The organism is Burkholderia sp. HI2714 (genome assembly GCF_002223085.1).
GTDB lineage: Bacteria > Pseudomonadota > Gammaproteobacteria > Burkholderiales > Burkholderiaceae > Burkholderia > Burkholderia lata_D.
In genome coordinates, this window is sequence record NZ_NKFM01000015.1 from 224,838 (window position 1) to 335,309 (window position 110,472).

The following is a 110,472-nucleotide window of genomic DNA, read 5'->3' on the forward strand; positions in this document are numbered from 1 at the left end:
ACGCCCAGTGCGGTTCGGGCTGGCCGTCGGCGGCGGCCTGGGCGATCCCCAGGCTGCCCGTATCGGGCGTGATCTGCCAGACCACCGGGCGGTCGGTTTCCCAGCCGTGCTGCTTCAGGTAGTTCGCGACGCTGCCGATCGCATCGGCAGGACTGCTGCGCAGGTCGACATGGCCCGTGCCGTCGAAGTCGACCGCGTATTCGCGGATGCTGCTCGGCAGGAACTGAGGAATCCCGATCGCGCCCGTATACGAGCCGAGCACGGTGGTCGGGTCGAGCTGGTTGTCGCGCGTCCAGACCAGGAAATCCTCGAGGTTCTTGCGGAACGTCGCCTGGCGGCTGTCGCGATTCGGCGTATCCGGATAGTCAAACGAGAGCGTCGTCAGCGCGTCGAGCACGCGGAAATTGCCCATGTAGCGACCGTAGATCGTCTCGACGCCGATGATGCCGACGATCACCTCGGGCGGCACGCCGAACTGCTCGGACGCGCGCTGCAGCGTTGCCTGGTTCGCCTTCCAGAATTTCACGCCCGCGTTGATGCGGATCGGCTCGATGAAGCGCGAGCGATAGACGCGCCAGTTCTTGACCGTCGGCGACGGGGCCGGCTTCACGAGCTTGACGGCCGTCGCCGAATAGCTGACGCGCGAGAACAGCGCATGCAGGCTCGCGGAGTCGAAGCTGTTGCGGCTTACCATCTCGTCGATGAACGCATCGATCTTCGCGTTGTTCGCGTAACGCTGCGGAACAATTTCCTCTTCGAAGGTCTGGCCTGGCGGCGTCGGCTGCTGTGGCTGGGCCTGTGCGACGAGCTTGCCCGCGGACTTCGCGGGTTGCGTCTGCGCGCCGGCAGGCGCGGTGCCGAGGGCCGCGACCACAGCGGCCGCAACGAGCGGCACGCGAACACGGAACAGCGCGGAGAGAAGGGCGGCAGGCTTGCTGGAATTCATGTCGAAGCGGGCGGACAAGGCGATTGGGTTCGGCGCAGTATACCCGACGGATCCGGCGCGCCGGGGCGTGGCAGGCCCCCGTTGTGGTAAGTTAGCGGCGAATTCGCGGCAGACGATGGACATCATTGATGGAGACCTGCGGCGCACCGTGCGCCGCGGATGACAGCTTATGGCAACCGCTTTCTATACGCACCCCGACTGCATGCTGCACGAGATGGGGGAGTGGCATCCGGAATGCCCGGCCCGCCTGTCGGCGATCCAGGATCAGATGATCGCGAGCCGTATCGACGACCTGATCGTGCACGAAACCGCGCCGTTCGCGAGCGAGGTGGCGCTGGGCCGGGTGCATACGCAGGCGCACATCGACTACATCCGGAGCATGACGCCGGTTGACGGCCACGTGGAGATCGATCCCGATACGCTGATGAACCGCGATACTTGGCGCGCGGCGCTGCGCGCGGCCGGCGCCGCGATCGCGGCGACCGATGCGGTGATCGAAGGCCGCTATGCGAATGCGTTCTGCGGCGTGCGACCGCCCGGCCACCATGCGGAGCCCGCGCGCGCGATGGGCTTCTGCTTCTTCAACAACGTCGCGATCGCCGCGCGGCATGCGCTCGACGTACACGGTCTGGAGCGCGTCGCGATCATCGATTTCGACGTGCATCACGGCAACGGCACCGAGGCGGTGTTCGCGAATGACGAGCGCGTGCTGATGTGCAGCTTCTTCCAGCATCCGCTGTACCCGTTCTCGGGCGTCGATCACCAGGCGCCGAACATGGTCAACCTGCCGATGCCTGCGCGCAGCAACGGGATGGCGATCCGCGAGGCCGTCGACATGTTCTGGCTGCCGCGCCTCGATGCGTTCAAGCCGCAGATGCTGTTCGTGTCGGCGGGTTTCGATGCGCATCGCGAGGACGATATCGGCAACCTCGGCCTCGTCGAGGCCGACTTCGAATGGCTGACCGCGCAGATCGTCGACGTGGCGCGCCGGCATGCGCAGGGCCGCATCGTGAGCTGCCTCGAAGGCGGCTACAACCTGTCCGCACTCGGGCGCAGCGTCGTCGCGCACCTGCGCGTGCTGGCCGGTATCTGACAATCGATCGACCGGCCGTGCCGGACGCTCAGCGTGCCGGCACGCGCGCGTGAATCCACGCGATCAGCGCGTCGATCACGCGATCGCGTTCGAGATCGTTCATCGTTTCGTGAAAGCCGCCTTCGTATAGCGTCAGCGTGCGATCGGTCGAGCCGACGCGCGCGCCGAACGCCCGGCTGCCGTCGGGCTCGGTCAGCTTGTCCTCGGTGCCGTGATAGACGAGCACCGGAACACGGAGCCCACCGCGGCCGCTTTCGATGCGCGCCATCGCGTCGAGAATCTCCGCGCCGGTGCGCGCGGGCACCGCGCCGTGATGCACGAGCGGATCGGCACGATTGGCCGCGACGATGGCCGGATCGCGCGACAGCAGCGCCGCATCGATCCTGATGGCAGGGAAGGTCGGCCATACGCGGCTGATGACGCGGCTCACCGCGAGCATCCAGCGCGGCACGTCGCGCCCCGGCGCGAGCGCCGGGCTCGACAACACGAGGCCCGTCAGCGCGTGGCCGCGCGTCGGCGCGCGTTCGATCGCGTACAGCGCGGCGACCGCGCCGCCCATGCTGTGCCCCATCAGGAACAGCGGCGAATTGCCGCGCGCGGCTTCGGCGACAAGCGCATCCGCATCGTTCAGGTAGCCGTCGAAGCGTTCGACCCAGGCGCGCTTGCCGGGTGACTGGCCGTGTCCGCGCAGGTCGATCGCGAGCACGTCGATGCCGGCCGCATTCAGCCGGCCGGCGAGCGCGGCATAGCGGCCCGCGTGTTCGGCCAGACCGTGCACGAGCGCGATCGTCGCGCGCGGCGGCGCGGTGCCTTCGCCGGCGGGCCACCGGTACGACGCCAGTTCGAGCCCGTCCGCGGTACGCAGCCGGCCCATGGTCGGCGTGGGCGGCGACGAAGGCGCCGGTCCGGCGGTGGCGGGTGCGGCGGCCGGCGTAGTGGTGGCGGTCATCTGGCGTGTCCCCTGTCGGTTGGCATGTGTGTTCCGGATCATAGTCGCGGCACCGTCGCGGTGCGCCAGCGGTGCTCCTCTAATTTCGTGCGGTTATGAAAAGATCGAAATCGATTATTAAGGGGAATGAGGGGTTTGCGGTAAAATCGACGGTTATTCCAGATGCATCGGCGGCCGACTGGCGGGCCAACTCGCCAGCCGGGCCGCCGTTTTGTTTACATGATCGAATTACGCAATCTTTCGCAGCGATTTCCCGGGCCGGGTGGCTGGGTCGAGGCGCTGCGCAACATCAACCTGACGATCCCGCAGGGCGAGGTGTTCGGCATCATCGGCCGAAGCGGCGCCGGCAAGAGCACGCTCGTGCGCACCATCAACCTGCTCACGCGGCCGACCGAAGGCAATGTCGTCGTCGGCGGGCGTGATCTCACGCTGCTGCCGGCTGGCGCGCTGCGCGAGGCGCGCCGCGAGATCGGCATGATCTTCCAGCACTTCAACCTGCTGTCGTCGCGCACGGTGTTCGACAACGTCGCGCTGCCGCTCGAACTGGCCGGCGCAAGCCGCGCCGAGATCGAGGCCGCCGTGCTGCCGCTGCTCGACCTCGTCGGGCTGTCCGCGCAGAAGGATCGCTATCCGTCGCAGATCAGCGGCGGGCAGAAGCAGCGCGTCGGCATCGCCCGCGCGCTCGCGAGCCAGCCGAAGGTGCTGCTGTCGGACGAAGCGACGTCCGCGCTCGATCCCGAGACCACGCGTTCGATCCTCGACCTGCTGAAGCGCATCAACCGCGAACTCGGGCTGACGATCGTGCTGATCACGCACCAGATGGAAGTGATCAAGCAGGTGTGCGATCGCGTCGCGGTGCTCGATGCGGGGCGCGTGGTCGAGGAAGGCCGCGTGATCGACGTGTTCCTGCAGCCGCATCACGAAGTGACGCGCGCGCTGATCGGCGACGTGATCGCGCAGGAATTGCCGCCCGCGCTGAAGGTGCGCGTGGCCGAGCGGCTGAAGACGGGCAGCGGGCATTTGCTGCGGCTTGCGTTCACGGGCTCGGGTGTCGACCAGCCGATCCTGTCCGAGACGATCCGCCGGTACGAACTCGATTTCAACATCCTGCACGGCCAGATCGACGAGATCCAGGGGCAGGCATTCGGTTCGCTCGCGGTGCTCGCGGGCGGTGAGCCGGGCAAGGTCGGGCAGGCGCTCGCGTTCCTGCGCGAGCAAGGTGTGGTGGTAGAGGAGCTTTCGTATGTTGAGTGAGATGTTCGATATGTTCGTGCAGTCGTTCTGGGAGACGCTGATCATGGTCGGCATCTCCGGAGTGGTCGGCGCGCTCGTCGGCCTGCCGCTCGGCGTGCTGCTCTACCTGACCGACCGCCAGGGCGTGCTGCAGAACCTCGCGGTGAACCGCGTGCTCGGCGGCGTCGTGAATGCGGTCCGCTCGACACCGTTCATCATCCTGCTGGTCGCGGTGATTCCGTTTACGCGGCTCGTCACGGGGTCGTCGATCGGCACGGCCGCGGCGGTCGTGCCGCTGACGCTCGCGGCCGCGCCGTTCATCGCGCGTCTCGTCGAGACGGCGTTGCGCGAAGTCGACCGCGGGCTGATCGAGGCCGCCCAATCGATGGGCGCGACCACGTCGCAGATCGTCTTCAAGGTGCTGCTGCCCGAATCGCTGCCGGGCGTTGTCGCGGGCCTGACGATCACGTTCGTGTCGCTGGTCGGCTATTCGGCGATGGCGGGTGCGATCGGCGGTGGCGGCCTCGGCGATCTCGGGATCCGCTACGGCTACCAGCGCTATTTGCCCGAAGTGATGTGGACGGTGGTCGCGATCCTGATCGTGTTCGTGCAGATCGTGCAGTCGTTCGGCGACTGGCTCGTCCGCCGGCTGAGTCACAAGTAAAACAAGATTGATCCGTTAGGGGACACTCGATGCAACGACGCTTCATGCTGAAATTCGCGGCGGCACTGGGCGCGGCCGCGTTGTTCGCGGGCGCGCACGCGCAGGCCGAAACCATCAAGGTGGGCGTGACAGGCGGGCCACACGCGCAGATCATGGAGGCGGTGAAGAAGGTCGCGGCGAAGAGCGGCCTCGACATCCGCATCGTCGAATTCTCCGATTACGTGCAGCCGAACGCCGCGCTTGCGTCGGGCGACCTCGACGCGAACAGCTACCAGCACGATCCGTATCTGCAGGCGCAGGTGAAGGATCGCGGCTACAAGCTGGTCAAGGTCGCGGATACCGTCACGTTCCCGATGGGCATCTATTCGAAGCGCGTGAAGTCGCTGGCCGAGCTGAAGCCGGGCGCGCGCATCGCGGTCCCGAACGATCCGACCAACGGCGGCCGCGCGCTGCTGTTGCTGCAAAAGCAGGGCCTGCTGAAGCTGCGCGCGGACGCGGGGCTGAAGGCGACGCCGCTCGATATCGTCGACAATCCGCGCAAGCTGAAGATCGTCGAACTCGATGCGGCGCAGATTCCGCGCTCGCTCGGTGACGTCGACGCGGCCGCGATCAATACCAACTACGCGATGGAAGCGGGGTTGAAACCGAAACAGGACGCGATCGCGATCGAGGGTCCGAATGGCCCGTACGCGAACATCCTCGCGATCCGCGAGGCGGACCGGAGCAAGCCGTGGGTCGCGAAACTGGTCGCGGCCTACCATTCGGCCGAGGTGAAGCAGTTCATCGAAGGCAAGTTCGGCGGCGCGGTCATTGCTGCCTGGTAACAGGCGAAGCACGGGGCGCCCGGCGTGATTAGAGTCGATGATCGAAAACCCGGGCTTTGCGTCCGGGTTTTTTCTCTTTTAAAATAGAACGACCGTTCGCTATCATTGGCGCGTCGCCAAGAAGCGGTATCCTCGACAACCACGAAGGTTGGGTCCGCTTGGCCGCGCAGTCATGAGGCCTCGCTATAGAATGGCCTCTGGTCGTATTCGTAACTTTGGAGCGTGTGCATGAAAATCCTGGTGCCAGTGAAAAGAGTGGTCGATTACAACGTGAAGGTCCGCGTGAAGTCGGACAACACGGGTGTCGACATCGCGAACGTGAAGATGTCGATGAACCCGTTCGACGAAATCGCGGTTGAAGAAGCCGTGCGCCTGAAGGAAGCGGGCGTGGCGACCGAAGTGATCGCCGTGTCGGTGGGTGTCGCGCAAGCGCAGGAAACGCTGCGTACGGCGCTGGCGATCGGCGCGGATCGCGCGATCCTCGTCGAGTCGAACGACGGCGTCGAGCCGCTGGGTGTCGCGAAGATCCTGAAGGCGCTGGTCGACAAGGAACAGCCGCAACTGGTGATCCTCGGCAAGCAGGCGATCGACGACGATTCGAACCAGACGGGCCAGATGCTGGCTGCGCTGGCAGGCCTCCCGCAAGCGACGTTCGCATCGAAGGTCACGGTGGCCGACGGCAAGGCAACGGTCGCCCGCGAAGTCGACGGCGGCGCGGAAACGCTGTCGCTGTCGCTGCCGGCCGTGATCACGACCGACCTGCGCCTGAACGAGCCGCGTTACGTGACACTGCCGAACATCATGAAGGCGAAGAAGAAGCCGCTGGAAACGGTGAAGCCGGAAGACCTGGGTGTCGACGTCGCGCCGCGTCTGAAGACGCTGAAGGTGGTCGAGCCGCCGAAGCGCGCAGCCGGCGTGAAGGTGCCGGACGTGAAGACGCTGGTCGAGAAGCTGAAGACCGAAGCCAAGGTGCTGTAAGAGGGAGCGGAAAGAAATGACGATTCTGGTGATTGCAGAACACGACAACGCGTCGATCAAGGCCGCGACGTTGAACACGGTGGCGGCGGCAGCGAAGATCGGCGGCGACATTCATGTGCTGGTCGCGGGCCACAATGCGCAAGCGGCCGCGGACGCAGCAGCGAAGATCGCTGGTGTGTCGAAGGTCCTCCTGGCCGACGCGCCGCAACTCGAAGCGGGCCTCGCGGAAAACGTCGAAGCGACCGCGCTGAACATCGCGAAGGATTACTCGCATATCCTCGCGCCGGCTACCGCCTACGGCAAGAACATCGCGCCGCGTATCGCCGCGAAGCTGGACGTCGCGCAGATCTCGGACATCACGGCGGTCGATTCGGCCGACACGTTCGAACGCCCGATCTATGCAGGCAACGCGATCGCGACGGTGCAGTCGAGCGATCCGATCAAGGTCATCACGGTGCGTGCAACGGGTTTCGATCCGGTGGCAGCGGAAGGCGGCAGCGCGTCGGTCGAGAAGATCGAAGCGGCGGCGGACGCCGGCAAGTCGCAGTTCGTGAGCCGTGAAGTGACGAAGCTGGACCGTCCGGAACTGACGTCGGCAAGCATCATCGTGTCGGGCGGCCGTGGCCTCGGCAGCGGCGAGAACTACACGAAGGTGCTGGAGCCGCTGGCGGACAAGCTGAGCGCGGCACTGGGCGCATCGCGCGCGGCAGTCGACGCAGGTTACGTGCCGAACGACTACCAGGTCGGCCAGACCGGCAAGATCGTTGCACCGCAGCTGTACATCGCGGTCGGCATCTCGGGTGCAATTCAGCATCTGGCAGGCATGAAGGATTCGAAGGTGATCGTTGCGATCAACAAGGATCCGGAAGCGCCGATCTTCAGCGTGGCCGACTACGGCCTCGTCGGCGATCTGTTCGCGCTCGTGCCGGAACTCGTGACCGAACTCGGCTAAAGCCGTATGACGCTTCGGCGGTAAGCACACGAGAAGAGGGGCGCGACGAGCGCCCCTTTTTTTCGCCATCGACAGAAGAGAGAGGAGACGCGCCATGAGCTATCACGCCCCCGTCAAGGACATGCTGTTGTCGGCACGAAGGGCAACGAGGGCGTGCTCGCGTTGACGGAAGACCAGTTCTGACCGGCTGACGGTTCGATGAAATGAAAAAGGCGCCCCGAGGGGCGCCTTTCTTTTCGATGCCAGCCGGGCCCGCTTGGCTGCGGGCGGCGCGGCTTATGCGTATGCCGGGCGCGTCTGGCCGGCCACGTCCTTCAGGTAACGATGCACCGACAGGTCGTCGGCCTGGATCGCCGGCATCTTGCCCGAGATCAGGTCCGCGAGCAGCTGGCCCGAGCCGCACGACATCGTCCAGCCGAGCGTGCCGTGGCCGGTGTTCAGGAACAGGTTCGACACCGGCGTGCGGCCGACGATCGGCGTGCCGTCCGGCGTCATCGGGCGCAGGCCCGTCCAGAACGTTGCCTTCGACGTGTCGCCGCCGCCCGGGAACAGGTCGTTCACGCACATTTCAAGCGTTTCGCGGCGCGCGGCGCGCAGCTTCTTGTCGAAGCCGACGATTTCCGCCATGCCGCCGACGCGGATGCGCTGGTCGAAGCGCGTGATCGCGATCTTGTAGGTCTCGTCGAGCACGGTCGACACGGGCGCGGCCGCTTCGTTGACGATCGGCGCGGTGATCGAATAGCCCTTCAGCGGATAGACGGGGATCTTCATCAGGTTCGAGATGAAGCGGGTCGAGTACGAGCCGAGCGCGACGACGTACGCGTCCGCGCGCACCGTCTCGCTGCCGCACTGCACGCCGGCGATCTTGCCGCCCGCGATCGCGAGCGCATCGATCGGCGTGTTGTAGCGGAACTTCACGCCAAGCGATTCGGCGAGCGCGGCAAGGCGCGTCGTGAACAGCTGGCAGTCGCCCGTTTCGTCACCCGGCAGGCGCAGGCCGCCCGTCAGCTTGTGCGAGACGGCGGCAAGCGCCGGTTCGGCTTTCTTCAGGTCGGCCGGGGAAAGCAGTTCGAACGGCACGTTCGCTTCCTGCAGGACGGCGATGTCCTTCGCCGCGCCGTCGAGTTGCTGCTGCGTGCGGAACAGTTGCAGCGTGCCGCCCGTGCGGCCTTCGTACTGGATGCCGGTATCGGCGCGCAATGCCTGCAGGCAGTCGCGGCTGTATTCGGCGAGACGGACCATGCGGCCCTTGTTGACCGCGTAGCGCTCGGCCGTGCAGTTGCGCAGCATCTGATACATCCACTGGAGCTGGAAGCGCGTGCCGTCGAGGCGGATCGCGAGCGGCGCGTGCCTTTCGAACATCCACTTGACGGCCTTCAGCGGCACGCCGGGTGCGGCCCACGGCGCGGCATAGCCGGGGGAGATCTGGCCTGCGTTCGCGAAGCTCGTCTCGAGCGCCGGGCCGGCTTCCCGGTCGATCACCGTGACTTCATGGCCGGCGCGCGCGAGGTAATACGCGCTTGCCACGCCCACCACACCGCTGCCCAGAATGACGACTCGCATAGCTGCTCCAGATGGAAGGGACCAGATCGAGGCCGGGCGCACCTGCGTCTCCGTGTAACCTCTAGCTGATCTAGTTTTTTGCGCTATGGTATTGTCGAATGTGTAGGTTTTGTTATCGTATTTTTCAGGTTTTCAGCATAAACAAATGAGAACGCAACGTCAGCCCGTACGCTCGCTCGACAAGCTCGACCGACGCATCCTGAAACTGCTCCAGGACGACGGCCGGATGGCGATGAAAGACCTTGCGGAACAGGTTGGACTGACCGTGACGCCGTGTATCGAGCGCGTGCGGCGCATGGAGCGGGATGGCGTGATCACCGGTTATCACGCACGGGTCGACCCGCACCAGCTGGATGCCGCGCTGCTGGTGTTCGTCGAGATCACGCTCGGCCACAAGGGCGGCAACATGTTCGAGCAATTCCGCCGCGAAGTGATGAAGATCGACGAGGTGCTCGAGTGCCATCTCGTGTCCGGTGATTTCGACTACCTGATCAAGGCGCGGATCGGCGAGATGGCCGACTACCGGAAGCTGCTCGGCGACATCCTGCTGCAGCTGCCCGGCGCCGTGCAGTCGAAGAGCTATGTCGTGATGGAAGAAATCAAGGAGACGCTGACGATCGCGGTGGGCGACTGACGCGCCCGCGACGGGCCGTCGGGCCCTTTATCCCGCCCTTGGCATGCTGCACCCAATACTGTATAAATATACAGTATTGGGTGCAGGCGAATGGGTGGGCACATGGACGATCGATCCGACAACGAATTTCCGATAGCGCCGCCCGTGCCCCGCAAGGGGCGCGGCGCGGTTGACAACCTGCAGGGGCGATACGAGATCGCGCAGCGCGAAGCGGTCGACGACGGCTGGGCACACGAGTCGGACGATACCGATTTTCCCGCGCCGCTGCGCACGCAGGTCTTCGAGGAGCGTGCGAAGAGCATCCTGACGCACAACCAGTCGCCCGACATTCCATTCAGCGTATCGCTCAATCCGTATCGCGGCTGCGAGCACGGTTGCATCTATTGCTTCGCGCGGCCGACGCACAGTTATCTCGGCCTGTCGCCGGGGCTCGATTTCGAAAGCCGCATCTATGCGAAGGTCAATGCGGCCGAACTGCTCGAGCGCGAGATTTCACGCAAGCGCTACGTGCCGGAGCCGATCGCGCTCGGCGTCAACACCGACGCCTACCAGCCGGTCGAGCGCGACCTGCGCATCACGCGCAGCGTGATCCAGGTGATGCACGATCGCGGGTTGCCGTTCGCCGCGATCACGAAGTCGTCGCTGATCGAGCGCGATCTCGACCTGCTCGCGCCGATGGCTGAACGGGGGCAGGTGATGGCGGCGGTCACGATCACGACGCTCGATGCCGATCTCGCGCGCACGCTCGAGCCGCGCGCGGCAACGCCGGCGCGCCGGTTGCGTACGATTCGGGCGCTGAGCGAGGCGGGCGTGCCGGTCGGCGTGAGCATTGCCCCGATGATTCCGTTCGTCACCGAGCCCGACATGGAACGCGTGCTCGAGGCGTGCGCGGAAGCCGGCGCGACACATGCGAGCTACATCATCCTTAGGCTGCCGTGGGAAGTCGCGCCGCTGTTCAAGAACTGGCTTGCCGCACATTTCCCCGATCGCGCGGAGCGCGTGATGAACCGCGTGCGCGACATGCGCGGCGGGAAGGACTACGACTCGGATTTCTCGAAACGGATGAAGGGCGAGGGGATCTGGGCCGACCTGCTGCGGCAGCGTTTCCGCCAGGCCGTCAAGCGGCTCGGACTGAACGAGCGCACGAACGGGATTCTCGATCTGTCGCAGTTTCGTGGTGCGCCGGCCACCGCGGCGCCGCGCGTTGCCGTCCGTTCAGCCGCGACGCGGTCGACGCAGTCGCGTGACGACACGCAATTGAACCTGTTCTGACCGGCGTGCCAAACCGGCGCAGGGCGCAGGGCGCCGGTGCGTAGCGGCCGTTACGCTTACTGCGAAATCTGCTTGGCTGCTTCGACCTGTGACTCAAAGTACGTCTGGAACGACAGCGCGAGTGCGGTCATCAGCAGGAATGCACCGATCAGCAGCGAGAAGATCACCACGAAGATCACGGTCCAGCCCGACTTGCTGTGCTTGCCCGTCTCTGCGTTGAATTGCACGTCCCATTTTTCGTCGGGGCGCAGCCCGTAGACGAGCGCGGCGAGAAACGCTGCCAGCAGCGAGATCGCGCCGGGAACGGCAAGCCACCAGCCGAGGCCCGCGCTGCGCTGGGTTGCGGCGAGCAGGAGGAAGCCCGGGATGCCGACGATCGTCGCGAGCAGGTGCGCCCAGCCGAACACGTCGCGGAAGCCATACAGATAGAAGCGGTGCGCGCCGAGCGATCCGAACAGGAACGCGAGGGCGGCGGTGAGCGTCTTGGAGCGAAAGCGGCGGGACGGTGCGGTGCTGCTGGACATGGATGGCGGCGTATTGTCGTTGGCATGGGCGGCCGGCGGGCCGGCGCGGGCACGCGGCCCGGCACGCATTCTACGACGCCCGGTCGGGCCCGGTCACCCCTGTCCTGCGTCAAGGTGCCGCATAGGTCACGCGGTAGATCGCGCCCGCGTAGTCGTCGCTGACGAGCAGCGAGCCGTCCGGCAGCGGCAGTACGTCGGCGGGGCGTCCCCATACCGTGCCGTCGGGCCGCAGCCAGCCCGTGACGAACGGGGTCTGGCGCGCCTGGCTGCCATCCGCCGAGACGACGACGCGCATCACGCGGTAGCCGACCTTCGTGCTGCGATTCCATGAGCCGTGTTCGGCGATGAAGACGTTATTGCGATACGACGCCGGAAACATCGACCCTGTATAGAAGCGCATGCCGAGTGCTGCGACGTGTGCACCGAGTTTCAGTACGGGCGGCACATAGCGGCGACATACGTCGGCGCTGCCGAATTCGGGGTCGGGCGTGTCGCCGCCATGGCAGTACGGGAAGCCGAAGTCGAGGCCGGCGCGCGGTGCGCGGTTCAGCTTGTCGTCGGGCACGTCGTCGCCCATCATGTCGCGCCCGTTGTCGGTAAACCAAAGCTCGCCCGAATCGGGGTGCCACGCGAAGCCGACCGTATTGCGTACGCCGCGGGCAACAACCTCATTCCCGCTGCCGTCCGCCTTCATGCGTGCGATGATCGCGTAGCGGCTGCGATCGGCGAGACAGACGTTGCACGGTGCGCCGGTCGGTACATACAGCTTGCCGTCGGGGCCGAACGCGATGAATTTCCAGCCGTGATGGTGTTCGGTCGGCAGCGCGTCGGTGACGACGGCAGGTGCGGGCGGCGTGGCCAGCCGGTCGTCGATGCGATCGAGACGCAGGATGCGTGAGACGGCGGATATATAGAGGGCGCCGCCGCGGTAGGCGACGCCGACCGGCATGTCGAGCCCGGACGCTACGACATAGCGCGCGCTGATCCGGCCCTCGTGCATCACGAACGCGTGAACGCGGCCTTCCCGGGTGCCGACATACAGGATGCCGCGCGGCGACCACGCCATTTCGCGCGCGGTCGGTACCGCGTCGGCCAGCACTTCGACGTGGAAGCCGGGCGGCACGACGAGTTCGCCCACCGGCAACGGCGCGGCAAACGCCAGTGCGGACGCGAGGCAGGCAAGGCCGGCAAGCAGCGCCGCGAAACGGTGCTGCGCGCGGCGCATCGAGGCGGCGCGAAGGGGCGGCATGACGGTGTGGAACGTCCCGGACACGACGATTGTATGCCCGGCGGACAGGCCGCCTCCGGATTTTTTACGCGTAAGTGTTTGTTGTACCTCTGGTTTCCGGCTATAATCGCGTGTTTCAGTAGTTTCGAACCCGGTTTTCCCGAAGGACATCATATGGTTATCATCCGTCTGGCTCGTGGCGGCTCGAAGAAGCGCCCGTTCTACAACATCGTTGCTACCGATTCGCGCAACCGTCGTGACGGCCGCTTCATCGAGCGCGTCGGCTTCTACAACCCGGTCGCTACGAAGGGCGAATCGCTGCGTATCGCTCAGGATCGTCTGACGTACTGGCAAGGTGTTGGCGCGCAACTGTCGCCGACCGTCCAGCGTCTCGTGAAGGAAGCGCAAAAGGCGCAACCGGCTGCCTAACATGGCACGGTGTGCCGGTCGTGCCGGCTGTGAGGTGCATTGATGGCGGGTCACGATTCCGGTAATGCAAGGCGCGGGCGTGCGTCGTTTGGCGCATTCGTCCGCAAGCCGGTCGAGCGCGACGTTGTCGCGAACGCCGGTCAGGCTGCCGAGCAGGGCAGTCTCGAAGTGGCGCAAGCCTGGCCCGACGATGCCGTCGAGGTCGGCGCGGTGGTCGACGCCTATGGCCTGAAGGGTTGGGTCAAGGTGGCGACGCATGCCGACGCCGGCCGCGGTGGCGATGCGCTGCTCAAGGCGCGCCACTGGTGGCTGGAACGCGGTGCGGAGCGGCTTTCCGTCCGCATCATGCAGTCGAAGGCGCACAGCGACACCGTCGTTGCGCAACCCGCGGGCGTCAGCGACCGCGATGCCGCGTACGCGATGCGCGGCTTTCGCGTGTTCGTGCGCCGGGAAGATTTCCCGGCATTGGCCGCGGACGAATTCTATTGGGTCGACCTGATCGGTCTCGACGTCGTCAACGAGCAATCGGTGGCACTCGGGAAGGTGAGCGGGATGATCGACAATGGCGTGCATTCGATCATGCGTGTCGAGTATCCGGCGACCGGCAAAGACGGTCAGCCGACCACCGACGAGCGGTTGATTCCGTTCGTCGGCGTATACGTCAAAACGGTGGATCAGGCGGCGCGTCGCATCGTCGTCGACTGGGAAGCCGATTACTGAAATGAACCAGGTTACCGAGAGCGCGGTGCAGTTCGACGTCGTCACGCTCTTTCCCGAGATGTTCCGTGCACTGACCGACTGGGGGATCACCAGCCGGGCCGTCAAGCAAGGGCGCTTCGGGCTGCGCACCTGGAATCCGCGTGATTTCACGACGGACAACTACCGCACGGTCGACGATCGTCCGTACGGCGGTGGTCCGGGCATGGTGATGCTGGCCAGGCCGCTCGAAGCCGCGATCGACGCCGCGAAAGCGGCACAGGCGGAGCAGGGCATCGCGAGCACGCGCGTCGTGATGATGTCGCCGCAAGGCGCGCCGCTCACGCATGATCGTGCGGTGCGGATGGCGCAGGAACCCGGCGTCGTCGTGCTGTGCGGTCGCTACGAAGCGATCGACCAGCGCCTGCTCGATCGTTGCGTCGACGAGGAAATCAGCCTCGGCGATTTCGTGCTGTCCGGCGGCGAATTGCCGGCGATGGCGATGATGGATGCAGTCGTGCGGTTGCTGCCCGGCGTGCTGAACGATTCGCTGTCGGCCGTGCAGGACAGCTTCGCCGATGGCCTGCTCGATTGTCCGCACTACACGCGCCCCGAGGAATACGACGGCGTGCGCGTACCGGACGTGCTGCTCGGCGGGCATCATGCCGAGATCGAGAAGTGGCGGCGTCAGGAAGCATTGAGGAATACGTTGCGGAAGCGGCCGGACCTGATCGTCCGGGCGCGCCGCGAGAAGTTGTTGAGCCGTGCCGACGAGGCGTGGCTCGCGAACCTCGCACGCGAAGCGAAGGACGCCTCCTGAGGCGGCTGCGCGAGCGGGAATTGGCGGTGCCGTACATGCGTGTGCGGCGCCTGATGTGAATCCATCCTCTATCGGGGCCAGGCCTGGAAGCAGGCGGGTGTGAACGCCGACACGATGGCATAAGGAGTCAGTAATGAATCTGATCGCAAAACTTGAGCAGGAAGAAATCGAGCGCGCGCTCGCCGGCAAGACGATCCCCGAATTCGCCCCGGGCGACACGGTGATCGTGAACGTGAACGTGGTTGAAGGTAACCGCAAGCGCGTTCAGGCTTACGAAGGCGTCGTGATCGCGATTCGCAATCGTGGTCTGAACTCGAACTTCATCGTCCGCAAGATCTCGTCGGGCGAAGGCGTCGAGCGTACGTTCCAGACGTACTCGCCGCTGCTGGCAAGCATCGTCGTGAAGCGTCGCGGTGATGTGCGTCGTGCGAAGCTGTACTACCTGCGCGAGCGTTCGGGCAAGTCGGCTCGTATCAAGGAAAAGCTGGTGTCGAAGGATCGCGCCGCAGCAGCTTCCCAAGAGTAAGAGCTGTAAGGAAAAAGCACCCAACCGGGTGCTTTTTTCATTCTGGCGCGAGAATATGCTCGATACGACACGAACCCGAGAGCCCCATTGAATCGCCGCCCCATCATCGATCCCGAAGTCCTGCCGGTCGAAGGCACCGGCGCCGGCCTGCCGGCCATCGATTCCCGCCTGATGACGCCGTCCGGCCTGCGCGACCGTTTCGCGCGCACGCTCGAATGGAGCGTCGAGCCCGGTGAGGCGAGGCTGCAGGAGGGCGTCGATCCACGCAGCGCGGCCGTCCTCGTGCCGCTCGTCGTCCGCGAGTCCGGCCTCACCATGCTGCTGACCCAGCGCGCCGACCACCTGAACGACCACGCCGGGCAGATCAGCTTCCCCGGCGGTCGTCGCGAACCGTTCGATCGCGATGCAACCGCCACCGCGTTGCGCGAGGCGAAGGAAGAGATCGGTCTGGCAGACGAGCGTGTCGAGATCCTCGGCGCGCTGCCCGACTACCTGACCGGTACGGGCTTTTGCGTGACACCGGTGGTCGGCCTCGTGCATCCGCCGTTCACCGTGCAGGCCGACACGTTCGAAGTGGCCGAGATTTTCGAGGTCCCGCTCGCGTTCCTGATGAATCCCGCGAACCATCAGGTCCGTGTGTTCCGCTGGGAAGGCGGCGAGCGTCGTTTTTTTGCGATGCCCTATCCGAATGGCGAACCCGGCGGGCATTACTTCATCTGGGGCGCAACTGCCGGCATGTTGCGCAATCTGTACCGCTTCTTGGCCGCCGGCTAGGCGTGCACGGTTGTCGGCGCGCGTGGCCGGCTGGCGGGCGATTGCACCGGCAGCCATCCGGTGCTTACGCTGTGCTATCGTTATGCAAAAAATGACATAACTCCGAAGACGGCGCCACGCATGACTTTCTTTTCGGTTCTCCTCGCTCTCATCATCGAACAGGTCCGCGCGTTGTCGCCGAACAATCCGGTGTTCGCGCTCTTCCAGTTTCATGCGGAAACCGTCGCGCATGGTCTCGACGCGGGCAAGCAGAAGCACGGCATCCTCGCCTGGCTCGCGGTCGTGCTGCCGTGGGTGCTGATCGTCGCGCTGATCTATTTCCTGCTGTACAAGGTGAGCTTCGTGCTCGCATTCATCTGGAACGTCGTCGTCGTGTATTTCACGCTCGGCTTCCGTCAGTTCAGCCATTACTTCACCGACATCCACCTCGCGCTCAATAACGACGACGTGCCGCGTGCGCGCGAAATCCTGCACGAGTGGACGGGCCTCGACACGGTCGACATGCCGGTCGGCGAAATCGTCCGCCATACGCTGATTCACGCCGTGGTCGCATCGCATCGCCACGTGTTCGGCGTGTTCTTCTGGTACGTGCTGCCGATCGGCCCGGCCGGTGCCGTGCTGTACCGGATTTCCGAATACCTCGCGCGCAGCTGGTCGACGCCGGGCGACGACCGCACGGCGGCTTTCTCGACGTTCGCGCAGCGCGCGTTCTTCGTGATCGACTGGATTCCGTCACGACTGACCGCGCTCGGCTTCGCGATCGTCGGCAATTTCGAGGACGCGATCTATGCGTGGCGCAACCACACGCGCCAGTGGCCCGATCCGAACGATGGCGTCCTGCTGGCAGCCGGCAGCGGAGCACTCGGCGCCCGTCTCGCGGGGCCGCTCGCGGAACCGTCGAGCCTCGACGCGCTGGCAGTCGGCGACAGCGGTCCGCTGACGGTCGGTGACGATTGCACGCCGCGCACGCTGCAATCCGCGGTGGGCCTCGTCTGGCGTGCGGTGATCCTGTGGATGATTCTGCTGCTGATGCTGACGCTCGCCGTCTGGGTGTCGTGACGGGGCAGTGCGGTACCCGATGAAAGGCAGAAGGCCGGCTTGAAGCCGGCCTTTTCGCTGTGGGTCAGTCGTCCAGCGGATCGCGCACGGCGCCGCATTGCCAGCATGCGGTGAACTGGGCTTCGAGCGCCTCGCCGCACTGCCGGCAACGCCACGGCGCCGCGCCGGCCGACGGGCCGTGCGATGCGGCATCGAGGAGCCGGCGTGCGAGCGCGTCGTCGCGTTCGTCGTCGAGCCACAGTTCGGGCGTGCACGCGTCGGCGGGCAGGCCGCCGAGCGCGCCGGTCGCGTAGCAGTTATGCAGTTCGCAACCGATGCCGGCCACCTGAAGCACGTTGGCCCGATGCTGCGCCGTCGCGAGATCGGGTGCCTTGAAACGCATCGCGGCTCCTGTCGGTGAAAGCCGGCCCGCATGGCACCGGCTGGCCGCCGCGCGCGTGCCGCGCGCTCAGCGGACGATCTGGCTCGCCTCGTGCACGAGCTGCGCATACAGCGCATGCCGCGACGGTGCGATGCGGCCGTCGGCGACAGCGTCGAGAATCGCACAGCCGGGTTCGTGCAGATGATGGCAATTATAGAAACGGCAGTCGGCCAGCAGCGGCCGGAACTCAGGAAAGGCGCGCTCGAGACGGCCTTCCGTCAGGTGGTAGAGGCCGAATTCCTGGAAGCCCGGCGAATCGATCAGCGCGCCGCCGCCTGCCAATGGGTAGAGGCGCGTGAACGTCGTCGTGTGACGGCCGCTGTTGAGCGCGGCCGAAATCTCGCGCGTGGCGGCTTCGGCATCGGGAACGAGCAGGTTCACGAGCGTCGACTTGCCCATCCCGGACTGGCCGAGCAGGATCGTCGAATGCCCGGCGAGGTGCGGCATCAGTTGTGCGCGCGCGTCGTCGGGCGAGCCCTTCACCGACAGCTCGAGCACGTCGTAGCCGAGGGCGCGGTAGGGCGCGAGGCGCTCGCGCGCGACCGGCAGCGCGGCTTCGACGTCGATCTTGTTCAGCACGACGAGTGGCTTCAGCTCGTTCGCCTCGGCGGCGATCAGCGCGCGGCCGAGCAGGTCCTCGCTGAAGTAGGGCTCGGTCGCGAGCACGATCAGCAGTTGATCGAGGTTGGCCGCGAACAGCTTCGACTTGAACTGGTCGGAACGGTACAGCAGGTTGCGCCGTTCGCCGATCTCGACGATGACGCCCTGGTCGGCCGACGCGAGTTCGTACGCGACACGGTCGCCGACCGCGATCTCGCTCTTCTTGCCGCGCGGGAAGCACTGCAGCATCGGGCCGCCGTCGTCGGGCGCGACGATGTAGTGGCGCCCGTGTGCCGCGATCACGCGGCCTTCGGCACGTTGCGCGCCCGACGCGCGCGGGGCCGGCTTGCGGGAGGTCGGCCGGCTCATGCGTGCTGCATCAGGCGGTCGATCCGCTGCGATGCGGGCGGATGCGAGTAGTAGAAGGCCGTGTAGACGGGGTCGGGCGTCAGCGTCGACGCGTTGTCCTCATAGAGCTTCACGAGCGCGCTGACGAGATCCTGTGCGTCGGTCTGGCTGGCCGCGAATGCGTCGGCCTCGAATTCGTGCTTGCGCGACGTGAGGCTGCTGAACGGCGTCGCGAAGAACAGGAACACGGGAATCGCGAGGAAGAACAGCACGAGCGCGGCACCCGCGTTGCTCGTGTCGAGCGACGGCGTGACGCCGAGCCCCGTGTAAAACCACGTGCGTTGCGCCAGCCAGCCGAGCAGCGCAAGCAGCACGAGGCTCAGCACGAACGACACGAGCATCCGCTTCATCACGTGGCGGCGCTTGAAGTGGCCGAGTTCGTGCGCGAGCACGGCTTCGATTTCCTGGCCGGACAGGCGCGCGAGCAGCGTGTCGAAGAACACGATCCGCTTCGACGCGCCGAAGCCCGTGAAGTACGCGTTGCCGTGCGCGGAGCGGCGGCTGCCGTCCATCACGAACAGCCCCTTCGCCGCAAAGCCGCAGCGCTTCATCAGCGACTCGATGCGCGCGCGCAGCGCGTCGTCCTTCAGCGGCTCGAACTTGTTGAAGATCGGTGCGATGAAGGTCGGGTAGATCAGCAGCACGAGCATCTGGAACGCGACCCAGACGATCCAGGTCCACAGCCACCACAGGCTGCCGGCCTGGTTCATCAGCCACAGCACGACGAACAGCAGCGGCAGGCCGAGCGCGGCGCCGAGCAGCGAGTTTTTCAGCATGTCGGTGAAGAACAGCCGCTTCGTCATCCGGTTGAAGCCGAAACGCTGTTCGATCCCGAACTGGCGGTAATACTCGAACGGGACGTCGATGACGCCCGTGATCACGAGCACCGCCGCGACGAGCGCGACCTGCTGCCCGTAGCCGCGGCCGAGCCAGCCGGTGAGCAGCGTATCGAGTGCGCCGACGCCGCCGAGCAGCGTGAGGCCGACCAGCACGGCCGCGCTGACGACGATTTCGAGCATCGTCAGCCGGGTGCGCTCGACCGTATAGTCGGCCGCGCGCTGGTGGGCGGTCAGCGGGATGGTTGCGCTGAACTGCGCGGGGACGCCGTTGCGGTGCGCCGCGACGAAGCGGATCTGCCGCGACGCGAGCCACAGCTTGGTGACGACCATCGCGAGCACGGCGAGCGCGAACAGCAGGGTGAACGAAAAGGGTGACATCGAAGGCGCCAAAGGGTTCTATGCGAGAATTATATGTTCTTGCGGACCGGCCCCGCTGATGCGATGCCGGCCGCCCGGGCGGCGCCGCGCGCCGTCCGCCATTTTCCAGGATGACTCATGACCGATACCGCCGCTTCCACCAGCCAGCCCGCGCTCGTGCGCAACGAGTTGAACCTCGTCTGGCTCGACATGGAGATGACGGGCCTCGACCCGGATAACGACCGCATCATCGAGATCGCGGTCGTCGTGACCAATTCCACGCTCGACATCGCCGTGGAAGGCCCCGTGTTCGCGATCCACCAGAGCGACGAAACGCTCGCGAAGATGGACGACTGGAACAAGTCGACGCACGGCCGTTCGGGCCTGATCGACCGCGTGCGCGCGTCGACTGTGACCGAGGCGGAAGCCGCCGAGCAATTGCAGGCCTTCCTCGCGCAGTACGTGTCGCCCGGCAAGTCGCCGATGTGCGGCAACTCGATCTGTCAGGACCGCCGCTTCATGGCGCGCTGGATGCCCGAATTCGAGCGATTCTTCCACTACCGCAACCTCGACGTCAGCACGCTCAAGGAGCTGTGCCGACGCTGGCAGCCCGCGATCTACAAGGGCTTCCAGAAGCGGGCGATGCACACGGCGCTCGCGGACATCCACGAGTCGATCGACGAGCTGAAGTACTACCGCGAGCATTTCCTGATTCCGGCCGCGTCGGCTTCGGCAGGCGAGTCCGCGCCGGCCGCCTGAGCGGGCCGGCACGCGCCTAGCGCGGCGCGCGCTGAGCGCTTTTCGGCCGGAATGCCGCGACCACCGCGGCGTCGGTCTCGATGTAAGGGCCGCCGATCAGGTCGATGCAGTAGGGCACCGCGGCGAAGATGCCGGGCACGGTCGACTTGCCGTCGGCATCACGTAGCCCTTCGAGCGTTTCCCGGATCGACTTCGGCTGGCCGGGCAGGTTGATGATCAGCGCCGCATGGTCGGCCGTCTCGCGGATCACCGCGACCTGCCGCGACAGGATCGCGGTCGGCACGAAATTCAGGCTGATCTGCCGCATCTGTTCGCCGAATCCCGGCATTTCCTTCGTCGCCACGGCCAGCGTGGCCTCGGGCGTCACGTCGCGGCGCGCCGGGCCCGTGCCGCCCGTCGTCAGCACGAGGTCGCACCCCGCGACGTCGACGAGCTCGGCGAGCGTGGCGGAGATCGTCGGCGCGTCGTCCTGGATCAGGCGCGTTTCGGCGCGCCACGGCGACACCAGCGCGCCGGCGAGCCACTCCTGCAGCGCCGGAATGCCCTTGTCTTCGTAGACCCCCGTGCTCGCGCGGTCGCTGATCGACACGAGGCCGACGACGAGCTCGTCCGGGTGGTTACGCTTCGTCGTCGTCATGGTCGTCTCCGGCGTCATCCGCCGCTTCGTCGTCCGCATGGGACGTGCCGCCGGCGGTCTTGATCCACTGGAACAGCTCGCGGAAATAGCGCGGCGGCTTGCCTTGCTGCGCTTCCTTGCGTGCGTTGCGGATCAGCGTGCGGCCTTCCTGGATGTCGGCTTCCGGGTGCTGGCGCAGGAATTCGGTCAGCGCGTCGTCGCTCGCGAGCAACTGTTCGCGGGTGCGTTCGATCCAGTGCAGGCGGGCCGTCGCGGCCTTGTTCACGCCGCGCTGCGCGTCGAGCGCGGTGCGCAGCGCGGCCGTCTCGTCGTCGGTCAGCGAGCGCATCACGCGGCCGACGTACTGGAGCTGGCGGCGCTTGCCTTCGTGATCGGTGATCCGGCGCGCCTCGCGCACGGCGTCGCCGAGGCTTTCGGGCATCGGCATGCGTTTCAGCGCGTCTTTCGGCAGATCGACGAGTGCCTGGCCGAGCACCTGCAGCTCGTGCATCTCGCGCTTCAACTGGGATTTGCTGGGGCGATCGTAGCCATTGTCGTCCTCTTCGGCGGCATGCTCGATCGGCTGGATTCGGGTTTTGCGTGTCATGGACGGCATTGTATCGCGCCGCGGACACCCCAAGCTTGTCGGTGTCCGGCCCCGGACCTTGCTATGATCGCGGGATACGTAATATTTTGAACATGCGGGCGCCCGCCCGCCACCGGATACCAAGACGATGGCAGCCAATCTCGACGTACAAGCGCGCTATTTCCCGCACACGCAGGACCAGCTCAAAGAAATCGCCTCGGACATCCTTCGCCATGCGAAGGCGCTCGGCGCGACGGACGCCGCGACCGAAATCTCCGAAGGCGACGGCCTGTCGGTGTCGGTGCGCCGCGGCGAAGTCGAAACGATCGAGCACAACCGCGACAAGATGGTCGGCGTGACCGTGTTCATCGGCAAGAAGCGCGGCAACGCGAGCACGTCGGATTTCTCGCCGGGCGCGATCAAGGATACCGTCGCCGCCGCGTACAACATCGCGCGCTTCACGGCCGAGGACGAGGCGGCCGGCCTGGCCGAAGCCGAACTGCTCGAAACCGACCCGCGTGACCTCGACCTCTACCACCCGTGGGCGCTGTCGGCCGACGAGGCCGTCGAACTTGCCCGCCGTGCGGAAGACGCCGCGTTCGCGGTCAGCCCGCAGATCCGCAACTCGGAAGGCGCGAGCGTGTCGGCCCAGCATTCGCAGTTCGTGCTGGCTACGTCGCGCGGTTTCCTGTCCGGCTACCCGTACTCGCGTCATTACATCGCATGCGCGCCGATCGCGGGCAGCGGCCGTCACATGCAGCGCGACGACTGGTATTCGTCGAAGCGCAGTGCGATCGATCTCGCGGCACCCGAAGCGGTGGGCCGTTACGCGGCCGAGCGTGCGCTTGCGCGGATGGGCGCGCGCCGCCTCGATACCCGCAAGGTGCCCGTGCTGTTCGAGGCGCCGCTCGCGGCCGGCCTGCTCGGCGCATTCGTGCAGGCGGTGAGCGGCGGTGCGCTGTACCGCAAGACATCGTTCCTCGTCGACAGCCTCGGCAAGCCGGTGTTCGCGCCGCATATCCAGGTCGTCGAGGATCCGCACGTGCCGCGCGCGATGGGCAGCGCGCCGTTCGACGAGGAAGGCGTGCGCACGCGTGCGCGCAGCGTCGTCAAGGACGGCGTCGTCGAAGGCTATTTCCTGTCGACCTATTCGGCGCGCAAGCTCGGCACGCAGACCACCGGCAACGCGGGCGGCTCGCACAACCTCGCGCTGCGCAGCTCGAACACGCAGGCGGGCGACGATTTCGACGCGATGCTGAAGAAGCTCGGCACGGGCCTGTTGCTGACCGAGCTGATGGGGCAGGGCGTGAACTACGTGACGGGTGACTATTCGCGCGGTGCGGCGGGCTTCTGGGTCGAGAACGGCGTGATCCAGTATCCGGTCGAGGAAATCACCGTCGCGAGCACGCTGCAGGAAATGTTCCGGCATATCGTCGCGATCGGTGCCGATTCGATCGTGCGCGGCACGAAGGAAACGGGCTCGGTGCTGATCGAGCAGATGACGATCGCCGGGCAGTAAGCGGCGCGCGGCATCGGCCGCCATCCAACGAAAAAGCCCGACCGGCGCGAGCCGGTCGGGCTTTTTTCATGGTGCGTGACGCGTCAGCCGCGCTTGCGCTCGTAGACGACGAACGCATAGCCGAACGTATTCGGCGCGGCCGCCTGGTGCGCATCGCGCGACACTTCCTGCCACTGCGCGGCGTCGGGTGCCGGGAACGAGGCGTCACCTTCGAAGTCGGCATCGATCTCGGTGACGACCAGCTTGTCGGCGAGTGCGAGCCCTTCGGTGTAGAGTTGCGCGCCGCCGATCAGGAACGCCTCGGGCGCGCCGTCGCGTGCGGCGAGCGCGAGCGCATCGGCGAGCGACGTGACCGTGTCGCAGCCGTCGAAGCGTCGCGTCGCGTCGCGCGTGACCACGATATTGCGGCGGCCCGGCAGCGGCCGGCCGATCGACTCGTGGGTCTTGCGGCCCATCACGATCGGTGCGCCCATCGTCGTGCGCTTGAAGAAGGCCAGATCCTCGGGAAGTTTCCAGGGCAATTGGTTGTCGCGGCCGATGATGCCGTTGCGGGCACGCGCGACGATCAGGGTCAACGTCGTCATGAAGGTCGGGGAAAGGAAAACCGGAATGGCGCCGATTTTACCGGAACGGCGGCACGCGCCGGTTCCGGGGGCGCGCATCCGCCTTTCTGCAATGCGCGCCGCGACGCCCGAGGCAAGGCGTCGCGGCGACGGAATGAATAAAAAGAGTGCCCGCCGGGGGACGGAGCACAAAAACCGCATTGTGTTGCGAGCGTGACGATACCGGCATCGGGTCGATGCTGGCCGGCTCGCTCAAATCAATACGGCGTCCTGATCAAATGGATCGACGCGTGCATCACTGATGCGTACTGCCTTGCGTGGTGCCTTCCATCGCGTGCTGCCAGTCGCCCGGATGCGGTGCGGGAAGTGGCATCGGCAATTGAGGCGGTGGCGGGATCTCGTCCCACAGGGTCACCGACGTCCTGCCGGCCGGCAGCGGTTGCGGTGACGACACGGTCACGATGCCGAGCCCGTTGCCGTGTTGCATGCCCGGCGCGTTTGCCGCAAGCAGCATGGCGCGATCCGGATTCGTGCCTTCGTCTGCGCGTGCGGGCGGGCCGGCGGCCGCGACCGCAATGGTCACCGACACGAAAGAAAGTAAAAGATGTTTTCGCATGGTCGCTGTCTCCGACGGTTTCCATGTTCAGCGAAATGCATGCCATCGCGCCGGGACCGTTGTCGAGACTGCGATTCGCGCTCAAGCGTTGCGAATCGCGTCGGAAAACGGCTGAAAATGTTTCAGGCCTGAAACGAGGGGGCTCGGGAATACTGCGGATTCAATCGACACGCTTCAAGGATGAAAATCGTCGCAAGTGTTGATGACAGAGCGATCGCTGCGCCGGGGGCTATGTGCAGACGATTGACATGCATCGACCTCCTGAGCGATACGGCCGCATCGCCCACCGCGCTGAAACCGGATTGTCGTATTCAGTGCCTACAACTAAGCTGTCTTGATCAAAATAACTGGACGCGAGATAAGCGCCATCATGCGAGGCTTTGTCGTCGCCACGCATCGGCATGGCGAATCGAGCCGCCTTCGGCTGACCGATTCGATCCTTTTCGCACGCGACGTGGCGTGCGCGGCAATCGTTAGACGGTTGATGAACGGGGTGAGCATATGGGCGCCGATCAGCGGCACGTGGTCTACTATTCGCGCGAACCGAACGACGCGTTGCGCGGCCATTTCGACGAATGCGGTTGGCGTGTCGATCTCGCGGAGACCGTGCGAGACGTACGACGCGTCGTGCAGCATGGTATCGCAACGGCCGGGCTGCTCGATTTTTCGCCGGGCTTCAAGCCTTCCGACCTGCGCGAACTCGAATCCTGTCTGAGCATTCAGCACATCGGCTGGATCGCGGCGACGCGCCGCGGCCAGTTGCAGGACGCTACGCTGCGCCATCTCATTCGCGACTACTGTTTCGACTACGTGACGATGCCGTACGAGACGGCGCGGATCGTCGAGACCGTCGGCCATGCACACGGAATGATCGCGCTGACGGAAACCGTTGCGCCGCCCGTCGGTGCCGGACGCAGCGAAGGCGAAATGGTCGGGACCTGTGATGCGATGCTCGGGCTCTTCAGGACGATACGCCGCGTCGCGGCGACCGACGCGCCGGTATTCATCTCCGGCGAATCGGGTACGGGCAAGGAACTGACGGCGGTCGCGATTCACGAACGTTCGTCGCGCGCGCAGGCGCCTTTCATCGCGATCAATTGCGGTGCGATTCCGTCGACGCTGTTGCAGGCCGAACTGTTCGGCTATGAGCGCGGCGCGTTCACCGGCGCGAACCAGCGCAAGATCGGCCGCGTCGAGGCCGCCAACGGCGGCACGCTGTTTCTCGACGAGATCGGCGACTTGCCTCTCGAAAGCCAGGCGAGCCTGCTGCGCTTCCTGCAGGAAGGCAAGATCGAGCGGTTGGGTGCGCACGTGTCGGTGCCCGTCGACGTGCGCGTGATTTGCGCGACGCATGTGGACATGGAAGCGGCGCTGCGCGAAGGGCGGTTCCGCGAGGACCTGTTCCATCGCCTGTGCGTGCTGAAGATCGAGGAGCCGCCGCTGCGCGCGCGCGGCAAGGACATCGAGGTGCTCGCGCGCCACATGCTCGAGCGTTTCAAGGGCGACGCGCATCGTCGCCTGCGCGGCTTTTCCCCTGACGCGGTCGCGTCGCTGTACGGCTATTCGTGGCCGGGCAACGTGCGCGAGCTGATCAATCGCGTGCGCCGCGCGATCGTCATGTCGGAAGGCCGGATGATCACCGCAGCCGATCTCGAGCTGAACGACTTCGCGACGCTCGCGCCCGTATCGCTGCTGGAGGCGCGCGAGGCGGCCGAACGGCAGGCGATCGAGCAGGCGCTGTTGCGCCATCGCGGCCGTTTCGCGGATGCGGCGCGCGAACTCGGCGTGTCGCGCGTCACGCTCTACCGGCTGATGTGCGCACACGGCATGCGCGATCGCGGCGACACGCTGGCAGGGTTTTCAGCGCCGTCGCCGGAGCTGCCTCGCCACGCTTGCTAAAATTGGCGGGTACGGCCGCCCTCGCGGCCGAAGGAACCCGCATGAAACAGTATCTCGATCTCGTTCGTACCATTCTCGATACCGGCACCTGGCAGGAGAACCGCACGGGGATCCGCACCATCAGCATGCCGGGCGCGATGCTGCGCTTCGACCTGCAGCAAGGCTTCCCGGCCGTGACGACCAAGAAGCTGGCATTCAAGTCGGCGATCGGCGAACTGGTCGGCTTCCTGCGCGCGACGCGCAGCGCGGCCGATTTCCGCGCGCTCGGCTGCAAGGTGTGGGATGCGAATGCGAACGAGAACGCGCAATGGCTCGCGAACCCGTATCGCCAGGGCGTCGACGATCTCGGCGACGTGTACGGCGTGCAATGGCGCCAGTGGCCGGGCTACAAGGTGCTCGACGCGGGCGCCGACGCGCAGATCGCCGATGCGACGCGCCGCGGCTTCCGGATCGTCACGCGTTTCGACGAAGACGGCGCGCCGAAGGTGCTGCTGTACAAGGCGATCGACCAGTTGCGCCAGTGCTTGGACACGATCATGGAGAATCCGTCCGACCGTCGCATCCTGTTTCACGCGTGGAATCCGGCCGTGCTCGACCAGATCGCGCTGCCCGCGTGCCACCTGCTGTACCAGTTCCTGCCGAATGCGACGAAGTGCGAAATCTCGCTGTGCCTGTACATCCGCAGCAACGACGTCGGCCTCGGCACGCCGTTCAACCTGACGGAAGGGGCCGCACTGCTGGAACTCGTTGGCCGGCTGACGGGCTACACGCCGCGCTGGTTCACGTACTTCATCGGCGACGCGCACATCTACGAGAACCAGCTCGACATGCTGCAGCGCCAGCTCACGCGCGAGCCTTACGAGAGCCCGCGGCTCGAGATTGCCGAGCGCGTGCCGGAATACGCGAAGACGGGCGTCTACGCGCCCGAGTGGCTGGAACAGATCGAGCCGTCCGATTTCTCGCTCGTCGGCTACCGCCACCATGAGCCGCTGACCGCGCCGATGGCGGTCTGATCGAGCAAGCCGGGGCGCGCGGATGCATCGAGCCGCGCCCGTAGAAAAATGGCCCGACCGGCTGATCCCGGTCGGGCCATTTTGTTTCACGTTTGCGGCGCTTACTGGCGATGCCGCTCTTCGTGACCGCCTTGCGGCGGCGGGTTGCTCGGGTGGGGCGCCTCGACGTGCGGTGCCGGTTGCGGCCGCGGTTCCATGCGCGGTGCGGGCATCGACGGGCGCGGTTCCATGCGTGGCGCCGGCTGCGGTCGCGGCTCCATACGCGGCGCGGGCTGTGGCCGCGGCTCCATGCGCGGCGCCTGTGGTTGCGGGCGCGGCATGTCAGGCACGGCGGGGGCCGGCGGACGGTACTCGTTCACACGGGGCGGCGCGACTTCGCGATGCGGCGCCGGTTGTGCGAATTCGGGGTGCGGTTGCGGCGCAGGTGCCGCCCGTTCCGGTTGCGATTGCCCATGCTGGGCCGGCGACTGGAAATCGGGGCGCGGACGCGGCTGCGGAATCTGCGCGGTGCTGTCGAGCCGCGGTTGCGGCAGGGCGCGCGGCGCTTCGTTCCGGCTGCCGGGCTGCGCGCCCTGCGGCGTCGGCACGCCTTCCGGATGTGGCACCGCCGCGCTGCGCACGGGCGGCAGCGCATTCTGTCCCGCCGCGTGGAGTGCGGTCGGCGGAGCAGGGCGTTGACGTTCCATCGGTGTGTGCGGCTGCATCCACGCGGGTGACGGCGTCTCGGCCGCATGTGCATTGCCGATGCCCGCCGGACCGTTGTTCGCGACCGGCGGATGCGGGACGCCGTTGCCGGGCCCGAATGCCTGATGCGGCACCGGGTTGCCGGGCGCCTGCGGCATGCCGCCGTTGGCGAAACGCGGTGCGTTGGGGGTTTCGCCGTTCGCCGGCCGCGCGACATTCGGCGTGCCCGGTGTCGGTGTGCCCGGTATCGGTGTGCCCGGCCGCCCGGCCTGCACGGCGGCCGGCTGGCCTTCGCGAGGCGCGCGAGCCGGTTGCACGACGGGGCCGTGCGGATTCACGAGCTGCACGTTGTGCATCGCCCATGCGCCGCCGTCCGGCTTGCCCGGAACGCGGACCGGGCGAGCCGTATAGTCGGCCGGCACGTTCGTCTTCACGACAGGTGCGCCGGCACCCGGTACGCGTCCGCCTTGCTGCGCGAGATGGGCCGCCGCGTGGTCGAGATACGCGGCCGGCACGGCGGGATTGCGCGTCGCGACGTACGGATGCTGGGCAATCGCTGCAGGCGGACGGTAGCTCGCATTGCGCAGCCCGCCCGTGAAGCTCTGGCGCACCGGCGCAATGCCCGGTGTCCCCGGCGTGACTTGCGTGTTGCGCCATTGTTGCGGATCGACGTGCTGCGAGAAATGCGCGACCGGCTGGCCGTGCACGAACGCGGAGGCCGGTACGGCCGTGATCGCATGCGGCGCGCGGAAGTTCACGTACGTCTTGTTGATGTTGGTGATATTGGTGATGTTCGTCACGTTCACGGTCTTGTTCACGTTGACGTTGTTCACCACGATGTTGCGGTTCACACGGTCGTAGTAGTGCGGGCTCCAGCCGCCCCACCCCGGATGCCACGATTCGCCCGGGCCGAGCGCGAACCACGCGCAGCCGGCCGCGGCGACGCCGCCCACCGTGAGCGCGACGCTCCAGTCGGGGCCGCCGCCCCCGCCCACGAACGCGACGAGTGCCGGCGCATAGACCGGCGGCTGGCTGACGACCAGCGGGCCCGGTACCCAGGCCCAGCTATCGTCCACGTATGCCCAGCGGCCGTAGTGATACGGCGCGAAACCCCAGGGCGCGTCGTCGACCCACGTCCAGCCCCACGGTGCCTGCCAGATCCAGTGGCCGTCGTGATACGGCGCCCAGTCGGCCGGCGTGTCGTTCGGCACCCATACCTGGCCGTAATTCGGCGTTTCGCGCCATGTGCCGTTCGCGTCGAGATCCTGGTAGCCGGGCATGTCGCGGGACACGTAGCGAGCCGACACCGAGCGCTCCTCGGCCGCGTCGCGGCTGGCGGCCCACTGGTCGAGCGGATCGGGGCCCGGGGCGGCGGATTGCTGGGCGACCTGCAGGTCGGTGCCCGTGAACACGACCTGCTGCCCGGGCGACAGCGGGTACTGGCCATTGCTGCCGTAGACGGTCGCACTGCCGCTGCGCACCGTGACCGTCGTGCTCGTGCCGTTCGGCGCGACGTCGACGCGATAGTCGCCGGGGCCCGTGATGCCGAGCGCGAGGTTAGGCGTGTCGATTTCGTACGATCCGCCGGCCGACAGGTCGCGCACGTGCGTCGATACGGTGCCGAGCCCCACTTTCAGCTGGGTCGTCGTGTCGTCGAGGTTCAGTACCGACACACTCGTCGATTCACCGAGCCGCACCGCGGTCGAGCCGATGTGCAGTTCCGAGCGCGCACCGGCATCGTTCCAGAGCTGGTCGCCGGTCGTCAGCGGCCGGTTCACGGCGGCATACGACCACGTATCGGTGCCGGCCGGTTCGGTCGTCACGGCGCCCGACAGGTAATTGAGCCGCGCGACACGGCCGGGTGGATCGCCGCCCGGTTGCCGTGCCGCCGCCGCATAGGGCGGGGCGCCGGCCGATTGCGCGAATGCGGGGGGCAGTGCCGCAAGCGCGGCGAACGCGACCAGCGTGCAGCGAGCGGTTCGCTTGAGCGTGAACAGGGTGGCCATGGTGAGCGTCTTCGTCATTATCGCGGCGCGTCGATTCGTGCCGTTGAGTTCACAATATCCGCTCGGCCTGTTTCAATGCTCGGTGTTTTGTAAGTCGAATGGCTCGCGATGTAACAAAACCTGTCGATCGCGCGCCGTTGTCGTGCAGACGCAATCCAGGCGTCAAGCGGACGTAAGCCACCCGTCGAAAACCTGCTGTCCGGGCACCGTGACGCGCAGCACACGCGGCCGTGCGGCGCGCTCGATCCAGCCGTGCGCGCAGAAGCTCTCGAGCAGCGCCGCACCGAGTGCGCCGCCGAGATGCGAGCGCCGTTCGCTCCAGTCGAGGCAGCCGCATGCGAAGCGGCGCCGGCGCGTGCGTTGCTGCGCGACGTCGATGCCCCATTGCGCGAGCGCCCGGGTGCCGAGCTCGGTGGTTTCGATCGCATCGCCGTCGGCAAGCAGCCAGCCGCGCGCGGTGAGCCCGTCGAAGATACGCACCGCGAGTTCGCCGGCCATGTGGTCGTAGCAGGTGCGCGCATAGCGCAATTCGGCCGGGACCGTGCGGGACGGCGCCGGAACCGGGCGATACGGCGCGGCTGCACGCGCGACGTTCGCGAGCGCCTCGAGCGACGCCGCGATGTCGGCCGATGCAATCCGGTAGTAGCGGTGCCGGCCGCGCACGTCGAGCGCGAGCAGGCCGCCCTCGGTCAAGCGCGCGAGGTGGGCGCTTGCAGCGGACGGCGACAGCCCCGCGATCATCGTCAGCTCGCCTGCCGGTCGTGCGCTGCCGTCCATCAGCACCCACAGCATCGCGGCGCGCCCCGGGTCGGCGATCAGCGAGCCGATGCGGCTCAGGCCCGGAAAGTGGTGGTCGTCTTGGTCGGTCATCGTCGTGTCTCGTCAGGCGGGATGATCTTCAGTGTAGTGGGCGCGCGCATTCGATGTTTCGCTTTGGGCTGAAATGTCGGATGCACTGTCGCGGGCGTCGTCGATGCGGCGGAACCGGGCTGCGGCCGCTTGCGGGGCGCGCGTAGAATGGCCGAAAGCGGCTGCAGCGGGCGGCCGCACGTGACACGATGCAACGATGAAGACGATTTTCTGTTTGCTGGCGGCCGCGCTCGTCTGCGCGGCCTGTGCGCAGGGCGGTGCGGGCGCGTCCGGCGAGCGCGGCGGCAGCATCGAGATGTACGGAACGATCGATCAGGGCATCACGGTGCGCCGCTGACCGGTGCCGTGCGCGCGCCGGGCCAATCCCCGGCAGCCGCGCCACACGGGGCGCCCCGCGACGCGTTGCCGCAGCGCAACGTATAATGGCTCGATTACAGCGCCCCTGCCGCCTGGAGCCACCAAGATGTCCCAACCGTCCCCCGTACCGGCCGCCCTCGACCGCACCGAAACCGTATTCCGCTTCCTCGCCGAGCCGTCGTCCGTGAACTTCGGCGGCAAGGTGCATGGCGGCGCGCTGATGAAGTGGATCGACGAGGTCGCGTATGCGTGCGCGGCCGTCTGGTCGAGCCGCTATTGCGTGACGGTCAGCGTCGGCAACATCCGTTTCCAGCGTCCGATCATGGTCGGCAATCTGGTCGAGCTGAAGGCGCGCGTCGTCGCGACGGGCCGCACCAGCATGCACATCCATGTGTCCGTGCATGCCGGCGATCCGAAAGGCGGCATGCTGCGCCAGACGACCGATTGCCTCGTCGTGTTCGTCGCGGTCGACGAGAACGGCAACCCGGTGCCGGTGCCGCCGTTCGTGCCCGAGACCGACGAGCAGAAGGTGCTCGCGAAATATGCGGCCGACGTGCGGGCCGCGCTCGACAAGATCGTCGAGATGAAACCGGAAGAGGTCGCGAAGGGCGCGGTCTGACCGCTGCGGGCGCCGCATCGCGCCGCGCCCGTCATCCTGCCTCTTCCTGCCGTTACTGCGCCCCGATCATCTGCTCGGGACGCACCCATGCATCGAAATCCGCCTCGGTCAGGTAGCCGAGCGCGAGCGCGGCCGCCTTCAGCGTCGTGCCTTCCTTGTGCGCCTTTTTCGCGATCTGCGCCGACTTGTCGTAGCCGATGTGCGGATTGAGCGCCGTCACGAGCATCAGCGATTCGTTCAGCAGCAGGTCGATCCGCGAGCGGTTCGGCTCGATGCCCACCGCGCAGTGGTCGTTGAAGCTCTGCGCGCCGTCGGCGAGCAGCCGCACCGACTGCAGCACGTTGTGCGCGATCATCGGCCGGAACACGTTCAGCTCGAAATTGCCGCTCGCGCCGCCCACGTTGACCGCGACGTCGTTGCCGAACACCTGGCAGCACAGCATCGTCACGGCTTCGGACTGCGTCGGGTTCACCTTGCCCGGCATGATCGAACTGCCCGGCTCGTTTTCCGGAATCGACAGTTCGCCGAGCCCGCAGCGCGGCCCGCTCGCGAGCCAGCGGACATCGTTCGCGATCTTCATCAGGCCGGCCGCGACCGTCTTCAGCGCGCCGTGTGCGAACACCAGCGCGTCGGCGGCCGCCATTACCTCGAACTTGCTCGGCGCCGTCACGAACGGCAGCTTCGCGAGCCGGCCGATTTCATCGGCGACGCGCACCGCGAACTCCGGATGCGCGTTCAGCCCCGTGCCGACCGCGGTGCCGCCGAGCGCGAGTTCGTACAGGTGCGGCAGCGCCGATTCGACGTGACGGATGCCCTGGTCGAGCTGCGCAACGTAGCCGGAAAACTCCTGGCCAAGCGTGAGCGGCGTTGCGTCCTGCAAGTGCGTGCGGCCGATCTTCACGATGTCGGCGAACGCCTTCGACTTCGCATGGAGCGTCGTGCGCAGCGTGCGCAGCGCCGGCAGCAGGTGGTTGACGATCGCGTACGCGGCCGCGACGTGCATCGCGGTGGGGAAGACGTCGTTCGACGACTGGCCGCGGTTCACGTCGTCGTTCGGATGAACCTTGCGCGCTTCGCCGCGCTCGCCGCCCATCAGTTCGCTCGCGCGATTCGCGATCACCTCGTTGAGGTTCATGTTGGTCTGCGTGCCGGAGCCCGTCTGCCACACGGCGAGCGGGAATTCGCGCGGATGCTTGCCGGCGATGATCTCGTCGGCCGCTTCGATGATCGCGCGCGCCTTGTCGTCGGCCAGTACGCCGAGCGACTGGTTCACGGCCGCCGCGGCGCGCTTGACGATCGCGAGCGCGTGGATCAGCTCGGGCGACTGCTTCTCGGTCGAGATCCGGAAATTCTGCAGCGAGCGCTCGGTCTGCGCGCCCCAGAGCCGGTCGGCCGGCACGGCGATCTCGCCGAACGTATCGCGTTCCATCCGAACTGCTTCGTTCATGATCCACTCCTCCAGAAAAGGGGAAAGGCCGCGCGTGGTCGCGCGGCATCAGACGTAATCAGACGTATCGTGAGGCAGTCGCGCCGCTTGCGCGGCGTCTCGAGGTCTTCAACCGACTAGCATAGCGCCGGCCCGGAATTCGCGTCTTGTCGCGCTTAGTGCGGTGACGTCACGAGCGACGCGCTCTTCAGATGGAAGCGCCACGCCATCAGCACGGCCACGCTGGCGAGGCCGGCCGCGAGGCCCCACCAGAGGCCGCGGGCGCCGAGGCCCACGTGGAACGCGAACCAGTAGCCGGTCGGAAAGCCGATGCCCCAGTAGCCGAGGGTCGCCGCGAGCATCGGGATGCGCGTGTCCTTCAGGCCGCGCAGCGCACCCGACCCGACGGTCTGCGCACCGTCGACGATCTGGAACACCGCGGCGATGCCGAGCAGCGACGCGGCGAGCGACACGGTGGCCGCGTTGGCCGGATCGTCGAGGTTCAGGTACAGGCCGACGATCGCATGCGGCGCGACGATCAGCACGATGCCCGACAGCGTCATGAACGCGACACCGAGGCCGAGTGCGACGAAGCCGGCATGCCGCGCGGCGACGGGCGCCCCTGCGCCGACCCAGTAACCGACCCGCACGTTGGCGGCCTGGCCGATCGCGAGCGGCACCATGAACGCCACCGACGCGACGTTCAGCGCGATCTGGTGGGCGGCCAGCGACGTCGCGCCGAGCACGCCGACCGTCAGGCCGGTGGCGAGGAACAGCGTCGACTCGACTCCGTATGTGATCGCCACGGGCCAGCCGATACCGATCAGTTCGCCCATCATCGGCAGCTTCGGGCGTGCGGCCGTGACGAAATGGCGGAAGCGTTGCCGGCCGTGGAGCAGCCAGATCAGGGCGAATGCGGTGAGCCAGATCGTGATCGTCGTTGCGACGGCCGAACCGAGGAAGCCGAGGCGCGGCAGCCCGAACGCGCCGTGGATCAGCCCGTAGTTCAGCACACCGTTGACACCGACACCGCCGATCGATACCCACAGCAGCCGGCGCGCCGCGCCGATCGCCGGCAGGAATGCACGCATCAGCCCGACGCCGATCAGGCTGCCGAGCGCGGCGAAACGCAGGATACCGGTGTATTCGCCGACGTGATGCGCGAGCAGCGGCGGCTCGTGGAACATCAGCAGGATCGGTTCGGACAGCGACAGCGCGATGATCGCCGGAATCGCGAGCAGCACGGACAGCGCGAAGCCGGTCCAGTAGATGTGCGGGACGCGCTCGTCGGCCTTCGCGCCGCGCGCGTGCGCGACGCTGACGCTGACCGACGACAGCACGCCTTGCAGCACGGTCACGATGACGAAGAAGAAGTTCGCGCCGAGCCCGCCCGCTGCGAGCGAATCGGGGCCGAGCGAGCCGAGCAGCACCGTGTCGGTGACGCTCATCGCCATCTGCGAGAGCTGCGCGATCGCGAGCGGCGCGGCGAGGCGCGCGGTATCGGCGGCATGACTGGACAGGGACGGCGGCGCGGCGGCCGTCCGCGTAAGACCGGAATGCGACATGGAATGGGCGCTCGCGCGGGTGCGGGCCCGCGCTATATGTATTTATTTTGAGAGACGGTTAGCTTACGGCTTTATTCGAACGGTGTCGAACGCGCGCGCCGATGGCCATGTCGCAGGCAGGGGGAACCGTCGGCCCTAGGCTTCGCGCACGGCAATGCGCGTGTCGCCGAGCAGGACGACCTGGCCCGCGCGGATCTTGCAGGTCTTGCGCAGCTCGACCGCGCCGTCGACTTTCACCGCGCCGGACGCGACGATCAGCTTCGCGGTGCCGCCGCTGTCCGCGAGGCCGGTGATCTTGAGAAGGTTGTGCAGCTCGACGTATTCGCCGGTCAGCGTGAAATCCAGATTGGGCATGACGAAGAAGGTGCGCAAAGCGCGGGAGGAATCGCCTCGCATCATACGGCACCGCGGGCCGGCGCGCGAGCGCGGCCGGCCGCCGCCCGCAGTTGTTAGGGAGTGTGAGCCATTCGTCAGCAAATGAAACGGTGGGTAACAGTCTGAGAGATTCGAGAACCGGCCGCGCGGGCCGCGGGTCTTCTGTCGTACCTGCTGCGTGTTGCGGCGGGGGACGCAACGGACCGCATCGCTGCGGTTCGGGCTCACAACTTCCTGAGGAGAATTGCCATGTCCAAGATTCGTACGATGCTGATCGGTGCCGCGTTGACGGCGTTCGCCACTTCGGCCGCATTTGCCCAGACGGGCACCGCGGTGCAGGGCGCAGCCGGTGCCGGCGTACAGGCGCAGACGCCGGCGGCAGGTGCCGGTGCCGGCATGCAGGGTGGCGCGGGCGCGAACGCGTCGGGCAATGCGGCAGGCGGTGCAACCGATGCAGTCGGCGCGGCAGCCGATGGCGCGAAGGAGTCGGCGTCGTCGGCCGTCCACTCGGCCAAGAAGCACACGAAGCATGCCGCGAAGTCGGCCAAGAGCCATGTCGGCTCGGCCAAGGCGAAGGCTGGCGAAGCGACCGAAGGCGGTGCGTCGGTCGGCGCGGAAGGCGGTGCATCGGCCCAGGGCGCCACGCAGTAAGCGGTGGCCGGCGCCGCGCGACGCTCGTCCTCGACGGCGCGTCGCGACGGTGGCCCTCCGACGGCCCGGTTCGCGTGGCGCGAATCGGGCCGCTTTCATCTGTCGATGCGATCGGGGCGCGCCGTTAGGACCGCCGTTGGCTTTGCCCTTGGCCCTGCTGACCCTGCGCCGGCCGCGCGGCCGTCGGGGTGAATACGCTGCGCAGCCATGCGGCGAGCCGGGCGAAGACGTCGTACGGTTCCTCGACGAAGATCTCCGGCTTCAGCAGCCGCAGGTACTCCATGATCTGCTGCGCTTCCTGCTTCTGGAACGAGCCGTGCGCGAGCCCGAGCCGCAGCAGCCCGCGCAGTTCGCCGAGCTTGTCGCGCGCGGTGCTGCCGACGCTCATCTCGCACGCGAGCTTGGCCTCGTAGACCCGTTGTCGCAGCGATTCCGCGAGCCGCCACGCAGGCGTCTGCATCAGTTCCTCGAGCGTCTGGATGTCTTGCGCCGCCCCCTTGATCTGCGAGGCGAGCGGATCGATCAGCGACGGGTCGCCCTGCGCTTCGGCGACGATCGCTTTCGCCCAGTCGCGGCAAGCCTTCGCGAGTTCGTCGGGGGTCCATTCGGAGCGCGACGCGAAGCCGAAGCCGAATTCGCCGGCCTGTCGCATCAGGATCGCGACGACGTCCGGAAATTCCTTGTCGAGCGTGCGTTTTGCCCACGCGTACTGACCGCCCTGCAGCATCCGCTGCACCGCGTGTTCGGTCAGCGGCACCATGTTGTCGAGCAGCTTGGCGCGCAGGAAATCCTCGAACGACGGCGTCGCGAACTGCGGGTCGAGTTTCAGCGACACGCGGACGAACGCGTCGTAGTCCTTGCGCAGGGACTCGAGCGTGTCGTCCTTGAGGGAAAGGGTGATCTGGCCCATGAATCGTCTCGATGGCGGCCCGTGCCAGCCGGCGGCCGGCACGGCGCACCGGGACGGGCGCAGCGTCGACTGACCGGTGCGCGCCGAGGCCGGTGGCGGGTATTCATTCCCTATATCGGCGTGCCGGGCGGAAACTTGAGCGCGCGTGACCGAGCGTTTGCTCAGGCGGGCAGCCAGTGGGGCAGCACGACCCCTTGCCAGAAAAAGAACACCGCGAGCCCTGCCGCGATCGTCACGAGCGGGCGGCGGGTGGCGGCCGACACGAGCACGGCGGCGAGCGCGCCGACGAGCTGTGGATTGCGCCAGGTCAGCTCGGCCGCGCCGCCGTGCGGCGAGACGGCCATCGGCACGATGATCGCGGTCAGCACGGTGACGGGCACGAAGCCGAGCGCGGTCCGCACGAGCGGCGGGAAGGTCAGCCGTTCGCCGAACAGGAACAGCGTCGAGCGAATCGCGTACGTGATGACGGCCATCCCGAGAATCAGCAGCGCGTAGCTCACGATGCAGCCTCCGTGCGCGAGCCGGCGCGCGTGCGTTCGTGCAGCAACGTGAGCGCGACACCGATCGCGACGCCGGCCGCGACCGCGCCGAGCAGCCCGAGCTTGTACGGCCAGCCCTGCCAGAAGTACGCGAGCGTGCCGGCCGTCACGGCTGCCGCGAAATAGCGCAGCGTGCCGAGTTGCGGGACGACGATCGCGATGAAGGTCGCCGCCATCGCGAAGTCGAGGCCAAGCGACTGCAGGCCCGGGAATGCCGCGCCGAAGCCGATGCCCGCGAGCGTCCAGACCTGCCAGTTCAGGTACATCGCGAGCCCCGAGCCGAAGAAGTAGTGGGGGCCGATCGCGCCCGGCGGGAAATGCCGGTAGTGCGCATAGGCGACCGCGAACACCTCGTCGGTCATCAGTGCGCCGAGCGTCGCACGCCAGCGCAGCGGCAGGTGTGCGACGTAGGGCGCGAGCGTCGCGCTGTACAGCAGGTGACGCAGGTTCACGATCAGCGTGGTCGCGAGCACGACGACGAAGCTCGCGCTGCCCGCGATCAGGCCGAGCGCGATGAACTGCGCGGAGCCCGCGAACACGGCGAGCGACATCAGCGCGCCATGCCATGCGGCGAGCGGGCCGCCGCCCACGAGCGTGCCGAAAATCACGCCGAACGGGGCGGCGCCGATCATCATCGGGATCGTGTCGCGTGCACCGTCGAGCCATTCGTTCAATGGGCGGCGGGCAGGCGATGCGGGTATCGGATTCAAAGGATGCTCCTCCATGAGCTGGAGGATAGCGGGCAGGGGGTGTGCCGGCTTGTATGTTCTTGCGCTCGCCGGATGGGCGATGCCGGCGGTATCGCGATGGCGGGTCGGACGCTGCGCGTCAGCTCGCCTGCCAGCGCCCGGGCGGCACGCCGAACATGCGTTTGAAATGCCGTGTGAAGTGGCTTTGGTCGACGAAGCCGCTGGCCGCCGCGACGTCGGCGACGGGCACGCCCGCGCGCAGCGGCGCGAGCGCGCGCTGCAAGCGCAACTGGTTGCGCCACGCATGCGGCGGCATGCCGGTCGTGCGGGTGAACAGGCGCGCCGCGTGGAACGGTGACAGGCCGACTGCCTGCGCGACTTCGTCGAGCGTCACCGTGCACACGAGGTCGGCGGCGAGACGCTCGCGCATCGCGTCGACGCGTGGTTCGTCCGCTGCGAGCGGCGCCGGTCGCGGCAGTGCGTCGGCATGGCGCACGATCAGCGTCGACAACGCGTCGAGCATTGCCGTTTCGGCGGCGAGCGGATCGTAGATGCGCGGTGCGCCGCTCGCCGGATCATGAGCCGGCTGCCGGTGCGTCTGCAAGGGCAGTGCGCGCTCGCTGCCGGCCTCCATCATCCGGTGCGCCAGCGTGAGCCGGGCCGCAAGATCGGCGTCGCGAATCACGTCGGGCGCAAACCATGGAGCATCCTGCGGGCGGCCGGCGATCGAACAGGTGAGTTCGCGAATGAATTCGACCGGCATGTAGCTGACGCGATAGCACCAGCCTTCGTCGGCCGCGCGCGACCCCGTATGCACCTCGCCGGGATTGATGACGGGCACGGAGCCGGTTTCGGCGACATAGCCGCTGCCGCGATACGTGTAGCGTTCCGCACCTTCGAGAATCACGGGGATCGTGTACGCGTCGTGCCAGTGGGGGGAGAAAGCGTGATCGCGATAGGTGGCCGTGAGGAGATCCGCATCCGGCAGCAGCGGCGTGCGCCAGTAGCGTGCGGAATCGGGAAGGCGGGTGGCGGACATGATCGGGCGCGGAAGCGGTCGAATCGACAGTGTATCGCTCGCGCGCCCGGCAGGCGCGGGCTTTACTTGACCGGAATCGTCGTGCCCGCCGGCATCGGTACCGCGGTGACGGCGTTCTTCGGGCTGCCGCTGACGATGCGGTCGCTGTAGGTCAGGTAGACGATCGTGTTGCGCTTGGCGTCGACCACGCGCACGACGTGCAGGGTCTTGAAGATGAACGACATGCGCTCGCTGAACACGTCGGTCTGCTGCTTGAGCGGCTCCTTGAAGCTGATCGGGCCGATCTGCCGGCATGCGATCGACGCTTCGCTCGGATCCTCGGCGACGCCGAGCGTGCCCTTGATCCCGCCGGTGCGGGCGCGCGACACGTAGCAGGTCACGCCGTTCACGATCGGATCGTCATACGCCTCGACGACCACGCGATCGGAGCCCGTGACGCGGAAATGGGTGTTGACGCTGCCGACTTCCTCCGCGTGCGCGAGCGGTGCCGCGGCGAATGCGGCAAGCAGGAGGGCGAAGGGGGCTGAGCGGAGGAGGCGGTGCTTCATCGACGGAACCGGATGCGAATGCGGGACAGAGACTCTAGCATGCGCGCGACCGGGCGATGAAAGCGGAATGGCGGGCCGGAAAAACAAAAGGCCCGTCGAATGACGGGCCTTTCGCTATTTGGCTCCCCGACCTGGGCTCGAACCAGGGACCTACGGATTAACAGTCCGGCGCTCTACCGACTGAGCTATCGGGGAATAAATCGGTACATCTGCATGCTTGTTTGTCTACCAGCAAAAAGCCCGTCCACTTTCAACGGGCCTTTGCGTTTTTGGCTCCCCGACCTGGGCTCGAACCAGGGACCTACGGATTAACAGTCCGGCGCTCTACCGACTGAGCTATCGGGGAACAAACAACAACAGCAGAGAAACGACATTATATGGAGCGTTGATCAGGTCGTCAACACTTTTGAGCCGCGGCGCACAAAAAAATTTCTGCGGCCGCTGCGCGATCAGCGCTCGAGCAGGTGCAGCTTGTCCTGCACGTCCTTCCACTCGTCCGCGTCGGCCGGTGCCGGCTTGGTCTTCGTGATCGACGGCCAGTCCTTCGCCAGCTCGGCGTTCAGCGCGGTGAACTGCTGCTGGTCGCCCGGAACGTCTTCTTCGGCATAGATCGCATTGGTCGGGCACTCGGCGACGCACACGGCGCAGTCGATGCACTCGTCCGGATCGATGGCGAGAAAGTTGGGACCTTCACGGAAGCAATCCACCGGGCACACATCCACGCAGTCCGTGTATTTGCACTTGATGCAGCCTTCGGTCACAACGTGAGTCATTAAAACGCTCCTGCTTGGCGGTATATATGGGGTGGCGGTTGCGCCAAAACCGGCATTGTAACTGAAGCGCAAAACCCGCATGGCGTGGTCGGCTATCCGGCTTATATCGTTTCGTGATTAGTTTATGGGGGCCGCCCAGGGGGCGCTGAAGGGGCGCGCCAGCGGCAGTGCGTGTCGCGCGTACGCCGGAACTGGCGGTGCGTCCGGAGCGGGGCGGCAGGCGGTTTCACGATGGTCCGGCCCGCATTCGGGTAACATGACCCACAGACCGGGCGGCGCGCGGTGCGCCGGCGCCGGTCACGATATTGGCGCTGCCGTCATCATGATCATCACTTCGCTGCTCGACACGGATCTCTACAAGTTCACGATGATGCAGGTCGTCCTGCATCACTTCCCCGCTGCAAGCGTCGAATACCGTTTCCGGTGCCGCACGCCGGGCGTCGATCTCGTGCCGTACATCGACGAGATTCGCGACGAGGTGCGCGGCCTGTGCTCGCTGCGCTTTTCCGACGTCGAACTCGACTACCTGCGGCGGATGCGCTTCATCAAGAGCGACTTCGTCGACTTCCTCGCGCTGTTCCACCTGAACGAGAAGTACATCTCGATCACGCCGTCGCCGAAGGGCAATGGCGAGATCGACGTCGTAATCGAGGGGCCGTGGCTGCACACGATCCTGTTCGAGATCCCGGTGCTCGCGATCGTCAACGAAGTGTATTTCCGCAATACCCAGCGCGAGCCCGACTATCGCGAAGGCCGCGAGCGGCTGCGCGAGAAGATCAAGCTGCTCGGTGCGAAGCCCGAATTCGCCGACTGCAAGATCGCCGACTACGGCACGCGCCGGCGCTTCTCGAAGGTCTGGCACGAGGAGGTCGCGCTTACGCTGCGCGACGGCCTCGGCCCGCAGTTCGCGGGCACCAGCAACGTGCTGTATGCGATGAAGCACGGCATCACGCCGCTCGGCACGATGGCGCACGAGTACCTGCAGGCCTGCCAGGCGCTCGGCCCGCGGCTGCGCGATTCGCAGATCTACGGCTTCGAGATGTGGGCGAAGGAATACCGCGGCGACCTCGGGATCGCGCTGTCGGACGTCTACGGGATGGATGCATTCCTGAACGACTTCGACATGTACTTCTGCAAGCTGTTCGACGGCGCGCGCCACGATTCGGGCGATCCGTTCGAATGGGGCGAGCGGATGCTGCGCCATTACGAGACGAACCGTTGCGACCCGCGGACCAAGGTGCTCGTGTTCTCGGACGCACTCGACATCCCGAGGGTCATGCAGTTGTACGAACGGTTCCGCGGCCGCTGCAAGCTTGCGTTCGGCGTCGGCACGAACCTCACCAACGATCTCGGCTACGTGCCGCTGCAGATCGTGATCAAGATGGTCCGCTGCAACGGCCAGCCGGTCGCGAAGCTGTCGGATTCGCCGGGCAAGAGCATGTGCGACGACAAGGCGTATCTCGCCTACCTGCGCCAGGTGTTCGGCATCGCGCAGCCGGTCGAGGAAGACGCGTCGAAGTAAGCGCCGGCCGAACGGCCAAAGCTGCGTGGCGGCGAGGTCGGCCGGTATAATCCGACGGTATCGCCCGCCAACGTCACGAGGACCGTTCATGGACACTTCCGCTGCCCGTCGCCAGATCCTCGCGCGCATTCGCGCGGCGCAGGGGCGTACGGCCGAACCCGATTCGGCCGAGCGCGACGGCGTTGCCGACTATCTCGCCCGTCATCCGGAAGGCCCGCGCCCGCCGGCGCCGGCCGATCTCGTCGCGGCATTCGTCGACGAAGCGGTACGCCTGTCGACGACGGTCGACGAAGTCGCGACGCTTGCCGACGTACCGGCCGCCGCGGCTCGCTACCTTTCCGCTCACGGCCTGCCGACGCAGGCTATCGCGTGGCGCACGCTGGCCGATTTCGACTGGGCGGGTGCAGGCCTGTCGGTCGAATGCCGCAAGCCGCGCGACGGCGATCTGGTCGGCCTCACGGGCTGCTTTTGCGCGACTGCCGAAACGGGCTCGCTGGTGCTGCTGTCCGGCCCCGACACCTATGCGTCGGCCGGCCTGCTGCCGGAAACGCACATCGCGATCGTTCCCGCGTCGCGGATCGTCGCCGGTCATGAAGACGCCTTTGCGCTGATCCGCTCGGAGCGCGGCGAATTGCCGCGCGCGGTCAACTTCGTATCGGGCCCGTCGCGCACGGGCGACATCGAGCAGACCATCGTACTGGGCGCGCACGGCCCGTACCGCGTTCACGTGATCGTCGTACGGGGCGCATGACGCGCCCGCTGCATCCACTACCACTCGAACAAGGAAGTTCTGCATGAAACGACATGCCGCCTGGGCGGGCATGGCGTCGGGGATCGCGCTTGGCGCCGTCCCCGCGCTTGCATCGGCCGCAACGCTCGACGGTGCCACGCTGTCCGCTCTCTGGGGCATCCCGTTCGCCGGGATCCTGCTGTCCATCGCGCTGTTCCCGCTCGCCGCCCCCGTGTTCTGGCATCACCACTTCGGCAAGATTGCGGCCGGGTGGGCGGTCGTGTTTCTGATCCCGTTCGCGTTCGCATTCGGCGCGGGCACCGCGTTCGGCACGCTCGTGCATGCGCTGCTCGAGGAATACATTCCGTTCATCGTGCTGCTCACCGCGCTTTATACGGTCGCGGGCGGTATCTGCGTGAACGGCAACCTGCACGGCACGCCGAAGCTGAACACCGCGATCCTCGCGCTCGGCACGCTGCTCGCAAGCGTGATGGGCACGACGGGCGCCGCGATGCTGCTGATCCGGCCGCTGCTGCGCGCCAACGACAACCGCAAGCATGTCGTGCACGTCGTGATCTTCTTCATCTTCCTCGTCGCGAACGCGGGCGGCTCGCTGTCGCCGCTCGGCGATCCGCCGCTGTTCCTCGGTTTCCTGAATGGCGTGAGCTTCTTCTGGACGACCACGCACCTCGCACTGCCGATGCTGTTCATCTGCGTCGTGCTGCTGACGCTGTTCTTCGCGCTCGATACGTACTTCTACCGGAAGGGCGGCGAGGAGCGGCCGGCCGTGCTCGACCCGACGCCCGACAGCGACCGGCTGTCGATCGACGGCAAGATCAATTTCGTGCTGCTCGCGGCCGTGATCGGCCTGGTGCTGATGAGCGGCATCTGGAAGCCGGGCATCGCGTTCGACGTGTGGGGCACGCACGTCGCGTTGCAGAATCTCGTGCGCGACGTCGCGCTCGTGGGCGTGACGCTCGCGTCGCTCGCGCTGACGCCGCGTTCCGCGCGCGAGGGCAACGCGTTCAACTGGGCGCCGATCGAGGAAGTCGCGAAGCTGTTCGCGGGGATCTTCGTGACGATCGCGCCGGTGATCGTGATCCTGCGCGCCGGTGCCGACGGCGCATTCGCGCAGATCGTCCATCTCGTCACGGGGCCGGACGGCAAGCCGATCGACGCGATGTACTTCTGGGCGACCGGCATCCTGTCGTCGTTCCTCGACAATGCGCCGACCTATCTCGTGTTCTTCAACCTCGCTGGCGGCGATGCGCAGTCGCTGATGACGACCGGCGCGTCGACGCTCGCCGCGATTTCCGCGGGCGCGGTGTTCATGGGCGCGAACAGCTATATCGGCAACGCACCGAACTTCATGGTGAAGGCGATCGCCGAATCGCGCGGCGTGAAGATGCCGAGCTTCTTCGCGTATCTCGGCTGGGCGCTGGTCGTGCTGATACCGGTATTCCTGCTCACGTCGTGGATCTTCTTCACGGCGTAAGCTGACGATTTTCAACCTAGAGCGGGTGGTTCCATTGGCGCACGGCGCGCTGCGATCCGCCCGCGGCATGCGGAGATGGCGATGCAGAAGATCCTGGTCGCGCGTCCGATCTTTCCGGACGTGATCGAGCGGCTCAAGCAGTATTTCGACGTCGACTGGAACAACGGCGACGCACTCGCTCCCGACGCGCTTGCCGCGCGTCTGGCCGACAAGGACGGCGCGCTGACGGCCGGCGATCCGGTCGGCGCGGCCGAGCTCGCGGCAGCGCCGCGCCTGCGCGTCGTGGCGAACATGGCGGTCGGCTACAACAATTTCGACATGGCCGCGTTCAACGCGGCGAACGTGCTCGGCACCAACACGCCCGACGTGCTGAACGAGTCGACCGCCGATTTCGGCTGGGCGCTGATGATGGCCGCGGCCCGCCGGATCGCCGAGTCCGAGCACTGGCTGCGCGCCGGCCACTGGCAGAAGTGGGCGTACGACGGGTTCCTGGGCAACGACATCTACGGCTCGACGCTCGGCGTCATCGGGATGGGGCGCATCGGCCAGGCGCTCGCGCGCCGCGCGCGCGGCTTCGGGATGCAGGTGATCTATCACAACCGGTCGCGGGTCGCGCCCGAGATCGAGGCGGAGCTGAATGCCGAATACGTGTCGAAGGACGCGCTGCTCGCCCGCGCCGATCACGTCGTGCTCGTGCTGCCGTACACGAAGGAGAACCATCACACGATCGGCGCGGCCGAGCTCGCGAAGATGAAGCCCACCGCGACGCTGACCAACATCGCGCGCGGCGGGATCGTCGACGACGCGGCGCTGGCCGTCGCGCTGCGCAACGGGACGATCGCCGCGGCCGGCCTCGACGTGTACGAAGGCGAGCCGACGGTCCATCCGGCGCTGCTTGAGGTGCCGAACGTCGTGCTGACGCCGCATATCGCGAGCGCGACCGAAAAGACGCGCCGCGCGATGGCGAACCTCGCCGCCGACAACCTGATCGCCGCGCTGGGCGAGGGGCCGCGCGCGGGGCAGCCGCCGAATCCGATCAACCCTGACGTGATCGGGAAGCCGCGCGCATGACGATGACGTTGTTGCTTGCGGCGGTCGTCGTGCTGGCCGTCGCGCTTGCGGTGGCGATCGTCGCGCTCGTGCGTGGCAGTGGCCGCCACGACGATGCGGCGATACTGGGCGACCAGATCGAGGACGCCGCGCATGCGCAGGCGCGCGCGGTCGAGCGGCTCGAACGCGAATTGCGCGGCGAGATCGTCGAGAACGCGCGCGGTTCGCGCACCGAGCTGGCCGGCAGCTTCGCGCAGCTTCAGCAGACGCTCGCCGCGCAACTGACGAGCGTGGCCACTGTGCAGAACAACCAGATCGAGGGTTTTGCACAGCAGCTCGGCAAGCTCGTCGCCGGCAATGCGCAGCAGTTCGACGCGATGCGCGAGAGCGTGCAGCGCCAGGCGCAGCAGGCGCGCGAGGAGCAGACGGGCGCGCTCAGGCTGTTCGGCGACACGTTGAACCGGCAGCTCACGCAACTGACCGAAGCGAACGACCGCCGGATCGGCGAGGTGCGCGCGACGCTCGAGCAGCGGCTCAAGGAAATCGAGACGAACAACGCGGCGAAGCTCGAGGAGATGCGCCGCACCGTCGACGAGAAGCTGCACGCGACGCTCGAGCAGCGGCTCGGCGAATCGTTCAAGCTCGTGTCGGACCGGCTCGAGCAGGTGCATCGCGGGCTCGGCGAGATGCAGACGCTCGCGGCAGGCGTGGGCGACCTGAAGAAGGTGCTGACCAACGTGAAGACGCGCGGCACCTGGGGCGAAGTGCAGCTCGAGGCGCTGCTCGAACAGATGCTGACGCCCGAGCAGTACGCGAAGAACGTCGCGACGGTGCCGAAGAGCAGCGAGCGCGTCGAGTTTGCGATCCGGCTGCCGGGGCGCGAGGCCGGCACGCGCGACGCGCCGCCCGTGTGGCTGCCGATCGACGCGAAATTCCCGCGTGAAGACTACGAGCGGCTGATCGACGCGCAGGAGCGTGCCGATGCGGTGGCGGTCGAGGAAGCGGCCCGCGCGCTCGAAGCACGCGTGCGGCTGGAGGCGCGCACGATCGCCGAGAAGTACGTCGCGCCGCCGCACACGACCGATTTCGCGCTGTTGTTCCTGCCGACTGAGGGGCTCTATGCGGAGATCCTGCGTCGCCCGGGGCTGACCGACCTGCTGCAGCGCGACTATCGCGTGACGGTCGCCGGCCCGACGACGCTCACCGCACTGTTGAACAGCCTGCAGATGGGTTTCCGCACGCTCGCGATCGAGCAACGGTCGAGCGAGGTGTGGCAGGTGCTCGGGGCGGTGAAGACGGAGTTCGGCAAGTTCGGCGACGTGCTCGCGCGCACGAAGTCGCAGCTCGAAACGGTCACGCGCTCGATCGAGGCCGCCGAGCAGCGCACGCGCGTGATGAACCGCAAGCTGAAGCAGGTCGAGGCGTTGCCGGGCGATACGGCGGCAGGGCTGCTCGGTGCGGAAGGGGCCGACGGTGCCGATGCGGACGACGCATGACGCATATGGCCGACATCGGCCGGAAAGCAAAAACGGGCGCCGCGGCGCCCGTTTTCTTTTGACGCGATGGCCGGCGAGGCCGGCTCGCGGTCAATGCCCGGCGAGCGTATCCAGTGCGTCGCCCGTGACGCGAACGATGCGCCAGTCGGGCAGCACGGTTGCGCCCATCTTTTCGTAGAAATCGATCGCCGGCTGGTTCCAGTCGAGGACCGACCATTCGAAGCGCCCGCAACAGCGCTCGACGGCCAAGGCTGCGAGGTGACGCAGCATCGCGGTGCCGAGACCGGTGCCGCGCTGCGACGGCTGCACGTACAAGTCCTCGAGATAGAGGCCGCGACGGCCGAGGAACGTCGAATAATTGTGGAAGAACAGCGCATACGCGACGATCGCGCCGTCGTGCTCGGCCACCCTTGCCTCGGCGGCAGGCTGCTCGCCGAACAGCGCGTCGGCGAGATCGGCCTCGGTCGCGACGAACAGGTGCGTGAGCTTCTCGAACTCGGCCAGCTCGCGCATCAGCGCAAGGATCGCGCCGACGTCGCGTGCTTGGGCCGCGCGGATCAGCGGTGTGCCGCTCACGCTTCTTCCGGCGGGTCGGACAGCACGATCTCGATGCCGCCGAAGCGCGATGCGACCCAGTTGTACGCGTGGCATGCGATCCACAGCAGCACGAAGCCGAGGATGGCGTTCAGCAGCAGCGCGCTCAGGATCGTGCTCAGTTCGACCATCCCGTAGCGGACGTACGCGACGAGAATGCCGAGCAGCACGATCGGCACGCTGAACGTCAGGTAGACGAGGATCAGCGCTTTTGCGGTCTGCCCCGCGGCGATCGACGAAATTTGTTTCTTCATGTGCGGATTGCCCCCGTAGAAATATACCGATAGTGTGGAATTCAGATCAGGCCGTCGAGCGGCAGGATGTCGACCGGGGTGCCCGCGTCGACTGCCGCGGTATCGTGGCCCAGGACGATGAAACAGTTGGCGGCCGAGAGGCCGCTCAGCGACGCGGAACTCTGCGAGCCGGCCGGTGCGACGTGCCAGCGGCCGTCAGCGGCGCGCGTCGCGATGCCGCGCAGGTAGTCGGTGCGGCCCGGGCGCTTCTTCAGCGCTTGCGTGCTGAGTGCCGTATGCATCGCCGGCGGCTGGGCCTGCGCGCCGGCCAGCGTCAGCAGCGCGGGGCGCACGATCGCGTAGAACGTCACGGCAGACGCGACCGGGTTGCCGGGCAGCCCGAAGAACAGTGCGTGACCGGCGCCTTCGGCCGCGCGCGCGAGCGTGCCGCACGCGAGCGGCCGGCCGGGACGCAGCGCGAGGCTGGCGAACGTCACGTCGCCGAGCCGTGCCATGACGTCGCGCGTGAAGTCGGCTTCGCCGACCGATACGCCGCCCGACGTGATCACCGCGTCGGCCTGTGCGGCGACCGCGCCGCGCAATGCGGCTTCGAGCGCGGCCGGGTCGTCACGGACGATCCCGAGATCGACCGCGTCGACATGCAGCCTTTCGAGCATCGCGATCAGCATCCCGCGGTTGCTGTCGTGCAGTGCGCCGGGGCCGAGCGGCTCGCCGGGCTCGCGCAGTTCGTCGCCGGTGGAGAACACGGCGACGCGCACGCGCCGGCGCACCGAAACCTCGGTGACACCGAACGACGCGAGCAGGCCGAGATCGGACGGCCGCAGGATGCGGCCTGCGGCAAGCGCGCACGCGCCGCGCGCGAGATCCTCGCCGGCCTTGCGGCAGTTCGCGCCGCGCGCGATGTCGTGCGCGGCGAAGTGGATCGTGTCGCCGTCGACGCGCACGCGTTCCTGCGGAATCACCGTGTCGCAGCCGGCCGGCATCGGCGCGCCCGTCATGATGCGCACGCATGATCCGGCCGCCACCGCGCCGTCGAACGGATGGCCCGCGAGCGCGGTGCCGGCGACCGTCAGCGCGACCTCCGCTTGCTGCGATGCGCGCGAGCCGGTGCGCCCGTCGAACGCATAGCCATCCATCGCCGAGTTGTCGTACGCGGGAATGTCGAACGGGGCGTTCACGTCGGACGCGAGCACGCGGTCGAGCGCATCGCGCAGCGTCACCGTGTCACACGCGTCGACCGGCATCGCGAAGCGGCACGCGAGCGCCTGCGCGTCGGCCAGCGACAGCGGGGCATCGGAATCGGGTGCGGATCGGGGGGCGGGCGAGGATTGCGTGATCATCAGTCGGACTGCGCCGCAAGGCGTATCGGGTTCGTGGCCGGTGGCGCGAGGAGGGTGCCTGGGCGCGGGTTTCGCGTGCGGCGGGCAGGAACCGCACGGGTGCCGTCAGCGGCGGGCCAGTGCGGCGAGTTCCTGCCAGGAGTTGGCATTGTAAAACGCACGCTCGTCGTGAAACTCGACTTCGACCGTCTTGTGGCGTGCGTACCACGCACGCACCTTGCGGTCGCCGGCGGCGAGCCGGGCGGCGAGATCGTCGGCCAGCGATGTGCGCAGCAGCGCGAACGTCGGCTGCGGCGAGCGCACGTGTTGTGCGTCGACGGTCACCGCCATGGCGATGTCGGCCTGCTGCGCGTCGAGCGCCGCCTGCAGCCGTGCGACGAGGTCGGCCGGCAGATAGGGCGTATCGCATGGCGAGCACGCAACGAGTGGCGCGCGTGCCGCCCGCATACCGGCGAGCAGGCCCGCGAGCGGGCCGGGGAAATCGGGGGTTTCGTCCGCGACGATGCGCGCGTCGAATGGCGCACCGAGTTCGGCATAGCGATCGGCATGGCGATTCGCGCTGATCAGCGTCTCGTCGACCTGCGGCGAGAGCCGGCGCAGCACGTGCAACGCGAGCGGCGCGCCGTCGAGCAACTGCAGGCCCTTGTCGACGCCATCCATGCGTGTAGCACGCCCGCCTGCGAGCAGCAGGCCGGCGATCGAGGGGGAGGCGGAAGCGGGCATGGTAAGAGCGCGGGAAGGGCAGCGTGCGTCAGCCGCCGATATACGACATCTCGACCCGCTTGCCGGCGCCGTCGGGCGCGGCGTCGGCCGACGCGCTGCCGCGCAGCTGCGAATAACGGTCGGTGCGGGCCTGCCAGATGCGGGCGATCGCGGTCGCGATCTCGGCGTCGCTCGCACCGCCGCGCACGAGCGCGCGCAGGTCGTGGCCGGTCGACGCGAACAGGCACAGGTACAGCTTGCCTTCGGTCGACAGCCGCGCGCGCGTGCAGTCGCCGCAGAAGGCCTGCGTGACGCTCGAAATCACGCCGATCTCGCCGCCGCCGTCCGCATAGCCCCAGCGCTGCGCGGTTTCTGCCGCCGTGTGCGGATCGAGCGGCACGAGCGGGAAGTGTTCGGCGATCCGTGCGATGACGTCGGCCGATGGCAGCACCTCGGTCATGTTCCAGCCGTTCGATGTGCCGACGTCCATGTATTCGATGAAGCGCAGGATCACGCCGGTACCGCGGAAACGCTCGGCCATCGGCAGGATTTCGCTGTCGTTGGTGCCGCGCTTCACGACCATGTTGACCTTGACCGGCGCGAGGCCCACGGCCTGGGCCGCGAAGATGCCGTCGAGCACGTCGGCGCTCGCGAACTCGGCATCGTTCATGCGCTTGAACAACGTATCGTCGAGCGCGTCGAGGCTGACCGTCACGCGCGTGAGCCCGGCGTCCTTCAGCGCGCGCGCCTTGCGTGCGAGCAGTGAACCGTTGGTCGTGAGCGTCAGGTCGAGCGGGCGGCCGTCATGCGTGGTCAGGCGGGCGAGGCGCTCGATCAGGAATTCGAGATTCTTGCGCAGCAGCGGCTCGCCACCCGTGATGCGGATCTTCTCGACGCCATGTGCGACAAAGAGTCGCGCCACGCGTTCGATTTCCTCGTGCGTGAGCAGCGCGCTGTGCGGCAGGAACGGGTAGTCCTTGTCGAAGACGGCGCGCGGCATGCAGTACACGCAGCGGAAGTTGCAGCGATCCGTCACCGAAATGCGCAGGTCGCGTAGCGGCCTGGCGAACGTGTCGGCCAGCGTGCCGTCCGGGGCGTGCGCGACGCCGGAGACGTCCGGCATCCCGCTGACGTCGGCGAGGGGAATGATGCGTTGGGACATGTTGAAAGAAGTGCGAACCAGACCTCTATTTTAGCCGCAAGCGGCGGGTCGGTCCGGTGGGCGGAAACCCGCAGCGCGGACATGAAAAAGCCCGCCGGAGGCGGGCTTTTCCTGGTCGGACGATGCGTCGATCAGTGATGCGTCGTTTCGACCTGCTGCATCGGGGCCGTATCGACCGGCGGCAGCGCCTTGCGTTCGCGCGGCACGCGAGCCGGACGCGGGAGGCGCGACGCGGCTTCCTGCGCAGCGGCGAACTTGTCTGCGTCCGTGTTCACCCAGACGAGACCGGCCTGCTCCAGCACGGTATCCAGGCTCGCCGAAGCGGGCTCGGCTGCCGGTTGGGCCGGAGCCGGTGCCGGTGCCGGTGCGGCGGCGGCCTCGACCGGCGCCGCTTCGACATGGGCCGGCTCCGCAGCCACCGGAGCGGCTTCGGTCGTCACGGCGGGCGCGGCCTGCTCGACGGGTGCCTGCTGCGGCGCCGCGACGGCGACAGGTGCTGCCGGCACTTCGAACGCGTCGGTCGGCGAAACCGCGACCGGAGCCGGACCGGCTTCCGTATCGACGGCCGGCGCGACCGGTGCCGGTTCTGCCGCCTGGGCGACCACTGCCGCTTCGACCGGCGCTGCTTCGACGTGTACCGGTGCCGGCTGCGGCTCGACAGCGGTCGGTGCTGCCGGTTCGGCATGGCGCTCGACCACGGCTTCGGCGACGACGGCGCTTGCCGCGGCGGCTGCCACGACGACTGCCGGTGCGGCCGTGTGGGCCGGTTCGGCAGCAGCCGGTGCTTCCGGCGTCACGGCTTGCACCGTCACTTCGCCTTCTGCGCCTTGCTCGGCGTGGTCGACGACTGCGCCGTCTTCCTCGCGCTCGCGACGACCGCCGCGGCGGCCGCGACGGCGACGGCGACGTTCCTCGCCATCACGCGCGCCGGCTTCCGCATCGGCTGCCAGCTCGGCGCCGGGCAGGGCTTCTGCGACGGCCTTGTCGGCTTCCGGTTCCGGATGGGTTTCGCCACGGGTGACGGTTTCCAGCGTGGCCGCATGCTGGGTCGGCTTGCGGCGCTCGCCGCGTTCGCGACGTTCCTGGCGCTCGCCACGACCCGCTGCTTCGACGCCTTCCGGCTGCTCGACACGCTCGCGCGGTTCACGCGGTTCGCGGCTCTCACGCGGTTCGCGCGGCTCACGGCTTTCACGCGGCTCGCGGCCTTCGCGCGGGCTACGGCCCTCGCGACCTTCGCGGTTCTCGCGACCTTCACGCGGTTCGCGGCCTTCACGCGGCTCGCGAGCCTCACGCGGTTCGCGCACTTCCTTGCCTTCGCGCTCCTGGCGTTGCGGCTGGCCACGGCCTGCCGCGACCTGGTCGCGGCCGCCTTGCGCCTGCTGGGCGCCGCCGCGACGGTTGCGGTTGCGATCGCCGCCGCGTTCGCCGCGTTGCTCGGACTTCTCGGTGCGTTCGCCGCGAGCCGGACGGGCTGCCTGCTCCTTCGCCGGGGCCGGAGCAACCGGTGCGGGCGCGGGCGCCGGCGATACGCCGAACAGACCTTTCAGCCAGCCGATGAAGCCGCCGCTGGCCTGCGCGACAGGCGCGGGCGCTGCAACCGGTTCGACCGGGCGTTGCGGTGCCGGGCTCGGGGCCGGACGCTCGGGCGTGATGCCCTTGACCGCGGCTTCCTGCTTCGGCTTCACTTCGGCCGCGCGCTTGCTGTAGCCGGTTTCCGACTCGAGTTCGCGGGCGGCTTCCTCGGCCATCTTCCAGGACGCGCGCGGGTCGTCGAGACGTGCGTCGTCGTGGCGCAGGCGCTCGAGCTTGTAGTGCGGCGTATCGAGGTGCTTGTTCGGGATCAGCACGATGCCGACCTTGAAGCGCGACTCGATCTTGTTGATTTCCTGACGCTTTTCGTTGAGCAGGAAGGCGGTCACCTCGACCGGCACCTGGCAGTGGATCGCCGCGGTGTTTTCCTTCATCGCTTCTTCCTGAATGATCCGCAGGACCTGCAGCGCGGACGATTCGGTATCGCGGATGTGACCGGTGCCGTTACAACGCGGGCAGGTCACGTGGCTGCCTTCCGACAGGGCCGGACGCAGGCGCTGGCGCGACAGTTCCATCAGGCCGAAACGGGAGATCTTGCCCATCTGGACGCGCGCGCGGTCATGCTTGAGCGCGTCTTTCAGGCGCTGCTCGACTTCGCGCTGGCTCTTCGCCGATTCCATGTCGATGAAATCGATCACGATCAGGCCGCCGAGGTCGCGCAGGCGGAGCTGGCGGGCGACTTCGTCGGCCGCTTCGAGGTTCGTGCGGGTCGCCGTTTCCTCGATGTCCGCGCCCTTGGTCGCACGCGCCGAGTTCACGTCGATCGCGACGAGCGCTTCGGTGTGGTCGATCACGATCGCGCCGCCCGACGGCAGCGGCACCGTGCGCGAGTACGCGGTTTCGATCTGGTGTTCGATCTGGAAGCGGGAGAACAGCGGGACGTCGTCGTGGTAGCGCTTCACCTTCGCGACGTTGTCCGGCATCACGATGTCCATGAATGCGCGGGCCTGATCGTGGATTTCGTTCGTGTCGATCAGGATTTCGCCGATATCGGGCTGGAAATAGTCCCGGATCGCGCGGATCACGAGGCTCGATTCCAGATAGATCAGCATCGGCTGGCCGGGGTTGCCGCTTTGCGACGCCGCTTCGATCGCGCGCCACAGTTGCAGCAGGTAGTTCAGGTCCCACTGCAGTTCCTCGGCGCTGCGGCCGATGCCCGCGGTACGGGCGATCATGCTCATGCCGTCCGGGATCTGCAGTTGCGCCATCGTTTCGCGCAGCTCCTGACGCTCGTCGCCTTCGATCCGGCGCGACACGCCGCCGCCGCGCGGATTGTTCGGCATCAGCACCAGGTAGCGGCCGGCGAGCGAGATGAACGTGGTGAGGGCAGCGCCCTTGTTGCCGCGCTCTTCCTTCTCGACCTGGACGATCAGTTCCTGGCCTTCGCGCAGCGCATCCTGGATGCGCGCGGAGCGCATGTCGATGCCGTCCTTGAAGTACTGGCGGGCGACTTCCTTGAACGGCAGGAAGCCGTGGCGGTCCTCGCCGTAGTTGACGAAGCACGCTTCGAGCGACGGCTCGATACGAGTGATGACACCTTTGTAGATATTGCCTTTGCGCTGTTCGCGCCCGGCGGTTTCGATGTCGATGTCGATGAGCTTTTGCCCATCGACGATGGCGACGCGCAGCTCCTCCTGCTGCGTCGCATTGAACAGCATGCGTTTCATGAACGACTCCAGGCGGCTCTGCTGGCGGCGCCTCGCGGTTGTCAGTCGCGAGGGCGGGAACGACGGCAGGCCGCGCCTTGTTGTGTTGTCACGAGCACGCTGGAGCGGGAACGATGGCGGGGAGAATTGCCTGAAGAGGCGCTTGGGCCCGAAAGACGGGGCCGGCGGCCATAGGGCACCTGCGAACACGGCTTCAAAGCACGGCGTCCACACACCGCACGCTGTCAAAGCGCGCTAAGCCTGAGGCCGGGCACTGCCGCGGGGCGCGTCGTCGTGCGACGCGCGTGCCAACGGGCGGCAGATGCTGCGGCTCGGGCCGCAGCGGGGAGTATCGAATCCAGCCCGACTTTCCCGCCTGGGGTGTACTTCCCTGGTTTGACGTCGCCAGGCCCCGCACGCTTCGCGGGGCCAAATCGGGCGCAACGCCGTAATTTTCGCAACCGGCAGCCTGCGCGGACGCACTTCGCGCCGTCGGGCTGCCGATCAAATTCTTTTCAACCAACTTTCCGTTACCGCGGCGCCTTGCCGACCGAATCCGCCTGTGGGCGCGATCCTTGCCGACGGGCGGCGCCGTGCGTGCAACTTGCTGCTTCTCTTTAATTAGGGGCGAGCAGCAGACCCCCGGCGCAAGTAAAATAACGGTTTGCGCTTGCGCCTTGCCCGGTTGGTCCGGGCCGGCCGGTGAGGCCGCCCGCAACGTCTGGCTGGGCAAAATTATATTCAGTATGAACGAGTTAGGCAAAATATCCCAGAATTCGGTCGCAAGCGGCCAGGTATCGATGATCGAGATCGACGAAAACTCGGCCGGTCAGCGTATCGACAACTTCCTGTTGCGCGTCTGTAAAGGCGTGCCGAAAAGCCATATTTACCGGATCCTGCGCAGCGGCGAAGTGCGCGTGAACAAGGGCCGGGTCGATGCGCAGTACCGGCTCGCGTTCGGCGACATCGTCCGCGTGCCGCCCGTGCGCGTGGCCGCCGCCGACCTCGCGCGTGCCGAAGCCACCATCGTGCCGCCCGCGCACTTCGACGTGCTGTTCGAGGACGACGCGATGCTCGTCATCAACAAGCCAGCCGGGGTTGCGGTCCACGGCGGCAGCGGCGTCGCGTTCGGCGTGATCGAGCAGATGCGCCAGGCGCGCCCGCGCGCGAAATTCCTCGAACTCGTGCACCGGCTCGACCGCGAGACGTCCGGGATCCTGATGCTCGCGAAAAAGCGCACGGCGCTGGTGGGCCTGCATGAACAGATTCGCGAGAACAAGATGGACAAGCGCTACTTCGCGTGCGTCCACGGTGAATGGCAGTCCGACTGGGGGCGTCGCCGCGCGGTGAAGGCGCCGCTGTTTAAGTATTCGACCCCGGAAGGGGAGCGCCGCGTGCGGGTGCAGGACGACGGGCTGCCGTCGCACACGGTGTTCAACCTCGTCGACCTTTGGCCCGAGTACGCGCTCCTCGAAGCGGAACTCAAAACGGGTCGGACCCATCAGATCCGTGTGCACCTCGCGCATCTTGGCCTGCCGATCGCCGGCGACGCCAAGTATGGCGATTTCGCATTGAACAAGGCGCTGGCGCGCGCGAATGCGCAGCCGTCGTTGAAACGGATGTTCCTGCATGCGTACCGGCTGCGGCTCGCCCACCCGCTGACCGGCGAGGCGCTGCAGTTCGATGCGCCGCTGCCGGACGAATGCCGGCGCTTCCTCGATCAACTCAGCGCACTGCGCGATACCGCCTGAACCGCATGGCTCGACAGCAATTTGACCTGATCGTCTTCGACTGGGACGGTACGCTGATGGATTCGACTGCGCACATCGCGCACAGCATCCAGGCGGCATGCCGCGATCTCGGTCTGCCCACGCCGTCCGACGAGGCGTCACGCTACGTGATCGGCCTCGGCCTGCGCGATGCGTTGCAGATTACGGCTCCGACCCTCGATCCGTCCGACTATTCGCGGCTCGCCGAGCGCTACCGCTATCACTATCTGCTCGACGACCAGCGCATCGAGTTGTTCGCCGGCGTGCGGGAACTGCTCGCCGAGCTGCGCGACACGGGCTATCTGCTCGCCGTTGCAACCGGCAAGGGGCGAGTCGGGTTGAACCGCGTGCTCGACCAGTCGAAGCTGACGAGCCTGTTCGATGCGACGCGCTGCGCCGACGAAACCTTCTCGAAACCGCATCCGGCGATGCTGCACGAACTGACCCGCGAATTGGGGCAGGACCTGTCGCGCACCGTGATGATCGGCGACACGACACACGACCTGCAGATGGCCGCGAGTGCCGGGGCGGCCGGCGTCGGCGTCGCGTACGGCGCGCACACGGCCGACGCACTGGCTGCGCTCGCGCCGCGCTTTGTCGCGCCGGACGTCGGCGCGCTGGCCGCGTGGCTGCGGGAGCACGCATGAGCGCGGCGCCGGACGCCGTGCGCGTGTGCGCATCGGATGCCCTGGCCGACGGCGGCGCCGGCGTGCGCGTCGACGCGACGCTGCGCGGCGAGCAGGCCGTCGTGTTCTTCGTGCGCTACGAGGGCCAGGCATACGGCTACCTGAATCGCTGCGCGCATGTGCCGATGGAACTGGACTGGGCCGAAGGGCAGTTCTTCGAATCGTCGGGCCTCTACCTGATGTGCGCGACGCATGGCGCGATCTACGAGCCGAACACCGGCAAGTGCGTCGGGGGCCCGTGCCGGGGTGGCCGCCTGCGGCCGGTCGAGGTCGACGAGCGCGACACGTCCGACGGGCGTGCGGTATTCTGGGTGCCCGACGCCGACCTGCGTCCCGCCGTTCCCGCCACGACCGACTAACGACAACCCTGCATGGCCGACCAACCGAATTCCCCGGATTCTTCCGCCCGTCCCGACAGCCGTGAACCGAACTGGGAGCGCGCGGCGCTCGAGCGGATCGCGCTCGCGGCCGTCAAGGAGCAGCGCGCGGCGCGGCGCTGGAAGATCTTCTTCCGCTTCGCGTTCCTCGCCGTATTCGTGCTGTTCGCGTTCGCGCTGATCGATTTCTCGAGCGATTCGAAGTTCTCGTCGAGCGGGCGGCATACGGCGCTCGTGACGATCGACGGCGAGATCGCGGCTGGCGTCAACGCAAACGCCGAGGACATCAACACGGCGCTCGACGCCGCGTTTGACGACGACGGCACGGCCGGTGTCGTGCTGCGGATCAACAGCCCGGGCGGCAGCCCGGTGCAGGCTGGGATGGTCTACGACGAGATCCGCCGGCTGCGCGCGAAGCATCCGGATAAGCCGTTGTATGTCGTCGTGACCGACATGTGCGCATCGGGCGGCTATTACATCGCGTCCGCGGCCGACAAGATCTTCGTCGACAAGGCGAGCATCGTCGGGTCGATCGGCGTGCTGATGGACGGGTTCGGCTTTACCGGGCTGATGGGCAAGCTCGGTGTCGATCGGCGCCTGCATACGTCGGGCGAAAACAAGGGCTTCTACGACCCCTTCTCGCCGGAAACGCCGAAGATGGACGCGCATGCGCAGGCATTGCTCGACCAGGTGCACGCGCAGTTCATCAAGGCTGTGAAGGATGGCCGCGGCAAGCGGCTGCACGAGACGCCCGACATGTTTTCGGGCCTGTTCTGGACCGGCGAGAAGAGCGTCGAGCTCGGGCTTGCGGACGGCTACGGCACGACCGACACGGTCGCGCGCGACGTGCTGAAGGCGCCGGATCTCGTCGACTATACGGTGAAGGAAAGCCTGACGAACCGCGTCGCGCGCAAGTTCGGCGCGGCCGTCGGCAGCGCCGCGATGAAGGCGCTGACGGCCGGCGGCGCGTCGGTCAGCCTGCGCTGACTGGAGGCGGGCGGGCCGCGATGGCCCGCCGTTCACTGGGCGGTTCGCCTGCCGCGTTCAGTTCGCCAGCAGCAGGAAGATCGCAGGGCGCTTGTGCAGATTCGGCGCAGGCGCCTTTTTCCAGTCCGCAACGGTACGGCTCGCGATCGTCTCGGTCGCGAGGGTCAGGTCGGCCGCGACGCAGATCTGCGTCGACGGCGCGCAGGTCGCGACGAGCGTATCGAGCATTGCCTGATTCCGGTACGGCGTTTCGATGAAGATCTGCGTCTGGCGCGCCTTGCGTGACAGTTGCTCGAGTTCGCGCAGGCGTTTGGCGCGCGCGGCCGCGTCGACCGGCAGGTAGCCGTTGAACGCGAAGCTCTGGCCGTTCAGGCCCGATGCCATCAGCGCAAGCAGGATCGAACTCGGCCCGACGAGCGGCACCACCTTCACGCCGCGCTCGTGCGCGCGGCGCACCAGTAAGGCACCGGGGTCGGCGACGGCCGGGCAGCCGGCTTCGGACACGAGGCCGGCGTCCGCACCGGCCAGCACGGGCGCGAGCAGCCGGTCGATGGCGCCGGCCGGTGTGTTGACGTTCAGTTCGCTGATCTCGATTTCCTGGATCGGGCGCGTCGTGCCGATCTTCTTCAGAAATGCACGTGTCGTCTTCGCGTTCTCGCCGATGTAATAGCCGAGCGTGCCGGCGCGCGCCTGCACGGTCGCGGGCAGGACGGCCGCGAGCATCGACTCGTCGCCTTCGCCGAGCGTGTTCGGGACGAGGTAAAGCGTGCCGGCGGTCATGCGCGGTCTCCACGGGTGGTTGCAAACAACGGATAGTCGGCGGCGCGCAGCATGCGCGTGAGCGCGATCAGCGGCAGGCCGACGAGCGCGGTCGGATCGTTCGAGTCGATCGCGTCGAGCAGCGCGATGCCGAGCCCTTCGGACTTCGCGCTGCCGGCGACGTCGTACGGCGTTTCGGCGCGCAGGTACGCGTCGAGTTCGGCCTCGGGCAGCGAGCGGAAGCGCACGTGCGTGACGATGTCCTCGACCTGTGCTTCGCCCGTCCGGCTGTCGTACAGGCAGAGCGCGCTGTGGAATTCGACTTCTCGGCCCTGCATCGACACGAGTTGTGCGAGCGCACGCTCATGGGTGCCGGGCTTGCCGATCTGGAGGCCGTCGAAGGTCGCGACCTGGTCCGACCCGATCACGAGCACGCCGTCCGGCGCGTCGATGGTGGCGGCGACGGCGCGCGCTTTCGCGCCGGCGAGCCGCAGGGCGGTCGCGGCCGGCATTTCGCCGTCGTGCGGGGTTTCGTCGAGGTCGGGCGACACGACGTCGAAGGGGAGGCCGAGGCGCTCGAGGAGCGCGCGGCGGTAGCGTGAACTGGAGGCAAGAATCAGCCGCGGCGGGCGGCAAACGGTATCCGGCATGGTCGGTTGGATCGGTGAGTCGTCGGGTGTTGTATGGCGTTGCGCGGACGCAAGCTTAAGTGATTGACCGCAAAAGGTAAAACAGGTATGCTTTCCCGCTTTTCGTCGGCAGGCTTCCGTTGTGGTGGCGCCTGCCGGGTCTTCGGAAGTAAAGTACGTCATCCGTGGATGAACCGTACGCGAGCGGTACCAAGCCGGATTCGCAAGTCAGCCTGTAGGCAGGAGCGCACATGAACACTTCTTCTGGCAAACCGGCTGCGGCGCTTGATCCGCATGCAATCGACCTGTTCGAGTTCGCCCGCAGCGGGCGGCAGGCAGCCGGTGCGGTGCGCCTCTCGCAACTGCCGCGCATGTTAAACGAAGTGCCCGTGGACGCGCCAGATCGCGACACGGTCTTCACATGGCAGGCGGAAGGGTTCACCCAGAAGGAATTGCAGGACGACGGCGCCGACGGGCAGCAGCCGTATCTGCGCCTTGCGGTGCATGGCCATGCGTGGCTCACGTGCCAGCGCTGCATGACCCCGTACGACCAGACGTTCGACGTCGACATGACGTACCGGGTCGTCGCGACCGAAGAAGAAGCTGAAGAATTTCCGCTCGACGACGATGAAGCCGATGTGATCGTGGGCTCACGCCAGTTCGATCTCGTCGACTTGATCGAAGAGGAATTGCTGCTTTCGTTGCCGCTCGTGCCCAAGCACGAGGTTTGCCCGGCAGTTCACGAAAGCCTCGTGTCGGGTGCGAGCGGTCCCGCGGAAGAGTCGGACGAAGCGTCCGGCGAAGCCGGGGACGAAGGCAAACGGCCGAATCCGTTCGCAGCGCTGGAAGCGCTGAAGAAGGACGGTGACGGCACCAAGAAACACTAAGCAGTTGTGGCGCGGGAAGGCGTAAAGGCTTTGGGCCAGGGTAGTTAAGCGCCGGATCGGGCTGTGTTAGAATCCGGAAAATTATTTAGGAGTTAGTCATGGCAGTCCAGCAAAACAAGAAGTCGCCGTCGAAGCGCGGCATGCATCGTTCGCACGATTTCCTGACGGCAGCGCCGCTGGCAGTCGAGCCGAGCACGGGTGAAGTGCATCTGCGTCACCACGTCAGCCCGAACGGCTACTACCGCGGCAAGAAAGTCGTCAAGACGAAGAACGACTAAGCGTCAAGTCACGCGTTGCGCGCTACGCTTGCCGTTCGCGTGACAACTGGTTCGCTTGACACTTTCCTGGCTCAACAAAAAGGCGGCATTCAACTGCCGCTTTTTTGTGCCTGAAATTCGTCGCATTCCATGACCGTAAAGCTCACAATCGATTGCATGGGAGGCGACCACGGCCCGTCCGTGACCGTTCCCGCGGCAGTCAAGTTCGTCCGCGCGCATCCCGATGCGCACCTGATGCTCGTCGGCATCGAAAGCGCGATCCGCGCTCAGCTGAAAAAGCTGAAAGCCCTCGACGATCCCGCGCTGACCATCGTTCCCGCCACCGAAGTCGTGGCGATGGACGACCCTGTCGAAGTGGCGCTGCGCAAGAAGAAGGATTCTTCGATGCGCGTCGCACTCAACCACGTCAAGGAAGGCGCGGCGCAGGCCTGCATCTCCGCCGGCAATACCGGCGCGCTGATGGCCGTTTCCCGTTACGTACTCAAGACGCTGCCCGGCATCGAGCGGCCCGCGATCGCGTTTGCCCTGCCGAACCCGACCGGCTACACGATGATGCTGGACCTCGGCGCGAACGTCGACTGCGAACCGCAGCACCTGCTGCAGTTCGCGGAAATGGGGCACGCACTCGTGGCGGCGCTCGAAGGCAAGGAACGTCCGACGATCGGCCTGCTGAACATCGGCGAAGAGGTGATCAAGGGCAACGAGACGATCAAGCGCGCAGGCGAACTGCTGCGCGCCAGCACGCTTAATTTCCGCGGCAACGTCGAAGGCAACGACATCTACAAGGGCACGGTCGACGTGATCGTGTGCGACGGCTTCGTCGGCAACGTCGCGCTGAAGACGTCCGAGGGGCTCGCGCAGATGCTGTCGGACATCATCCGCGAGGAGTTCGGCCGTTCGCTGATGTCGAAGCTGATGGCGCTGCTCGCGCTGCCTGTCCTGATGCGTTTCAAGAAGCGCGTCGACCACCGCCAGTACAACGGCGCGGCGCTGCTGGGGCTGAAAAGCCTCGTGATCAAGAGCCACGGTTCGGCCGATGCCTACGCGTTTGAGTGGGCGATCAAACGCGGGTATGATGCCGTCAAAAACGGCGTGCTGGAGCGCCTCGCGCGCGCGATGGCGGATAATTCAGTGTCGCTCGGCGAAGGCGAACACGACTCGGGCGGCGCGGGCCATGCAAGCCCCGCCGCAGGCCATCACGCCGAACCTTCCGCTGCGCAATCCTCTAAAGCATAAATGGCCCAATCGACTCTCTATTCCCGCGTGCTCGGCACGGGCAGCTACCTGCCGCCTGACCGCGTCACGAACCAGCAGTTGACCGATCGTCTTGCGAAGGAAGGCATCGAGACGAGCGATGAATGGATCGTGGCGCGCACGGGTATCCATGCGCGCCATTTCGCCGCACCGGACGTCACGACCAGCGACCTCGCGCTGGAGGCGTCGCGTCGAGCGATCGAAGCCGCCGGCATCGATCCGCAGTCGATCGACCTGATCATCGTCGCGACTTCGACCCCCGATTTCGTGTTCCCGAGCACTGCGTGCCTGCTGCAGAACAAGCTCGGCATCAAGAACGGCGGCGCGGCATTCGACGTGCAGGCCGTGTGTTCGGGCTTCGCGTACGCGATGGCGACGGCCGACAGCTTCATCCGCAGCGGCCAGCACCGCACCGCGCTGATCGTCGGCGCGGAGACGTTCTCGCGCATTCTCGACTTCAAGGACCGCACGACCTGCGTGCTGTTCGGCGACGGCGCGGGCGCGGTGATCCTGTCTGCATCGGAAGAGCCGGGCGTGCGCGGCAGCGCGCTGCACGCGGACGGCAGCTATTCGCACATCCTCTGCACGCCGGGCAACGTCAACCGCGGCGTGATCGAAGGCAGCGCGTTCCTGTACATGGACGGGCAGGCCGTGTTCAAGCTCGCGGTCAACGTGCTCGAGAAGGTCGCGATCGAGGCGCTCGCGAAGGCGAATCTCGCGCCCGAGCAGATCGACTGGCTGATTCCGCACCAGGCCAACATCCGCATCATGACCAGCACCTGCCGCAAGCTCGGCCTGCCGCAGGAGCGCATGGTCGTGACGGTCGACCAGCACGGCAACACGTCGGCCGCGTCGATCCCGCTGGCGCTCGATACCGCGGTGCGCGACGGTCGCATCCAGCGCGGCCAGCACGTGCTGATCGAAGGCGTCGGCGGCGGCTTCACCTGGGGCGCGTCGGTCTTCCGCTACTGATCCGCAGCGCGCGACTGCTGCGCGCGGATCCCATCGGCGGCGCGCCATTCGTGCGCGCCGTCCGAATCGATTCAATTGGGGACGATATGAAATTTGCATTCGTATTTCCGGGGCAGGGCTCGCAGGCGGTCGGCATGCTCAACGCATTCGCCGATCTGGCCGTCGTGCGCGAGACGCTCCAGGAAGCGTCCGATGCACTCAATCAGGATCTCGGCAAGCTGATCGCCGAAGGCCCGGCCGAAGAGCTGAACCTCACCACCAACACGCAGCCCGTGATGCTGACCGCAGCCTATGCGTGCTATCGCGCGTGGCAGCAGGCAGGCGGCCCGGCGCCGGCGATCGTTGCCGGCCACAGCCTCGGTGAATACACGGCGCTCGTCGCCGCAGGCGCGCTCGCGTTCAAGGACGCGGTGCCGCTCGTGCGCTTCCGCGCGCAGGCGATGCAGACGGCCGTGCCGGTCGGCCAGGGCGGCATGGCCGCGATCCTGGGCCTCGATGACGACACGGTGCGTGCGGTTTGCGCCGAAGCCGCGGAAGCGGGCGTCGTCGAAGCGGTGAACTTCAATGCCCCCGCGCAGGTCGTTATCGCAGGCAACAAGGCCGCGGTCGAAAAGGCTTGCGAAATCGCGAAGGCGAAGGGCGCGAAGCGCGCACTGCCGCTGCCGGTGTCGGCGCCGTTCCATTCGTCGCTGCTCAAGCCGGCGTCGGATCAACTGCGCGACTATCTTGCGAACGTCGACGTCAAGACGCCGCAGATTCCGGTCGTCAACAACATCGACGTCGCCGTGGTCAGCGATCCGGCTGCGATCAAGGATGCGCTGGTGCGCCAGGCCGCAGGCCCGGTGCGCTGGGTCGAGTGCGTGCGGCACATCGCCGGCACGGGCGTCACGCACGTGATCGAATGCGGTCCGGGCAAGGTGCTCGCCGGCCTGACGAAGCGCATCGACGGCAACCTGACGGGCGCGTCGGTATTCGATCCGGCGTCGCTCGACGAAGCGCTCAAGCTGGTGACCGCCTGACGCGGCGCCTTTTCTCAAGAGACGGATATTCGATTCATGGACAAGACTCTCGATAAACAGGTTGCGATCGTCACCGGCGCATCGCGCGGCATCGGCCGTTCGATCGCGCTCGAACTCGCCCGCCTGGGTGCGACGGTGATCGGCACGGCGACGAGCGAATCGGGCGCCGCGGCGATTACCGCAGCGTTCGCGGAAGCGGGCGTCACGGGCCGCGGCGCGGTGCTGAACGTCAACGACGCGGCAGCCGCCGAGGCGCTGATCGACGCGACCGTGAAGGAATTCGGCGCGCTGAACGTGCTCGTCAACAACGCGGGCATCACGCAGGACCAGCTCGCGATGCGGATGAAGGACGAGGACTGGGACGCGGTGATCGACACCAACCTGAAGTCGGTGTTCCGCCTGTCGCGCGCCGTGCTCCGCCCGATGATGAAGGCGCGTGGCGGCCGCATCATCAACATCACGTCGGTGGTCGGCTCGGCCGGCAACCCGGGTCAGGTCAACTACGCGGCTGCGAAGGCCGGCGTGGCGGGCATGACGCGTGCGCTTGCACGTGAAATCGGCAGCCGCGGCATCACCGTGAACTGCGTGGCGCCGGGCTTCATCGACACCGACATGACGAAGACGCTGCCGGAAGAACAGCAGGCCGCGCTCAAGACCCAGATTCCGCTCGGCCGCCTCGGCAGCCCGGAAGACATCGCCCATGCCGTCGCGTTCCTCGCGTCGCCGCAAGCCGGTTACATCACCGGTACGACGCTGCACGTGAACGGCGGCATGTACATGTCGTAACGATTTTCGTTTACCATCCGCGCCGTATCCCGTTTTTCAGGCGGATCGGTGCTTGATCGACCATCAAGCCAACGCGCGTTTTGGCGTCAGCAAACCTGATAAAATGCGCGCACTTGTAAATCTGAACTTTCCCTCGGAGGGGTAATGGACAACATCGAACAACGTGTCAAGAAGATCGTCGCTGAGCAACTGGGCGTCGCCGAAGCCGAGATCAAGAACGAAGCTTCGTTCGTGAACGACCTGGGCGCCGACTCGCTCGACACCGTCGAACTGGTGATGGCTCTGGAAGACGAGTTCGGCATGGAAATCCCGGACGAAGAAGCAGAGAAGATCACGACGGTTCAGCAAGCGATCGACTACGCTCGCGCAAACGTCAAGGCGTAACGAGCGCCTTTCGCGCTTGTCCGCCACGTCGCCGCGATCTTCGCGATTGACGCGCCATCCTGCCGGCTTCGCGCCGGACGGACTAACAGCCACAGGGCTCGCAGGGCTGGTTCCTGTGGCCACTGTGGCTTTTGTTTTTGTCATCCAATAATGGAAAAGAGGTTACCGTGAGCCGCCGTCGTGTTGTTGTTACAGGCCTGGGGCTGATTTCGCCTGTTGGCAATAATGTTGCCGACGGCTGGGCCAATCTCGTCGCCGGCAAGTCCGGTATTGCCACCGTCACGAAGTTCGATGCGTCGAACCTCGCCTGCCAATTCGCGGGCGAAGTGAAGGGTTTCGTCGCCGAGGAGTACATCCCGGCGAAGGAAGCCCGGAACATGGATACGTTCATCCATTACGGCATCGCCGCCGGCGTCCAGGCCATCAAGGACAGCGGGCTGGAAGTGAACGAAGCCAATGCGGAACGCATCGGCGTGCTGGTCGGTTCCGGCATCGGCGGCCTGCCGATGATCGAAGATACGCACCAGACCTACGTCGATCGCGGCGCGCGCCGGATTTCGCCGTTCTTCGTGCCGGGTTCGATCATCAACATGATCTCGGGTCACCTGAGCATCATGTTCGGCCTGAAGGGCCCGAACCTCGCGGCCGTGACGGCCTGCACGACCGGCCTGCACAGCATCGGCCTCGCCGCGCGCCTGATCCAGGCCGGCGACGCCGACGTGATGGTCGCGGGCGGCGCCGAATCGACGGTGTCGCCGCTCGGCATCGGCGGTTTCGCGGCAGCGCGTGCGCTGTCGACCCGCAACGACGACCCTGCCAGCGCATCCCGTCCGTGGGACAAGGACCGCGACGGCTTCGTGCTGGGCGAGGGTGCCGGCGTGATGGTGCTCGAGGAGTACGAAGCGGCGAAGGCACGTGGTGCGAAGATCTACGCGGAAGTCTCGGGCTTCGGCATGACGGGCGACGCGTACCATATGACCGCGCCGAACATGGACGGCCCGCGCCGCTGCATGGTCGCGGCACTGCGCGACGCCGGCGTGAACCCGGACGAGGTCCAGTACCTGAACGCGCACGGCACGTCGACGCCGCTGGGCGACAAGAACGAGTCGGACGCGGTGAAGGCGGCCTTCGGCGAGCATGCGTACAAGATCGTCGTGAACTCGACGAAGTCGATGACGGGCCACCTGCTGGGCGGCGCGGGCGGCCTCGAATCGGTGTTCACGGTGCTGGCGCTGCACAACAACGTGTCGCCGCCGACCATCAACATCTTCAACCAGGACCCGGAGTGCGATCTCGACTACTGCGCGAACACCGCGCGTGACATGAAGATCGACGTTGCCGTGAAGAACAACTTCGGCTTCGGCGGCACCAACGGCACGCTGGTGTTCAAGCGCGTCTGACGCCGCAATCGCTTGACGAGTCCATTCGATGCTCCGGCCGGGCGTCCGCAGCGCTTTGCGTTGCGGGCCTCGGCCGTGTCGTATCTCGTGCTGGCCGTGTTCGTCGCATCGGCTACCGCGTCGGCCTACCTGTTCTGGGCGCCGCGCGCGGGCGCTGCCGCCGGTGCAGGCGTGTCGGCCGTGACGGCCGCGCTGCTGGCCGTGTGTGCCGCGCGGGCCTGTGCCCGCCGGCTGCCGGCCGAGTTGCAGATCGACGCATTCGGGGAAGTCGCGGCGTTTGGCCGCACCGGGCGCCTGCTGGCCCGCGGCCGCGTGACGGGCCATGCGCACTGGAGCAGTCTGCTGCTGGTGCTGTCAGTCGGGCAGGGCGCCCGGCGGGCCCGGCCGCTGCTGATTCCGGCCGATGCGCTCGACGCCGCATCGTTCAGCGCGCTTTCCGTGCTGGCGAGAACGGCGGGCGCGGCGGGGCGGGTTTGACGGCGGCACGGTTACCTACCGTAACCAGCGGCCGGCGCGGGAACGCTACAATATCGCTCCGCGTTGCATCCCTAGTTAACGGATTTGTCAGGTGAGTGAAAAAGAAATCGATCAGGCTCTGGTCGAGCGCGTACAGAAGGGCGACAAGGCAGCGTTCGAACTCCTGGTCTCCAAATACCACCGCAAGATCATTCGGCTGATCTCGCGCCTCGTGCGGGATCCCGCCGAGGTCGAGGATGTGGCTCAGGACGCGTTCATCAAGGCGTATCGTGCGCTGCCGCAATTCCGCGGCGAATCGGCGTTCTATACGTGGTTGTACCGAATTGCCGTCAACACGGCGAAGAACTACCTTGCGACGCAAGGCCGCCGGGCGCCGACCTCGACCGAGGCCGATGCGGAGGAAGCGGAAACTTTCTCCGACGCAGACCAACTAAGGGATATCAACACGCCTGAGTCGATGTTGATGAGCAAGCAGATTGCCGAGACGGTCAACGCTGCCATGGCTCTGCTGCCCGAAGAACTGCGCCAGGCAATTACGCTGCGCGAGATCGAGGGCCTGAGCTACGAAGAGATCGCGGAAATGATGGGCTGTCCGATCGGGACGGTCCGGTCGCGGATCTTCCGCGCACGTGAGGCAATCGCTTCCAAATTGCGTCCGCTGCTCGATACGCCCGAAGGCAAGCGCTGGTAAGCGCGACAGGCGGAGCGAAGCGGGTCGGGGTCTAGTTACGGTTAGAGTCGTGAAGTCACGACGGGGTGTGCAAGATGGGGAGCATCATGGGGTCGGTCAATACGCAGTCGCAAGCGTGCTCGCGCGGCGAGCGCCTTTCCGCGCTGGTCGACGGCGAAATGTTCGATGGCCCGGACAACGGGCAGTTTCTGGCTGAGCTCAACCGCGCGGATCGCGCTGCGTGGGCCCATTACCACCTGATCGGCGATGCGCTGCGCTCGGACGAGCTCGCGCTGTCGCCTGCGCTGAGCGTCGCGTTCACCGCGCGCATGTCGGCTGCGCTCGAAAGCGAGCCGCACCTGCTCGCGCCGGCGGCCGCACCCGTCGCGCGCAAGCTGCTGTCGCTGCGCCGGCGCGTCGTGCCCGCGTTCGCGGTTGCCGCCGCGGCGGCCACGCTGACGTGGATCGTCGTCCCGCAAATGCAGACGGCCGGTGCCCCGGGCGCCGTCCAGGTCGCGTCGGCCGGTGCGCCGCAAGGCGGCAACCTGCAGCGCGTGACGGTTGCGCAGGCATCGGCCCAGCCGGGCCTGCAGGACGTCAACATCATCCGCGACGCCAGCCTCGACCAATACCTTGAAGCGCACCAGCAATTCGCGCAGCAGCCCGTCGTCACGGGTTCGATGCCGCTGATCCGCGCTGCCGTGACCACCACGCCAGGCCAATAAACCCGATGCGGACATTGCAGTTGAATCACGCCATCTCCGGATGGAAGCGGCTGCCGGCCCTCCTGCTTTGCGCAGCCGCCCTGTTGTCCGTTCAATCCCTTCCTGCCCGCGCCCAGCAACCGGACGATCCCGTCGCGACCCGCAAGGGTGCCGCCGACTGGCTCGACCGTGTCCAGCAAGCGGCGCAGCAGCAGAGCTACGAAGGCACGTTCGTCTACCAGCGCGGCGGGTATGTGCAGTCGTCGCGCATCGCGCACGTCGCGTCCCGCGACGGCGAGTTCGAGCGCATCGAGACGCTCGACGGCAAGCCGCGCAAGCTGCTGCGCCATAACGACGAGCTGTACACGTTCGTGCCCGAGCGCAAGCTGTGCGTGGTCGAGCGTCGTCAGACGCGCGATTCGTTCCCCGCGCTGCTCGGCGCGAGCGGCGAGCACGTGATGTCCGTCTACGACGCGAAGTCGCTCGGCAAGGACCGCGTGGCGGGGATCGACGCGCAGGTCGTCGAACTCGTGCCGAAGGATGCGTACCGCTTCACGTACAAGCTGTGGGCCGACACGCGCACGGGGCTGTTGCTGCGCTCGCAGACGCTCGATGCGAACGATCACGTGCTCGAGCAGATCGCGTTCTCGCAATTGCAGACGGGCGGCGCAAGCGGCGACAAGGCCGCGATCGCGGCCGGCATGCGCAACCTGAACGGCTGGACGGTCGTACGGCCGCCGGTCGCGACGGTCGACATGGAAGCGCAGGGCTGGCAGCTCGCGCCGAGCGTGGCCGGTTTCCAGAAGATTCGCGAAGTGCGGCGGCCGATGGCCGCACGTGACGCGGGTGAGCCGCCGATCCCGGTCGATCAGGCCGTCTTCACCGACGGTCTCGCGACGATCTCGGTTTTCATCGAGCCGGCCGAAAAGAATACGCGCAAGGAAGGCGCGGGCAGCACCGGTGCAACGAACGTTCTCGTGAAGCGCCGCGGCGACTACTGGATCACCGTACTCGGAGAAGTGCCGCCGGCTACGTTGCAGCAGTTCGCGTCTGCCATAGAATACAAGGCTTCCAAGTAACGCTACGGCTTCCGACATGACGAAACTCACGCTGCGCAAAGTGCTCGCGGCGGCGGCGCTGTGTGCCTGCCTGCCGCTCGTCCCGCAAACCGCGGTCGCTGTCACGCCTCCCGCTGCCAGCCTTCCCGATTTCGCCGATCTCGTCGAAAAGGTCGGCCCCGCGGTCGTGAACATCCGGACCACCGCGAACGTGCCGGTACCCGGCCCGCGCGGCGTGCTTCCGCCGGGTTTCGACAACGGCGACATGTCGGAATTCTTCCGCCGCTTCTTCGGCATTCCGCTGCCGCAGGCGCCGGGCAACGGTGGCGGCAATGGCGGCGGCAATCCGAAAAACGCGCCGACGCCGGACAATCCGCCCGACACCGAACAGAATCGCGGCGTCGGCTCGGGCTTCATCGTGTCGGCCGACGGCTACGTGATGACCAATGCGCACGTCGTCGACGATGCGGACACCATCTACGTGACGCTGACCGACAAGCGTGAATTCAAGGCGAAGCTGATCGGCGTCGACGATCGCACGGACGTCGCGGTCGTCAAGATCCAGGCGTCGAACCTGCCGGTCGTCGCAATTGGCGATTCGAACAAGGTGCGCGTCGGCGAGTGGGTCGTCGCGATCGGTTCGCCGTTCGGCCTCGACAACACGGTCACGGCCGGCATCGTCAGCTCGAAGAGCCGCAATACGGGCGACTACCTGCCGTTCATCCAGACCGACGTCGCCGTGAACCCCGGCAACTCGGGCGGCCCGCTGATCAACATGCAGGGCGAGGTGATCGGCATCAACTCGCAGATCTACAGCCGTACCGGCGGCTTTATGGGCATCTCGTTCGCGATTCCGATCGACGAGGCGATGCGCGTGGCCGACCAGCTGAAGGCGACGGGCAAGGTCACGCGCGGCCGGATCGCGGTGGCGATCGGCGAGGTGACGAAGGACGTGGCCGATTCGATCGGGCTGCCGAAGGCCGAGGGCGCGCTCGTCAGCAGCGTCGAGCCGGGTGGCCCGGCCGACAAGGCGGGTATCCAGCCGGGCGACATCATCCTGAAGTTCAATGGCCGTTCGGTCGATGCGGCGTCGGATCTGCCGCGCATGGTCGGTGACACAAAGCCCGGCACGAAGGCGACGGTCAGCGTATGGCGCAAGGGTCAGGCACGCGATCTGCCGATCACGATCGCGGAAACGCCGGCCGAAACGACGGCAAAGGCCGAGCAGCGCAAGAACGCGCCGCAGAAGCCGCGCCAGACCAATTCGCTCGGCCTGACGGTCAGCGACCTGACGGCGGAGCAGATGAAGACGCTGAAGCTGAAGAACGGCGTGCAGATCGACGGCGTCGACGGCCCGGCCGCCCGTGCGGGCCTGCAGCGCGGTGACATCGTGCTGCGCGTCGGCGACACCGACATCACGAACGCGAAGCAGTTTGCCGACGTGACGGCGCAGCTCGATCCGCAGAAGGCGGTCGCGGTGCTGGTGCGGCGTGGCGACAACACGCAGTTCGTGCCCGTGCGGCCGCGCCAGAAGTAACGCGCCGATGTTCACGCTCTACGGCCGCGGCTGGTGCCACCTGTGCGACGACATGCGCGACGCACTGGCGCCGGTGGCGGCCGAATTCGGCGTCGCGGTCGATTACGTCGACATCGACACCGATGCGGCACTCGTCGCCCGCTACGACGAGGACGTGCCCGTGCTGTTGCTGGACGGGGCGGAGGTATGCCGCCACCGGTTCGACGACGCACGGGTACGCGACGCGCTGACGTCCCGGCGCCGAGCCTGACCTGCCGCTGGCGGGCGTCGTTTCGCACGGGGCTTGGCCCGGCGTAGGAAATACCGCCCGGCAAAGGCCTTTTCGGCTAAAATAAGCTGTTTTTTCACCGACTTACACAAGGCGTGCTCTGCAGTCGTCGAGCGCGCCTTTTTCGCTTGATCGGCACTGAATGGATCATATTCGCAATTTCTCGATCATCGCGCACATCGACCATGGCAAGTCGACGCTCGCGGATCGCATCATCCAGGTATGCGGCGGCCTCGCCGACCGTGAAATGGAAGCGCAGGTGCTCGACTCGATGGATATCGAGCGCGAGCGCGGCATCACGATCAAGGCGCAGACAGCCGCGCTGTCCTATCGCGCGCGCGACGGCAAGGTCTACAACCTGAACCTGATCGACACGCCGGGGCACGTCGACTTCTCGTACGAGGTCAGCCGTTCGCTGTCCGCGTGCGAAGGCGCACTGCTGGTCGTCGATGCGAGCCAGGGCGTCGAGGCGCAAACCGTCGCGAACTGCTACACGGCGATCGAGCTCGGCGTCGAGGTCGTTCCGGTGCTGAACAAGATCGACCTGCCGGCCGCGAACCCCGAGAACGCGATCGAGGAGATCGAGGACGTGATCGGCATCGACGCGACCGACGCGACGCGTTGCAGCGCGAAGACGGGCCTCGGCGTCGAGGACGTGCTCGAGTCGCTGATCGCGAAGGTGCCGCCGCCGAAGGGCGACCCGGCCGCGCCGCTGCAGGCGCTCATCATCGACTCGTGGTTCGACAACTACGTCGGCGTCGTGATGCTCGTGCGTATCGTCAACGGCACGCTGCGCCCGAAGGACAAGATCAAGATGATGGCGACCGGCGCGCAGTATCCGGTCGAGCACATTGGGGTGTTCACGCCGAAGTCGCGCAACCTCGAATCGCTGTCGGCGGGGCAGGTCGGCTTCATCATCGCGGGCATCAAGGAACTGACGGCCGCGAAGGTCGGCGATACCGTCACGCACGTGGCCAAGGCCGCCACCGAGCCGCTGCCGGGCTTCAAGGAAGTGAAGCCGCAGGTGTTCGCGGGGCTGTATCCGGTCGAGGCGAACCAGTACGACGCGCTGCGCGAGTCGCTCGAAAAGCTGAAGCTGAACGACGCATCGCTGCAGTACGAGCCGGAAGTGTCGCAGGCGCTCGGCTTCGGTTTCCGCTGCGGCTTCCTCGGGTTGCTGCACATGGAAATCGTGCAGGAGCGGCTCGAGCGCGAGTTCGACATGGATCTCATCACGACCGCACCGACGGTCGTCTACGAGGTCGTGCAGAGCGACGGCTCGACGATCAAGGTCGAGAACCCGGCGAAGATGCCGGAGCCCGGCCGTATCGCGGAAGTCCGCGAGCCGATCGTCACCGTGAACCTGTACATGCCGCAGGATTACGTGGGCTCGGTGATCACGCTGTGCGAGCAGAAGCGCGGCTCGCAGATCAACATGCAGTATCACGGCCGCCAGGTGCAGCTCACGTACGAGATCCCGATGGCCGAGATCGTGCTCGACTTCTTCGATCGCCTGAAGTCGGTGTCGCGCGGCTATGCGTCGATGGACTACGAGTTCAAGGAATACCGTTCGTCGGACGTCGTGAAGGTCGACATGCTGATCAACGGCGACAAGGTCGACGCGCTGTCGGTCATCGTGCACCGATCGCAGTCGCAATATCGCGGCCGCGAAGTGGCCGCGAAGATGCGCGAGATCATCCCGCGCCAGATGTACGACGTGGCGATCCAGGCCGCGATCGGCGCGCACATCGTCGCGCGCGAGAACATCAAGGCGCTGCGCAAGAACGTGCTGGCGAAGTGCTACGGCGGCGACATCACGCGAAAGAAGAAGCTGCTCGAAAAGCAGAAGGAAGGCAAGAAGCGGATGAAGCAGGTGGGTTCGGTCGAGATCCCGCAGGAAGCGTTCCTTGCGATCTTGCGCGTCGAAGACAAATAACAGGACTGATCCTTTTATGAATTTTGCGCTGATTCTTTTTGTGCTCGTCGTCTTGACGGGCGTAGCGTGGGTGCTGGACAAACTGGTGTTCCTGCCGCAGCGGCGCAAGGCGGCCGACTCGGCGATCGAGGAGTTCGATCGCCAGCAGTCGCGCATCGACAAGCGCTTCGCGGATGAAAACGCGGCGCAGACGCGTTCGAAGCTGCGTGACGAGAAACTGCGCCAGCCGTGGTGGCTCGAGTACACGGCGAGCTTCTTCCCGGTGATCCTGGCGGTATTCGTCGTGCGTTCGTTCGTCGTCGAGCCGTTCAAGATTCCGTCGGGCTCGATGGTGCCGACGCTGCTCGTCGGCGATTTCATCCTCGTCAACAAGTTCGAATACGGGCTGCGCCTGCCGGTCACGAACACGAAGATCACGCAGGGCAGCCCGCTGTCGCGCGGCGACGTCGTCGTGTTCCGTTATCCGAAGGACGAGTCGGTCGACTACATCAAGCGCGTGATCGGCCTGCCGGGCGATACCGTCGCGTACCAGGACAAGCAGCTCACGATCAACGGCCAGCCGGTGCCCGAAACGCCGCTGCCCGATTTCTTCGACGACGAGCGCCAGAACTACGCGAAGCAGTTCGAGGAAACGATCGGCAACAGGAAGAACGCGATCCTCAACAACCCGGCCGTGCCGCCGTTCGTGATGGGCGCATACGACTATCCGTTTCGCGACAACTGCACGTATAACAGCCGCGGCGTGATCTGCAAGGTGCCGCCGGGTCACTACTTCATGATGGGCGACAACCGCGACAACAGTGCGGACAGCCGCTACTGGGGTTTCGTGCCGGACCAGAACATCGTCGGCCGCGCGTTCTTCATCTGGATGAACTTCAGCGAACTGAAGCGTATCGGTTCCTTCAACTGATCGCATTCGACTCACTCGCACTACGCGACGCACGGGCCGCGTCGCGTCGTGCCGAACTACTTTAAGAACCGGCGGTAACACCGCCTCGTCACGCCTTTTCGCGTCCGGCCGCGCCGTTTCGGCCCGGCCGGGCGCCCGCGTTATACTCCTGCACATGCCCTCATCCCAGTTGGAAAGCCGGCTGCGCTACGAATTTCGCAATGCGGAATTGTTGCGCCAGGCTTTGACCCATCGCAGTCACAGTGCCACGCACAACGAACGGCTCGAGTTTCTCGGCGATTCCGTTCTGAATTGCGCGGTGGCGGCCCTTTTGTTCCAGCGTTTCAGCAAGCTGGACGAAGGCGATCTGTCGCGCGTACGCGCCAACCTCGTCAAGCAGCAGTCGCTGTACGAAATTGCTCAGGCCCTGAATATCTCGGACGGGCTGCGGCTCGGCGAGGGCGAGCTGCGCAGCGGTGGGTTCCGCCGCCCGTCGATCCTCGCGGACGCGTTCGAAGCCATCATCGGGGCCGTGTTCCTCGATGGCGGCTTCGAAGCCGCCCAAGGGGTCATCAAGCGCCTCTATATCCCGATCCTCGACCACATCGATCCACGCACGCTCGGCAAGGACGCGAAGACGCTGCTGCAGGAATACCTGCAGGGGCACAAGATCGCGCTGCCGACCTACACGGTGGTCGCGACGCATGGTGCGGCGCACAATCAGCAATTCGAAGTCGAATGCACGGTGCCGAAGCTCGACGTGAAGGTGTCGGGCTCCGGTGCGAGCCGGCGCGCAGCCGAGCAGGCTGCCGCGAAGAAGGCGCTCGATGAAGTGATGGCGGCCGGGCCGATGCTGGCCGCGAAGCCGAAGCGCTCGAAAAACGCGCGTGGGTCGAAGCATGTCGAACCCGAAATCGTGCCGGGCGTGAAGGGCGTGCAGGAAGCGCTCGACCTGCGTTCGCCGGAGCGGAAGGAACGCGCGGCGGCGCGCGAGGCGAGGGCGGCCGGTGCGGCGCCTGCGGCCACCGCTGCGACCGGCACCGAGCCGGCCGCGGCGCCGATGGCCGCGATTCGCGCGGCGCATGTCGACGCGGCTGCGGAAAAGGGCGAACGGGCGGCGAAGCCGGCGGCCGACAAGGCTGTCGACAAGCCGGCCGAGCGAGCCGACAAGGGCGCGGATAAGCCCACGGAAGCCGTGCCCGCCGTACGCGCGGCCGACAAGCCGGCTGGCCAGGCCGCCGATCCGGCATCGTCGTCCGCCGACAAGCCGTCCGCCGGTACCGACCCCGCTTCGCGTGCGGCTGCGCGCACACGCGACGCCGCGGCACCGGATTCCGAGACGCCGCCGGGCGGCGCGAGCCTCGCCGCCGCGCAGGCGCGTGTGGCCGATGCCGACCACTGAATTGCCCATCGATCGTGCCGCGCGCCGCGCGACCGTTTCCGAACCTGTCTCCCAAACGATATGAACACTCCCGCTCCTACCGGTTTCCGTTGCGGCATGATCGCGATCGTGGGCCGCCCGAACGTCGGCAAGTCGACGTTGATGAACGCACTCGTCGGCCAGAAGATCAGCATCACGTCGCGCAAGGCGCAGACGACCCGCCACCGCATCACCGGCATCAATACGTTCGATGACGCGCAATTCGTGTTCGTCGACACGCCGGGTTTCCAGACCCGCCATAGCACCGCGCTGAACCGTTCGCTGAACCGTGCGGTCACGTCGACGCTCACGTCGGTCGACGTGATCCTGTTCGTGATCGAGGCCGGCCGCTTCGGCCCCGACGACCAGAAGGTGCTCGACCTGATTCCGCCCGGCATGCCGACGCTGCTGATCGCGAACAAGATCGACCGCGTGAACGACAAGGCCACGCTGTTCCCGTTCATGCAGAAGGTGAGCGAGCTGCGCGAATTCACCGAGCTCGTGCCGCTGTCGGCGCAGAAGCCGGAAGACATCAAGCGCCTGCTGGACACGATCAAGCCGTACCTGCCGGAAGGCGAGCCGATCTACGGCGAGGACGAGCTGACCGACCGCAGCTCGCGTTTCCTCGCAGCCGAAATCCTGCGCGAGAAGGTGTTCCGCTGGACCGGCGACGAGCTGCCGTACACGAGCACCGTGCTGATCGACAAGTTCGAGGAGGAAGGGCGCCTGAAGCGCATCTTCGCGACGATCCTCGTCGAGCGCGATTCGCACAAGGCGATGGTGATCGGCAAGAAGGGCGAGAAGCTCAAGCAGATCAGCACCGAGGCGCGGATGGACATGGAGAAGCTGTTCGACGGCCCCGTGTATCTCGAGACCTTCGTGAAGGTGAAGAGCGGCTGGGCCGACAACGAGGCGGGGCTGCGCGCCTATGGGTACGAATGACGCGCTGACGTCGACTGAAGACGCGGTGACGGCCGGCGCGAACGATGCGCCGCTGCCGGCACCGCCCGAACCGCCGCGCAAGGCGCGGCGCGCGACGTCACGCACGTCCGATTTCCGTGTCGCCGAGCAGCCGGCATACGTGCTGCACAGTTATCCGTATCGGGAAACGAGCCTGATCATCGACGTGCTGACGCGTGATCATGGCCGGCTCGCGCTCGTCGCGAAGGGCGCGAAGCGCCCGCACTCCGCGTTGCGCGGCGTACTGCAGACCTTTCAGCCGCTGCTGCTGTCGTGGTCGGGCAAATCCGAGGTTCGCACGCTGACGGGCGCCGAGTGGGTCGGCGGGATGCTGCCGCTCGGCGGCGACGGGCTCCTGTGCGGCTTCTACGCGAACGAGCTGCTCGTGAAATTCTGCGCACGCGAAGATCCCCAGCCGCCGCTCTTCAATCATTACGTGCTGACCCTCACGCGCCTCGCGCACGGCGAACCCGCGGTGCAGGTGCTGCGCTCGTTCGAGCGCGTGCTGCTGCGCGAGACCGGCTACGCGATGGCGCTGAACCGCACGGTCGCGCGCCGCGCGGTCGAGCCCGATCGTCGCTACGTGTTCGATCCCGAGCGTGGCGTGCGCAATGCGGACGACGAAGTCCCGTCGCACTGGCCGGTCATTTCCGGACAGACGTTGCTCGATATGGAGCAGGACGATTACCATCGAGCCCAGACGGTTGCGCAAAGCAAGACGCTGATGCGCTTCCTGCTGAACACCTATCTCGGCGGCACGCCGCTTGCCACGCGTCAGATCCTGATCGACCTGCAAAACCTATGAGCTTCTTCCTGACAACGCCCACCGCCATCGACCTCGGCGTCAACATCGACCACGTCGCGACGCTGCGCAATGTGCGCGGCACGACCTATCCCGATCCGATCCGCGCGGCGCTCGCCGCCGAAGAAGCCGGTGCGGATGCGATCACGCTGCACCTGCGCGAGGATCGCCGCCACATCGTCGATGCGGATGTGCGCAAGCTGCGTCCGCTGCTGAAGACGCGCATGAACCTCGAATGCGCGGTGACGGCCGAGATGCTCGATATCGCCTGCGAAGTGCGTCCGCACGACGCGTGCCTCGTGCCCGAGAAGCGCGAGGAACTGACGACCGAAGGCGGTCTCGATGTCGCCGGCCACTTCGAGGCCGTGCGTGCGGCGTGCAAGCAGCTTGCCGACGTGGGCGTGCGCGTGTCGCTGTTCATCGATCCGGACGAGATGCAGATCCGTGCCGCGCACGAAGCGGGCGCGCCGGTGATCGAGCTGCATACGGGCCGTTACGCCGAAGCGCACGACGAAGCCGAGCAGCAGCGCGAATACGAGCGCATCGTCGCGGGCGTTCAGGCCGGCGCGCAGCTCGGCCTGAAGGTCAATGCCGGTCACGGGCTGCACTACACGAACGTGCAGCAGATCGCCGCGATCGACGGCATCGTCGAGCTGAACATCGGCCACGCGATCGTCGCGCACGCGATTTTCGCGGGCTGGGACAACGCGGTGCGCGAAATGAAGGCGATTATGGTTGCCGCACGCGTTGCCGCGCTGCATGGCGGCGCGCGCTGAAGATGACATGCCGCCGCGCGTCGCGCGTCATGCCTGACCCGGCCCGGCCGGGTCGTACCGGCGCGTACTGACATGGCGATCTACGGCATCGGTACCGACATCGCCCAGGTGAGCCGCATCGCGGCCGTGCTCGAACGCACGGGCGGCCGGTTTGCCGAGAAGGTGCTGGGCCCCGACGAGCTGCGCGTGTTCCATGCGCGCCGTGCCCGCTCCGAGGCGCGCGGCATCGCGTTCCTCGCGACGCGCTTTTCCGCGAAGGAAGCGTTCTCGAAGGCGATCGGGCTCGGCATGCACTGGCCGATGACGTGGCGTGCGCTGCAGACCCTCAACCACCCGAGCGGCGAGCCGTACGTGGTTGCATCGGGCGAGCTGGCCGACTGGCTTGCCGCCCGTGGCATCACGGCGCGCGTGACGGTCAGCGACGAGCGCGACTATGCGGTGTCGTTCGTGGTCGCCGAGACGAACGCCGCGCCTGCACCTGTTTCCCGAACCTCCTCCTGACGGAATTCCCGATTCAATGAAAACGACTCCCGGCCCGGTCATGCTCGACGTCGTCGGCACGGCCCTGTCGCGCGACGATGCGCGGCGCCTCGCGCATCCGAATACCGGCGGCGTGATCCTGTTCGCGCGGCACTTCCAGAACCGCGCGCAACTGACCGCGCTGACCGACTCGATCCGCGCGGTGCGCGAAGACATCCTGATCGCCGTCGATCACGAAGGCGGCCGCGTGCAGCGTTTCCGCACCGACGGCTTCACGGTGCTGCCCGCGATGCGCCGCCTGGGCGAGCTGTGGGATCGCGACGTGCTGCTCGCGACGAAGGTCGCCACGGCCGTCGGCTACATCCTGGCCGCCGAGCTGCGTGCATGCGGGATCGACATGAGCTTCACGCCCGTGCTCGACCTCGACTACGGGCACTCGAAAGTGATCGGCGATCGCGCGTTCCATCGCGATCCGCGCGTCGTCACGCTGCTCGCGAAGAGCTTGAACCACGGGCTGTCGCTCGCCGGGATGGCGAACTGCGGCAAGCATTTCCCGGGGCACGGCTTCGCGGAGGCCGACTCGCACGTCGCGTTGCCGACCGACGACCGTACCCTCGACGCGATCCTCAAGCAGGACGTCGCACCGTACGACTGGCTCGGTCTGTCGCTGTCCGCGGTGATTCCCGCGCACGTGATCTACACGCAGGTCGACAAGCGGCCGGCCGGTTTCTCGCGCGTGTGGCTGCAGGACATCCTGCGCGGACGGCTCGGCTTCACGGGCGCGATCTTCAGCGACGACCTGTCGATGGAAGCCGCGCGCGAAGGCGGCACGCTCACGCAGGCGGCCGACGCCGCGCTCGCGGCCGGTTGCGACATGGTGCTCGTCTGCAACCAGCCGGACGCGGCCGAGGTCGTGCTGAACGGGCTGAAAGCGCGGGCCACGGACGAGTCGGTGCGACGCATCAAGCGGATGCGTGCGCGCGGCAAGGCGCTCAAGTGGGACAAGCTGATCGCGCAGCCCGAGTATCTGCAGGCGCAGGCGCTGTTGAGCAGCGCACTGGCTTGAGCGGGGAGGGGATGGCGCGGTCTGCGCCGTTCCGGTCACCGAAACAAAAAGCCGCGCAATCGTGCGGCTTTTTCATGAATGACTGCCGGCGCGAACCGGGCAGCTTCAGGAGTCAGGCAGGTCGACCAAGTATGTTTTGACACAACTAACGGTCAAGCCCTGCCAATACCTTCGAGCATCGTCGCCCGCTCAGTTCACCTTCATCCGCTGCAGCTTGTTGTACAGCGTCTTCGGGCTGATGCCGAGCAGCGTTGCCGCGCGGTGGCGCGTGCCGCCGACGGCGTCGAGCGTCGCGCGGATCAGCAGATCCTCGACATCGGACAGCGGCGTGCCGACCTTGATCTGCACGCTGCTGCCGTTCAGGGCGGCGCCGGCCGAGAAGCTCGGCTCGCCCGCGCGCAGCGTCTCGATGAAATCGCCCGATGCGTCGTACGCGAAGCGCACGCGCTCCTGCAGCTCGCGCACGTTGCCCGGCCATTCGTAGGACAGGCATTCACGGACGAAGCCCGGCGCCGCGCGCTTGTCGGTCGTGCTGCGGCCGGTTGCGCGCGCGTCGCGGTTCAGTTCGTCGATCAGCGCGTCCGCGATCGCGAGCGCATCGCCGTCGCGTTCGCGCAGCGGCGGCATCGTGATCGATGCCGCATCGAGGCGCAGCCACAGATCCTCGCGCAGCGTGCCGTTCGCGACCGCTTCACGCGCCGGGCGGCGCGTGGTCGCGATCAGCCGGAAATCGCTCGTGATCGAGCTCGTGCCGCCGATCCGCATGAAGTTCTGCGAATCGAGCGCATGCAGCAGCGCTTCCTGCAGCACGAGCGGCAGTGCGGTGATTTCGTCGAGGAACAGCGTGCCGCCGCCGGCCTGTTCGAACAGGCCCGATTCGCGGCGCTCGGCGCCGTCGAACGCGCCGCGCTCATGGCCGAACAGCACGCTGTCGAGCGAGGCGCCATGCCGGCCGGCCTGCGCGATGGTCCGGCAGTCGAACGACACGAACGGCCCCTTGCGGCGCCGGCTCAGGTCGTGCAGCGTGCGCGCGGCCAGCTTCTTGCCGGTCCCGGCTTCGCCCGAGAACAGCACGGCCGTCTCGGTGCGCGCGTTGTGCTCGATCATGTCGTACACGTGCTGCATCGCGTCGCTGCGGCCGACCAGCGCGCCGAAGCGGCCGAGATGGCGCAGCGAGGCGCGCAGCGACTGCACTTCGTCGATCAGTTCGTACGGACGCGGGATCCGCGCGAGCAGGCTGCGCAGGCGCGGAATGTTGATCGGCTTCAGCAGGTAGTCCCAGATGCCGTGACGCAGGCCCTCGATGGCGCTCTCGACCGTCGCATTACCGGTCAGCACGATGACGGGCAGCGAGCCGTTCGGCTGTTGCTGCGGCAGGTGCTGGAGCAGGTCGAACCCGCTGCCGTCCGGCAGGTTCAGGTCGACCAGAACGACGTCGGGAATCGAGCGGCCGAGCGCCGTGCGCGCTTCGGCGAGCGACGTGGCCGTGTCGACCGAGAAGCCGTCTGCGGCAAGCAGCGCGGTGAGGCCGGACAGACTGTTGGGATCGTCTTCGACAATCAGGGCGTGTGGCATGGTGGACGCGAGTCGAGTCAAGAGAGGCGGGCTGTCGGCCGTCGGGGCCGCAGCCGCATGTCGGATTAAAAACTGATTTTATGCCCCGCTGAACGCGTCACGAGCATTATTTCTCCGACGCTATAAAACAGTTACCGATGATACAAATTGAATATCTTTACCGGTGGATTTTTGTGCTTTACATGACCCTGATTCTCGCCCGGTTGTTGGCGCCGGACAAACAAAAAGCGCCCCGAAGGGCGCTTTGTTCGATGCGGGTATCGCTGGCGATTACGCGCGGCTGCGGTATTCGTTCGTACGCGTATCGATTTCGATCTTGTCGCCGGTGTTGCAGAACAGCGGCACTTGCAGCTCGAAGCCCGTTGCGAGCTTGGCGTTCTTCAGCACCTTGCCCGACGACGTGTCGCCCTTGACTGCCGGCTCCGTGTAGGTGATCTCGCGAACGAGGACCGTCGGCAGTTCGACCGAGATCGCCTTCTCGTTGTAGAACACGACTTCGCAAGCCATGCCGTCTTCGAGGTAGTTCAGCGCTTCGCCCATCATTTCCGCTTCGACTTCGAACTGGTTGTAGTCGGCGTCCATGAACACGTACATCGGATCGGCGAAGTACGAGTACGTCACTTCCTTGCGGTCGAGCACGACGACGTCGAACTTGTCGTCGGCCTTGTAGACCGCTTCCTGGCCTGCGTTCGTCAGCAGGTTCTTCATCTTCATCTTGACGACGGCGGAGTTACGGCCCGACTTGTTGTATTCAGCCTTGGCGATGACCCATGCGTCGCTGCCGATCTGCACGACGTTGCCTACGCGGAGTTCCTGTGCGGTTTTCATAAAAAACTGTCCTGATCAAATCAAATAAATAGGTGCCTGAGCGTTGCGCAACGGCTGACGGCGCAAGCGGTGCGTTCCGGTGGACGCCAAAAGCGAGCGCTTGCCTGGTCAGCCGTCGGATAACCGCTTATTTTAACTGAGATTTTGCGTATTCCGCCAGCTTTCCGGCGAGATCGCCGACGGCCGCGAGCGCATCGGCCCAGCGGACCGCGTTGGCGTCCAGTGCCGCGCGGTGCTGCCAGAAATCGGCCCAGTCGGGCGTGCCGACGCCGTTCCATGCGTGCCAGAACCGCTCGAGCGCCGCGCGCGGCGCGTCGGCGAGGCCGGCCGACAGGTGGGCGAGCGCGGCGTCGAGCTTCGGCAGGTGCACGTCGTCGGCCTGCGGGTAGATGTGCCACACGAACGGTTTGCGGGCCCACTGCGCCCGGACGAACGAATCCTCGCCGCGCACGAAATTGAGGTCGGCCACCCACAGCAACGGATCGTAGTCGGCCTGGGGAACGAACGCGAGCCCGTGAGCAGTCAGGTTGCCGCTGCGCGCATGCGTGCCCGCGCCAAACGACTCGACCCCGAAAAAACGCGCGACGGCAGGCGACACGCGACCGGCCGGCACGAGTGCGACGACCGGCGTCGCGCCGTCGCGCCACTGCGCGAGCAGCGCGTCGACGGCCGGATTCTCGTATGCGAACAGGCTGACGACGGTCGTGCCGGCGGTGGGCGGCGCGCCGCCGGTCGCGCGCTGCCACCAGGCGTCGCGCGCCGCCGCATCGGCTTCGAAGGTCGTGCGGCGCGCATCGAGGTCGTGTTCCTTCAGGACGCCGCCGGTGCCGGCCGACAGGCCGGGGAAGAAAAACGTCTTCAGCAGCGGGTAGCGCGGATGCGGCGACGGCCGCAGATGGAAATCGGCGACCCAGTCCTCGGCGCTCAGGTATTCGAGGTTGATCCACACGGGGCGCCGTTCGCGTCGCGCCATCGCCGCGAGATACGCGCCGGGCAGCTCGCACGCGAACGCTTCGATCACGACGTCGGCAATCTCCAGCGCGTCGCCGGCTTCCGCATGCCAGTGCTCGATCACGATCGCGTCGACCGTCTGCCGCCCCGCGTCGGGATCGACCCCGGGCAACAGGCGCGCGAACGTGTGCAGGTCGTCGACGAACAGGCGAACCTGCCAGCCGTGCTCGTGCGCGAGCTGGCGCGCGACGCGCCAGCAGACGCCGATGTCGCCGAAATTGTCGACCACCGTACAGAAGAGGTCGCAGGCGATCGGTTCGCCCGGCGCGAGCGGCGTGGCGGGCAGGGGGGCAGCGGTGGTGCGGGGCATCGAAGCGGGCCGGTGAATGCTCTAAACTGGCGATTCTAATAGACCCGTTCCGCGTTACAAGGCGCCCGGATCACGCATGACATCCCCTGAAGCTTCCGATACCCCGTTCGAACCGAAGAAGATCCTTGCGCAGTTGCCGCACATGCCGGGCGTCTATCGCTACTACGACACGGCGGGCGCCGTGCTCTATGTCGGCAAGGCACGCGACCTGAAGAAGCGCGTATCGAGCTATTTCACGAAGACGCAGCTGTCGCCGCGCATCGCGATGATGGTTACGCGCATCGCGCGCATCGAGACGACCGTCACGCGCTCGGAGGCCGAGGCGCTGCTGCTCGAGAACAACCTGATCAAGGCGCTCGCGCCGCGCTACAACATCCTGTTTCGCGACGACAAGTCGTATCCGTACCTGAAGCTCACCGCGCACCGTTTTCCGCGAATGGCCTACTACCGCGGCTCGGTCGACAAGCAGAACCAGTATTTCGGGCCGTTCCCGAGCGCCTGGGCCGTACGCGAGAGCATCCAGATCCTGCAGCGCGTGTTCCAGCTGCGCACCTGCGAGGATTCGGTCTTCAACAACCGCACGCGGCCGTGCCTGCTGCACCAGATCGGGCGCTGCACGGCGCCGTGCGTCGGCGCGATCTCCGACGAGGACTACGCGATCGACGTATCGAACGCCGCGCGTTTCCTGCTCGGCCGGCAGTCCGAAGTGATGAAGGAGCTCGAGCAGAAGATGCACGCGTTCGCGGCCGAGCTGAAATTCGAGCAGGCGGCGGCCGTGCGCAACCAGATGAGCTCGCTCGCGACGGTGCTGCACCAACAGGCGATCGAGGTCGGCAGCGACAGCGACGTCGACATCCTGGCCGTCGTCGCGCAGGGCGGGCGCGTGTGCGTGAACCTCGCGATGGTGCGCGGCGGCCGGCATCTCGGCGACAAGGCGTATTTTCCGACGCACGTCGAAAGCGCGCTGACGCTCGCCGAGGGCGGTATCGGCGACGAGTCCGAGCTGGCGGAGGCGGCCGATGCGTCCGCCGATGCATTGCCCGACCTGCCCGCGGAAGAACCCGGCCGCACGCGCGGTGACGCGGCGGCGTCGATCGAGGCCGAGGTGCTCGACGCGTTCATCGCGCAGCACTATCTCGGCAACCGCGTGCCGCCCGTGCTGGTCGTGAGCCATGCGCCCGCGAGCCGCGACCTGCTCGAGCTGCTGTCCGAGCAGGCCGGCCACAAGGTGTCGCTGGTGCGGCAGCCGCAGGGGCAGCGGCGCGCGTGGCTGTCGATGGCCGAGCAGAATGCGCAGATCGCGCTCATGCGGCTGCTGTCCGAGCAGGGCTCGCAGCAGGCGCGCACGCGTGCGCTCGCGGAGACGCTCAGCTACGAATGCGACGATCTCGCGACGCTGCGGATCGAATGCTTCGACATCAGCCATACGATGGGCGAAGCAACACAGGCGTCGTGCGTGGTCTACCACCATCACAAGATGCAGTCGGGCGAATACCGCCGCTATAACATCACCGGGATCACGCCGGGCGACGACTACGCGGCGATGCGGCAGGTGCTCACGCGCCGCTACGAGAAGATGGTCGAGCAGGCCGCGCAGGCGGCTGCCGCCGACGATGCAGCCGGCATCGACGGCGAGTCGACGCGCCAGGCCGAGGCGTCGAGCCTGCTGCCGAACATCGTGCTGATCGACGGCGGCAAGGGTCAGGTCGAAATCGCACGCCAGGTGTTCACCGAGCTCGGTCTCGACACGTCGATGCTGGTCGGCGTCGCGAAAGGCGAGGGGCGCAAGGTCGGCCTCGAGACGCTCGTGTTCGCGGACGGCCGTACGCCGCTCGAACTCGGCAAGGAAAGCGCCGCGCTGATGCTCGTCGCGCAGATCCGCGACGAGGCGCACCGCTTCGCGATCACCGGCATGCGTGCCAAGCGGGCGAAGGCGCGCCAGACATCGCGGCTCGAGGAACTCGAGGGCGTCGGCGCGAAGCGCCGGCAGCGGCTGCTCGCGCGGTTCGGCGGGTTGCGCGGCGTGGTGGCCGCGAGCGTCGAGGAACTCGCGAGCGTCGAGGGCATCTCGCACGCGCTCGCCGAGCAGATCTACAAGCAGCTTCACTGACGCGGCCGTGCGGCCGGCTGCCTTGCCAGCGTTCTTGTGGCAGGCCGGTCGACACGGCACAATTGCGAATCCTTTACTGTCCCGCATGCCATGCCGTTCAATTTCCCGATTTTCCTGACGTGGGTACGGATCGTGCTGATTCCGCTCGTCGTCGGCGTGTTCTATCTGCCGGACACGGTGATGGGCGGCGCGCACCGCAATCTCGCGGCGGCGGCGATCTTCATACTCGCGGCGCTGACCGACTGGTTCGACGGCTACCTGGCCCGCAAGTGGAACCAGACGTCGTCGTTCGGTGCATTTCTCGATCCGGTGGCGGACAAGCTGATGGTGACGGCCGCGCTGTTGATCCTCGTGCAGATTTCGCGGGTCGACGCGGCAATCGCGCTCGTGATCGTCGGCCGCGAGATCGCGATTTCGGCGCTGCGCGAGTGGATGGCGCAGATCGGCGCGTCGAAGAGCGTCGCGGTGAACCAGCTCGGCAAGTTCAAGACCGCATGCCAGATGGTCGCGATTCCGATGCTGCTGTTCTACGGGCCGCTGCCGCTCGGCGTCGCGACGATCGACACGCGCGTGTGGGGCGAATGGCTGATGTATCTCGCTGCGGTGCTGACGATCTGGTCGATGCTGTACTACATGAAGCTCGCATGGCCGCAGATTCGCGAGCGCGGCGGCGCGTGATGCGTGCAGTCGAGCAGGTTTTTGTAAAAAGGGCTGGAAAAGCCCTTGACACACGAATGTGCCTTCGACATAATCTCGCTTCTCCGCTGCACGACGAAGTAAGTGTGTGACGGGGAAGCAGTAGTGCAGCAATACGCGGGAGTAGCTCAGTTGGTAGAGCGCAACCTTGCCAAGGTTGAGGTCGCGAGTTCGAGACTCGTCTCCCGCTCCAGATTTTTTCTGGCAGCGTGTTGGTCGGCAAAGCGCTGCAGATGCAGGACACATGCGGGAGTAGCTCAGTTGGTAGAGCGCAACCTTGCCAAGGTTGAGGTCGCGAGTTCGAGACTCGTCTCCCGCTCCAGATTTTTCTGGCAGCGTGTTGGTCGGCGAAGCGCTGCAGATGCAGGACAATGCGGGAGTAGCTCAGTTGGTAGAGCGCAACCTTGCCAAGGTTGAGGTCGCGAGTTCGAGACTCGTCTCCCGCTCCAAGTAATGGGGAAGCCACGCTTCCCCTTTTATTTGATGGACTTTCAGTCCTCGAATAAAAAATCTGTCGCTTGCCTCACGGCATTCGCACAGTCCGCTTTTGGCGCGATAGCAAAGCGGTTATGCAGCGGCCTGCAAAGCCGTTTAGGCCGGTTCGACTCCGGCTCGCGCCTCCAGATAAAGCCCCGCTTCGGCGGGGCTTTTCTTTTTCCTGCGCCCAGCGCCACTTTCCGCGACGTTGCAGCCGCCAAGCGTCCGACGTTCGACGCGCGGATTGAACATGAGTCGGTCGTCTGGAACGAAATTCACGTATGCGTTGCGAGACTGAAGCGGAAGCATTCGTTGATGCGACGAATGACCTGACGCACGCGAAATTGTCTGCGACAGTGCGCATCGTACCGATGGTGTTGCGCAACCTCGATTGAGTGCCTCGCGCGAAGCAGGCAAGTGGCCGTATCCGATCGACGTCAGCTTGGAAGAACGTCCACGTGACGCGTCGTGCCGACACGTTCGTCACGATGTCGACGACAGCGTTGCAGGTCTGAAACACTTCATGCAATCAACACGACGGCGTTTTTTTGCATACGCCTGACGTGTAATGACAGCGGGCGCCTGCTTCATATGGCACGCCGTTTGCGTTATCGAATTCAGAAATCGAAAGGCTCAAGGCGCGCCATGCGACTTCGGCGCCGCCTGACCCATCGACCAGGCGGGGGACAGTTCAATGAAGTCAAACCGACGAGCGGACAGCGCGCGCGTACCGATCCGCAGCACGATCGTCATCGCAAACGGCTGCCGGATCCCGGCGGCCGGTTTCGAACGCGCGCCGTCACGAGAACCGTCCGGGGCAGGGCCGCATCGTTCCGACGACGGTTTTCCGGTTGCCACGGCTCGCTTCGGCTAGGATCCAGCCACCGTCCCGATGCCGCTCATCATGACCGCACGTTCCCGCAATCGTCTGACAGCGTGGCTTGGCATGTTTGCCATGCTGCTCGTCGTCATTGCGCCGCTCGTGAGCCATGCCCTGGTTTCCCATGACCAGAATGCGCCAGTCGCATCGATCTGTTCGGCCGACGGACAGCCCGACGCATACAATCACGCACTTGCCGCTGACCATTTCGCGGCTTGCGGGTATTGCGACCTGCTCGTGCATCATGCGCCTGCACCGTCAGCGTCCTTGCCGCAATGGCTGGCGGTTCCCGGCAATGCCGTCGCGCATCCACCCGCTTCACGCCCGTTTGTCCTTCGGGATATCCCCCGGGCGGGCCGGCCCCGCGATTCGCCGTTCTACCTCTGACGTAGTCACTCCAGCAGTTGATCCGCACAGGCTCCCCCGCGGCGCGTGAAACGCCCGCGGCCGCGAGCCCGCAATCGGGTCATCTCGCACCGCGCGTCCGCCATGTTGCGGATAACGCGCGTGCCTGCACACGACATGAGAGGGGAACGACATGCGAATCGAATCGAAGAAGACCGTCGACGCGGCGTTGGCCGCGTTCGCCTGTCTGACGGGCTTGACCCTGCCGGTTGCCGCCCACGCCTGCGCGACCTGTGGCTGCTCGCTGAGCACGGATGCCGCGATGGGGTATTCGGCCATGCCGGGCTGGCGTATCAGCCTGGACTACACCTTCATCCCGCAGAACCAGTTGCGCAGCGGAACGCATGCGGTTTCGGCCGTTGTACCGGCGGCGATCAATGCGGCAGGCGGCAGCCAGGAGGTCGAGAACCAGACGATCAACCGCTACTGGAACCTGGGCATCAGCTACAGCCCGAACCCCAAATGGAACTTCAGCGCGATCGTGCCGTTCGTCGATCGGGGCCACTCGACGTACGGGAATGCCACGCCGGACCAGCTCACACCCGACAATCTGAGCGGCGTCACCAGCAAGGGGCTGGGCGACATCAAGCTGATCGCCAGCTACCAGGGCTTCCTGCCGACCCGCAATCTCGGCGTGCAACTGGGGGTCAAGCTGCCGACGGGAAAGTACGGCGGCCAGAACGTGCTGACGGGCGCCAACGTCGGGCGTAGCCCGGTGTTCTTCTCGTCAGGCCCAAACAGTGCGAACGGCCAGGCCCTCGATACGAGCCTGCAGCCCGGGACGGGCAGTACCGATCTGATCGTCGGTGCGTACTACTATCAGCCGGTCAGCCAGAATTTCGACGCGTTCATCAACGGTCAATTCCAGGCTGCGGTGGTCGAGAATCTTCGCGGCCTCGGCGAGGACTTCCGGCCCGGTAACCAGGCGACGGTCAGCGTCGGCCTGCGTTACGAGGAGAACCCGAGGATCGTGCCGCAGCTCCAGATCAACGTGACGCGCAAGAGTTCGGACCAGGGGGCGCTCGCCGACACCGGCAACACGGCCGGCACGGTCGTTTATCTGTCGCCCGGCGTGACGGTGAACGTCGTGAAGAACCTGAGCGTCTATGCGTTCGTCCAGAAGGCGCTGTACAGCAGGCTCAGCGGCTATCAGCTGTTCCCGCGCTGGTCGGGCACGGTGGGGGCGAGCTATGCGTTCTGACGATTTCGGAGGAAGCAGCGGGCGTCGCCGGGCGAGGCGCGACTGGCTGCGCATGGCCGGAGGGCTTGCACTGGGCGCCGGCGTCGGCGGATGGCTGCCGGCCGCACAGGCCAGCGGTCTGGCGGTCGGCCGTCCGGCGCCCGGCCTCGTCCTGCACACGCTCGACGGACAAAGCATCGCCAGCGAGGATTTGCGGGGTAATGTCGTCATCCTGACCTTCTGGGCCACATGGTGCGAGCCCTGCCGGACCGAACTGCCGCTGTTGTCCGCGTATGCCGCGCGCCGTGCGGCGAACGGCCTGCGCGTGCTCGGCTTCAGCCTGGACGGGGCGGACAACCTCGCGGAGGTACAGCAGGTAGCGGCCGGCCTGAGCTTTCCGGTGGGGCTGTTGGGCAGTGCCTATGCCGGAGGCTACGGGCGCATGTGGCGGATCCCGGTGAACTTCACGATCGACCGGAACGGGCTCCTCGTCGACAATGGCTGGGACGATCCGCAACCGTCGTGGACTGCCGGGCGCCTCGAGCGCGTCGTTGCGCCGCTCTTGCGAAGATAGAATCGGTATCCATCACATTGTCAGGCGGCTCCCGCCAGTCGCTATGCATCCCGACGGGACGCTTTCTCGTTCGGATTTGCACTGGTGGGGGATAGGTCGCAAGTGATTGAATAAGCCTTGCGTTTATCATTCCCTCCCCTGAACTACGGGAGGGACGGATACATCATTCAGGCAGCAGCAGCTCGAGGACGGACTGGAACGTGTCGCGTTCTATGGGTGCAGAGTTTCGCGGATGCACGATGAAGCGAGGCCGGTTCGACTCCGGCTCGCGCCTCCAGGTAGAACGAGATAAAGCCCCGCTTCGGCGGGGCTTTTCTTTTTTCTGCGTCGCTTTCGTCCTTGTAACGAAGTTGTTCAGAGTGGTAAAGAGTCGCCTGCAATCAACTAAAAACCGACGCCAACCATCCGTCAATCGGCTAGTTGGCAATCGAGGCGAGTTCATCTGGGCATGGCGAGCAAACGACTGCGGCCGTCCGGCACGAGGGATGCCCCATCAAGCGGGCGAACCTGCTACCAAAAGCCACTTTCCCAGACCTTTGACACTGAGGAAGAGGGCGACGCGTACGTTGACCTCCACCTGTAGTGGTCGACTCGTTCCGGACACTGCGTTAAGTTTTTCTTCCGCGACAGCCGGTGCCAGTCCGCCATTCGATCTGTTCTAGAAATCCAGGCGGTTCAGACCGCGAGCATTCTCACCTAAATCAGTGTCCGGATTCATTTGACCACTACAGTCGGCGGAGCTGATCGTTGCCGCGTTGTCGACAGTTCGGAAGCGGAGGCTCGGCACGATCCTTATCAGCATCAAGGATGAAGTGTTCTCGGCCGACAACGACGAACTGAACAACATTTCACGACTTCGGGTGTCGTACCCAACCAGCGAGAATGCCCGGCTTGTCGCGAGTTTTACATGCGCCGCTTAGAGGCGCCGGCGCAATCCGCAGATGGGGACGTGTTCGCAGCCCAGTCAAACTGGAACGCGTCCTCATATTCGAACGACATAGGACCGAACGCACCGCGCTGCGAACCTTCATCCCTCGCGAGCGAATGGCTCTCGAAGCCCTCGTCTGATCGTGTTGCTGGACAGCCCGGTACGTCGGGAAATATCCCGGAGAGGGACGCCATCGGGAAATGCTTTCGCCGGATTTTGGCCAACATGCTCACCGCAAGCGCTCCGGTTTTCCTGCTTGGCGTCCCAAGCCGGCATTCGAACATGTGGGCCTGTTTTCGATGAAAAAACCGGCTGCAAACGGAGCGGTTTTGCTCGCGTGTCAACAGTTGAGATTCATTGTGAAGACTGGGGGGCGGAAAGGGTGCAATTGCTAATGTAGCCGTATCCCTCTGCGCTCGCTCTTCCATTCGTTTGAATGGTTACGGGGCGGCCGGAATAGAGGCTGGCCATTAGTGCAACGTAAATGTGATCTATTGCGGATTGACCTCTTGATGGGTCGGCCAGAAATTGAAAATGGATTTCGTCGCCGTTTCGCTGGGCCAGTGTGGCGAGCAGATTGTTGGTGTAGATATTCGGACTTGCCTCGATCCGAATGACTCTTGCGTCTTTGTAAATTTCGAGAATATTCGGTTTGATCGTTTCCATTTTCGATTCCTTTCGATTGTTGGTGAGGTGAAGCTCAGAATGATTCTAGATGATGAAAATGTTTCGTCAATCGAAGATCGCGTTTGATCGGCTTTTGTTAATTGTCGAGTTAATTGATTCTTTTCGAGGGTTGATGGATGTTATTGGTTGTAATTGAAATTTTCATTGACGGGGTTAGTATCGACGGTGCAGGAGCTGTTTCTGGTTGTGGCGGGTATTTGAGGTTTGGAGTGGCTGCTTTGTGGTGATTTTGGCTCGAATCAATTTATGATCTATTTTTTATAAATGAGGGCGTCATGGCAATCCGTTATGTTCTGGTGGTCGTCAATGTTAGCAAGGCTCTTCAGGAGAAGAATCTTGCCAAATACACGTATATGATCGATTCGACCGGGTACGTTGGAGTCAATGGAGAGGGCGGGAATGAGTTGCTGACGACATGCAAGGTCAAGGATACGATTCAATGGACTGTTACATCAATTAATCCTGGGAATGATGTTTCAATAGCTGGAATTAACGGGCAGGCTGTAAATTCTGGCATGATCAATGTTGATCATATCCCGCCGGGTGGCGTGACTAGCACACAGGCGTATGTTGCGAAGGCGGGTACCAAGGTCCAATATAGTATGAGTTTGATTCTTGATGATTCGCCTCCTATGAGTTTCGATCCGTTTATTACTGCAACTCCTCGCGCGTCCGAAGATGAGAGCGAGTAATTGAATTGACGACTCTAATTAATTGCTGATCGCCAAAATTGGTTGCTTGTCTTGAGTTGGGGCGATGTGGCGTGGCCCGTCAAGTTGTTTTGACGGGCTAGCAGTGTGGTGGCGAGCATAGCCCGCCAGCGGCTGGCGGCGGTGAGTCAGTCAAATCTCGCGAACCTGCAGAAAAGTTGCTTTGGCGGGAAACTGTGGGCAGACGTTCCGGACGCGGACTGAACGTCCGCCGGCTTCGAATCCGTTGCGTTTGGAGGCGGAATTGTCGGTCGCGCATCTGCCGCTCGCGAGCGAGTACCTCAGTCTCAACGACCATCGGTCGCATTACCAGAGCCGACGTCGTTGAACGTTGCGGACGACCGCGATGCGATCGGCGTCGCTCCGCATGCGGTTTTCATGCCATCGATGGCGGGTTCCCGGCCATCGAACGGGCGAGAGTAATGCCACCCTGTGACCGGCAGGACCGGAAAGGCGCTGTCGCCCCGCGGGGAAAAGTACTTGTGGCCGACGCCGGTGTGGGCTTTCCATCAATGGTCGCCGTCGTGCGGCCCTCCAACGTTCGGTGCACATGCACGCGATCCGGCACGAAGCGTTGTTCGAGCGTCATTTCCTGAAGGTGGTTGTGCTCCAGGCGTCGAGCAACTCGTCCTGTCCCGCGTGTTGGCGGAATTCGGGCAACTCGTTTGGAAGGCCCGCCTATGGCGTGACCAGACCGTGCGACCGTAATATCGGGGGACACTAAAAAACCCCCTGCCACAACGAGGGAAGTGGCAGGGGCTGCGAACGCACCGTTCAGGCACGAGGTGAAGGTGCGCCATAAATATAAAAGCAGTTGTTGGGATATTAAATAATTATGCGATTCTTCCTGCTATTACCTCGTGTGACGAGGTGGACTCGTTTTTAGAGGCGATTGCCCCATCAATCGTTCACATTCTCGCAGCTCTTCGGGCCTTCGCCCCAGCTCTTTCCTCCTCCGTTCGTGCATTGCCGCTTGGTGTATTGCTCGGGCAACTGACCTTTCGGCAGCTTTCCGTCGGCAGGACAATTGTGATGGTAATAGCAGAAGGATTTTTCGGCGGCGCCGGCTTCTCCGTTAAAAAAGAGGCACGCCATCAAGGTCGGAAAGAGGATCTTGGCAATGGTGCGCATATCGATTATCTCGGTCGAAAGGTAGTGGGTAACAAAATAGGCACCGTTACGGTACTTATCTCTCGCATAACAATGGCACGTAGCCATTTAGTTACCGTATTCGAGCAAAATCCCGGACCGCGCTGGTTGCGCAGCAATGATTCTTTCCGCCACATTATTTTCGATAGCCACTTGCTGGCCGTATGTGACGTTGAGCTTGATCGTGTTGCCGTCCATGTATGCGTTGACAGTCGCGAGATTCTGCCCGCTAGGGTAGGACAGCTGTAGCGGACCCACCACGACATTGCTTGAAATCACTTCGCCGAGGACGAGTGAATTGAACAAACCGACCCAATAAGTCGGTGTCACCTGGAACTGAGCCGATGCGCCGCTGACCACGCCCTTCTTGAACACCGATCCCTGACCGCTCATGCCGATGCCAAGGTTCGCGAGATTGGTCGACTTGTTATTGATCAGGACGGAATCTCCCGGTACGGAACCGGACCCCGGCACCAATTGCTGGACATTATCTTGGAAAATGCAGTCCCATGCTGTTCCCAATTCCGTCTTCAACGTCTGACTGGCTTTGTAGACTCCAATGCCACCGATCTGCTGGTAATTGGCAATGGCGACGTTGTAGAAAATATCCCACGTCACACCGCTGGCGCCACTTTGAGGGACGGTCGTTTGCTTCCACGACACGCTCTCCAGTCCAATTGAACTCGGCAGGGTCTGGTATACAGCCATAGTCCAGGTCTGCTTGGTATCGTTGTTGAAATCAACATAATAAGAAGTCATTTTCGGTCTCCACGATGAAAGATGGATTTTGTGCTTCGCTGCACTGGGTTCATGGATGGATTGATTTTTTACATAAATGTCTCCGTAATCTGCGATTGACGGTCTGATACTCTTTGGTAGACAAAATCTACAGCGCCCGGGATTCGGGTTGTATATTTTTTGACAGGCATCCAGTGCTCGTGCTCGGAATGTTTGTCGTCGGCAATAGGTCTTTCCGCCCCATTGGCGACTGCCGGAGGCTCTGGTGAAATTTTTCAATAGTTTTTAAAAAAGAAGTGCCGTAATGATTTTCCGGTGGCAGGAAATAATCCAGTCCGTCATCCCCGTTAGATCATCTTAGGAAATTTCCTTAAATAAGGTGTGGTAAACGATTTATCGTTTACCCTTAGGTGTCAATTTCATGATTTTATATTTAATTAAATTGAGCATTTCTCTCTTGGCAATAGCGGATGTTTTTGTCAGCGCCGAGCGTTGTAGTTTCGGTTTCGGATCCGAGTGCCGATCACGATGAATATTCGGTAAATGAAACTATGGTTGCCGTTACCGCTCTACTGCAAATTGCCCGTTCCGCTCGCGCGGGGTGTTGTTACATAGCGCGTCGGGAGACTGGTAAGGGGAGAGCGTGCCCCGCGGCAAAGAGGTGCGGATTGAGTACGCACCTGATGCTCGGGGTACAAAGTTCTTGGTTGCCGCGAAAAGGCGGTCGGAGGAGTGCGGCGTTGAGCTCGTTGCAGGAAATCTACCTAGGGCTATTGAAGGGGCGTAGCCGCGGTGTATCTGCGATGCGCTCAACGATTGCTTCGAAGGTATGCGCCAGAGCGTTGCGGGAGACCGCAGTGGGTCGGCAACGGCTCGTCCCCGAAAAGGCGGGCGTAGGTCGCGGCGTCGCTTTAGGCGCGAACCTTGTCAGACAGGGCGCAGGCACTGTTGCACCATCGGGGTGATGATTGCAGGTGCCGCGGGGGTTGCGTGCTCATGTGACAGGGAAGTGCTTTGGAACCCGAGTTGCCTAGCGGCCCTGACGAGCAGGCGAGAAGCGCGCTTTTCGGCCAAGAAGAGGAGGTGGCGGCACGCGTGCACGCTACACGTCTCCGCATCGCTTGGTGGCCGACGCGCACGGCGCATGCAACGGCCCCCGACCGATCACCCATCCACCGGCTGCGCCGGCGTGTCGAGCGTCAGTTGATAGAACGCCGCGTCGAGCCACCGGCCGAACTTGAATCCCGCCTGCGTGATCGTTCCCGCGTGCACGAAGCCCAGTTTCGTATGCAGTGCGATGCTTCCCGCATTGGTCGCATCGATGCAGCCGACCACCACGTGTACCTGCGCTTCGCGCGCGCGCCGGACCACTTCGCGCAGCAGCACCTCGCCCAGCCCGCGGCCGCGCTGGTCGCAATGCACGTACACGCTGTGTTCGACCGTGTACTTGAAGGCGGGAAACGCGCGGAACGTGCCCCAGCTCGCAAAGCCCAGCAGCGTGCCCGACGCATCGACCGCGCCGATGACCGGGAAGCCGCCCGCGCGCTTCGCCGCGAACCACGCGACCATCGCTTCCGGTGGACGCGGCTTGTAGTCGTACAGCGCGGTCGAGTTCGCGATCGCGTCGTTCAGGATCTCGAGGATGGCCGGCGCATGCTCGGCCTCGCTGCAATCGATCAGGCGCACGTCGTCGCGCTGTTTCGGGGAATTCATACCGGCTCCTGTGGGCAATGGATAGGGCGCGCGCACGGCAACTGCGACGACGCGTTCATCAGAGGTTCCGCACGCCGGCGGCGGCAGACGCATCGCAGATCGCGACGACATAGCGGGCGGCATGCGACGACGGATTGCTGAAAATCAGCGGCTGGTCGAGCCGCATCGCCAGGCAGTCGCCTTCGTGAAGTTCGTGAAGCGCGTCGCCGAACGTGACGTCGACGCGGCCGCTGATCACCCACACCTGCTGATGCAGCGCGCTTTCGCGTCCACCGCTGTCGTACGCGACGCGTGCGCCGGGCGGGAAATCCACCTCGACGAGCTGGATCGGCGACGGCCAGCCGGCCGGGGAGAGGTTGCGGCGCACATAGCCGGACGCCGGATCTCGCCATTCGGCCTGCTGCGCGCGGCGGGCCAGCGGCTGCGCGGGCGTGTCGTCCGGGGCGCCGCCGAACAGGCCAGCCAGCGACACGCCGAGCCCGGCCGCGAGCTTGTCGAGCACGACGGCCGTCGGGCTGGCCGATGCGCGTTCGATGAGCGAGATCATCGAACGGCTGACGCCGGAGCGCGCGGCCAGCGCATCGAGCGTGTAGCCTCGCACGGTGCGCAGGTCGCGTAAGCGCCGGGCGATGCGTTCGTTAATGCCGGTGTCGTCGGTAACGGCGGTCGCTGATTCTTTCATGATGGATTTATTTTCCAGCAAACTGGAATTCGCTGTCAACGGGATCGACCTCCGACGGCTCGACGGGATTCCAATAGCTTGCCCAGCAGTCCTGCGCGGCGTAATATACGAATCGACTACGTTTCGTTTAATTGGGGATATATGGGCATCATCAAGATTTCCGAGCACATGCACGAGCGGCTGCGCTCGACCAGCACGGCGCTGAGCCGCTCGATCAACGCGCAGGCCGAACACTGGCTGCGCGTCGGGATGCTGGCGGAACTCAATCCGGCGCTGTCCTACGGTGACATCTGCCGGATGCTGATCGAGGCCGAAGCACGGGGCGGTGAGACGGGGCCGGCGGAACCGGTCGAGCACGGCATCGAGCAGGTGGCGTAATGGCGAAACGAGACATCCCGATCCGCGGCGCCGCGGAAATCGCCAAGTCGCGCGAAGCCGCGAAGCTCGCGTCGCAGGTGCTGACGATGATCACCGAGCACGTGAAGCCGGGCGTCACCACCGATGATCTGGACGCACGCTGCCGCGAATACATCGTCGACGTGCTCGGCGCGATCCCGGCGAACATCGGCTACCACGGTTATCCGAAGACGCTGTGCACATCGGTCAACCACGTGGTGTGTCACGGCATTCCGACGTCGCGGCCGCTGCGCGACGGCGACATCGTGAACCTCGACATCGCGGTGATCAAGGACGGCTGGTTCGGCGATACGAGCCGCATGTATTTCGTCGGCGAACCGAACGAGCTTGCGCGGCGCCTCGTCGCGACGACCTATGAAGCGATGCATGCGGGCATTCGCGCGGTGCGTCCGGGTGCGACGCTCGGCGACGTCGGCTACGCGATCCAGCAGGTCGCGCATCGCGAAGGATTCAGCGTGGTTCGCGAATACTGCGGGCACGGCATCGGCGATGTCTATCACGACGAGCCGCAGGTGCTTCACTACGGCCGTCCGGGCACCGGCGTGCCGCTCCGGCCGGGGATGATCTTCACGATCGAGCCGATGCTCAACGCGGGCAAGCGCGACACGCGCATGCTGGCGGACGGCTGGACGGTGGTCACGAAGGACCATTCACTGTCGGCGCAATGGGAGCACATGGTCGTGGTGACGGAAACGGGCTTCGAGGTGCTGACCGAGGACGCGAAGCCGCAGGCGTTCCCGGCGCTGTCCGGCACGCACGCTGCCTGATACCTGCAGTGCGCCACGAAGGGTGGTGCAGCGGCACAGTGAAACGGGCCCCTTTGCGGGGCCCGTTTCGCTTTCGTTCGAGGTTGCGCGGCGCGCGCGATTGACGCGCGAACGCGGCGACCGATTGCTTGGTGGGGGAGCGCGGTCTGGCCGCCGCTCAACCGCGCGCCTTCTGCCATGCGTGTTCGACGAACACGCGGCACAGCGCTTCCATCCCCTGGCGGTCTTCGTCGTCGAAGCGCGCGGCGACCGGGCTGTCGACGTCCCACACGCCGATCAGCGTGCCGTCGGCGGCCACCAGCGGCACGACGATTTCCGATTCCGATGCGGCGTCGCACGCGATATGGCCGGGGAAGTCATGCACGTCGCGCACGACCTGCGTCTCGCGCGTCTGCGCGGCCGTGCCGCACACGCCCTTGCCGAGCGCGATCCGCACGCAGGCGGGCTTGCCCTGGAACGGCCCGACCACGAGTTCCGTCCCGTCGAAGAAGTAGAAGCCGGCCCAGTTGAGACGGTCGAGTGAGTGGTAGACCAGCGCGGAGAAGTTGGCCGCGTTCGCGGTCAGGTCGCGTTCGGATTCGACGAGCGCACGCGCCTGCTCGACGAGCGTCGCGTATTGATCGGCCTTGGAGGCGTTGGGGTCGTTGGACAGCGTGAACATGGCGGGAAAGCGATCAGGGTTGTGGAATGCGCGATGTGCGTACCGCAGTCTACGGCATGCGCGCGGGGTTTGCAGCGCCCGGTCACGCGTGAAGCGGCGCACTCAATCGGGTTCGAGTTCGGCAAACCGCTCCGCGAGAAAATCCAGCAGTGCGCGCACCGCAGGCAGCAACCCCCGGCGCGACGCGAACACCGCATGCACGATCTCGCGGCGCGGCGCCCAGTCGGGCAGCACGGTCACCAGCTCGCCGCGCGCGACCTCGTCGCGCACCATCATCGTCGGCAACTGCACGATGCCGACACCCGCGACGGCTGCCGCGCGCAGCGCGAGCATGCCGCCCGTCACGAAGCGCGGCTGGTGATGAATTTCCGCGTGCGCGCCGTCGGGCCCGCGCAGCCGCCACACGTGCGCGGACTGCGGGGCGCCGTGATCGAGACTCGGCAGGCGCGCGAGATCGGCGGGAACGGCCGGGGCGCCGTGCTCGCGCAGCAGCGCCGGGCTCGCGACGAGGCACTGGCCGCGCTCGGCCAGCACGCGCAGCGCGAGATCGCTGTCTTCGAGCGGCGGCGGGCGTACACGGATCGCGACGTCGATCCCTTCGCCGACCACGTCGACGCGCCGGTTGGTCGCTTCCAGATGAATCTCGACGCGCGGGCACGCGATCATGAACGCGGCGATCATCGTGCCGACCAGCGAATCGAGCAGCACGATCGGGCAACTGACGCGCACGATGCCGCGTGGCTCCTCGTGCAGCAGCGCGATCGCCTCGTCGGCCGCATCGGCTTCGACGAGCATCGCGCGGCAATGCGCGTAATAGGTCTGGCCGACGTCGGTGACCGTGAAGCGGCGCGTCGAGCGCTGGATCAGCCGCATCCCGAGCCGCGCCTCGAGCAGCGCGATGCGGCGGCTCAGCTTCGATTTCGGCATGTCCAGCGCCCGCCCGGCCGGAGCGAAGCCCCCGTGTTCGACGACCTGCACGAAGTAATAGAGATCGTTCAGATCCCGCGCTTTATCGTTCATGAAATGGAACGCTGAGTGCGATTTTGGCAGTCTACCGGATCGATCGTTCCACCACTATATTTCTACCCAGGATGCGAAACACGTGTTTCGCCGCAATTCGGAGAAGGCAATGAAGAAGATCCAGGGTGTGTACAGTGCGCCGCGCGGCCATTGGGTCGGCGACGGTTTCCCGGTGCGTTCGATGTTCAGCTACCAGTCCCACGGCGCGCACCTGAGCCCGTTCCTGCTGCTCGATTACGCCGGCCCGACCACGTTCGAGCCGGGCTCGGCCGCGGCACCGCGCGGTGTCGGCCAGCATCCGCACCGCGGGTTCGAGACGGTGACGATCGTCTATGACGGCGAGGTTGCGCACCGCGACTCGACCGGCGCGGGCGGCGTGATCGGCCCGGGCGACGTGCAGTGGATGACGGCCGCGAGCGGGATCCTGCATGAGGAATTCCACTCGGAAGGGTTCACGAAGCGGGGCGGCCCGCTCGAGATGGTGCAGCTGTGGGTGAACCTGCCCGCCGCGGACAAGATGGGGGCGCCCGGCTACCAGACGCTGCTGAACGCCGACATCCCCGTGGTCGAGCTGCCGGACGGCGCGGGGCGTGCGCGGATCATCGCGGGCGAACTCGACGGGCGGCGCGGCCCGGCCCGCACGCATACGCCGATCGACGTGTGGGACGTGCGGCTCGTGGCCGGCGGCCATGCGCGGTTCCCGGTCGCCGAAGGGCGTACGCTCGCGGTGGTCGTGCTGAGCGGTACCGTGCAGGTGAACGGCGAGACGGTCGCCCGCGAAGCGCAGTTCGTGCAACTCGGCCGCGACGGCAGCGATGTCGAGATCGAAGCGAACGGCGACGCGAAGCTGCTGATCCTGAGCGGCGAACCGATCGACGAACCCGTCGTCGGTTACGGGCCGTTCGTGATGAACTCGCAAGCGGAGATTCGTACCGCGATCGACGATTTCAACAGCGGCCGCTTCGGTCAGATGCCGGCATGACGGACAGGCCCCGCGCAATGCGGGGCTTTTTTTGTGCGCGGGCAGTCGGTCGCGCGGCGAGTGCGCTTCGAGGCATAATCGTCGATTGCCGCGCGCCGGCCGGCGCGCCCGAATCAGGACCGACCATGAACGCATCCGCTGCATCCCCGAGCGCCGCCGATCTCGACTGGCGCTGGAAATTCTTCGACGCGCTGACGGCGCGCGAAGTCTATTCGATCCTCGAAGCCCGCAGCGCGGTGTTCGTCGTCGAGCAGAACTGCGTGTATCGTGACATCGACGACGCGGATCAGGCCGCATGGCATCTGGCCGCCTTCGATCCGGCCGGTCGCTTGGCCGGCTATCTGCGTGTGCTGCTGCCCGATGCGCAGAACACCGACGTACGCATCGGCCGCGTGCTGACGACCGCCGCGTTTCGCGGCGCGGGCCTCGGCAACGGGCTGCTGTCGCGTGCGCTCGAGCATATCCGCGCGCAGTGGCCGGATATGCCGGTGAGCCTGCATGCGCAGGCCCACTTGCAGCGTTTTTACGGCGCATTCGGTTTCACGCCGAGTTCGGACGTGCACGACGAGGACGGCATCCCGCACGTGTGGATGAGCAGCGCACGCGCGTAATGCGCGATGCGCCGCCCAGCCGTCAGTGCGCGGCGTGCGCGACCGGCGGCCGGGCCGCGCGCTGCGCGGCCCGTTCATCGATCAGGCGGCCGCGCGCGGACAGCCGCAGCCAGTGCCGCAGCGCGATCAGCGCGCCGATCACGCTCATCATCGAGCCGGGAATCCACAGCAGCAGGCCGCCGATCTGCTGGTCGCGCAGCGGGCTCAGCCATGTGAACGCACGGCCGCAGATCGAATAGATCGGATACAGCTCGTGCGGCGTGAAGAAGATCAGCGCGCCGAGCGCGATCTGCGGCGGGATCGCCGCGACGACGATCAGGATCCGGCGGCCCGGCGACAACCGCGCGGGCGGCGCGGGGCGCGGATCGACGACGAGCCACCAGAACAGCAGCCCGTCGATCACCATGCTCCAGTTCATCACGCGATAGAGACGCCAGTCGAGCATCGCGATGAAGTGGATCGGCGACAGCAGCCAGAAATAGATCAGCCCGACGAACAGCACGACCGCGACGACGGGATGGAACACCACGTCGAGCGTCGCGCGCACGGGCGCCCACGCGAGCGCGGGGCGCACGAAACGCTGCCGCCAGCGGAACGGAATGCCCGCGCGCATCGCCGCGCCCGGATACGACAACGCAATGAAGAACGGCCCGAGGTGGTGCAGCACGAGGTGCTGCGCGCGGTGCAGGAAGAACTCGTGCTCGAAGAAATAGTCGAGCCGCGTATGCAGCGCGATGTAGAGCGCCGTCAGCCCGAACCAGAACGAGAACTGCCGCAGCGGCGATACCTTCGCCTTCTTCACGCCGCGTGCGAACAGCACGGCGGCGGTCAGCACCGCGATCACCACGGTGGGGGACGGTTCCCACGGATCGAGCCAGTACAGGAGGTTCATCGCGCGCGCATCACTTCGCCTGGGCCGGCGATTTCACGGCGAACGGCGCATCGACCGTTTCGCCGTCGGAGAACTTCAGGCGCAGGTGCACGGTGTCGCCCGGCTTGATCGCGTGCTTCGGCTCCTCGAGCATGAAGTGGTAGCCGCCCGGCGCGATGTCGACCTTGCCGCGCGCGGGGATCGTCAGCTTGTCGACCATTTCCATCTTCTGCGTCGAGCCGTTCGAGACGGTCTGGTGCAGCATCGCCATCCCGTAGTCGGGGCTGTCGACGTCGACGAGATCGACCGGCTTGTCGCTCGTGTTCACGAGCGTCACGTAGCCGCCGGCCGGCAGCTTGTTCGGCAGCCAGCGCACCCAGGCGTTCTGCGCGGTGATCGCGCCGGCGGCATATGCGTGGGCGCCGGCGCACAGCGCGGCGAGGAGGGCGAGCGTCTTGAGGGTCGTTTTCGTTTTCATGTCGGGATGAATTCAGGTAGTGGACGCGGTGTCGATGATCCGGCGCAGATCGGCGGCGATGGCGTCGGGCGAGTCGCGGTCGGTCGCCAGCAGGCGGGCGCGGCCGCTCGCGTCGAAGATGTAGACGGCCGAGCTGTGCGTGACTTCGTAGCCGCCGGATGGATCGCGCTTTTCCATCTGGTACGCGACGCGATAGCGTTTCGCGAGCGACTCGATCTGGCGGTCGGTGCCGGTCAGGCCGCGTGCATGCGCGGCGTCGAACGCGGCGACATACGATTGCATCGCCTGCGGCGTGTCGCGCGCAGGATCGACCGAAACGAACAGGATGCGCACGTTGTTGGCCTGCGGGCCGAGCTTCGCCAGCACTTCCATCAGCCGCGCCATCGTTTCGGGGCAGACATCGGGGCAGTGCGTGTAGCCGAAGTAGACGAGCGCGACCTGACCGTGGAACGCATCGGCGTCGACGGGATGGCCGTCGCCGCCCGTCAGCGTGAACGACAGGTCGGGCAGGTGGCCGGTAACGTTGGTCAGGTTCCAGCGCGGCTCGTCGTGCGTGCACGCGGCGAGCGCCACGGTGGCGGCGAGGGCCGCGGCCGTGCGGATGAGGCGGGAGAAGCGCCGGTGCGGCGTGGTGCGGGCAGACGACATCTTAGGGACTGTTTCCATATGGAACGCGCATGCGTTGCCACGAGAACGGCCGCTCGCGAGGCGCGCGACGCTGCGAATACTGACGTATTCGCAAGGAGCGCAACGCGGCGAGCGGCCGTTCTCGTGGCAACCCCAAATTAAAGAAAATCATGTCACGGGAATGCCCGAAATCGCCCGTATGGCGGCGTCGCTCGTCGCTTGTCCCCCAAGGGGACTTCCTTCGGGGCGTTTGGCAAAGCCAAACGGCGCTCCTCACTCCTTGCCATACGGGCGATTTCGGGCATTCGCATGTGCGTTCCATATGGAAACAGTCCCTAAGGCTCGATCAGACGAAATGGTGGCCGGTGGCGCGGCGCCATGCGTCGCGCGGCAGGCGGTTGCGACTGTAGCGCAATTCGCGCGCCCGCGTCCTTTCGAAACCCGTACGCCGCGGGCGAGCGGGGCAATATGTCGCAGTTGACGCGCGCGGCGGCGCGATGCCGGCGCCGCACCGGTTTCGCCCATCTCGATGCGCAGGCGCGGTAAGATGCGCACAATTCCATTCGCGCAGCGGCCGCCCGGTATTTGCCGGCCGGCCCTCACACTATCGAATCGATGCAATCCGTTCCGGCTTCCCTGTCCCTGACCGACACCGCGTTCTTCTTCGACTTCGACGGCACGCTCGTCGAACTGGCGCCGACGCCCGACAGCATTCATGTTCCGCCGTCGCTGCTGACGCTGCTCGACGAGCTGCAGCGCCGCTCGCACGGCGCGGTCGCGATCGTGTCCGGGCGCGGCATCGACAATATCGACACGTTCCTGCAGATGCCCGGCATGCCGATCGCCGGCCTGCACGGCGCGGAGCGCCGCGATGCGAACGGCGACACGCAGCGCATCGGCTTCAACGACGAACGCCTGCTGCGCATCGAGCGCGAGCTGGCGGCCGTCGTCGACCGTCATCCGGGCATGCTGCTCGAAATCAAGGGCGCGGCCGTCGCGCTGCACTACCGCAACGCGCCCGAGCGCGAGGCGGCTGCACGCGCGGCCACCGAGCGCCTCGTCGCCGACTACGCCGATGCGTATGTGCTGCAGCCCGGCAAGATGGTGTTCGAGATCAAGCCGAAAGGCGTCGACAAGGGGCGCGCGCTCGCTGCGTTCCTCGACGAACCGCCGTTCGCGGGGCGTATGCCGGTGTTCGCGGGCGACGACCTGACCGACGAGAAGGGCTTCGCGGTGGTCAACGCGCGCGGCGGCCTGTCGATCAAGGTCGGCGCGGGCGAGACGTCTGCCCGCACGCGGCTCGATTCGGTCGACGCGCTGCATGAGCAGATCGCGCGCTGGCTCGGTGCGGGGCAACCGGACGCATGAGTCGCCTCATCATTGTTTCAAACCGCGTCGCGCCGATTTCGGAAGGCGAACCGGCGGCGGGCGGTCTCGCGATCGGCGTCTACGATGCGCTGAAGGAGACGGGCGGCATGTGGTTCGGCTGGAGCGGCGAGGTCGTCGCGTCCGGCGCGCCGCAGATCCGCGTCGAGGAGCACGGGCCGGTCACGTTCGCGACCATCGGCCTGTCGCGGCGCGACTACGACCAGTATTACCGCGGCTTCTCGAACGCGACGCTGTGGCCCGCGTTTCACTACCGCACCGACCTGATCCAGTACGACCGTCACGAGTTCGAAGGCTATAGCCGCGTGAACGTGTGGCTCGCCCAGCAGCTCGTGCCGCTGCTGCAGGACGACGACGTGATCTGGGTGCACGACTATCACCTGATCCCGTTCGCGCGCGCGCTGCGCGCGGCCGGCGTGAAGAACCGCATCGGCTTCTTCCTGCACATCCCGTTTCCGGCTGCGCAGGTACTCGTCAGCGTGCCGCCGCATCGCGACCTCGTCGAGTCGCTGTGCGCGTTCGACCTGCTCGGCTTCCAGACCGAACCCGACCTGCGCGCGTTCTGCGACTACGTCGAATCGGAAGCGGGCGGCGCGATCGAGCGCGACGGCCACCTGGCGACGGTGCGCGCATTCGGCCGGACGCTGCGCGCGGCCGCCTATCCGATCGGCGTGCATCCGGACGAGATCGCGTCGCTCGCGCAGGCCGGCGAGCACGGCAAGGCGGTGCGTACGCTCGCGACCTCGCTGCGCGGCCGCAAGCTGATCATGAGCGTCGACCGGCTCGATTACTCGAAGGGGCTCGTCGAGCGCTTCCGCGCGTTCGAGAAGCTGCTCGAGCACGAGCCGTCGCATCGCAATCGCGTGTCGTTCCTGCAGATCGCACCGTCGACCCGCGCGGAGCTGCGCGCGTACCAGGACATCCGCCTGCAGCTCGAAGGGGAGTCGGGGCGCATCAACGGACGCTTCGCCGAACTCGACTGGGCGCCGATCCTCTATATCCATCGCCAGTACGACCGCCAGCTGCTCGCTGCGCTGTACCGGCTCGCGCGGGTCGGCTACGTGACACCGCTGCGCGACGGGATGAACCTCGTCGCGAAGGAGTATGTGTCCGCGCAGAATCCGGAGGATCCGGGCGTGCTCGTGCTGTCGCGCTTCGCGGGTGCCGCACGCGAGCTGACGGGGGCGCTGATCGTCAATCCGATCGATATCGACGGGATGGCCGATGCGCTGTCGCAGGCGCTGACGATGCCGCTCGCCGAGCGGCGCGCGCGTTATACGGACATGATCGCGCAGCTTCGCGAGAACAACGTGTCGGTGTGGCGCGACAACTTCCTGCGCGATCTGCAGCAAGCGTAACGGGCGGTTCACCGAGTAATAAAAAAGCCGCAGTGCGACGCGCACTGCGGCTTTTTTGTCGGCTGCGGACCGGTGTGTCAGGCCACGCGTTCGCCGGTCGGCGTGCTGCCGTCGGGGGCCGGGTGATGGCGGCCGTGCTGTTTCGCGAGCAGGTCGCGGTACAGGCCCGGGCGGTTGCGTAGCACGTCGGGCGGGCCGTCGTCGATCACCTTGCCGTTGTTCATCACGATGATCCGGTCGAAGTTGCGCAGCGTCGACAGGCGGTGGGCGATCGCGATCACCGTGCGGCCGACCATCAGGCGGTCGAGCGCGCTCTGGATCGCTTCCTCGGAGGCGCTGTCGAGCGCGGACGTCGCTTCGTCGAGCAGCAGGATCGGCGCATCCTTCAGGATCGCGCGCGCGATCGCGATACGCTGGCGCTGGCCGCCCGACAGCTTGACGCCGCGGTCGCCGACGATCGTGTCATAGCCTTCCGGCATCGCTTCGATGAACTCTGCACAGCGGGCGTCGCGCGCGGCGGCGAGCACTTCCTCGCGGGTCGCTTCGGGGCGGCCGTACGCGATGTTGTCGTAGATCGTCCGGTGCAGCAGCGAGATGTCCTGCGGCACGAGCGCGATCGCGTGGCGCAGGCTGTCCTGCGTGATCGTCTTCACGTCCTGGCCGTCGACCTTCACGGCGCCGTCCTGCGTGTCGTAGAAACGCTGCAGCAGCGCGAGCACGGTCGACTTGCCGGCGCCCGACTTGCCGATCAGGCCGACGCGCTGGCCCGGCTCGATACGAAGGTCGAAGTGGTCGAGGATCGCGCGGCGGTGCGGATAGGCGAACGTCACGCGCTCGAAATCGACGCGGCCGCCCTTGGCCGACAGCGGCTGCGCGTCGGAGCTGTCCGGCATCCCGTGCGGCTCGAGCAGCGTCTTGACCGCCTCGGACAGGCGTGCGATGTGCTGCGTGACGTCGACGAGCGCGACCGCGAGATCGCGCGTGCCGTGCAGGATCGTGAAGCCGAGCGAGCTGACGAGCACGATGTCGCCCGACGTCGCGCGGCCCTGGTCCCACAGCCACAGCGCCCAGCCGAGCAGGCCGGCGGACAGCATCGCGGTGATCACCGCGTGCAGCAGGCGCAGCTTCTCGAGATAGAGCAGGCTCTGCTGGCGCGCATCCATCTCGGCCTTGACCGTCGCGCCGAAGCGCTTCTGCTCGCGCAGCGTCATCCCGAACGCACGCACGAGGCCCATGTTGCCGATCACGTCGACGAGCTCGCCGTCGACCGCCGCGGCCTTCGCCGCGAACGCGTGGTGGCGGGCCGAGCCGCGCCCGGCGAGCTTGAACAGGATGACGGACAGCACGGCCGAACAGCCGAGCAGGCCGGCCGCCATCATCGGATTGACGACGATGATCATCAGGATCGCGCCCATCACCGCGATGCACGGCGGCAGCACGTTCCACGCCATCGTGTTCTCCGACGTGTAGACCGCGTTCGACGTGGCCGTGATGCGGCTCGCCAGCGTGCCGGGCTGCTTTTCGGCGTAGTAGGTGGGCGAATGGCCGATCAGGTACTGGAACAGGTCACGCCGCAGGTCGCCGGTGACCGCGACGAACGTGTGCGCGGCGAACCAGCCGCCGACGCGCCACAGCAGGTTGTCGGCCGCGATCAGCCCGACGAGCAGCGCGAACGCGCTCCACAGCGGGCCGGGGTGATGCCGCCCGGCCGCCAGCACGTCGATCAGGTGCTTGATCGCGTATTGCGAGCCGAGCGCGCAGCCGACGGCGGCCAGCACGCTGCCGAGCACGATGAGGTGGGCGACGGGATGCAGGCGGATGTAGCGGAACAGGAACGCGATCGGTCGATGCGCGTAGCTCGACAGCTTCGCGTTGTGGGCGTTGCGCTGGGCAGGGGTGAGAGATTCCAAAATATGCGTGCGGTGATTCGGTGAGTGAGCGTGGCGGCTGGATCGCAGGCCGGCGTTCGCCCGGACTGAATAATCCGGCATTGTAAACAAGCCCGCGTGTCGCGCTGCGCGAATCTTGCCTTGGCCAGGGGCTCGCGGTCGATTTTGAGATAAAATCCGGCATCCCGTCCTGCCTCATGTGCCGGAATCACGCTGCCGGCGGTCACGGGGTCAAGGAATGCCAAAAGGGCCTTCCACTCTAGAACGGACACCCAAGTCCGCGGGTTGCAAAGTGTTGCACCTTTGTAACAAAGTAAAGTGTTTGAAATGTTGTGCGCCGTATCGGGATTAACCCTAGATAATCGGCTCCGGGTTCGATTCCAGGTTTTTTACGAACCCCTGTCAACGGGTCTTCGTTTCAAACGTTCTATGCCTGTCGCGTCGCCGACGCTCCTTGAGCAGCGCGGGTTTGACGCCCCCGGCAGGCTGATTCGTCCGATCTTCGGACGACATGCATCCAGCCCGGACCGCCGGCAGGTTGCCGACCCATACCTGGTTTTTAGCCGATTTTTTAGGAGTTACGCATGCGAATCGCCCAAATCGCTCCGTTGCACGAAGCGGTGCCCCCGAAACTGTACGGTGGTACCGAGCGAGTGGTGTCCTACCTCACCGAAGCACTTGTCGAGATGGGGCATGACGTGACGCTCTTCGCGAGCGGCGATTCGCAAACCTCCGCGAAGCTCGAAGCCTGCTGGCCGCAGGCGCTGCGCCTCGACCCGACGATCCGCGACGTGATGGCGCCGCACATGCTGCTCCTCGAGCAGGTGCGCCGCCGCGCGGAAGAGTTCGATGTCCTGCACTGCCACATCGACTACTACCCGTTCTCGCTGTTCTCGCGCCAGCCGGTCCCGCATCTGACGACGATGCACGGCCGTCTCGACCTGCCGGAACTGCAGCCGATCTTCAACGCATTCAGCGACGTGCCGGTCGTGTCGATCTCCGACAACCAGCGCATCCCGCTGCCGCAGGCGAACTGGCTGTCGACCGTCTACCACGGCCTGCCGGAAAACCTGCTGACGCCGATCCCGAACGTCAAGCCGAGCTACCTCGCGTTCCTGGGCCGCATCTCGCCGGAGAAGCGCGTCGACACGGCGATCCGCATCGCCGAGCAGGCCGGCCTGCCGATCAAGATCGCCGCGAAGCTCGACAAGGCTGACCGCGCGTACTACGAAGAGAAGATCAAGCCGCTGTTCGCGCTGCCGCACGTCGAGTACATCGGCGAAATCAGCGAGTCCGAAAAGACCGAATTCCTCGGCAACGCGCACGCGCTGCTGTTCCCGATCGACTGGCCGGAGCCCTTCGGCCTGGTGATGATCGAGGCAATGGCCTGCGGCACGCCGGTGATCGCGTTCAAGCGCGGCTCGGTGCCGGAAGTGATCGACAACGGCGTGTCGGGCTTCGTCGTCGAAGACGAGCTGTCGGCCGTTGCCGCGCTCAAGCGCCTCGATACGCTGCCGCGCGAGAAGGTCCGCGCCGCGTTCGAAGCCCGCTTCTCGTCGAAGGTGATGGCGCAGAACTACGTGAAGGGCTACGAGGAACTGCTGCGCCAGAAGCGTCGCACGGTGCTCCGCGAAGTCAACGCAAGCTGATCGCGGCCGCCGCCGCGCTGCGGCGGGCGGCTTGCCATCGACGCCCCGTCCGGGTTCCCGGCGGGGCGTTGTCACATCCACGGCGCGGATCTGTTGTATTCTCGCCGCGCCCGACGCCGCGAACGGCCCCCGAAGCGGCCCGGCAGGGCATCCGTCCGTCTGTCCAGACGGTAATGTCCCTATAATGGCCGTGCCGTGAAATCCGGCCCCGCACGAATATCCAGAGGAGAGCAGTCTTGGCGAGAACGAAATCCACGCGCGCAGCGCCGGCCCCCGGCGCCGGTGTGATCTTCGCGTTGCGTGCGATCGGTCTCGTGCTGCTCGCGCGCTGGCTGTTCTCGATGTCCCAGATGGGCTATCGCTCGTCGCTGTCGGCGATGGTGTCGTCGCCCTGGGCATTCGTCTACCTCGTGCTGATCTTCCTGTTGCTCGCGCTGCCGGGCGCCGTCGCGCGTGCCGAACGACCGTTTCATCCGCTGCCGCAGTGGCTGCGCCAGGCGCTGCGCGTCTTCGCGCTGATCGGTTTCCTGTTTGCCGTCTGGTCGATCGGCATGTTCGTCTGGGTGGACGGCTGGCGCCTCGCGCTGCATGCGGTGACGGCGACCAACGGCTGGCTCGTCGCCGCACCGGCGCTTTATGCGGCGATCGTCTGGATCTGCCGTCCGCGGCCGCTGTGGCGGACCAACGTGGCCGCCCGGCGCTTCGCGGTCGGCCGTTATGCGATTTCGCTCGACGTGCTGACGCGCACCGCGATCGTGTGGATGGAAAGCCGCAAGGTCGGCCAGTACGATGCGCGCGAACTGTCGGTGCGCTGGCCCGGCCAGGCGGCGCCTGCCGCGGGCGAGGGGGCCTCGGACGCGCAGCCGGCCGTCGTGCCGCCGCGCCGCGGCAGCTTCTTCAATCGACCGAAGGTCGAACTGCTGTGGGATTCGCCGGCGGCCGTCGGCCATAACCGGCAGATCGTCATGCGCGCGCCGCTCGCGACCGAAGGCGACCGCGTCGCGGTGCTCGCGCTCGACGCCGCGCTCAAACAGATCGTCTGACACGTCCCGCGCACGGCATGCGGGCGACAGGGAGGCGTGATGATCGTCCGCTGGTTGCTGGCTGCCATTCACCTGAGTGCGTTCGGCGTCGCGTTTGCCGCGATCGCGGGGCGTAACCGCGCGTTGCGCCGGCTCATCGCGTCGGCGCAGGCGGCCGACCTGCCCGGCGTATTCAAGGCGGATGCCGCGTGGGGGCTGTCGGCGCTCGTGCTGATCGTGACGGGCCTGATGCGCGCGTTCGGCGGTTTCGAGAAAGGTGCCGCGTACTACCTGCACGAACCGCTCTTTCACCTGAAGATGACCGCGCTCGTGCTGATCCTGCTGCTCGAGGTCGTGCCGATGCTCGGGCTGATCCGGTGGCGCGTCGCCGCGCGACAGCAGCAGATGCCCGAGCTTGGCCGTGCGCGCACCTATGTGCGGATCGGCCATTGGCAGGCGGTACTGGTGATCGTCATCGTGTTCGCCGCGTCGGGGATGGCGCGGGGGATTGGGCTGGCCGGGTAGGTGCGGCCGGCTAGGCCTGGCCGGCTAGGTGCGGCCGGGTAGGTGGGGCCCAGGCTCGACCGGGCGACCCTGCCGCCCGGTCCGTCCCGCGCTCAGCGCACGAGGCAGGGGCGCTTGTTGTTGAAGGTCCAACCGGGAATCAAATACTGCATCGCCGCCGCGTCGTCGCGGGCACCCAGCGCGTGCTGCTTGTACAGCTCGTGCGCGACCGCGACGGCATCCATGTCGATATCGATGCCGAGCCCCGGCCGTTTCGGCACTTCCACCAGCCCGTTCTCGATCTTCAGCGGTTCGCGCGTCAGCCGCTCGCCGTCCTGCCAGATCCAGTGCGTGT

113 protein-coding genes and 6 tRNA genes (2 of these 119 running past the window's edge) are annotated in these 110,472 nt (G+C 66.1%); 71 read left to right on the forward strand and 48 right to left on the reverse strand.

Annotated elements, in window-relative coordinates; all coding sequences use genetic code 11:
• Positions 1-1,072: the 5' portion of a lytic murein transglycosylase B gene (gene mltB / locus CFB82_RS05590; RefSeq protein ID WP_089483553.1), read on the reverse strand. Its footprint begins 272 nt before the window's first position; 1,072 of the gene's 1,344 nt are visible here — the first part of the coding sequence; its start codon is at positions 1,070-1,072; its stop codon lies beyond the left edge, outside the window.
• Between the two features lie 43 nt (positions 1,073-1,115).
• Between mltB and CFB82_RS05595 the strand changes: the two genes are divergently transcribed.
• The gene (locus CFB82_RS05595; RefSeq protein ID WP_069247440.1) at positions 1,116-2,039 is read left to right on the forward strand and encodes a histone deacetylase family protein; all 924 of its coding nucleotides are present in this window, start codon (positions 1,116-1,118) and stop codon (positions 2,037-2,039) included.
• Positions 2,040-2,067: 28 nt separating this feature from the next.
• Here the strand turns inward: CFB82_RS05595 and CFB82_RS05600 are convergent, their stop codons facing one another.
• Complete coding sequence (locus tag CFB82_RS05600; protein WP_089483554.1) at positions 2,068-2,988, reverse strand: alpha/beta hydrolase; 921 nt, start codon at positions 2,986-2,988, stop codon at positions 2,068-2,070.
• 219 nt (positions 2,989-3,207) lie between these two features.
• Between CFB82_RS05600 and CFB82_RS05605 the strand changes: the two genes are divergently transcribed.
• The 5 genes from CFB82_RS05605 to CFB82_RS05625 all read left to right on the forward strand — a co-directional run bounded on the left by CFB82_RS05605 (position 3,208) and on the right by CFB82_RS05625 (position 7,639).
• A complete protein-coding gene (locus tag CFB82_RS05605; RefSeq protein ID WP_046545198.1) occupies positions 3,208-4,242 on the forward strand; it encodes a methionine ABC transporter ATP-binding protein in 1,035 nt (344 codons plus the stop codon).
• A complete protein-coding gene (locus tag CFB82_RS05610; RefSeq protein ID WP_069249240.1) occupies positions 4,232-4,885 on the forward strand; it encodes a methionine ABC transporter permease in 654 nt (217 codons plus the stop codon). Before CFB82_RS05605 ends, CFB82_RS05610 begins: the two co-directional genes overlap by 11 nt.
• Before the next feature lie 29 nt (positions 4,886-4,914).
• Entirely contained in the window at positions 4,915-5,709 is a 795-nt protein-coding gene (locus CFB82_RS05615; protein ID WP_089445174.1) for a MetQ/NlpA family ABC transporter substrate-binding protein, read from the forward strand.
• A 228-nt stretch (positions 5,710-5,937) separates the two neighbouring features.
• Positions 5,938-6,687, forward strand: a complete 750-nt coding sequence (locus CFB82_RS05620) for an electron transfer flavoprotein subunit beta/FixA family protein (RefSeq protein WP_011351349.1) — start codon at positions 5,938-5,940, stop codon at positions 6,685-6,687.
• Positions 6,688-6,703: 16 nt separating this feature from the next.
• Positions 6,704-7,639 carry an electron transfer flavoprotein subunit alpha/FixB family protein gene (locus CFB82_RS05625; protein WP_089445175.1) on the forward strand — a complete coding sequence of 312 codons (936 nt, stop codon included), beginning with the start codon at positions 6,704-6,706 and terminating at the stop codon, positions 7,637-7,639.
• Between the two features lie 276 nt (positions 7,640-7,915).
• On the opposite strand, the gene CFB82_RS05630 is transcribed toward CFB82_RS05625, so the two are convergent.
• Positions 7,916-9,202 carry a D-amino acid dehydrogenase gene (locus CFB82_RS05630; protein WP_089483555.1) on the reverse strand — a complete coding sequence of 429 codons (1,287 nt, stop codon included), beginning with the start codon at positions 9,200-9,202 and terminating at the stop codon, positions 7,916-7,918.
• 145 nt (positions 9,203-9,347) lie between these two features.
• Here CFB82_RS05630 and CFB82_RS05635 point away from each other — a divergent pair, with 145 nt between their 5' ends.
• Complete coding sequence (locus CFB82_RS05635) at positions 9,348-9,836, forward strand: Lrp/AsnC ligand binding domain-containing protein (RefSeq protein ID WP_011351353.1); 489 nt, start codon at positions 9,348-9,350, stop codon at positions 9,834-9,836.
• Between the two features lie 90 nt (positions 9,837-9,926).
• Positions 9,927-11,108, forward strand: coding sequence for a PA0069 family radical SAM protein (locus CFB82_RS05640; protein WP_089483556.1), 1,182 nt, complete (start codon positions 9,927-9,929; stop codon positions 11,106-11,108).
• Between the two features lie 56 nt (positions 11,109-11,164).
• On the opposite strand, the gene CFB82_RS05645 is transcribed toward CFB82_RS05640, so the two are convergent.
• Entirely contained in the window at positions 11,165-11,632 is a 468-nt protein-coding gene (locus CFB82_RS05645; protein WP_089473226.1) for an NINE protein, read from the reverse strand.
• A 109-nt stretch (positions 11,633-11,741) separates the two neighbouring features.
• Positions 11,742-12,881, reverse strand: coding sequence for a PQQ-dependent sugar dehydrogenase (locus CFB82_RS05650; protein ID WP_089483640.1), 1,140 nt, complete (start codon positions 12,879-12,881; stop codon positions 11,742-11,744).
• Between the two features lie 153 nt (positions 12,882-13,034).
• On the opposite strand from CFB82_RS05650, the gene rpsP reads away from it, so the two are divergent.
• The 6 genes from rpsP (at position 13,035) to CFB82_RS05680 (ending at position 17,164) form a co-directional block, all read left to right on the forward strand.
• On the forward strand, positions 13,035-13,289 hold the full coding sequence (gene rpsP, locus CFB82_RS05655) for a 30S ribosomal protein S16 (RefSeq protein WP_006476550.1): 255 nt from the start codon (positions 13,035-13,037) through the stop codon (positions 13,287-13,289).
• A gap of 42 nt (positions 13,290-13,331) precedes the next feature.
• Positions 13,332-14,009 carry a ribosome maturation factor RimM gene (rimM, locus tag CFB82_RS05660; protein ID WP_089483557.1) on the forward strand — a complete coding sequence of 226 codons (678 nt, stop codon included), beginning with the start codon at positions 13,332-13,334 and terminating at the stop codon, positions 14,007-14,009.
• Position 14,010: 1 nt separating this feature from the next.
• On the forward strand, positions 14,011-14,805 hold the full coding sequence (trmD, locus tag CFB82_RS05665; protein WP_006476548.1) for a tRNA (guanosine(37)-N1)-methyltransferase TrmD: 795 nt from the start codon (positions 14,011-14,013) through the stop codon (positions 14,803-14,805).
• Positions 14,806-14,938: 133 nt separating this feature from the next.
• Complete coding sequence (rplS, locus tag CFB82_RS05670; RefSeq protein ID WP_006753174.1) at positions 14,939-15,331, forward strand: 50S ribosomal protein L19; 393 nt, start codon at positions 14,939-14,941, stop codon at positions 15,329-15,331.
• Between the two features lie 87 nt (positions 15,332-15,418).
• Positions 15,419-16,105, forward strand: a complete 687-nt coding sequence (locus CFB82_RS05675; protein WP_069247448.1) for a CoA pyrophosphatase — start codon at positions 15,419-15,421, stop codon at positions 16,103-16,105.
• A 120-nt stretch (positions 16,106-16,225) separates the two neighbouring features.
• Positions 16,226-17,164 (forward strand): CobD/CbiB family protein, encoded by a 939-nt coding sequence (locus CFB82_RS05680; RefSeq protein WP_089483558.1) that lies wholly within the window; start codon positions 16,226-16,228, stop codon positions 17,162-17,164.
• Positions 17,165-17,228: 64 nt separating this feature from the next.
• On the opposite strand, the gene CFB82_RS05685 is transcribed toward CFB82_RS05680, so the two are convergent.
• From CFB82_RS05685 to CFB82_RS05695, 3 genes are all read right to left on the reverse strand, one after another.
• A complete protein-coding gene (locus tag CFB82_RS05685) occupies positions 17,229-17,546 on the reverse strand; it encodes a hypothetical protein (protein WP_089483559.1) in 318 nt (105 codons plus the stop codon).
• 66 nt (positions 17,547-17,612) lie between these two features.
• Complete coding sequence (rsgA, locus tag CFB82_RS05690) at positions 17,613-18,554, reverse strand: ribosome small subunit-dependent GTPase A (protein WP_069247449.1); 942 nt, start codon at positions 18,552-18,554, stop codon at positions 17,613-17,615.
• Positions 18,551-19,810 (reverse strand): M48 family metallopeptidase, encoded by a 1,260-nt coding sequence (locus tag CFB82_RS05695; protein WP_069247450.1) that lies wholly within the window; start codon positions 19,808-19,810, stop codon positions 18,551-18,553. The genes rsgA and CFB82_RS05695 overlap by 4 nt, the downstream gene beginning before the upstream one ends.
• 117 nt (positions 19,811-19,927) lie before the next feature.
• On the opposite strand from CFB82_RS05695, the gene orn reads away from it, so the two are divergent.
• A complete protein-coding gene (gene orn, locus CFB82_RS05700) occupies positions 19,928-20,548 on the forward strand; it encodes an oligoribonuclease (protein ID WP_011351365.1) in 621 nt (206 codons plus the stop codon).
• Positions 20,549-20,564: 16 nt separating this feature from the next.
• On the opposite strand, the gene mog is transcribed toward orn, so the two are convergent.
• Together mog and yjgA are read right to left on the reverse strand one after the other, a co-directional pair.
• Positions 20,565-21,185 (reverse strand): molybdopterin adenylyltransferase, encoded by a 621-nt coding sequence (gene mog / locus CFB82_RS05705; RefSeq protein ID WP_046545213.1) that lies wholly within the window; start codon positions 21,183-21,185, stop codon positions 20,565-20,567.
• Entirely contained in the window at positions 21,166-21,771 is a 606-nt protein-coding gene (gene yjgA / locus CFB82_RS05710; RefSeq protein ID WP_272481932.1) for a ribosome biogenesis factor YjgA, read from the reverse strand. Before yjgA ends, mog begins: the two co-directional genes overlap by 20 nt.
• Before the next feature lie 127 nt (positions 21,772-21,898).
• On the opposite strand from yjgA, the gene pmbA reads away from it, so the two are divergent.
• Entirely contained in the window at positions 21,899-23,269 is a 1,371-nt protein-coding gene (gene pmbA / locus CFB82_RS05715) for a metalloprotease PmbA (protein WP_039370934.1), read from the forward strand.
• Positions 23,270-23,352: 83 nt separating this feature from the next.
• Here the strand turns inward: pmbA and CFB82_RS05720 are convergent, their stop codons facing one another.
• Both CFB82_RS05720 and CFB82_RS05725 read right to left on the reverse strand, forming a co-directional pair.
• Positions 23,353-23,853 carry a dihydrofolate reductase gene (locus CFB82_RS05720; protein ID WP_089483560.1) on the reverse strand — a complete coding sequence of 167 codons (501 nt, stop codon included), beginning with the start codon at positions 23,851-23,853 and terminating at the stop codon, positions 23,353-23,355.
• Between the two features lie 274 nt (positions 23,854-24,127).
• Complete coding sequence (locus CFB82_RS05725; protein WP_089483561.1) at positions 24,128-24,448, reverse strand: hypothetical protein; 321 nt, start codon at positions 24,446-24,448, stop codon at positions 24,128-24,130.
• A gap of 501 nt (positions 24,449-24,949) precedes the next feature.
• On the opposite strand from CFB82_RS05725, the gene CFB82_RS05730 reads away from it, so the two are divergent.
• Entirely contained in the window at positions 24,950-26,347 is a 1,398-nt protein-coding gene (locus CFB82_RS05730; RefSeq protein WP_089483562.1) for a sigma-54 dependent transcriptional regulator, read from the forward strand.
• Between the two features lie 41 nt (positions 26,348-26,388).
• Positions 26,389-27,360: a thymidylate synthase gene (locus tag CFB82_RS05735; RefSeq protein WP_089483563.1), complete on the forward strand. Its 972-nt coding sequence runs from the start codon at positions 26,389-26,391 to the stop codon at positions 27,358-27,360.
• Positions 27,361-27,461: 101 nt separating this feature from the next.
• Here CFB82_RS05735 and CFB82_RS05740 read toward each other — a convergent pair whose 3' ends face one another.
• Complete coding sequence (locus CFB82_RS05740; RefSeq protein ID WP_089483641.1) at positions 27,462-30,050, reverse strand: DUF6600 domain-containing protein; 2,589 nt, start codon at positions 30,048-30,050, stop codon at positions 27,462-27,464.
• 162 nt (positions 30,051-30,212) lie between these two features.
• Positions 30,213-30,920 (reverse strand): ArsR/SmtB family transcription factor, encoded by a 708-nt coding sequence (locus tag CFB82_RS05745; protein WP_089483564.1) that lies wholly within the window; start codon positions 30,918-30,920, stop codon positions 30,213-30,215.
• Between the two features lie 196 nt (positions 30,921-31,116).
• Here CFB82_RS05745 and CFB82_RS43130 point away from each other — a divergent pair, with 196 nt between their 5' ends.
• Together CFB82_RS43130 and CFB82_RS05755 are read left to right on the forward strand one after the other, a co-directional pair.
• A complete protein-coding gene (locus CFB82_RS43130; RefSeq protein ID WP_164991999.1) occupies positions 31,117-31,257 on the forward strand; it encodes a hypothetical protein in 141 nt (46 codons plus the stop codon).
• Between the two features lie 126 nt (positions 31,258-31,383).
• Positions 31,384-31,896 (forward strand): acyl-CoA thioesterase, encoded by a 513-nt coding sequence (locus CFB82_RS05755; protein ID WP_039370920.1) that lies wholly within the window; start codon positions 31,384-31,386, stop codon positions 31,894-31,896.
• Positions 31,897-31,948: 52 nt separating this feature from the next.
• Here the strand turns inward: CFB82_RS05755 and fumC are convergent, their stop codons facing one another.
• The 3 genes from fumC to CFB82_RS05770 form a co-directional block, all read right to left on the reverse strand.
• Complete coding sequence (gene fumC, locus CFB82_RS05760; protein WP_089483565.1) at positions 31,949-33,343, reverse strand: class II fumarate hydratase; 1,395 nt, start codon at positions 33,341-33,343, stop codon at positions 31,949-31,951.
• Positions 33,344-33,498: 155 nt separating this feature from the next.
• Positions 33,499-34,887: a multidrug efflux MATE transporter NorM gene (norM, locus tag CFB82_RS05765; protein WP_089483566.1), complete on the reverse strand. Its 1,389-nt coding sequence runs from the start codon at positions 34,885-34,887 to the stop codon at positions 33,499-33,501.
• A gap of 135 nt (positions 34,888-35,022) precedes the next feature.
• The gene (locus CFB82_RS05770) at positions 35,023-35,241 is read right to left on the reverse strand and encodes an RNA-binding S4 domain-containing protein (protein ID WP_006486208.1); all 219 of its coding nucleotides are present in this window, start codon (positions 35,239-35,241) and stop codon (positions 35,023-35,025) included.
• Positions 35,242-35,511: 270 nt separating this feature from the next.
• On the opposite strand from CFB82_RS05770, the gene CFB82_RS05775 reads away from it, so the two are divergent.
• Positions 35,512-35,913 (forward strand): hypothetical protein, encoded by a 402-nt coding sequence (locus CFB82_RS05775; RefSeq protein ID WP_069247457.1) that lies wholly within the window; start codon positions 35,512-35,514, stop codon positions 35,911-35,913.
• Between the two features lie 124 nt (positions 35,914-36,037).
• On the opposite strand, the gene CFB82_RS05780 is transcribed toward CFB82_RS05775, so the two are convergent.
• From CFB82_RS05780 to fdxA, 8 genes are all read right to left on the reverse strand, one after another.
• Positions 36,038-36,823, reverse strand: a complete 786-nt coding sequence (locus CFB82_RS05780; protein ID WP_089483567.1) for a DUF4088 family protein — start codon at positions 36,821-36,823, stop codon at positions 36,038-36,040.
• Between the two features lie 161 nt (positions 36,824-36,984).
• Positions 36,985-37,323 (reverse strand): AzlD domain-containing protein, encoded by a 339-nt coding sequence (locus CFB82_RS05785; RefSeq protein ID WP_069247459.1) that lies wholly within the window; start codon positions 37,321-37,323, stop codon positions 36,985-36,987.
• A complete protein-coding gene (locus tag CFB82_RS05790) occupies positions 37,320-38,087 on the reverse strand; it encodes an AzlC family ABC transporter permease (protein ID WP_089483568.1) in 768 nt (255 codons plus the stop codon). Before CFB82_RS05790 ends, CFB82_RS05785 begins: the two co-directional genes overlap by 4 nt.
• Positions 38,088-38,190: 103 nt before the next feature.
• On the reverse strand, positions 38,191-39,090 hold the full coding sequence (locus CFB82_RS05795) for an AraC family transcriptional regulator (protein ID WP_089483569.1): 900 nt from the start codon (positions 39,088-39,090) through the stop codon (positions 38,191-38,193).
• 62 nt (positions 39,091-39,152) lie between these two features.
• Positions 39,153-39,638 (reverse strand): CreA family protein, encoded by a 486-nt coding sequence (locus CFB82_RS05800; RefSeq protein ID WP_089483570.1) that lies wholly within the window; start codon positions 39,636-39,638, stop codon positions 39,153-39,155.
• Between the two features lie 119 nt (positions 39,639-39,757).
• Positions 39,758-39,833, reverse strand: a tRNA-Asn gene (locus CFB82_RS05805).
• A 75-nt stretch (positions 39,834-39,908) separates the two neighbouring features.
• Positions 39,909-39,984 (reverse strand) — tRNA-Asn (locus CFB82_RS05810).
• 103 nt (positions 39,985-40,087) lie between these two features.
• Positions 40,088-40,411: a ferredoxin FdxA gene (gene fdxA, locus CFB82_RS05815; protein WP_011351384.1), complete on the reverse strand. Its 324-nt coding sequence runs from the start codon at positions 40,409-40,411 to the stop codon at positions 40,088-40,090.
• A gap of 322 nt (positions 40,412-40,733) precedes the next feature.
• On the opposite strand from fdxA, the gene pncB reads away from it, so the two are divergent.
• From pncB to rmuC, 5 genes are all read left to right on the forward strand, one after another.
• Positions 40,734-41,933: a nicotinate phosphoribosyltransferase gene (gene pncB / locus CFB82_RS05825; protein ID WP_089445191.1), complete on the forward strand. Its 1,200-nt coding sequence runs from the start codon at positions 40,734-40,736 to the stop codon at positions 41,931-41,933.
• An 88-nt stretch (positions 41,934-42,021) separates the two neighbouring features.
• Positions 42,022-42,684: a LutC/YkgG family protein gene (locus tag CFB82_RS05830; RefSeq protein WP_089483571.1), complete on the forward strand. Its 663-nt coding sequence runs from the start codon at positions 42,022-42,024 to the stop codon at positions 42,682-42,684.
• Positions 42,685-42,727: 43 nt separating this feature from the next.
• Positions 42,728-44,158: a sodium:proton antiporter gene (locus CFB82_RS05835; RefSeq protein WP_089483572.1), complete on the forward strand. Its 1,431-nt coding sequence runs from the start codon at positions 42,728-42,730 to the stop codon at positions 44,156-44,158.
• An 81-nt stretch (positions 44,159-44,239) separates the two neighbouring features.
• Positions 44,240-45,229: a 2-hydroxyacid dehydrogenase gene (locus tag CFB82_RS05840; protein ID WP_069249244.1), complete on the forward strand. Its 990-nt coding sequence runs from the start codon at positions 44,240-44,242 to the stop codon at positions 45,227-45,229.
• A complete protein-coding gene (gene rmuC, locus CFB82_RS05845; protein WP_069247466.1) occupies positions 45,226-46,704 on the forward strand; it encodes a DNA recombination protein RmuC in 1,479 nt (492 codons plus the stop codon). The genes CFB82_RS05840 and rmuC overlap by 4 nt, the downstream gene beginning before the upstream one ends.
• A gap of 90 nt (positions 46,705-46,794) precedes the next feature.
• Here the strand turns inward: rmuC and CFB82_RS05850 are convergent, their stop codons facing one another.
• The 6 genes from CFB82_RS05850 to CFB82_RS05875 form a co-directional block, all read right to left on the reverse strand.
• The gene (locus tag CFB82_RS05850; protein ID WP_089483573.1) at positions 46,795-47,280 is read right to left on the reverse strand and encodes a GNAT family N-acetyltransferase; all 486 of its coding nucleotides are present in this window, start codon (positions 47,278-47,280) and stop codon (positions 46,795-46,797) included.
• Positions 47,277-47,552 (reverse strand): hypothetical protein, encoded by a 276-nt coding sequence (locus CFB82_RS05855; RefSeq protein WP_006401288.1) that lies wholly within the window; start codon positions 47,550-47,552, stop codon positions 47,277-47,279. Before CFB82_RS05855 ends, CFB82_RS05850 begins: the two co-directional genes overlap by 4 nt.
• 41 nt (positions 47,553-47,593) lie before the next feature.
• Complete coding sequence (gene moeA / locus CFB82_RS05860; RefSeq protein ID WP_089483574.1) at positions 47,594-48,892, reverse strand: molybdopterin molybdotransferase MoeA; 1,299 nt, start codon at positions 48,890-48,892, stop codon at positions 47,594-47,596.
• A 105-nt stretch (positions 48,893-48,997) separates the two neighbouring features.
• Positions 48,998-49,615: a molybdenum cofactor guanylyltransferase MobA gene (gene mobA / locus CFB82_RS05865; protein WP_089483575.1), complete on the reverse strand. Its 618-nt coding sequence runs from the start codon at positions 49,613-49,615 to the stop codon at positions 48,998-49,000.
• 28 nt (positions 49,616-49,643) lie between these two features.
• A complete protein-coding gene (moaA, locus tag CFB82_RS05870; protein ID WP_089483576.1) occupies positions 49,644-50,756 on the reverse strand; it encodes a GTP 3',8-cyclase MoaA in 1,113 nt (370 codons plus the stop codon).
• Between the two features lie 131 nt (positions 50,757-50,887).
• Complete coding sequence (locus tag CFB82_RS05875; protein WP_089483577.1) at positions 50,888-54,013, reverse strand: Rne/Rng family ribonuclease; 3,126 nt, start codon at positions 54,011-54,013, stop codon at positions 50,888-50,890.
• A 725-nt stretch (positions 54,014-54,738) separates the two neighbouring features.
• On the opposite strand from CFB82_RS05875, the gene CFB82_RS05880 reads away from it, so the two are divergent.
• From CFB82_RS05880 to CFB82_RS05895, 4 genes are read left to right on the forward strand one after another with little or no spacing between them, the layout of a single operon-like run.
• Positions 54,739-55,743 (forward strand): RluA family pseudouridine synthase, encoded by a 1,005-nt coding sequence (locus CFB82_RS05880; RefSeq protein ID WP_039348433.1) that lies wholly within the window; start codon positions 54,739-54,741, stop codon positions 55,741-55,743.
• Positions 55,744-55,748: 5 nt separating this feature from the next.
• Complete coding sequence (locus CFB82_RS05885) at positions 55,749-56,408, forward strand: HAD-IA family hydrolase (protein WP_089445199.1); 660 nt, start codon at positions 55,749-55,751, stop codon at positions 56,406-56,408.
• A complete protein-coding gene (locus tag CFB82_RS05890; RefSeq protein ID WP_043181955.1) occupies positions 56,405-56,806 on the forward strand; it encodes a Rieske (2Fe-2S) protein in 402 nt (133 codons plus the stop codon). Before CFB82_RS05885 ends, CFB82_RS05890 begins: the two co-directional genes overlap by 4 nt.
• 12 nt (positions 56,807-56,818) lie before the next feature.
• A complete protein-coding gene (locus tag CFB82_RS05895; RefSeq protein ID WP_089483578.1) occupies positions 56,819-57,811 on the forward strand; it encodes a S49 family peptidase in 993 nt (330 codons plus the stop codon).
• Positions 57,812-57,868: 57 nt separating this feature from the next.
• Here the strand turns inward: CFB82_RS05895 and CFB82_RS05900 are convergent, their stop codons facing one another.
• A complete protein-coding gene (locus CFB82_RS05900; protein WP_069247474.1) occupies positions 57,869-58,591 on the reverse strand; it encodes an SAM-dependent methyltransferase in 723 nt (240 codons plus the stop codon).
• Positions 58,588-59,220: a Maf-like protein gene (locus CFB82_RS05905; RefSeq protein ID WP_089483579.1), complete on the reverse strand. Its 633-nt coding sequence runs from the start codon at positions 59,218-59,220 to the stop codon at positions 58,588-58,590. The genes CFB82_RS05900 and CFB82_RS05905 overlap by 4 nt, the downstream gene beginning before the upstream one ends.
• A gap of 230 nt (positions 59,221-59,450) precedes the next feature.
• On the opposite strand from CFB82_RS05905, the gene CFB82_RS05910 reads away from it, so the two are divergent.
• The 22 genes from CFB82_RS05910 to nagZ all read left to right on the forward strand — a co-directional run bounded on the left by CFB82_RS05910 (position 59,451) and on the right by nagZ (position 79,222).
• Entirely contained in the window at positions 59,451-60,086 is a 636-nt protein-coding gene (locus tag CFB82_RS05910) for a YceD family protein (protein WP_089483580.1), read from the forward strand.
• 98 nt (positions 60,087-60,184) lie between these two features.
• Complete coding sequence (gene rpmF / locus CFB82_RS05915; protein WP_006051932.1) at positions 60,185-60,364, forward strand: 50S ribosomal protein L32; 180 nt, start codon at positions 60,185-60,187, stop codon at positions 60,362-60,364.
• A gap of 129 nt (positions 60,365-60,493) precedes the next feature.
• Positions 60,494-61,600, forward strand: coding sequence for a phosphate acyltransferase PlsX (gene plsX / locus CFB82_RS05920; RefSeq protein ID WP_089445204.1), 1,107 nt, complete (start codon positions 60,494-60,496; stop codon positions 61,598-61,600).
• Entirely contained in the window at positions 61,601-62,590 is a 990-nt protein-coding gene (locus CFB82_RS05925) for a beta-ketoacyl-ACP synthase III (RefSeq protein ID WP_089483581.1), read from the forward strand.
• 86 nt (positions 62,591-62,676) lie between these two features.
• Positions 62,677-63,609: an ACP S-malonyltransferase gene (gene fabD, locus CFB82_RS05930; RefSeq protein WP_089445206.1), complete on the forward strand. Its 933-nt coding sequence runs from the start codon at positions 62,677-62,679 to the stop codon at positions 63,607-63,609.
• A 36-nt stretch (positions 63,610-63,645) separates the two neighbouring features.
• On the forward strand, positions 63,646-64,395 hold the full coding sequence (gene fabG, locus CFB82_RS05935) for a 3-oxoacyl-ACP reductase FabG (protein ID WP_006476504.1): 750 nt from the start codon (positions 63,646-63,648) through the stop codon (positions 64,393-64,395).
• Between the two features lie 144 nt (positions 64,396-64,539).
• Positions 64,540-64,779, forward strand: coding sequence for an acyl carrier protein (gene acpP / locus CFB82_RS05940; protein WP_004197638.1), 240 nt, complete (start codon positions 64,540-64,542; stop codon positions 64,777-64,779).
• A gap of 167 nt (positions 64,780-64,946) precedes the next feature.
• Positions 64,947-66,179, forward strand: coding sequence for a beta-ketoacyl-ACP synthase II (gene fabF / locus CFB82_RS05945; protein WP_069247480.1), 1,233 nt, complete (start codon positions 64,947-64,949; stop codon positions 66,177-66,179).
• 12 nt (positions 66,180-66,191) lie between these two features.
• Complete coding sequence (locus tag CFB82_RS05950) at positions 66,192-66,656, forward strand: hypothetical protein (protein WP_069247481.1); 465 nt, start codon at positions 66,192-66,194, stop codon at positions 66,654-66,656.
• 91 nt (positions 66,657-66,747) lie between these two features.
• On the forward strand, positions 66,748-67,347 hold the full coding sequence (gene rpoE / locus CFB82_RS05955; RefSeq protein WP_069247482.1) for an RNA polymerase sigma factor RpoE: 600 nt from the start codon (positions 66,748-66,750) through the stop codon (positions 67,345-67,347).
• Positions 67,348-67,433: 86 nt separating this feature from the next.
• The gene (locus CFB82_RS05960; RefSeq protein ID WP_027788009.1) at positions 67,434-68,051 is read left to right on the forward strand and encodes a sigma-E factor negative regulatory protein; all 618 of its coding nucleotides are present in this window, start codon (positions 67,434-67,436) and stop codon (positions 68,049-68,051) included.
• Positions 68,052-68,056: 5 nt separating this feature from the next.
• Positions 68,057-69,109, forward strand: coding sequence for a MucB/RseB C-terminal domain-containing protein (locus tag CFB82_RS05965; protein WP_089483582.1), 1,053 nt, complete (start codon positions 68,057-68,059; stop codon positions 69,107-69,109).
• Between the two features lie 16 nt (positions 69,110-69,125).
• The gene (locus tag CFB82_RS05970) at positions 69,126-70,625 is read left to right on the forward strand and encodes a DegQ family serine endoprotease (RefSeq protein ID WP_089445207.1); all 1,500 of its coding nucleotides are present in this window, start codon (positions 69,126-69,128) and stop codon (positions 70,623-70,625) included.
• Between the two features lie 7 nt (positions 70,626-70,632).
• Positions 70,633-70,875 carry a glutaredoxin family protein gene (locus CFB82_RS05975; RefSeq protein WP_069247484.1) on the forward strand — a complete coding sequence of 81 codons (243 nt, stop codon included), beginning with the start codon at positions 70,633-70,635 and terminating at the stop codon, positions 70,873-70,875.
• A 160-nt stretch (positions 70,876-71,035) separates the two neighbouring features.
• Positions 71,036-72,829, forward strand: a complete 1,794-nt coding sequence (gene lepA, locus CFB82_RS05980; protein WP_089483583.1) for a translation elongation factor 4 — start codon at positions 71,036-71,038, stop codon at positions 72,827-72,829.
• Between the two features lie 16 nt (positions 72,830-72,845).
• A complete protein-coding gene (gene lepB, locus CFB82_RS05985; RefSeq protein WP_089483584.1) occupies positions 72,846-73,739 on the forward strand; it encodes a signal peptidase I in 894 nt (297 codons plus the stop codon).
• A gap of 154 nt (positions 73,740-73,893) precedes the next feature.
• Positions 73,894-75,120: a ribonuclease III gene (rnc, locus tag CFB82_RS05990; protein ID WP_089483585.1), complete on the forward strand. Its 1,227-nt coding sequence runs from the start codon at positions 73,894-73,896 to the stop codon at positions 75,118-75,120.
• Between the two features lie 60 nt (positions 75,121-75,180).
• Positions 75,181-76,080, forward strand: a complete 900-nt coding sequence (gene era, locus CFB82_RS05995) for a GTPase Era (RefSeq protein WP_006476493.1) — start codon at positions 75,181-75,183, stop codon at positions 76,078-76,080.
• Positions 76,067-76,903, forward strand: coding sequence for a DNA repair protein RecO (recO, locus tag CFB82_RS06000; protein WP_011351416.1), 837 nt, complete (start codon positions 76,067-76,069; stop codon positions 76,901-76,903). The genes era and recO overlap by 14 nt, the downstream gene beginning before the upstream one ends.
• A complete protein-coding gene (pdxJ, locus tag CFB82_RS06005; protein ID WP_089483586.1) occupies positions 76,900-77,676 on the forward strand; it encodes a pyridoxine 5'-phosphate synthase in 777 nt (258 codons plus the stop codon). The genes recO and pdxJ overlap by 4 nt, the downstream gene beginning before the upstream one ends.
• Before the next feature lie 72 nt (positions 77,677-77,748).
• A complete protein-coding gene (gene acpS / locus CFB82_RS06010) occupies positions 77,749-78,177 on the forward strand; it encodes a holo-ACP synthase (protein ID WP_069247488.1) in 429 nt (142 codons plus the stop codon).
• Between the two features lie 16 nt (positions 78,178-78,193).
• The gene (gene nagZ, locus CFB82_RS06015) at positions 78,194-79,222 is read left to right on the forward strand and encodes a beta-N-acetylhexosaminidase (protein WP_085039819.1); all 1,029 of its coding nucleotides are present in this window, start codon (positions 78,194-78,196) and stop codon (positions 79,220-79,222) included.
• 189 nt (positions 79,223-79,411) lie between these two features.
• Here nagZ and CFB82_RS06020 read toward each other — a convergent pair whose 3' ends face one another.
• From CFB82_RS06020 to earP, 3 genes are all read right to left on the reverse strand, one after another.
• Positions 79,412-80,797, reverse strand: a complete 1,386-nt coding sequence (locus CFB82_RS06020) for a sigma-54-dependent transcriptional regulator (protein WP_039348354.1) — start codon at positions 80,795-80,797, stop codon at positions 79,412-79,414.
• Between the two features lie 270 nt (positions 80,798-81,067).
• Positions 81,068-81,625, reverse strand: coding sequence for an elongation factor P (gene efp / locus CFB82_RS06025; RefSeq protein ID WP_011351421.1), 558 nt, complete (start codon positions 81,623-81,625; stop codon positions 81,068-81,070).
• Between the two features lie 127 nt (positions 81,626-81,752).
• Positions 81,753-82,946, reverse strand: a complete 1,194-nt coding sequence (gene earP / locus CFB82_RS06030) for an elongation factor P maturation arginine rhamnosyltransferase EarP (RefSeq protein WP_089483587.1) — start codon at positions 82,944-82,946, stop codon at positions 81,753-81,755.
• Between the two features lie 76 nt (positions 82,947-83,022).
• Here earP and uvrC point away from each other — a divergent pair, with 76 nt between their 5' ends.
• The 9 genes from uvrC (at position 83,023) to CFB82_RS06075 (ending at position 89,268) form a co-directional block, all read left to right on the forward strand.
• Positions 83,023-85,056: an excinuclease ABC subunit UvrC gene (uvrC, locus tag CFB82_RS06035; RefSeq protein ID WP_089483588.1), complete on the forward strand. Its 2,034-nt coding sequence runs from the start codon at positions 83,023-83,025 to the stop codon at positions 85,054-85,056.
• 90 nt (positions 85,057-85,146) lie between these two features.
• Complete coding sequence (gene pgsA, locus CFB82_RS06040) at positions 85,147-85,734, forward strand: CDP-diacylglycerol--glycerol-3-phosphate 3-phosphatidyltransferase (protein WP_011351424.1); 588 nt, start codon at positions 85,147-85,149, stop codon at positions 85,732-85,734.
• 135 nt (positions 85,735-85,869) lie between these two features.
• Positions 85,870-85,945 (forward strand) — tRNA-Gly (locus CFB82_RS06045).
• Positions 85,946-85,998: 53 nt separating this feature from the next.
• A tRNA-Gly gene (locus CFB82_RS06050) sits at positions 85,999-86,074 on the forward strand.
• 51 nt (positions 86,075-86,125) lie between these two features.
• Positions 86,126-86,201: transfer RNA gene (locus CFB82_RS06055), tRNA-Gly, on the forward strand.
• Positions 86,202-86,301: 100 nt separating this feature from the next.
• Positions 86,302-86,375 (forward strand) — tRNA-Cys (locus CFB82_RS06060).
• A 758-nt stretch (positions 86,376-87,133) separates the two neighbouring features.
• The gene (locus CFB82_RS06065; RefSeq protein WP_089483643.1) at positions 87,134-87,496 is read left to right on the forward strand and encodes a DUF2946 domain-containing protein; all 363 of its coding nucleotides are present in this window, start codon (positions 87,134-87,136) and stop codon (positions 87,494-87,496) included.
• A 151-nt stretch (positions 87,497-87,647) separates the two neighbouring features.
• Entirely contained in the window at positions 87,648-88,715 is a 1,068-nt protein-coding gene (locus tag CFB82_RS06070) for a hypothetical protein (RefSeq protein ID WP_089445214.1), read from the forward strand.
• Positions 88,705-89,268, forward strand: a complete 564-nt coding sequence (locus CFB82_RS06075) for a TlpA disulfide reductase family protein (protein ID WP_089483589.1) — start codon at positions 88,705-88,707, stop codon at positions 89,266-89,268. The genes CFB82_RS06070 and CFB82_RS06075 overlap by 11 nt, the downstream gene beginning before the upstream one ends.
• A gap of 1,282 nt (positions 89,269-90,550) precedes the next feature.
• Here the strand turns inward: CFB82_RS06075 and CFB82_RS41965 are convergent.
• Positions 90,551-90,862, reverse strand: a complete 312-nt coding sequence (locus CFB82_RS41965) for a hypothetical protein (RefSeq protein WP_143750877.1) — start codon at positions 90,860-90,862, stop codon at positions 90,551-90,553.
• 296 nt (positions 90,863-91,158) lie between these two features.
• Here CFB82_RS41965 and CFB82_RS06085 point away from each other — a divergent pair, with 296 nt between their 5' ends.
• Complete coding sequence (locus CFB82_RS06085; RefSeq protein WP_089483590.1) at positions 91,159-91,575, forward strand: hypothetical protein; 417 nt, start codon at positions 91,159-91,161, stop codon at positions 91,573-91,575.
• Between the two features lie 918 nt (positions 91,576-92,493).
• Here CFB82_RS06085 and CFB82_RS06095 read toward each other — a convergent pair.
• The 4 genes from CFB82_RS06095 to CFB82_RS06110 all read right to left on the reverse strand — a co-directional run bounded on the left by CFB82_RS06095 (position 92,494) and on the right by CFB82_RS06110 (position 95,875).
• A complete protein-coding gene (locus CFB82_RS06095; RefSeq protein ID WP_069247495.1) occupies positions 92,494-92,724 on the reverse strand; it encodes a hypothetical protein in 231 nt (76 codons plus the stop codon).
• Between the two features lie 87 nt (positions 92,725-92,811).
• Complete coding sequence (locus CFB82_RS06100; RefSeq protein WP_089483591.1) at positions 92,812-93,501, reverse strand: hypothetical protein; 690 nt, start codon at positions 93,499-93,501, stop codon at positions 92,812-92,814.
• Between the two features lie 1,143 nt (positions 93,502-94,644).
• Positions 94,645-95,193, reverse strand: coding sequence for a GNAT family N-acetyltransferase (locus CFB82_RS06105; protein WP_089483592.1), 549 nt, complete (start codon positions 95,191-95,193; stop codon positions 94,645-94,647).
• Between the two features lie 58 nt (positions 95,194-95,251).
• On the reverse strand, positions 95,252-95,875 hold the full coding sequence (locus CFB82_RS06110; RefSeq protein WP_089483593.1) for a helix-turn-helix domain-containing protein: 624 nt from the start codon (positions 95,873-95,875) through the stop codon (positions 95,252-95,254).
• Positions 95,876-96,016: 141 nt separating this feature from the next.
• On the opposite strand from CFB82_RS06110, the gene CFB82_RS06115 reads away from it, so the two are divergent.
• Positions 96,017-96,253: a ParD-like family protein gene (locus tag CFB82_RS06115; RefSeq protein WP_039348336.1), complete on the forward strand. Its 237-nt coding sequence runs from the start codon at positions 96,017-96,019 to the stop codon at positions 96,251-96,253.
• Entirely contained in the window at positions 96,253-97,059 is an 807-nt protein-coding gene (gene map / locus CFB82_RS06120; protein ID WP_089483594.1) for a type I methionyl aminopeptidase, read from the forward strand. The genes CFB82_RS06115 and map overlap by 1 nt, the downstream gene beginning before the upstream one ends.
• Before the next feature lie 157 nt (positions 97,060-97,216).
• Here map and CFB82_RS06125 read toward each other — a convergent pair whose 3' ends face one another.
• Entirely contained in the window at positions 97,217-97,720 is a 504-nt protein-coding gene (locus CFB82_RS06125) for a GAF domain-containing protein (RefSeq protein WP_089483595.1), read from the reverse strand.
• A gap of 102 nt (positions 97,721-97,822) precedes the next feature.
• Positions 97,823-98,740, reverse strand: coding sequence for a LysR family transcriptional regulator (locus CFB82_RS06130; RefSeq protein ID WP_089483596.1), 918 nt, complete (start codon positions 98,738-98,740; stop codon positions 97,823-97,825).
• A gap of 109 nt (positions 98,741-98,849) precedes the next feature.
• Between CFB82_RS06130 and CFB82_RS06135 the strand changes: the two genes are divergently transcribed.
• Positions 98,850-99,722, forward strand: coding sequence for a pirin family protein (locus tag CFB82_RS06135; protein WP_089483597.1), 873 nt, complete (start codon positions 98,850-98,852; stop codon positions 99,720-99,722).
• 125 nt (positions 99,723-99,847) lie between these two features.
• Positions 99,848-100,333, forward strand: coding sequence for a GNAT family N-acetyltransferase (locus tag CFB82_RS06140; protein WP_089483598.1), 486 nt, complete (start codon positions 99,848-99,850; stop codon positions 100,331-100,333).
• Between the two features lie 22 nt (positions 100,334-100,355).
• Here the strand turns inward: CFB82_RS06140 and CFB82_RS06145 are convergent, their stop codons facing one another.
• The 3 genes from CFB82_RS06145 to CFB82_RS06155 are packed head-to-tail and all read right to left on the reverse strand — an operon-like array spanning position 100,356 to position 102,330.
• Entirely contained in the window at positions 100,356-101,225 is an 870-nt protein-coding gene (locus CFB82_RS06145; protein ID WP_089483599.1) for a cytochrome c oxidase assembly protein, read from the reverse strand.
• Between the two features lie 10 nt (positions 101,226-101,235).
• Positions 101,236-101,682 (reverse strand): copper chaperone PCu(A)C, encoded by a 447-nt coding sequence (locus tag CFB82_RS06150; RefSeq protein WP_011351435.1) that lies wholly within the window; start codon positions 101,680-101,682, stop codon positions 101,236-101,238.
• Positions 101,683-101,694: 12 nt separating this feature from the next.
• Positions 101,695-102,330 carry an SCO family protein gene (locus CFB82_RS06155; RefSeq protein WP_089483600.1) on the reverse strand — a complete coding sequence of 212 codons (636 nt, stop codon included), beginning with the start codon at positions 102,328-102,330 and terminating at the stop codon, positions 101,695-101,697.
• Between the two features lie 594 nt (positions 102,331-102,924).
• Here CFB82_RS06155 and otsB point away from each other — a divergent pair.
• Both otsB and otsA read left to right on the forward strand, forming a co-directional pair.
• On the forward strand, positions 102,925-103,677 hold the full coding sequence (gene otsB / locus CFB82_RS06160; protein WP_089483601.1) for a trehalose-phosphatase: 753 nt from the start codon (positions 102,925-102,927) through the stop codon (positions 103,675-103,677).
• Positions 103,674-105,053 carry an alpha,alpha-trehalose-phosphate synthase (UDP-forming) gene (gene otsA / locus CFB82_RS06165; protein WP_089483602.1) on the forward strand — a complete coding sequence of 460 codons (1,380 nt, stop codon included), beginning with the start codon at positions 103,674-103,676 and terminating at the stop codon, positions 105,051-105,053. Before otsB ends, otsA begins: the two co-directional genes overlap by 4 nt.
• Before the next feature lie 77 nt (positions 105,054-105,130).
• Here otsA and CFB82_RS06170 read toward each other — a convergent pair whose 3' ends face one another.
• Positions 105,131-106,963, reverse strand: coding sequence for an ABC transporter ATP-binding protein (locus CFB82_RS06170; protein WP_089483603.1), 1,833 nt, complete (start codon positions 106,961-106,963; stop codon positions 105,131-105,133).
• Positions 106,964-107,526: 563 nt separating this feature from the next.
• On the opposite strand from CFB82_RS06170, the gene CFB82_RS06175 reads away from it, so the two are divergent.
• From CFB82_RS06175 to CFB82_RS06185, 3 genes are all read left to right on the forward strand, one after another.
• Entirely contained in the window at positions 107,527-108,591 is a 1,065-nt protein-coding gene (locus CFB82_RS06175) for a glycosyltransferase family 4 protein (RefSeq protein ID WP_006476459.1), read from the forward strand.
• A gap of 236 nt (positions 108,592-108,827) precedes the next feature.
• Positions 108,828-109,634 carry a hypothetical protein gene (locus tag CFB82_RS06180; RefSeq protein WP_089483604.1) on the forward strand — a complete coding sequence of 269 codons (807 nt, stop codon included), beginning with the start codon at positions 108,828-108,830 and terminating at the stop codon, positions 109,632-109,634.
• A gap of 39 nt (positions 109,635-109,673) precedes the next feature.
• Positions 109,674-110,138 (forward strand): DUF2214 family protein, encoded by a 465-nt coding sequence (locus CFB82_RS06185; RefSeq protein ID WP_089483605.1) that lies wholly within the window; start codon positions 109,674-109,676, stop codon positions 110,136-110,138.
• Between the two features lie 92 nt (positions 110,139-110,230).
• On the opposite strand, the gene gudD is transcribed toward CFB82_RS06185, so the two are convergent.
• On the reverse strand, positions 110,231-110,472 hold the final stretch of the coding sequence (gene gudD, locus CFB82_RS06190) for a glucarate dehydratase (protein ID WP_089483606.1). It continues 1,111 nt past the right edge of the window; the window shows 242 of its 1,353 coding nt (coding positions 1,112-1,353); its start codon lies off the right edge, out of view; the stop codon is at positions 110,231-110,233.

What these genes read in the sequence shown, in the direction of transcription:
- CFB82_RS05595 (WP_069247440.1), top strand. Translation starts at nt 1,116, where the DNA reads ATGGCAACCGCTTTCTATACGCACCCCGACTGCATGCTGCACGAGATG.
- CFB82_RS05600 (WP_089483554.1), bottom strand. Translation starts at nt 2,988, where the DNA reads ATGACCGCCACCACTACGCCGGCCGCCGCACCCGCCACCGCCGGACCG.
- CFB82_RS05605 (WP_046545198.1), top strand. Translation starts at nt 3,208, where the DNA reads ATGATCGAATTACGCAATCTTTCGCAGCGATTTCCCGGGCCGGGTGGC.
- CFB82_RS05610 (WP_069249240.1), top strand. Translation starts at nt 4,232, where the DNA reads ATGTTGAGTGAGATGTTCGATATGTTCGTGCAGTCGTTCTGGGAGACG.
- CFB82_RS05615 (WP_089445174.1), top strand. Translation starts at nt 4,915, where the DNA reads ATGCAACGACGCTTCATGCTGAAATTCGCGGCGGCACTGGGCGCGGCC.
- CFB82_RS05620 (WP_011351349.1), top strand. Translation starts at nt 5,938, where the DNA reads ATGAAAATCCTGGTGCCAGTGAAAAGAGTGGTCGATTACAACGTGAAG.
- CFB82_RS05625 (WP_089445175.1), top strand. Translation starts at nt 6,704, where the DNA reads ATGACGATTCTGGTGATTGCAGAACACGACAACGCGTCGATCAAGGCC.
- CFB82_RS05630 (WP_089483555.1), bottom strand. Translation starts at nt 9,202, where the DNA reads ATGCGAGTCGTCATTCTGGGCAGCGGTGTGGTGGGCGTGGCAAGCGCG.
- CFB82_RS05635 (WP_011351353.1), top strand. Translation starts at nt 9,348, where the DNA reads ATGAGAACGCAACGTCAGCCCGTACGCTCGCTCGACAAGCTCGACCGA.
- CFB82_RS05640 (WP_089483556.1), top strand. Translation starts at nt 9,927, where the DNA reads ATGGGTGGGCACATGGACGATCGATCCGACAACGAATTTCCGATAGCG.
- CFB82_RS05645 (WP_089473226.1), bottom strand. Translation starts at nt 11,632, where the DNA reads ATGTCCAGCAGCACCGCACCGTCCCGCCGCTTTCGCTCCAAGACGCTC.
- CFB82_RS05650 (WP_089483640.1), bottom strand. Translation starts at nt 12,881, where the DNA reads ATGCCGCCCCTTCGCGCCGCCTCGATGCGCCGCGCGCAGCACCGTTTC.
- rpsP (WP_006476550.1), top strand. Translation starts at nt 13,035, where the DNA reads ATGGTTATCATCCGTCTGGCTCGTGGCGGCTCGAAGAAGCGCCCGTTC.
- rimM (WP_089483557.1), top strand. Translation starts at nt 13,332, where the DNA reads ATGGCGGGTCACGATTCCGGTAATGCAAGGCGCGGGCGTGCGTCGTTT.
- trmD (WP_006476548.1), top strand. Translation starts at nt 14,011, where the DNA reads ATGAACCAGGTTACCGAGAGCGCGGTGCAGTTCGACGTCGTCACGCTC.
- rplS (WP_006753174.1), top strand. Translation starts at nt 14,939, where the DNA reads ATGAATCTGATCGCAAAACTTGAGCAGGAAGAAATCGAGCGCGCGCTC.
- CFB82_RS05680 (WP_089483558.1), top strand. Translation starts at nt 16,226, where the DNA reads ATGACTTTCTTTTCGGTTCTCCTCGCTCTCATCATCGAACAGGTCCGC.
- CFB82_RS05685 (WP_089483559.1), bottom strand. Translation starts at nt 17,546, where the DNA reads ATGCGTTTCAAGGCACCCGATCTCGCGACGGCGCAGCATCGGGCCAAC.
- rsgA (WP_069247449.1), bottom strand. Translation starts at nt 18,554, where the DNA reads ATGAGCCGGCCGACCTCCCGCAAGCCGGCCCCGCGCGCGTCGGGCGCG.
- CFB82_RS05695 (WP_069247450.1), bottom strand. Translation starts at nt 19,810, where the DNA reads ATGTCACCCTTTTCGTTCACCCTGCTGTTCGCGCTCGCCGTGCTCGCG.
- orn (WP_011351365.1), top strand. Translation starts at nt 19,928, where the DNA reads ATGACCGATACCGCCGCTTCCACCAGCCAGCCCGCGCTCGTGCGCAAC.
- mog (WP_046545213.1), bottom strand. Translation starts at nt 21,185, where the DNA reads ATGACGACGACGAAGCGTAACCACCCGGACGAGCTCGTCGTCGGCCTC.
- yjgA (WP_272481932.1), bottom strand. Translation starts at nt 21,771, where the DNA reads ATGACACGCAAAACCCGAATCCAGCCGATCGAGCATGCCGCCGAAGAG.
- pmbA (WP_039370934.1), top strand. Translation starts at nt 21,899, where the DNA reads ATGGCAGCCAATCTCGACGTACAAGCGCGCTATTTCCCGCACACGCAG.
- CFB82_RS05720 (WP_089483560.1), bottom strand. Translation starts at nt 23,853, where the DNA reads ATGACGACGTTGACCCTGATCGTCGCGCGTGCCCGCAACGGCATCATC.
- CFB82_RS05725 (WP_089483561.1), bottom strand. Translation starts at nt 24,448, where the DNA reads ATGCGAAAACATCTTTTACTTTCTTTCGTGTCGGTGACCATTGCGGTC.
- CFB82_RS05730 (WP_089483562.1), top strand. Translation starts at nt 24,950, where the DNA reads ATGGGCGCCGATCAGCGGCACGTGGTCTACTATTCGCGCGAACCGAAC.
- CFB82_RS05735 (WP_089483563.1), top strand. Translation starts at nt 26,389, where the DNA reads ATGAAACAGTATCTCGATCTCGTTCGTACCATTCTCGATACCGGCACC.
- CFB82_RS05740 (WP_089483641.1), bottom strand. Translation starts at nt 30,050, where the DNA reads ATGGCCACCCTGTTCACGCTCAAGCGAACCGCTCGCTGCACGCTGGTC.
- CFB82_RS05745 (WP_089483564.1), bottom strand. Translation starts at nt 30,920, where the DNA reads ATGACCGACCAAGACGACCACCACTTTCCGGGCCTGAGCCGCATCGGC.
- CFB82_RS43130 (WP_164991999.1), top strand. Translation starts at nt 31,117, where the DNA reads ATGAAGACGATTTTCTGTTTGCTGGCGGCCGCGCTCGTCTGCGCGGCC.
- CFB82_RS05755 (WP_039370920.1), top strand. Translation starts at nt 31,384, where the DNA reads ATGTCCCAACCGTCCCCCGTACCGGCCGCCCTCGACCGCACCGAAACC.
- fumC (WP_089483565.1), bottom strand. Translation starts at nt 33,343, where the DNA reads ATGAACGAAGCAGTTCGGATGGAACGCGATACGTTCGGCGAGATCGCC.
- norM (WP_089483566.1), bottom strand. Translation starts at nt 34,887, where the DNA reads ATGTCGCATTCCGGTCTTACGCGGACGGCCGCCGCGCCGCCGTCCCTG.
- CFB82_RS05770 (WP_006486208.1), bottom strand. Translation starts at nt 35,241, where the DNA reads ATGCCCAATCTGGATTTCACGCTGACCGGCGAATACGTCGAGCTGCAC.
- CFB82_RS05775 (WP_069247457.1), top strand. Translation starts at nt 35,512, where the DNA reads ATGTCCAAGATTCGTACGATGCTGATCGGTGCCGCGTTGACGGCGTTC.
- CFB82_RS05780 (WP_089483567.1), bottom strand. Translation starts at nt 36,823, where the DNA reads ATGGGCCAGATCACCCTTTCCCTCAAGGACGACACGCTCGAGTCCCTG.
- CFB82_RS05790 (WP_089483568.1), bottom strand. Translation starts at nt 38,087, where the DNA reads ATGGAGGAGCATCCTTTGAATCCGATACCCGCATCGCCTGCCCGCCGC.
- CFB82_RS05795 (WP_089483569.1), bottom strand. Translation starts at nt 39,090, where the DNA reads ATGTCCGCCACCCGCCTTCCCGATTCCGCACGCTACTGGCGCACGCCG.
- CFB82_RS05800 (WP_089483570.1), bottom strand. Translation starts at nt 39,638, where the DNA reads ATGAAGCACCGCCTCCTCCGCTCAGCCCCCTTCGCCCTCCTGCTTGCC.
- fdxA (WP_011351384.1), bottom strand. Translation starts at nt 40,411, where the DNA reads ATGACTCACGTTGTGACCGAAGGCTGCATCAAGTGCAAATACACGGAC.
- pncB (WP_089445191.1), top strand. Translation starts at nt 40,734, where the DNA reads ATGATCATCACTTCGCTGCTCGACACGGATCTCTACAAGTTCACGATG.
- CFB82_RS05830 (WP_089483571.1), top strand. Translation starts at nt 42,022, where the DNA reads ATGGACACTTCCGCTGCCCGTCGCCAGATCCTCGCGCGCATTCGCGCG.
- CFB82_RS05835 (WP_089483572.1), top strand. Translation starts at nt 42,728, where the DNA reads ATGAAACGACATGCCGCCTGGGCGGGCATGGCGTCGGGGATCGCGCTT.
- CFB82_RS05840 (WP_069249244.1), top strand. Translation starts at nt 44,240, where the DNA reads ATGCAGAAGATCCTGGTCGCGCGTCCGATCTTTCCGGACGTGATCGAG.
- rmuC (WP_069247466.1), top strand. Translation starts at nt 45,226, where the DNA reads ATGACGATGACGTTGTTGCTTGCGGCGGTCGTCGTGCTGGCCGTCGCG.
- CFB82_RS05855 (WP_006401288.1), bottom strand. Translation starts at nt 47,552, where the DNA reads ATGAAGAAACAAATTTCGTCGATCGCCGCGGGGCAGACCGCAAAAGCG.
- moeA (WP_089483574.1), bottom strand. Translation starts at nt 48,892, where the DNA reads ATGATCACGCAATCCTCGCCCGCCCCCCGATCCGCACCCGATTCCGAT.
- mobA (WP_089483575.1), bottom strand. Translation starts at nt 49,615, where the DNA reads ATGCCCGCTTCCGCCTCCCCCTCGATCGCCGGCCTGCTGCTCGCAGGC.
- moaA (WP_089483576.1), bottom strand. Translation starts at nt 50,756, where the DNA reads ATGTCCCAACGCATCATTCCCCTCGCCGACGTCAGCGGGATGCCGGAC.
- CFB82_RS05875 (WP_089483577.1), bottom strand. Translation starts at nt 54,013, where the DNA reads ATGAAACGCATGCTGTTCAATGCGACGCAGCAGGAGGAGCTGCGCGTC.
- CFB82_RS05880 (WP_039348433.1), top strand. Translation starts at nt 54,739, where the DNA reads ATGAACGAGTTAGGCAAAATATCCCAGAATTCGGTCGCAAGCGGCCAG.
- CFB82_RS05885 (WP_089445199.1), top strand. Translation starts at nt 55,749, where the DNA reads ATGGCTCGACAGCAATTTGACCTGATCGTCTTCGACTGGGACGGTACG.
- CFB82_RS05890 (WP_043181955.1), top strand. Translation starts at nt 56,405, where the DNA reads ATGAGCGCGGCGCCGGACGCCGTGCGCGTGTGCGCATCGGATGCCCTG.
- CFB82_RS05895 (WP_089483578.1), top strand. Translation starts at nt 56,819, where the DNA reads ATGGCCGACCAACCGAATTCCCCGGATTCTTCCGCCCGTCCCGACAGC.
- CFB82_RS05900 (WP_069247474.1), bottom strand. Translation starts at nt 58,591, where the DNA reads ATGACCGCCGGCACGCTTTACCTCGTCCCGAACACGCTCGGCGAAGGC.
- CFB82_RS05905 (WP_089483579.1), bottom strand. Translation starts at nt 59,220, where the DNA reads ATGCCGGATACCGTTTGCCGCCCGCCGCGGCTGATTCTTGCCTCCAGT.
- CFB82_RS05910 (WP_089483580.1), top strand. Translation starts at nt 59,451, where the DNA reads ATGAACACTTCTTCTGGCAAACCGGCTGCGGCGCTTGATCCGCATGCA.
- rpmF (WP_006051932.1), top strand. Translation starts at nt 60,185, where the DNA reads ATGGCAGTCCAGCAAAACAAGAAGTCGCCGTCGAAGCGCGGCATGCAT.
- plsX (WP_089445204.1), top strand. Translation starts at nt 60,494, where the DNA reads ATGACCGTAAAGCTCACAATCGATTGCATGGGAGGCGACCACGGCCCG.
- CFB82_RS05925 (WP_089483581.1), top strand. Translation starts at nt 61,601, where the DNA reads ATGGCCCAATCGACTCTCTATTCCCGCGTGCTCGGCACGGGCAGCTAC.
- fabD (WP_089445206.1), top strand. Translation starts at nt 62,677, where the DNA reads ATGAAATTTGCATTCGTATTTCCGGGGCAGGGCTCGCAGGCGGTCGGC.
- fabG (WP_006476504.1), top strand. Translation starts at nt 63,646, where the DNA reads ATGGACAAGACTCTCGATAAACAGGTTGCGATCGTCACCGGCGCATCG.
- acpP (WP_004197638.1), top strand. Translation starts at nt 64,540, where the DNA reads ATGGACAACATCGAACAACGTGTCAAGAAGATCGTCGCTGAGCAACTG.
- CFB82_RS05960 (WP_027788009.1), top strand. Translation starts at nt 67,434, where the DNA reads ATGGGGTCGGTCAATACGCAGTCGCAAGCGTGCTCGCGCGGCGAGCGC.
- CFB82_RS05965 (WP_089483582.1), top strand. Translation starts at nt 68,057, where the DNA reads ATGCGGACATTGCAGTTGAATCACGCCATCTCCGGATGGAAGCGGCTG.
- CFB82_RS05970 (WP_089445207.1), top strand. Translation starts at nt 69,126, where the DNA reads ATGACGAAACTCACGCTGCGCAAAGTGCTCGCGGCGGCGGCGCTGTGT.
- CFB82_RS05975 (WP_069247484.1), top strand. Translation starts at nt 70,633, where the DNA reads ATGTTCACGCTCTACGGCCGCGGCTGGTGCCACCTGTGCGACGACATG.
- lepA (WP_089483583.1), top strand. Translation starts at nt 71,036, where the DNA reads ATGGATCATATTCGCAATTTCTCGATCATCGCGCACATCGACCATGGC.
- lepB (WP_089483584.1), top strand. Translation starts at nt 72,846, where the DNA reads ATGAATTTTGCGCTGATTCTTTTTGTGCTCGTCGTCTTGACGGGCGTA.
- rnc (WP_089483585.1), top strand. Translation starts at nt 73,894, where the DNA reads ATGCCCTCATCCCAGTTGGAAAGCCGGCTGCGCTACGAATTTCGCAAT.
- era (WP_006476493.1), top strand. Translation starts at nt 75,181, where the DNA reads ATGAACACTCCCGCTCCTACCGGTTTCCGTTGCGGCATGATCGCGATC.
- recO (WP_011351416.1), top strand. Translation starts at nt 76,067, where the DNA reads ATGGGTACGAATGACGCGCTGACGTCGACTGAAGACGCGGTGACGGCC.
- pdxJ (WP_089483586.1), top strand. Translation starts at nt 76,900, where the DNA reads ATGAGCTTCTTCCTGACAACGCCCACCGCCATCGACCTCGGCGTCAAC.
- acpS (WP_069247488.1), top strand. Translation starts at nt 77,749, where the DNA reads ATGGCGATCTACGGCATCGGTACCGACATCGCCCAGGTGAGCCGCATC.
- nagZ (WP_085039819.1), top strand. Translation starts at nt 78,194, where the DNA reads ATGAAAACGACTCCCGGCCCGGTCATGCTCGACGTCGTCGGCACGGCC.
- CFB82_RS06020 (WP_039348354.1), bottom strand. Translation starts at nt 80,797, where the DNA reads ATGCCACACGCCCTGATTGTCGAAGACGATCCCAACAGTCTGTCCGGC.
- efp (WP_011351421.1), bottom strand. Translation starts at nt 81,625, where the DNA reads ATGAAAACCGCACAGGAACTCCGCGTAGGCAACGTCGTGCAGATCGGC.
- earP (WP_089483587.1), bottom strand. Translation starts at nt 82,946, where the DNA reads ATGCCCCGCACCACCGCTGCCCCCCTGCCCGCCACGCCGCTCGCGCCG.
- uvrC (WP_089483588.1), top strand. Translation starts at nt 83,023, where the DNA reads ATGACATCCCCTGAAGCTTCCGATACCCCGTTCGAACCGAAGAAGATC.
- pgsA (WP_011351424.1), top strand. Translation starts at nt 85,147, where the DNA reads ATGCCGTTCAATTTCCCGATTTTCCTGACGTGGGTACGGATCGTGCTG.
- CFB82_RS06065 (WP_089483643.1), top strand. Translation starts at nt 87,134, where the DNA reads ATGACCGCACGTTCCCGCAATCGTCTGACAGCGTGGCTTGGCATGTTT.
- CFB82_RS06070 (WP_089445214.1), top strand. Translation starts at nt 87,648, where the DNA reads ATGCGAATCGAATCGAAGAAGACCGTCGACGCGGCGTTGGCCGCGTTC.
- CFB82_RS06075 (WP_089483589.1), top strand. Translation starts at nt 88,705, where the DNA reads ATGCGTTCTGACGATTTCGGAGGAAGCAGCGGGCGTCGCCGGGCGAGG.
- CFB82_RS41965 (WP_143750877.1), bottom strand. Translation starts at nt 90,862, where the DNA reads ATGGAAACGATCAAACCGAATATTCTCGAAATTTACAAAGACGCAAGA.
- CFB82_RS06085 (WP_089483590.1), top strand. Translation starts at nt 91,159, where the DNA reads ATGGCAATCCGTTATGTTCTGGTGGTCGTCAATGTTAGCAAGGCTCTT.
- CFB82_RS06095 (WP_069247495.1), bottom strand. Translation starts at nt 92,724, where the DNA reads ATGCGCACCATTGCCAAGATCCTCTTTCCGACCTTGATGGCGTGCCTC.
- CFB82_RS06100 (WP_089483591.1), bottom strand. Translation starts at nt 93,501, where the DNA reads ATGACTTCTTATTATGTTGATTTCAACAACGATACCAAGCAGACCTGG.
- CFB82_RS06105 (WP_089483592.1), bottom strand. Translation starts at nt 95,193, where the DNA reads ATGAATTCCCCGAAACAGCGCGACGACGTGCGCCTGATCGATTGCAGC.
- CFB82_RS06110 (WP_089483593.1), bottom strand. Translation starts at nt 95,875, where the DNA reads ATGAAAGAATCAGCGACCGCCGTTACCGACGACACCGGCATTAACGAA.
- CFB82_RS06115 (WP_039348336.1), top strand. Translation starts at nt 96,017, where the DNA reads ATGGGCATCATCAAGATTTCCGAGCACATGCACGAGCGGCTGCGCTCG.
- map (WP_089483594.1), top strand. Translation starts at nt 96,253, where the DNA reads ATGGCGAAACGAGACATCCCGATCCGCGGCGCCGCGGAAATCGCCAAG.
- CFB82_RS06125 (WP_089483595.1), bottom strand. Translation starts at nt 97,720, where the DNA reads ATGTTCACGCTGTCCAACGACCCCAACGCCTCCAAGGCCGATCAATAC.
- CFB82_RS06130 (WP_089483596.1), bottom strand. Translation starts at nt 98,740, where the DNA reads ATGAACGATAAAGCGCGGGATCTGAACGATCTCTATTACTTCGTGCAG.
- CFB82_RS06135 (WP_089483597.1), top strand. Translation starts at nt 98,850, where the DNA reads ATGAAGAAGATCCAGGGTGTGTACAGTGCGCCGCGCGGCCATTGGGTC.
- CFB82_RS06140 (WP_089483598.1), top strand. Translation starts at nt 99,848, where the DNA reads ATGAACGCATCCGCTGCATCCCCGAGCGCCGCCGATCTCGACTGGCGC.
- CFB82_RS06145 (WP_089483599.1), bottom strand. Translation starts at nt 101,225, where the DNA reads ATGAACCTCCTGTACTGGCTCGATCCGTGGGAACCGTCCCCCACCGTG.
- CFB82_RS06150 (WP_011351435.1), bottom strand. Translation starts at nt 101,682, where the DNA reads ATGAAAACGAAAACGACCCTCAAGACGCTCGCCCTCCTCGCCGCGCTG.
- CFB82_RS06155 (WP_089483600.1), bottom strand. Translation starts at nt 102,330, where the DNA reads ATGTCGTCTGCCCGCACCACGCCGCACCGGCGCTTCTCCCGCCTCATC.
- otsB (WP_089483601.1), top strand. Translation starts at nt 102,925, where the DNA reads ATGCAATCCGTTCCGGCTTCCCTGTCCCTGACCGACACCGCGTTCTTC.
- otsA (WP_089483602.1), top strand. Translation starts at nt 103,674, where the DNA reads ATGAGTCGCCTCATCATTGTTTCAAACCGCGTCGCGCCGATTTCGGAA.
- CFB82_RS06175 (WP_006476459.1), top strand. Translation starts at nt 107,527, where the DNA reads ATGCGAATCGCCCAAATCGCTCCGTTGCACGAAGCGGTGCCCCCGAAA.
- CFB82_RS06185 (WP_089483605.1), top strand. Translation starts at nt 109,674, where the DNA reads ATGATCGTCCGCTGGTTGCTGGCTGCCATTCACCTGAGTGCGTTCGGC.